Source organism: Erysipelatoclostridium sp. DFI.2.3 (assembly GCF_019132535.1).
Lineage (GTDB): Bacteria > Bacillota_I > Bacilli_A > Erysipelotrichales > Erysipelotrichaceae > Clostridium_AQ > Clostridium_AQ innocuum.
Map to the genome: position 1 here is coordinate 55,331 of NZ_JAHOOJ010000009.1, position 115,343 is coordinate 170,673.

The 115,343-nt window shown below is 42.0% G+C and carries 111 protein-coding genes and 2 tRNA genes (2 of these 113 running past the window's edge); 62 read left to right on the forward strand and 51 right to left on the reverse strand.

Annotated elements, in window-relative coordinates; all coding sequences use genetic code 11:
• Positions 1 to 112 carry the start of a TetR/AcrR family transcriptional regulator gene (locus KSZ58_RS10680; protein ID WP_009269456.1) on the reverse strand. The gene continues 500 nt to the left of window position 1, outside the view, so 112 of the gene's 612 nt are visible here — the first part of the coding sequence; the start codon lies at positions 110 to 112; its stop codon lies off the left edge, out of view.
• A 230-nt stretch (positions 113 to 342) separates the two neighbouring features.
• Between KSZ58_RS10680 and KSZ58_RS10685 the strand changes: the two genes are divergently transcribed.
• The gene (locus tag KSZ58_RS10685; RefSeq protein ID WP_009269457.1) at positions 343 to 2,328 is read left to right on the forward strand and encodes an FAD-dependent oxidoreductase; all 1,986 of its coding nucleotides are present in this window, start codon (positions 343 to 345) and stop codon (positions 2,326 to 2,328) included.
• A gap of 81 nt (positions 2,329 to 2,409) precedes the next feature.
• Here the strand turns inward: KSZ58_RS10685 and KSZ58_RS10690 are convergent, their stop codons facing one another.
• The 3 genes from KSZ58_RS10690 to KSZ58_RS10700 form a co-directional block, all read right to left on the reverse strand.
• Positions 2,410 to 3,207, reverse strand: coding sequence for a ZIP family metal transporter (locus KSZ58_RS10690; protein ID WP_008819103.1), 798 nt, complete (start codon positions 3,205 to 3,207; stop codon positions 2,410 to 2,412).
• A gap of 339 nt (positions 3,208 to 3,546) precedes the next feature.
• The gene (locus tag KSZ58_RS10695) at positions 3,547 to 4,044 is read right to left on the reverse strand and encodes a PocR ligand-binding domain-containing protein (protein WP_002608327.1); all 498 of its coding nucleotides are present in this window, start codon (positions 4,042 to 4,044) and stop codon (positions 3,547 to 3,549) included.
• Between the two features lie 83 nt (positions 4,045 to 4,127).
• Positions 4,128 to 4,802, reverse strand: a complete 675-nt coding sequence (locus tag KSZ58_RS10700; protein WP_008819104.1) for an MBL fold metallo-hydrolase — start codon at positions 4,800 to 4,802, stop codon at positions 4,128 to 4,130.
• Positions 4,803 to 4,934: 132 nt separating this feature from the next.
• Between KSZ58_RS10700 and KSZ58_RS10705 the strand changes: the two genes are divergently transcribed.
• Positions 4,935 to 5,438, forward strand: coding sequence for a flavin reductase family protein (locus tag KSZ58_RS10705; RefSeq protein ID WP_008819105.1), 504 nt, complete (start codon positions 4,935 to 4,937; stop codon positions 5,436 to 5,438).
• Positions 5,439 to 5,963: 525 nt separating this feature from the next.
• On the opposite strand, the gene KSZ58_RS10710 is transcribed toward KSZ58_RS10705, so the two are convergent.
• Both KSZ58_RS10710 and KSZ58_RS10715 read right to left on the reverse strand, forming a co-directional pair.
• The gene (locus tag KSZ58_RS10710; RefSeq protein WP_002608324.1) at positions 5,964 to 6,197 is read right to left on the reverse strand and encodes a hypothetical protein; all 234 of its coding nucleotides are present in this window, start codon (positions 6,195 to 6,197) and stop codon (positions 5,964 to 5,966) included.
• Between the two features lie 60 nt (positions 6,198 to 6,257).
• A complete protein-coding gene (locus tag KSZ58_RS10715; protein ID WP_008819106.1) occupies positions 6,258 to 7,265 on the reverse strand; it encodes a hypothetical protein in 1,008 nt (335 codons plus the stop codon).
• Positions 7,266 to 7,661: 396 nt separating this feature from the next.
• On the opposite strand from KSZ58_RS10715, the gene KSZ58_RS10720 reads away from it, so the two are divergent.
• From KSZ58_RS10720 to fumC, 3 genes are all read left to right on the forward strand, one after another.
• Positions 7,662 to 8,225 carry a hypothetical protein gene (locus KSZ58_RS10720; protein WP_002608322.1) on the forward strand — a complete coding sequence of 188 codons (564 nt, stop codon included), beginning with the start codon at positions 7,662 to 7,664 and terminating at the stop codon, positions 8,223 to 8,225.
• A gap of 41 nt (positions 8,226 to 8,266) precedes the next feature.
• Positions 8,267 to 8,554 carry a hypothetical protein gene (locus tag KSZ58_RS10725; protein WP_002608321.1) on the forward strand — a complete coding sequence of 96 codons (288 nt, stop codon included), beginning with the start codon at positions 8,267 to 8,269 and terminating at the stop codon, positions 8,552 to 8,554.
• A gap of 82 nt (positions 8,555 to 8,636) precedes the next feature.
• Positions 8,637 to 10,001, forward strand: a complete 1,365-nt coding sequence (fumC, locus tag KSZ58_RS10730) for a class II fumarate hydratase (RefSeq protein WP_008819108.1) — start codon at positions 8,637 to 8,639, stop codon at positions 9,999 to 10,001.
• Positions 10,002 to 10,363: 362 nt separating this feature from the next.
• Here the strand turns inward: fumC and KSZ58_RS10735 are convergent, their stop codons facing one another.
• Complete coding sequence (locus tag KSZ58_RS10735) at positions 10,364 to 11,536, reverse strand: NADP-dependent malic enzyme (protein WP_009269458.1); 1,173 nt, start codon at positions 11,534 to 11,536, stop codon at positions 10,364 to 10,366.
• 180 nt (positions 11,537 to 11,716) lie between these two features.
• Between KSZ58_RS10735 and KSZ58_RS10740 the strand changes: the two genes are divergently transcribed.
• On the forward strand, positions 11,717 to 12,601 hold the full coding sequence (locus tag KSZ58_RS10740) for a metallophosphoesterase (protein WP_009269459.1): 885 nt from the start codon (positions 11,717 to 11,719) through the stop codon (positions 12,599 to 12,601).
• Here the strand turns inward: KSZ58_RS10740 and KSZ58_RS10745 are convergent.
• The 3 genes from KSZ58_RS10745 to KSZ58_RS10755 form a co-directional block, all read right to left on the reverse strand.
• Positions 12,561 to 12,776, reverse strand: coding sequence for a hypothetical protein (locus tag KSZ58_RS10745; RefSeq protein WP_002608317.1), 216 nt, complete (start codon positions 12,774 to 12,776; stop codon positions 12,561 to 12,563). The two genes, KSZ58_RS10740 and KSZ58_RS10745, sit on opposite strands and share 41 nt — an antisense overlap.
• Before the next feature lie 89 nt (positions 12,777 to 12,865).
• Positions 12,866 to 13,399: a DUF1836 domain-containing protein gene (locus KSZ58_RS10750; RefSeq protein ID WP_002608316.1), complete on the reverse strand. Its 534-nt coding sequence runs from the start codon at positions 13,397 to 13,399 to the stop codon at positions 12,866 to 12,868.
• Positions 13,400 to 13,725: 326 nt separating this feature from the next.
• Positions 13,726 to 14,721, reverse strand: a complete 996-nt coding sequence (locus tag KSZ58_RS10755) for an asparaginase (protein ID WP_008819111.1) — start codon at positions 14,719 to 14,721, stop codon at positions 13,726 to 13,728.
• A gap of 214 nt (positions 14,722 to 14,935) precedes the next feature.
• Between KSZ58_RS10755 and KSZ58_RS10760 the strand changes: the two genes are divergently transcribed.
• From KSZ58_RS10760 to KSZ58_RS10970, 43 genes are all read left to right on the forward strand, one after another.
• Positions 14,936 to 15,011: transfer RNA gene (locus KSZ58_RS10760), tRNA-Glu, on the forward strand.
• 120 nt (positions 15,012 to 15,131) lie between these two features.
• Entirely contained in the window at positions 15,132 to 15,443 is a 312-nt protein-coding gene (locus tag KSZ58_RS10765; RefSeq protein WP_142419587.1) for a hypothetical protein, read from the forward strand.
• The gene (locus KSZ58_RS10770) at positions 15,440 to 16,993 is read left to right on the forward strand and encodes a hypothetical protein (protein ID WP_142419586.1); all 1,554 of its coding nucleotides are present in this window, start codon (positions 15,440 to 15,442) and stop codon (positions 16,991 to 16,993) included. The genes KSZ58_RS10765 and KSZ58_RS10770 overlap by 4 nt, the downstream gene beginning before the upstream one ends.
• Before the next feature lie 312 nt (positions 16,994 to 17,305).
• On the forward strand, positions 17,306 to 17,536 hold the full coding sequence (locus KSZ58_RS10775) for a hypothetical protein (protein WP_142419585.1): 231 nt from the start codon (positions 17,306 to 17,308) through the stop codon (positions 17,534 to 17,536).
• 19 nt (positions 17,537 to 17,555) lie between these two features.
• Entirely contained in the window at positions 17,556 to 17,792 is a 237-nt protein-coding gene (locus KSZ58_RS10780; RefSeq protein ID WP_142419584.1) for a hypothetical protein, read from the forward strand.
• Positions 17,785 to 17,997, forward strand: coding sequence for a hypothetical protein (locus KSZ58_RS10785; RefSeq protein WP_142419583.1), 213 nt, complete (start codon positions 17,785 to 17,787; stop codon positions 17,995 to 17,997). The genes KSZ58_RS10780 and KSZ58_RS10785 overlap by 8 nt, the downstream gene beginning before the upstream one ends.
• A 198-nt stretch (positions 17,998 to 18,195) precedes the next feature.
• Positions 18,196 to 18,510, forward strand: coding sequence for a hypothetical protein (locus KSZ58_RS10790; RefSeq protein WP_142419582.1), 315 nt, complete (start codon positions 18,196 to 18,198; stop codon positions 18,508 to 18,510).
• A gap of 2 nt (positions 18,511 to 18,512) precedes the next feature.
• On the forward strand, positions 18,513 to 18,776 hold the full coding sequence (locus KSZ58_RS10795; RefSeq protein ID WP_142419581.1) for a hypothetical protein: 264 nt from the start codon (positions 18,513 to 18,515) through the stop codon (positions 18,774 to 18,776).
• Positions 18,777 to 18,798: 22 nt separating this feature from the next.
• Positions 18,799 to 19,272, forward strand: a complete 474-nt coding sequence (locus tag KSZ58_RS10800; RefSeq protein ID WP_185957942.1) for a YopX family protein — start codon at positions 18,799 to 18,801, stop codon at positions 19,270 to 19,272.
• The gene (locus KSZ58_RS10805; protein ID WP_142419579.1) at positions 19,269 to 19,757 is read left to right on the forward strand and encodes a thermonuclease family protein; all 489 of its coding nucleotides are present in this window, start codon (positions 19,269 to 19,271) and stop codon (positions 19,755 to 19,757) included. Before KSZ58_RS10800 ends, KSZ58_RS10805 begins: the two co-directional genes overlap by 4 nt.
• A 10-nt stretch (positions 19,758 to 19,767) precedes the next feature.
• Complete coding sequence (locus KSZ58_RS10810; RefSeq protein ID WP_142419578.1) at positions 19,768 to 20,037, forward strand: hypothetical protein; 270 nt, start codon at positions 19,768 to 19,770, stop codon at positions 20,035 to 20,037.
• Positions 20,034 to 20,198, forward strand: a complete 165-nt coding sequence (locus KSZ58_RS10815; protein ID WP_185957941.1) for a hypothetical protein — start codon at positions 20,034 to 20,036, stop codon at positions 20,196 to 20,198. The genes KSZ58_RS10810 and KSZ58_RS10815 overlap by 4 nt, the downstream gene beginning before the upstream one ends.
• Positions 20,199 to 20,212: 14 nt before the next feature.
• Complete coding sequence (locus KSZ58_RS10820; RefSeq protein ID WP_224727256.1) at positions 20,213 to 20,989, forward strand: ParA family protein; 777 nt, start codon at positions 20,213 to 20,215, stop codon at positions 20,987 to 20,989.
• 1 nt (position 20,990) lies between these two features.
• On the forward strand, positions 20,991 to 22,013 hold the full coding sequence (locus KSZ58_RS10825; protein ID WP_142419577.1) for a ParB/RepB/Spo0J family partition protein: 1,023 nt from the start codon (positions 20,991 to 20,993) through the stop codon (positions 22,011 to 22,013).
• A 61-nt stretch (positions 22,014 to 22,074) separates the two neighbouring features.
• Positions 22,075 to 22,773, forward strand: a complete 699-nt coding sequence (locus tag KSZ58_RS10830; RefSeq protein WP_142419576.1) for a hypothetical protein — start codon at positions 22,075 to 22,077, stop codon at positions 22,771 to 22,773.
• A gap of 93 nt (positions 22,774 to 22,866) precedes the next feature.
• Entirely contained in the window at positions 22,867 to 23,103 is a 237-nt protein-coding gene (locus tag KSZ58_RS10835; protein WP_142419575.1) for a hypothetical protein, read from the forward strand.
• A 163-nt stretch (positions 23,104 to 23,266) separates the two neighbouring features.
• Positions 23,267 to 23,575: a hypothetical protein gene (locus KSZ58_RS10840; protein ID WP_142419574.1), complete on the forward strand. Its 309-nt coding sequence runs from the start codon at positions 23,267 to 23,269 to the stop codon at positions 23,573 to 23,575.
• Positions 23,576 to 23,624: 49 nt separating this feature from the next.
• Positions 23,625 to 24,086: a hypothetical protein gene (locus KSZ58_RS10845; RefSeq protein WP_142419573.1), complete on the forward strand. Its 462-nt coding sequence runs from the start codon at positions 23,625 to 23,627 to the stop codon at positions 24,084 to 24,086.
• Between the two features lie 93 nt (positions 24,087 to 24,179).
• Positions 24,180 to 24,419, forward strand: coding sequence for a hypothetical protein (locus tag KSZ58_RS10850; RefSeq protein WP_142419572.1), 240 nt, complete (start codon positions 24,180 to 24,182; stop codon positions 24,417 to 24,419).
• A gap of 81 nt (positions 24,420 to 24,500) precedes the next feature.
• Positions 24,501 to 25,445, forward strand: coding sequence for a DUF5011 domain-containing protein (locus KSZ58_RS10855; protein WP_217752726.1), 945 nt, complete (start codon positions 24,501 to 24,503; stop codon positions 25,443 to 25,445).
• 410 nt (positions 25,446 to 25,855) lie between these two features.
• Positions 25,856 to 30,913 carry a SpaA isopeptide-forming pilin-related protein gene (locus tag KSZ58_RS10860; protein WP_185957940.1) on the forward strand — a complete coding sequence of 1,686 codons (5,058 nt, stop codon included), beginning with the start codon at positions 25,856 to 25,858 and terminating at the stop codon, positions 30,911 to 30,913.
• 83 nt (positions 30,914 to 30,996) lie between these two features.
• Positions 30,997 to 31,734, forward strand: coding sequence for a DUF5011 domain-containing protein (locus tag KSZ58_RS10865; protein ID WP_224727255.1), 738 nt, complete (start codon positions 30,997 to 30,999; stop codon positions 31,732 to 31,734).
• 43 nt (positions 31,735 to 31,777) lie between these two features.
• On the forward strand, positions 31,778 to 32,101 hold the full coding sequence (locus KSZ58_RS10870; protein ID WP_142419569.1) for a hypothetical protein: 324 nt from the start codon (positions 31,778 to 31,780) through the stop codon (positions 32,099 to 32,101).
• Positions 32,091 to 33,050, forward strand: coding sequence for a hypothetical protein (locus KSZ58_RS10875; RefSeq protein WP_142419568.1), 960 nt, complete (start codon positions 32,091 to 32,093; stop codon positions 33,048 to 33,050). Before KSZ58_RS10870 ends, KSZ58_RS10875 begins: the two co-directional genes overlap by 11 nt.
• A gap of 1 nt (position 33,051) precedes the next feature.
• The gene (locus tag KSZ58_RS10880) at positions 33,052 to 33,345 is read left to right on the forward strand and encodes a hypothetical protein (protein ID WP_142419567.1); all 294 of its coding nucleotides are present in this window, start codon (positions 33,052 to 33,054) and stop codon (positions 33,343 to 33,345) included.
• 9 nt (positions 33,346 to 33,354) lie between these two features.
• Positions 33,355 to 33,735, forward strand: coding sequence for a hypothetical protein (locus KSZ58_RS10885; protein WP_142419566.1), 381 nt, complete (start codon positions 33,355 to 33,357; stop codon positions 33,733 to 33,735).
• On the forward strand, positions 33,725 to 36,136 hold the full coding sequence (locus KSZ58_RS10890) for an ATP-binding protein (RefSeq protein WP_142419565.1): 2,412 nt from the start codon (positions 33,725 to 33,727) through the stop codon (positions 36,134 to 36,136). The genes KSZ58_RS10885 and KSZ58_RS10890 overlap by 11 nt, the downstream gene beginning before the upstream one ends.
• Complete coding sequence (locus tag KSZ58_RS10895; protein WP_142419564.1) at positions 36,133 to 38,466, forward strand: hypothetical protein; 2,334 nt, start codon at positions 36,133 to 36,135, stop codon at positions 38,464 to 38,466. Before KSZ58_RS10890 ends, KSZ58_RS10895 begins: the two co-directional genes overlap by 4 nt.
• Complete coding sequence (locus KSZ58_RS10900) at positions 38,453 to 39,520, forward strand: lysozyme family protein (protein WP_142419563.1); 1,068 nt, start codon at positions 38,453 to 38,455, stop codon at positions 39,518 to 39,520. The genes KSZ58_RS10895 and KSZ58_RS10900 overlap by 14 nt, the downstream gene beginning before the upstream one ends.
• 10 nt (positions 39,521 to 39,530) lie before the next feature.
• Positions 39,531 to 40,109, forward strand: a complete 579-nt coding sequence (locus KSZ58_RS10905) for a hypothetical protein (RefSeq protein WP_142419562.1) — start codon at positions 39,531 to 39,533, stop codon at positions 40,107 to 40,109.
• 17 nt (positions 40,110 to 40,126) lie between these two features.
• Positions 40,127 to 40,582: a hypothetical protein gene (locus KSZ58_RS10910; RefSeq protein ID WP_217752727.1), complete on the forward strand. Its 456-nt coding sequence runs from the start codon at positions 40,127 to 40,129 to the stop codon at positions 40,580 to 40,582.
• Positions 40,583 to 40,965: 383 nt separating this feature from the next.
• Entirely contained in the window at positions 40,966 to 41,094 is a 129-nt protein-coding gene (locus tag KSZ58_RS23485) for an LPD11 domain-containing protein (protein ID WP_185957939.1), read from the forward strand.
• Between the two features lie 2 nt (positions 41,095 to 41,096).
• Positions 41,097 to 43,295, forward strand: coding sequence for a hypothetical protein (locus KSZ58_RS10920; RefSeq protein ID WP_224727254.1), 2,199 nt, complete (start codon positions 41,097 to 41,099; stop codon positions 43,293 to 43,295).
• A gap of 170 nt (positions 43,296 to 43,465) precedes the next feature.
• Positions 43,466 to 43,624: a hypothetical protein gene (locus KSZ58_RS22715; protein ID WP_224727253.1), complete on the forward strand. Its 159-nt coding sequence runs from the start codon at positions 43,466 to 43,468 to the stop codon at positions 43,622 to 43,624.
• Positions 43,625 to 43,662: 38 nt separating this feature from the next.
• Positions 43,663 to 44,463 carry a replication-relaxation family protein gene (locus KSZ58_RS10930; protein ID WP_224727266.1) on the forward strand — a complete coding sequence of 267 codons (801 nt, stop codon included), beginning with the start codon at positions 43,663 to 43,665 and terminating at the stop codon, positions 44,461 to 44,463.
• 474 nt (positions 44,464 to 44,937) lie between these two features.
• Positions 44,938 to 45,630: a site-specific DNA-methyltransferase gene (locus KSZ58_RS10935; RefSeq protein ID WP_142419648.1), complete on the forward strand. Its 693-nt coding sequence runs from the start codon at positions 44,938 to 44,940 to the stop codon at positions 45,628 to 45,630.
• A gap of 160 nt (positions 45,631 to 45,790) precedes the next feature.
• Positions 45,791 to 45,985 carry a hypothetical protein gene (locus KSZ58_RS10940; RefSeq protein ID WP_142419558.1) on the forward strand — a complete coding sequence of 65 codons (195 nt, stop codon included), beginning with the start codon at positions 45,791 to 45,793 and terminating at the stop codon, positions 45,983 to 45,985.
• On the forward strand, positions 45,954 to 46,268 hold the full coding sequence (locus KSZ58_RS10945; protein WP_142419557.1) for a type II toxin-antitoxin system RelE/ParE family toxin: 315 nt from the start codon (positions 45,954 to 45,956) through the stop codon (positions 46,266 to 46,268). The genes KSZ58_RS10940 and KSZ58_RS10945 overlap by 32 nt, the downstream gene beginning before the upstream one ends.
• 217 nt (positions 46,269 to 46,485) lie before the next feature.
• A complete protein-coding gene (locus KSZ58_RS10950; protein WP_185957938.1) occupies positions 46,486 to 46,629 on the forward strand; it encodes a hypothetical protein in 144 nt (47 codons plus the stop codon).
• A gap of 244 nt (positions 46,630 to 46,873) precedes the next feature.
• Positions 46,874 to 48,280 carry a recombinase family protein gene (locus KSZ58_RS10955; protein ID WP_233104374.1) on the forward strand — a complete coding sequence of 469 codons (1,407 nt, stop codon included), beginning with the start codon at positions 46,874 to 46,876 and terminating at the stop codon, positions 48,278 to 48,280.
• Between the two features lie 712 nt (positions 48,281 to 48,992).
• Positions 48,993 to 49,217, forward strand: coding sequence for a hypothetical protein (locus tag KSZ58_RS22720; RefSeq protein WP_224727251.1), 225 nt, complete (start codon positions 48,993 to 48,995; stop codon positions 49,215 to 49,217).
• A 215-nt stretch (positions 49,218 to 49,432) separates the two neighbouring features.
• Positions 49,433 to 50,635 (forward strand): class I SAM-dependent rRNA methyltransferase, encoded by a 1,203-nt coding sequence (locus tag KSZ58_RS10965; RefSeq protein WP_009269460.1) that lies wholly within the window; start codon positions 49,433 to 49,435, stop codon positions 50,633 to 50,635.
• 40 nt (positions 50,636 to 50,675) lie between these two features.
• Positions 50,676 to 51,434, forward strand: coding sequence for a CPBP family intramembrane glutamic endopeptidase (locus KSZ58_RS10970; RefSeq protein WP_002608311.1), 759 nt, complete (start codon positions 50,676 to 50,678; stop codon positions 51,432 to 51,434).
• Positions 51,435 to 51,536: 102 nt separating this feature from the next.
• Here the strand turns inward: KSZ58_RS10970 and KSZ58_RS10975 are convergent, their stop codons facing one another.
• From KSZ58_RS10975 to KSZ58_RS10985, 3 genes are read right to left on the reverse strand one after another with little or no spacing between them, the layout of a single operon-like run.
• The gene (locus tag KSZ58_RS10975) at positions 51,537 to 51,752 is read right to left on the reverse strand and encodes a helix-turn-helix transcriptional regulator (protein WP_009269461.1); all 216 of its coding nucleotides are present in this window, start codon (positions 51,750 to 51,752) and stop codon (positions 51,537 to 51,539) included.
• 10 nt (positions 51,753 to 51,762) lie between these two features.
• A complete protein-coding gene (locus KSZ58_RS10980; protein ID WP_224727250.1) occupies positions 51,763 to 52,308 on the reverse strand; it encodes a hypothetical protein in 546 nt (181 codons plus the stop codon).
• Between the two features lie 36 nt (positions 52,309 to 52,344).
• Positions 52,345 to 52,920 (reverse strand): hypothetical protein, encoded by a 576-nt coding sequence (locus KSZ58_RS10985; protein ID WP_009269463.1) that lies wholly within the window; start codon positions 52,918 to 52,920, stop codon positions 52,345 to 52,347.
• A gap of 196 nt (positions 52,921 to 53,116) precedes the next feature.
• On the opposite strand from KSZ58_RS10985, the gene KSZ58_RS10990 reads away from it, so the two are divergent.
• Positions 53,117 to 53,368, forward strand: coding sequence for a hypothetical protein (locus KSZ58_RS10990; protein ID WP_008819117.1), 252 nt, complete (start codon positions 53,117 to 53,119; stop codon positions 53,366 to 53,368).
• Positions 53,369 to 53,503: 135 nt separating this feature from the next.
• A tRNA-Asn gene (locus tag KSZ58_RS10995) sits at positions 53,504 to 53,579 on the forward strand.
• Positions 53,580 to 54,081: 502 nt separating this feature from the next.
• Here KSZ58_RS10995 and KSZ58_RS11000 read toward each other — a convergent pair.
• The gene (locus KSZ58_RS11000) at positions 54,082 to 56,115 is read right to left on the reverse strand and encodes a UvrD-helicase domain-containing protein (RefSeq protein WP_009269464.1); all 2,034 of its coding nucleotides are present in this window, start codon (positions 56,113 to 56,115) and stop codon (positions 54,082 to 54,084) included.
• A gap of 183 nt (positions 56,116 to 56,298) precedes the next feature.
• Positions 56,299 to 56,886 carry an N-acetylmuramoyl-L-alanine amidase gene (locus tag KSZ58_RS11005; RefSeq protein ID WP_002608305.1) on the reverse strand — a complete coding sequence of 196 codons (588 nt, stop codon included), beginning with the start codon at positions 56,884 to 56,886 and terminating at the stop codon, positions 56,299 to 56,301.
• Between the two features lie 193 nt (positions 56,887 to 57,079).
• On the opposite strand from KSZ58_RS11005, the gene KSZ58_RS11010 reads away from it, so the two are divergent.
• The 3 genes from KSZ58_RS11010 (at position 57,080) to KSZ58_RS11020 (ending at position 59,507) form a co-directional block, all read left to right on the forward strand.
• The gene (locus KSZ58_RS11010; RefSeq protein WP_002608304.1) at positions 57,080 to 57,925 is read left to right on the forward strand and encodes a DUF368 domain-containing protein; all 846 of its coding nucleotides are present in this window, start codon (positions 57,080 to 57,082) and stop codon (positions 57,923 to 57,925) included.
• A gap of 108 nt (positions 57,926 to 58,033) precedes the next feature.
• Positions 58,034 to 58,792 carry an ABC transporter ATP-binding protein gene (locus KSZ58_RS11015; RefSeq protein WP_009269465.1) on the forward strand — a complete coding sequence of 253 codons (759 nt, stop codon included), beginning with the start codon at positions 58,034 to 58,036 and terminating at the stop codon, positions 58,790 to 58,792.
• The gene (locus tag KSZ58_RS11020; RefSeq protein ID WP_009269466.1) at positions 58,776 to 59,507 is read left to right on the forward strand and encodes a hypothetical protein; all 732 of its coding nucleotides are present in this window, start codon (positions 58,776 to 58,778) and stop codon (positions 59,505 to 59,507) included. The genes KSZ58_RS11015 and KSZ58_RS11020 overlap by 17 nt, the downstream gene beginning before the upstream one ends.
• A gap of 210 nt (positions 59,508 to 59,717) precedes the next feature.
• On the opposite strand, the gene KSZ58_RS11025 is transcribed toward KSZ58_RS11020, so the two are convergent.
• A complete protein-coding gene (locus tag KSZ58_RS11025; RefSeq protein ID WP_008819127.1) occupies positions 59,718 to 60,140 on the reverse strand; it encodes a helix-turn-helix domain-containing protein in 423 nt (140 codons plus the stop codon).
• Between the two features lie 167 nt (positions 60,141 to 60,307).
• On the opposite strand from KSZ58_RS11025, the gene KSZ58_RS11030 reads away from it, so the two are divergent.
• A complete protein-coding gene (locus KSZ58_RS11030) occupies positions 60,308 to 60,733 on the forward strand; it encodes a hypothetical protein (protein WP_002608300.1) in 426 nt (141 codons plus the stop codon).
• Between the two features lie 186 nt (positions 60,734 to 60,919).
• Here KSZ58_RS11030 and KSZ58_RS11035 read toward each other — a convergent pair whose 3' ends face one another.
• The 8 genes from KSZ58_RS11035 to KSZ58_RS11070 all read right to left on the reverse strand — a co-directional run bounded on the left by KSZ58_RS11035 (position 60,920) and on the right by KSZ58_RS11070 (position 68,264).
• Positions 60,920 to 61,777 carry an ABC transporter permease gene (locus KSZ58_RS11035; protein ID WP_009269467.1) on the reverse strand — a complete coding sequence of 286 codons (858 nt, stop codon included), beginning with the start codon at positions 61,775 to 61,777 and terminating at the stop codon, positions 60,920 to 60,922.
• Positions 61,777 to 62,565: an ABC transporter permease gene (locus tag KSZ58_RS11040; RefSeq protein WP_009269468.1), complete on the reverse strand. Its 789-nt coding sequence runs from the start codon at positions 62,563 to 62,565 to the stop codon at positions 61,777 to 61,779. Before KSZ58_RS11040 ends, KSZ58_RS11035 begins: the two co-directional genes overlap by 1 nt.
• Complete coding sequence (gene phnC, locus KSZ58_RS11045; protein ID WP_009269469.1) at positions 62,562 to 63,350, reverse strand: phosphonate ABC transporter ATP-binding protein; 789 nt, start codon at positions 63,348 to 63,350, stop codon at positions 62,562 to 62,564. The genes KSZ58_RS11040 and phnC overlap by 4 nt, the downstream gene beginning before the upstream one ends.
• A 296-nt stretch (positions 63,351 to 63,646) precedes the next feature.
• A complete protein-coding gene (locus tag KSZ58_RS11050; protein ID WP_002608296.1) occupies positions 63,647 to 64,633 on the reverse strand; it encodes a phosphate/phosphite/phosphonate ABC transporter substrate-binding protein in 987 nt (328 codons plus the stop codon).
• Positions 64,634 to 64,749: 116 nt separating this feature from the next.
• The gene (locus KSZ58_RS11055) at positions 64,750 to 65,454 is read right to left on the reverse strand and encodes a GntR family transcriptional regulator (RefSeq protein WP_009269470.1); all 705 of its coding nucleotides are present in this window, start codon (positions 65,452 to 65,454) and stop codon (positions 64,750 to 64,752) included.
• 235 nt (positions 65,455 to 65,689) lie between these two features.
• A complete protein-coding gene (locus KSZ58_RS11060) occupies positions 65,690 to 66,118 on the reverse strand; it encodes a hypothetical protein (RefSeq protein ID WP_009587925.1) in 429 nt (142 codons plus the stop codon).
• An 11-nt stretch (positions 66,119 to 66,129) separates the two neighbouring features.
• Positions 66,130 to 67,350 carry an ABC transporter permease gene (locus KSZ58_RS11065; RefSeq protein ID WP_008819133.1) on the reverse strand — a complete coding sequence of 407 codons (1,221 nt, stop codon included), beginning with the start codon at positions 67,348 to 67,350 and terminating at the stop codon, positions 66,130 to 66,132.
• Entirely contained in the window at positions 67,347 to 68,264 is a 918-nt protein-coding gene (locus tag KSZ58_RS11070; RefSeq protein ID WP_008819134.1) for an ABC transporter ATP-binding protein, read from the reverse strand. The genes KSZ58_RS11065 and KSZ58_RS11070 overlap by 4 nt, the downstream gene beginning before the upstream one ends.
• Before the next feature lie 159 nt (positions 68,265 to 68,423).
• On the opposite strand from KSZ58_RS11070, the gene KSZ58_RS11075 reads away from it, so the two are divergent.
• Both KSZ58_RS11075 and KSZ58_RS11080 read left to right on the forward strand, forming a co-directional pair.
• On the forward strand, positions 68,424 to 68,639 hold the full coding sequence (locus KSZ58_RS11075; RefSeq protein WP_002608291.1) for a helix-turn-helix transcriptional regulator: 216 nt from the start codon (positions 68,424 to 68,426) through the stop codon (positions 68,637 to 68,639).
• Between the two features lies 1 nt (position 68,640).
• Positions 68,641 to 69,531 carry a hypothetical protein gene (locus KSZ58_RS11080; RefSeq protein ID WP_008819135.1) on the forward strand — a complete coding sequence of 297 codons (891 nt, stop codon included), beginning with the start codon at positions 68,641 to 68,643 and terminating at the stop codon, positions 69,529 to 69,531.
• 121 nt (positions 69,532 to 69,652) lie between these two features.
• Here the strand turns inward: KSZ58_RS11080 and KSZ58_RS11085 are convergent, their stop codons facing one another.
• Positions 69,653 to 70,975, reverse strand: a complete 1,323-nt coding sequence (locus tag KSZ58_RS11085) for an HAD hydrolase family protein (protein WP_009269471.1) — start codon at positions 70,973 to 70,975, stop codon at positions 69,653 to 69,655.
• Between the two features lie 612 nt (positions 70,976 to 71,587).
• A complete protein-coding gene (locus KSZ58_RS11090) occupies positions 71,588 to 74,170 on the reverse strand; it encodes a cation-translocating P-type ATPase (RefSeq protein WP_055201087.1) in 2,583 nt (860 codons plus the stop codon).
• A gap of 346 nt (positions 74,171 to 74,516) precedes the next feature.
• Here KSZ58_RS11090 and KSZ58_RS11095 point away from each other — a divergent pair, with 346 nt between their 5' ends.
• Positions 74,517 to 76,559, forward strand: coding sequence for a sensor domain-containing diguanylate cyclase (locus KSZ58_RS11095; protein WP_055201089.1), 2,043 nt, complete (start codon positions 74,517 to 74,519; stop codon positions 76,557 to 76,559).
• Positions 76,560 to 76,850: 291 nt separating this feature from the next.
• On the opposite strand, the gene KSZ58_RS11100 is transcribed toward KSZ58_RS11095, so the two are convergent.
• Complete coding sequence (locus tag KSZ58_RS11100; RefSeq protein WP_254879659.1) at positions 76,851 to 78,518, reverse strand: putative manganese-dependent inorganic diphosphatase; 1,668 nt, start codon at positions 78,516 to 78,518, stop codon at positions 76,851 to 76,853.
• A 140-nt stretch (positions 78,519 to 78,658) separates the two neighbouring features.
• Here KSZ58_RS11100 and KSZ58_RS11105 point away from each other — a divergent pair, with 140 nt between their 5' ends.
• Complete coding sequence (locus KSZ58_RS11105) at positions 78,659 to 79,078, forward strand: hypothetical protein (protein ID WP_008819141.1); 420 nt, start codon at positions 78,659 to 78,661, stop codon at positions 79,076 to 79,078.
• Positions 79,079 to 79,203: 125 nt separating this feature from the next.
• Here KSZ58_RS11105 and KSZ58_RS11110 read toward each other — a convergent pair whose 3' ends face one another.
• The 16 genes from KSZ58_RS11110 to KSZ58_RS11185 all read right to left on the reverse strand — a co-directional run bounded on the left by KSZ58_RS11110 (position 79,204) and on the right by KSZ58_RS11185 (position 103,396).
• Entirely contained in the window at positions 79,204 to 80,409 is a 1,206-nt protein-coding gene (locus KSZ58_RS11110) for a helix-turn-helix domain-containing protein (RefSeq protein ID WP_009269475.1), read from the reverse strand.
• Positions 80,410 to 80,488: 79 nt separating this feature from the next.
• On the reverse strand, positions 80,489 to 81,238 hold the full coding sequence (locus KSZ58_RS11115; protein WP_008819143.1) for an N-acetylmuramoyl-L-alanine amidase: 750 nt from the start codon (positions 81,236 to 81,238) through the stop codon (positions 80,489 to 80,491).
• Positions 81,239 to 81,349: 111 nt separating this feature from the next.
• On the reverse strand, positions 81,350 to 82,561 hold the full coding sequence (locus KSZ58_RS11120; RefSeq protein ID WP_008819144.1) for an AI-2E family transporter: 1,212 nt from the start codon (positions 82,559 to 82,561) through the stop codon (positions 81,350 to 81,352).
• 61 nt (positions 82,562 to 82,622) lie between these two features.
• Complete coding sequence (gene nifJ, locus KSZ58_RS11125; protein WP_002608271.1) at positions 82,623 to 86,129, reverse strand: pyruvate:ferredoxin (flavodoxin) oxidoreductase; 3,507 nt, start codon at positions 86,127 to 86,129, stop codon at positions 82,623 to 82,625.
• Positions 86,130 to 86,337: 208 nt separating this feature from the next.
• A complete protein-coding gene (locus KSZ58_RS11130; RefSeq protein WP_009269476.1) occupies positions 86,338 to 93,627 on the reverse strand; it encodes a collagen binding domain-containing protein in 7,290 nt (2,429 codons plus the stop codon).
• 92 nt (positions 93,628 to 93,719) lie between these two features.
• The gene (locus KSZ58_RS23195) at positions 93,720 to 93,854 is read right to left on the reverse strand and encodes a hypothetical protein (protein ID WP_002608269.1); all 135 of its coding nucleotides are present in this window, start codon (positions 93,852 to 93,854) and stop codon (positions 93,720 to 93,722) included.
• Positions 93,855 to 93,886: 32 nt separating this feature from the next.
• Positions 93,887 to 94,693 carry a hypothetical protein gene (locus tag KSZ58_RS11135; protein ID WP_008819148.1) on the reverse strand — a complete coding sequence of 269 codons (807 nt, stop codon included), beginning with the start codon at positions 94,691 to 94,693 and terminating at the stop codon, positions 93,887 to 93,889.
• A gap of 338 nt (positions 94,694 to 95,031) precedes the next feature.
• Positions 95,032 to 95,517 carry a PD-(D/E)XK nuclease domain-containing protein gene (locus KSZ58_RS11140; RefSeq protein WP_009269477.1) on the reverse strand — a complete coding sequence of 162 codons (486 nt, stop codon included), beginning with the start codon at positions 95,515 to 95,517 and terminating at the stop codon, positions 95,032 to 95,034.
• Positions 95,481 to 96,140, reverse strand: a complete 660-nt coding sequence (locus KSZ58_RS11145) for an AAA family ATPase (protein ID WP_008819150.1) — start codon at positions 96,138 to 96,140, stop codon at positions 95,481 to 95,483. The genes KSZ58_RS11140 and KSZ58_RS11145 overlap by 37 nt, the downstream gene beginning before the upstream one ends.
• Positions 96,092 to 96,463, reverse strand: a complete 372-nt coding sequence (locus KSZ58_RS11150) for an AAA family ATPase (RefSeq protein ID WP_074747565.1) — start codon at positions 96,461 to 96,463, stop codon at positions 96,092 to 96,094. The genes KSZ58_RS11145 and KSZ58_RS11150 overlap by 49 nt, the downstream gene beginning before the upstream one ends.
• 639 nt (positions 96,464 to 97,102) lie before the next feature.
• Positions 97,103 to 98,968: a hypothetical protein gene (locus KSZ58_RS11160; RefSeq protein ID WP_224727246.1), complete on the reverse strand. Its 1,866-nt coding sequence runs from the start codon at positions 98,966 to 98,968 to the stop codon at positions 97,103 to 97,105.
• Positions 98,969 to 99,450: 482 nt separating this feature from the next.
• Positions 99,451 to 100,302, reverse strand: a complete 852-nt coding sequence (locus KSZ58_RS11165) for an ATP-binding cassette domain-containing protein (protein ID WP_002608263.1) — start codon at positions 100,300 to 100,302, stop codon at positions 99,451 to 99,453.
• A gap of 11 nt (positions 100,303 to 100,313) precedes the next feature.
• A complete protein-coding gene (locus KSZ58_RS11170) occupies positions 100,314 to 101,411 on the reverse strand; it encodes a hypothetical protein (protein WP_002608262.1) in 1,098 nt (365 codons plus the stop codon).
• A gap of 88 nt (positions 101,412 to 101,499) precedes the next feature.
• Positions 101,500 to 101,847 (reverse strand): hypothetical protein, encoded by a 348-nt coding sequence (locus KSZ58_RS11175; RefSeq protein WP_002608261.1) that lies wholly within the window; start codon positions 101,845 to 101,847, stop codon positions 101,500 to 101,502.
• 177 nt (positions 101,848 to 102,024) lie between these two features.
• Positions 102,025 to 102,807: a hypothetical protein gene (locus KSZ58_RS11180; RefSeq protein ID WP_009269480.1), complete on the reverse strand. Its 783-nt coding sequence runs from the start codon at positions 102,805 to 102,807 to the stop codon at positions 102,025 to 102,027.
• Positions 102,808 to 102,934: 127 nt separating this feature from the next.
• Complete coding sequence (locus tag KSZ58_RS11185; RefSeq protein ID WP_002608259.1) at positions 102,935 to 103,396, reverse strand: hypothetical protein; 462 nt, start codon at positions 103,394 to 103,396, stop codon at positions 102,935 to 102,937.
• Positions 103,397 to 103,542: 146 nt separating this feature from the next.
• On the opposite strand from KSZ58_RS11185, the gene KSZ58_RS11190 reads away from it, so the two are divergent.
• Positions 103,543 to 104,427 (forward strand): mechanosensitive ion channel family protein, encoded by an 885-nt coding sequence (locus KSZ58_RS11190; RefSeq protein ID WP_008819155.1) that lies wholly within the window; start codon positions 103,543 to 103,545, stop codon positions 104,425 to 104,427.
• A gap of 49 nt (positions 104,428 to 104,476) precedes the next feature.
• On the opposite strand, the gene KSZ58_RS11195 is transcribed toward KSZ58_RS11190, so the two are convergent.
• Both KSZ58_RS11195 and KSZ58_RS11200 read right to left on the reverse strand, forming a co-directional pair.
• Positions 104,477 to 106,234, reverse strand: coding sequence for a DEAD/DEAH box helicase (locus KSZ58_RS11195; protein WP_009587836.1), 1,758 nt, complete (start codon positions 106,232 to 106,234; stop codon positions 104,477 to 104,479).
• A gap of 170 nt (positions 106,235 to 106,404) precedes the next feature.
• Complete coding sequence (locus KSZ58_RS11200) at positions 106,405 to 106,872, reverse strand: CarD family transcriptional regulator (protein ID WP_002608256.1); 468 nt, start codon at positions 106,870 to 106,872, stop codon at positions 106,405 to 106,407.
• A gap of 891 nt (positions 106,873 to 107,763) precedes the next feature.
• Here KSZ58_RS11200 and KSZ58_RS11205 point away from each other — a divergent pair.
• A complete protein-coding gene (locus KSZ58_RS11205) occupies positions 107,764 to 107,964 on the forward strand; it encodes a cold-shock protein (RefSeq protein WP_002608255.1) in 201 nt (66 codons plus the stop codon).
• A 332-nt stretch (positions 107,965 to 108,296) separates the two neighbouring features.
• On the opposite strand, the gene KSZ58_RS11210 is transcribed toward KSZ58_RS11205, so the two are convergent.
• From KSZ58_RS11210 to KSZ58_RS11230, 5 genes are all read right to left on the reverse strand, one after another.
• Positions 108,297 to 108,713 (reverse strand): hypothetical protein, encoded by a 417-nt coding sequence (locus tag KSZ58_RS11210; protein WP_224727245.1) that lies wholly within the window; start codon positions 108,711 to 108,713, stop codon positions 108,297 to 108,299.
• 637 nt (positions 108,714 to 109,350) lie between these two features.
• Positions 109,351 to 110,655 carry an MFS transporter gene (locus KSZ58_RS11215; protein ID WP_238135785.1) on the reverse strand — a complete coding sequence of 435 codons (1,305 nt, stop codon included), beginning with the start codon at positions 110,653 to 110,655 and terminating at the stop codon, positions 109,351 to 109,353.
• Positions 110,656 to 111,626: 971 nt separating this feature from the next.
• A complete protein-coding gene (locus tag KSZ58_RS11220) occupies positions 111,627 to 112,352 on the reverse strand; it encodes a DUF554 domain-containing protein (protein WP_008819158.1) in 726 nt (241 codons plus the stop codon).
• A 298-nt stretch (positions 112,353 to 112,650) separates the two neighbouring features.
• Positions 112,651 to 112,959 (reverse strand): thioredoxin, encoded by a 309-nt coding sequence (trxA, locus tag KSZ58_RS11225; protein ID WP_002608251.1) that lies wholly within the window; start codon positions 112,957 to 112,959, stop codon positions 112,651 to 112,653.
• Positions 112,960 to 113,021: 62 nt separating this feature from the next.
• Complete coding sequence (locus tag KSZ58_RS11230) at positions 113,022 to 113,897, reverse strand: HAD family hydrolase (protein WP_002608250.1); 876 nt, start codon at positions 113,895 to 113,897, stop codon at positions 113,022 to 113,024.
• A gap of 114 nt (positions 113,898 to 114,011) precedes the next feature.
• Between KSZ58_RS11230 and ybaK the strand changes: the two genes are divergently transcribed.
• Positions 114,012 to 114,494, forward strand: a complete 483-nt coding sequence (gene ybaK / locus KSZ58_RS11235; RefSeq protein WP_217752728.1) for a Cys-tRNA(Pro) deacylase — start codon at positions 114,012 to 114,014, stop codon at positions 114,492 to 114,494.
• 44 nt (positions 114,495 to 114,538) lie between these two features.
• Here ybaK and KSZ58_RS11240 read toward each other — a convergent pair whose 3' ends face one another.
• A protein-coding gene (locus KSZ58_RS11240) for a Cof-type HAD-IIB family hydrolase (RefSeq protein WP_002608248.1) crosses the window boundary here: on the reverse strand, positions 114,539 to 115,343 show its 3' portion. 53 nt of this gene lie beyond the right edge of the window; 805 of the gene's 858 nt are visible here — the last part of the coding sequence; its start codon lies off the right edge, out of view — the gene reads right to left on this strand; its stop codon occupies positions 114,539 to 114,541.

Genomic DNA, 115,343 nt, shown 5'->3' on the forward strand with positions numbered 1-115,343 from the left:
TGGATATGCTAAGCTCATCAAAGGTATGCTCACGCAGCAGTCCGGTGCATACAGTAAGTATATTGGAGCGCGTCTGCAATGCCTGTTCCTTCCGCGTTTGTTTTTTTTCCATCCAACTGACCTCCTGTGGGTAAAGCAAGATTCTGAAAATGCCGTAACGACGATTCGCCTCAAAAGCTTTCTCCGGTATCCTCTTCACCCGATTTCCAGTTGATTATATCATACCTGACACAGACATACAAATCCTTTCAGCGAATGTATTCGGTAAGTGTTGACAACGCTTACATTGCCTGTTAGAATGAAACTAGATATTGACCGAACGTATTCGGTAAGGAGGACTTTATGACACATCATCGAGAGTTGTTTCAACCAACAGGCATTGGCTCCTGTACATTGAAAAACAGGATTTCCATGGCACCCATGGGGCCTGTCGGGTATGCGGATTCCTTCGGCGGCTTCAACCAGCGCCTGCAGGATTATTACGTAGAGCGCGCAAAAAACAACGTTGGTTTGATCATCACGGGTATCTGCTCCGTCGATATGAGTATCGAGGGCATCCCCGCAAACGGTCTGCCATGCCCGACAAGCAATCCGCTTGCTTTCATTCACAGTACCTATAGCATGAATGACCGCATTCATGCATACGGCTCCAAGATTTTTCTACAGCTGACCGGCGGTCTGGGACGCAGTGCCCTGCCCGGCTTTACGGCAAAGCATATCGCTCCAAGTGAAAACACCAACCGCTTTGATCCGCGTATCACACATCGTGAAATGACCAAAGAGGAAATCATGAATCTGATCAGGCGCTTCATCGAATCTGCGGCGATTGCGAAAAAGGCAGGCTTTGACGGTGTGGAAATCCATGCGGTGCATGAAGGCTACCTGCTGGATCAGTTCGCCATTGCTTTGTTTAATAAACGCAGTGATGAATTCGGCGGCTCTCTGGAAAACCGTCTGCGTGTTGCCACAGAGATTGTCAGGGGAATCAAAAAGGTCTGCGGACCTGACTTTCCTGTATCGCTGCGCTACAGTCTGAAGAGCTGTATGAAGGGTCTTCGGCAGGGAGGTCTGCCGCAGGAGGAATACACGGAGGTCGGAAAGGATATCGAGGAAGGCATTGCAGCTGCGAAGATCCTGGTTAATGCCGGCTATGATGCATTGAATGTGGATGCTGGAACCTATGATTCCTGGTACTGGAATCACCCGCCGATGTATTTTGAAGACGGCATGTACCGCGAATTCGGAAGAATTCTGAAAAAAGAGGTCGACGTACCGATTATCTTAGCCGGGCGGATGGATGATCCGGATATGGCAGTGGAGGCATTGAAGGATTGCTGTGATATTATCAGCTACGGACGTCCGCTGCTGGCGGATGCGGAGTTCGCAGAAAAGGTCAGAACGGGAAGAACGGATGAAATCCGGCCATGTCTGGGCTGTCATGAGGGCTGTCTGGGAAGAATTGCCAATGGTCCGATTTGCTGTGCAGTAAATCCGGCGTGCGGACGTGAGGAAATTTACGGCATTACTGCAGCCTGTACAAAGAAAACCGTACTCGTTATCGGCGGCGGTGTTGCAGGACTGGAAACAGCACGGGTGTGTGCACTCAGAGGTCATTCTGTCATTCTGTGTGAAAAAAGCGATCAGCTGGGAGGTAACCTGATTCCCGGCGGTGTTCCGCATTTTAAACGCTATGACCGCAAGCTGATTTCCTATTACAAGCGTCAGCTGGAGCTGCTGAAGGTTGATGTCCGCTATCATCATGAGGTTACTCCGGATACAATCGACAGCTATCATGCGGATGTCATCGTATGTGCCAGCGGTTCAACACCGAGACATATGGAGGTTGAAGGACCTCTGCCAGTTGCGAGCGCGGACGAGGTGCTGCTGGGACAGAAAAACATCAGTGGCAATGTTGTCATCATCGGCGGCGGACTTGTCGGCTGTGAAACAGGAATCTGGCTGACACAGCAGGGCAGCCATGTCACAGTTGTGGAAATAGCGGATGAAATTCTGGGAGGAGCCGGTGCTCTGCCGCATATGAATCATTTCATGCTGGAGGATCTGATTACCTACCACAGGATCGATGTGCACACCAAATCCAGCGTAGTGAAATCTAGCGATGAGGGTGTTGTCATTTCTACACCGCAGGGTGAAAAGCTGCTGCCTGCGGACGGCATCATCACCTCTATCGGCTATATCGCAAACAACAGGATTTATGAGGAACTGAAGGATATGGATATCCCGGTATACAATATCGGAGATTCCAACCGGGTACATAATATCATGTATGCGATCTGGGATGCCTACGAGCTTGCAAGAAATATCTGATACAGTACAAAGAAAAACGGGTCAGTGCGACCCGTTTTTGCTGTTTTTTTTTCAGGACCCTACGATAATTTAGAAATCGTTTTATCCCAAGGCAACATCCATGATCATCATAATCAGAAACCCGATCATGACACCGTAGGTCCCGGCATGGGAGTGCGCATCCAGATTTGCTTCCGGAATCAGCTCCTCCACCACCACATAAATCATTGCCCCTGCCGCAAAGGACAGCAGCCATGGCATGGCGATGGTGGCCCCGCCGACGATAGCAACCGTGGCGATTCCTGCAATCGGCTCCACGATACCGCTCAATGCGCCGTAAAGAAATGCTTTCGCACGCGAGCAGCCCTCCTTGTACAGCGGTAAGGAGATGGCGGCACCCTCCGGAAAATTCTGCAGGCCGATTCCGATCGCCAATGCGATAGCGGCAGCCAGTGTTGTAGAGGCCCCCGCCGATGTGGATAAGGCAAAGGACAGACCGACTGCCATGCCCTCGGGAATGTTATGCAGCGTAACGGCAAATACCAGCATCGTCGTCCTCTTCAGGGAGCTTTTCGGTCCCTCGGGTTCATCGCTTCCCGGATGCAGATGCGGCAGCGCCTTATCCAGTGCCAGCAGAAACAGACCGCCTAACACAAAGCCGCCGCCTGCCGGAAGCCATTCCGGCATTCCCAGCTCCTTTGCCTGTTCCATGCTGGGAATCAAAAGACTCCAGACAGAAGCCGCAATCATCACACCTGCCGCAAAGCCGAGAAAGGCAGACTGCATTCCCTGCTTCATCTCCTTGCGGATCAAAAAGATTGTCGCAGCGCCCAGGGCAGTCATCAAAAATGTGAACCCGGTTCCAATCGCTGCCAGTATATATGGATTTGTAATTGTCATAAAATCACCCTCTTCTCTATTATTGTAGCTGTCTTTATTATAAAGGATACACTTTCTTTTCGCCATTCATATGTCTCGGGAATCCTGCGATTCATATCAAAATGATTTCTTATGCCATATTTTCCGTATATTCCATAGAGCTATTGACACGAAGCAATAAAACAGCCAAGCTTGAAGGATGCGTAATTTCTTATCCGGAAATGGACAGGATACATCTCATAAAGTCAAAAAAGGAATCGATATCATCGAAAACGGTATCGATCCCTTTTGCATGTATGTTTATCCCTTCAGCGATTCCCTGACTGAACATACACGCTTCCATTGTATGAAAATGAAACGCTACGCCTGCTTTTCCGCCATGGCAAAGTGATAGGACAACAAATCCTTTAACAGCTCAATCGAAGCATTCATCTGATCCTCATCCATCGTCTGAATGACCTTAAAATTCTTCAGCAGCATACTCTCATCCAGCTGATACTCCCTGCTTAGATATTTTGCCCATTTATCAGCATCCTCCATCTGTTTCATGGCGAGAACACCTTCACTGACGATAACACAGTGGAAATCTCCACGCTGTACCGGTACCGCCCATTTGATGAGACCTGCATGACAGGAATACACACATTCATGATCGATTTTTCTCGCATTCTCATATGTTTCCTCTGTACATTCCTCACACTTTTTCAAAGCCTTACTGCTGGATTTCAAACACTTGCAGAAATAATTTTTCTCCGAAGCACTCTGAATTACCGTATTGTCATATACCACATAGCTGCGCAGTCCGGTAATATTCTGATAATCCTTTAAGGCATGTTTGATGATTTCTTTTGTTTCCATTATCCATACTCCCTTTTCTATTGTTTATATAGTACAATAGTAGCATACTTCAGAAAAAACTTCCACAGGAAGGTGAAGAAACCTTATACTTTTGTAAACGTTTCCAGTTCCTGGAATCCCAGCCAGAGCTGCATGGCTTCTATGTTCTGGATTTCTGAATGCCGCAGCCATGTAAAGACGGCAGTATCCTTCCAAAAATGCATCGGTACCAGAAGATCGCAGGAGGCATATTGAAGAAAAGCCCGGGCTCCTTTCAGCGCACGCTCCTTCAATCTGGGATCCACCGGTAGGAAGGCAACGTCAAAATGCATCCCTTTGATGCTTTGCAGCTCCCGGAAATAGCGCTCCTTCATCTCTGCATGTTCCTGCGGCGTATTTTCATCGCCCCAGTCCCACCAGTTGAGATCACCGGCGTGATAGATGCAATTGTCCTCAGCTGTCACCAGAAAGGCAACACCCTCATCCGTAGAAGCAAGCGTGCGCACCTGCAGATCATTCACTGTATAGCACTTCCCTGCTTCCACCTGTATATGGGGATGCGCAGCTGCGATATCACTGGATAAAATCCATGTAATAGACGGGTGCTTCAGCTTAAAAATCCTGGTGCTGTAGTGATCGGCATGCGCATGACTGGCAAACACATACAGGGGCTTGTCCTCTTTCATCCTCGGCAGCGTGCCCCTGTAATAGTCAAACAGCAGATAACAGCTATCCAGCTCCACCAGAAAGCAGCTGTGTGTAATATAGCTTATGTTCATAAACAGATTCCCTCTTTTCATAAGGCTATCATAATGCACACAGCGCAGCTTTGCAAGTGATTCCCCGCTATATTCAACTTGTAAACGGAATCTGCATACACTATAATAATGGAAAAGAAAGGATCTGATATTATGGAGCTTAAAGAGATACAGACAAGTCAGCTGCACAGTGATGCGTTTACGATGATCGGAAAGGAATGGATGCTGGTCAGTGCCGAAAGGGACGGTGTTGTCAATACGATGACAGCCTCCTGGGGAGGCATGGGAATTTTATGGAACAAGAAGGTTGCTTTCGTATTTCTGCGTCCGCAGCGCTATACCAAGGAATTTATTGATCAGAAAGACTGCTTTACCCTTTCCTTTTACGATGAGGAATACCGCAAAACACTTTCCTATCTTGGCACGGTCAGTGGCAGAGATGAGCAAAAGATAGAAAAAGCCGGTCTGCATACCGCATTCATAAACGATGCACCTTATTTCACAGAAGCAAACACGGTGCTTGTATGCCGCAAGCTGTATGCGCAGGAAATGCGGGAGGACTGCTTCCTGGATGCCGCCTTGATTGAAAAGAATTATCCGCAGAAGGATTATCATACCATGTATGTCGCAGAAATTGAGCACGTCTATCAAAAATAACAGTAATAAAAAGCAGAAAGTATAAAAAGAGAAACAGCCTCTTTTCCTTCCTGCTTCTTATCCGTGTTGGGAATATACGACAGCATGAAAGCTGGATTACAGGAGAGATCAAATCGGTTCTCAATTGTATGACAGCTTCTTTTTTATAGCTAATAGGCTATACATCCCCGATATGAAGGAACAGTATAGTTTACCGACTTTTTTCATCCTATCCGGATTCTTCCTTTCAACCGATTTCAGCAATATAACCACCTGCTTATAAGGGAACATCGATTGCACATTGTGTATCATTGATAACAGGTGCACAATTCGTATAAGGATGCTATATGGTAATGGAAAATCCGTAAAGCCGCAATAAAATGAAGGAGCGGATAATCTTCTTCCTCATAGAATTCACTCTTCCTTTTCGCTTGAATCCCACTGCGTGTAGGAATGTGCATAAGAAATGCTTTTTTGATCCTTTTCTTTCCATGGCATTCACCAGGAAAAGAAAAAAACGATGCCATCAAGACATCGCAAAGCTTCTTACTGGTGTTCGATAATCACAACTTCCACTTTTTTCTCAGCCGGATGATAGTCGTAGGTGATTTTGGCAAGTCTGCTGTCACCAAGATGCTTTGTCAGCACCTCTGTGATATTCTGTGTCAGATGCTTCGTATCCTCTTCGCTGTCGCAGAAGTATTCGATCTGTGTTGTAATATGTTTTCTTGCGGACACATGTTTTGAAATCTCTTCCTGTAAACGCACTGTATGTTTCATAACCTATTTCTCCTTCATATTCCTTACTATCTTACCACGTTTTCATTATTAGAAAAAGTCCTAATTTTCGATAACGATGTCCTCCATAGTAAAAGATGCCTCCACGGAATTGAATTTGATGGTTCCTCGTGTAAAGTCAAAATAGGAATCGAACAGGTATCGATTGCCCTGATAGATGTTCACCTCATACAGCTCATACAGAAAGGATTCACTGGCCTGTGCATACAGATAACGCATGAGAACGGCAAGCTGCTTTTCATCAATGGCTTCCTTTACATCTATCCTTGCCTGCAGCGTATAGTCTTCCACATACGTATCCGTAAATGTGTAGGCTACCTGCGGCTTTTCGATATCCATTTCATACACCCCGTAGATTTTATTCTCACAGGAGGACAGATTTTCATCATAAATCAGATTCTCCGTTTTTGAATGGGAAGGCAGATTCAAATATCCCACCGGTTCCCCGTTCTTTATCAAATCCGTTTTCACAAAATACGGACTGTTATTTTCCACAATGACCGTCTGGACACCTTCGGCATATTCATAATCCTTTACCATACAGGTCAGGGAAACCTTCTCTTCCACCTCATGCTTGGAAATATTTCCACTCACAAAGCTGTCACCAATGTCCTCATTGTCTGTGAATGCCGAAGGCTCATCGCGAAAGGAGGTCATAGCGACCACAGCAACCGCAACCACGATACCGATAATCAGCAGCAGGCTGAACAGCTGAACCAAACGGATATTTTTCTGCGCCCCCCCTCCCTTGATATGCTCATAATACGGATGTCCGCCCTTTTCCATGCGCAGGCGCAAATTCTTCGCATTGGGATGATTATAGCGGTGCTCCCTTACACGCTCACTGTCATCGATGCGCTCCTTCTTTTCTTCAAACACGCCACTCTCCGCTTTTTTCGTATCAGCCGTGGTACGATACTTTGCGGCATCATACAGCGTATCCTCCTGACGGGAAGCTTCGTTGTATACCTTTGTTTTCCTTCCGCAAATCGGACAATATTCATCATTGCACTTATTTCCGCAATCCTCACAAATCCGTTTTCTACTCATCCCCGATATCCTCTCTCTCTATCAAAAGCCTATGCTATCGCTTGTGCATACAGCACGCAGACTCTGTAAAAGCACTGGTATTACTTTGTATAATTTTATCATATGTGGATAGGAAATAATAGAAATTTGTAAAAAAATCAGAGAGCACTATTAGCGGAATATTTACTACCTGTTACATTCAGTTTGGGAAGACCACTTCCGGGTATCTGTAGGATACTGCTTTGTATGCCACGCAGTCCGTATTTTTCGAAGGAATTCGCATATGATGGCATACCTTTGCGACTGTAAACACTTCTGTATAAGGAAAAGCATGGAGAATTTGTACGTAAAATCTGTTTTTTACATTCATTTCAGTATATAATATAGATAAGAACTACACACGAGAGGAGAATTCATATGAAACAGGTTATGTATGGAATCGAAATTGCAGATGTAAATGATTTTGGAGGCTGGGTTGGATATGAGCCGGTGAGAGAGGATGTCGCAAAGACACTGAATCATCACATGTATCTGTTCTTTCAGAACGAATATCATATCAATCAGTTTGCCGAAGGTCGTAAATTTGTCATCAATGTCAAGGATGATTCTCTGGAAAAGGTGATTGGTAATGCGCGTATTCTAAAGGCTATCGTGGAATATGGTACCCCATTGAGTATGAACGGCTATGAAATCAGTGCTCCGGCTTATGCAAGAAATATTGTGAAACCGCTGAGTAGAGCAACCGGCTTTATTCCGGAAAACACCATCTACACATTCTCCGATGCACATTACAAGGACATGAAAACAGATTTCAATTTTATTTCCGATCTTATGACACGTACATCCATTGAGGCTGTGGATATTCTGCTGGGCAGCATTTCCTTTGTGAATAAGAATCTGCTGTATCATTATCCGCATTATTTCATTATCGGTGACAGTCAAATCAAGGTACTGGATGACGATTATCAGATTGGCGGTTAAACGGGCTACGGCCCGTTTTATATTGAAAGGATGGATTTGATATGAACAGCGCGACAATCCGTACAGCGATTGCATCCATGGTTCTCGGCATTGTTTCTGTATCATTCTGTGTGCCTGCTATCCTGTTTTCCTTTTTCCGGTGGCTGCCGGGAATGCTGATTGTGCTTGTTTCTCTGGCTTGCGGAATTCTGGCTATTGTCATGGGAGCCAGAGCCAGAGTGCTACGTCCGGCAGGCAGAGCGATCGCCGGTCTGGTGCTGGGCATCATCGGTACCAGTATTTCGGGACTTCTGCTTCTCTGTCTTTTACTTTTGTGCATAGCTTTCTGAGCCGCTCTTTCCTGTCCGGCTCTTTTTTTTCATACCGGAACATGATAAAATCAGTGTAGAGATAAAAAGGAGAGTGCGTCTTATGAAAACACGAATGGAACATGATTCCATGGGTGAAATCGCTGTGGAGGAAGATAAATACTGGGGAGCCCAGACACAGCGCAGCTATGAGAATTTCAAAATCGGGGATGAGAAAATCCCTCTGAGCATGATATGTGCCTTTGCACATCTGAAGCTGGCCTGCGCAAAGGTCAACTATGAGCTTGGCCGTATGGAGGAGCGTAAGCTGGATGCGATTGCCACTGCCTGTGATGAGATTTTATGCGGCAGACTGGATGCTCACTTCCCACTTTCTGTCTGGCAGACAGGAAGCGGAACACAGAGCAATATGAATGTGAATGAGGTCATTGCCAATCGCGGAAATGAAATTGCAAGGGAACAGCTGCTGCATCCAAATGACGATGTGAATAAGGGACAAAGTTCCAATGACACGTTCCCTACTGCTATGCATATCGCAGCGATTGAAGCACTACGTAAACAGCTGATGCCCCAGCTGGAGGAAATGATTCATGCTTTAAAGCGTCTGGAAAAAGAGAATCAGCATATCATCAAAATCGGACGTACACACCTGCAGGATGCGACACCACTGCGCTTTTCACAGGAAATCAGCGGATGGAGAGGCATGCTGGAGAACAATATCGATATGCTGCAGAAGGCAATCGATTCCCTGCGTAAGCTTGCCATTGGAGGGACGGCAGTCGGTACCGGACTGAATACCCCGCAGGGATTCGGCGATCTCGTCTGTGAAAGGCTGAGCGATCAGCTGGCTACTCAATTTATCAGCGACCCGAACAAATTCCACGCTCTGTCTGCGAAGGATGATATCTGCTTTGCCCATGGTGCGCTGAAGGCACTGGCGGCAAACTGTATGAAGATGGCAAATGATGTACGCTGGCTGGCAAGCGGGCCGCGTTGTGGTTTGCAGGAAATTCGGATACCGGAAAATGAGCCAGGAAGCAGCATTATGCCGGGAAAGGTGAATCCGACACAATGTGAAGCGATGACCATGGTAGCCGTACAGGTCATGGGAAATGATGCGGCCATCGGCTTTGCGGCCAGTCAGGGTAATTTTGAGCTGAATGTCTTCATGCCGGTGATTATTTATAACTTCCTGCAATCCGTCACCCTGCTCAGTGACGGTCTGCGCAGCTTCCGCATCCACTGTGTAGAGGGTATCCGGGCAAACGAAGAAAAAATGGCGGAATATCTGCAGCATTCACTGATGCTCGTTACTGCTCTGAATCCGCATATCGGCTATGAAAATGCCGCAAAAACAGCAAAAAAAGCCTATCAGGATGGGATATCCTTAAAAGAAGCCTGTGTGGCACTCGGCTTTTTGAGTGCGGAAGAATTTGATGCCTACGTCATAGCAGAAAACATGGTATAATGGGTTAGAGATTTATGACACCCGGAGAATGAAATATGAAATATTTCAATTCTACTATATAGGGTGATAATGCTATTATGGGAATCGGGACGATTTAACATAGTAGCGCAGCTCTAACCCATTATAGGAAATCGGCACGATTTCCTATAATATTTTTTACATAACATACAGATAGAAAAAGAACTCCGCATCAGGTTGATAGGAGCTCTTTTTTTATGATAGAAATAGAAAACGCAGGCTGAGCTTTACAGATGAAGGCTTATTCTCCCATATCCGTCGGACGGCACGCTCCCTCCACCTGCTTACCAAAAAAAATACGGCGATTTCTATACTTCATACTGGTCACCGTATTCTCTATTCAATTATATGCGCGCTACACCGCTTTCCCTTGCCGCCTGTGCAACAGCTTCTGCTACAACAGCACCCACCTCTTTATTCAAAGCACTTGGGATAATATAATCTACGCTCAGCTCTTCATCACGTACCAAGGAAGCAATCGCATATGCAGCGGCAACCTTCATTTCCTCATTGATATCGCTTGCGTGAACATCCAGGGCACCACGGAAGATACCAGGGAATGCCAGAACATTGTTGATCTGATTAGCAAAATCACTGCGCCCGGTTCCTACCACGAAGGCACCGGCATGCTTAGCCTTGTCCGGCATGATTTCCGGCACTGGATTTGCCATTGGCAGGACGATGGATTTTTCATTCATGCTGGCTACCATAGCCTCACTGACCACATCCGGAGCGGATACCCCGATGAAGATATCGCTTCCCTTCATGGCATCCGCAAGACTTCCCTTCAACAGTCCCTTGTTCGTCAGCTCAGCAATCTCCTTCTTGCCGGCATTCATGCCTTCTCTTCCCTTATATACACTCCCCTTGGAATCGCACAGGATAACATCACCGAAATTCATTTTCAGCAGCAAGCGGGCAATCGCAATACCTGCAGAGCCTGCACCGTTAATGACGATGCGCAGATCCCCCATGTTTTTGCCTGTCAGCTTTACCGCATTTAACAAAGCAGCTGCGGTAACGATGGCAGTTCCATGCTGATCATCATGGAATACCGGAATATCACACAGCTTCTTCAGCTTCGCCTCGATTTCAAAACAGCGCGGTGCTGCGATATCTTCCAGATTGATGCCGCCAAAGCTGCCGGATAAAAGGGCAATTGTATGTACGATTTCATCCACATCCTTGCTTTTAATGCATAAAGGGATTGCGTTCACACCGCCAAACTCCTTAAACAGAACACATTTCCCCTCCATGACCGGCATCCCTGCCTCCGGTCCGATATCTCCCAAGCCGAGAACCGCCGTCCCGTCAGTTACAACCGCTACCAGATTTCCACGTCCGGTCAGCTCATAGCTTTTGTTGATGTCCTTTTCGATTTCCAGACAGGGAGCAGCAACTCCCGGTGTATACGCCAGACTCAGATCATCCTTGGTGTTGATTTCCATTTTGGGATTGACATCCAGCTTTCCTTTCCACTCTGCATGCAGACGCAGCGCTTCTTTTGCATAATCCATCTTCGCATACCTCAACTTTCTTTTTCGTTCAGTATTATAGTATCACAAGCGAAAAAAGATATAAACAGAAATTGTAATTTTTCAGCGGTGGAAAAGCTGTTCAACAGCTGTAATTCTTTTTCTCTATGCGTTATAGAAGAGCGTTTTCTGTCCACAATATACAGCAGGAGGAGATTTGCTATGGATAAAAAAAGAACGGCCTTTGCCAATCGGATCTGCAACGAAAAAAGCTATCTGCAAATGGAGCTGCTGTCAGATTTGCACATCGCTTTCCCCAGACAGAATGCGAAGCTGGAAGCCGCATTGGAGGATATATGGAAGCGCAAGGTTCGCCATGTGGCAATTTGCGGTGATCTGACAAATAACGGCTATCCGTTTCAGATGAAACAGGTGCTTACGCAGCTGCAGGAATTCCCGATTCATATTCTGCCTGCATTGGGTAACCACGATCTCTATAATCTGTTTTCACGCACACAAAACCGCATTCATCCGGAATACCGGAAGCTGCTGCCACGACATGCGGAAAGTATTTATTTTGACCGGTTTGTAGAAGGCATCCATTTTTATATTTTGAATAGTGAGCGGCCAAGCAAGAACGATATGATTCTCACCAAAAAGCAGGTGGACTGGCTGTTAAACGGATTAAAGCAGGATGATAAAAACAAGCCGGTATGCATCATCGCACACCAGCCGCTGCAGGATACCCATGTTATGAGTGAAGATCATACCGGTACGCAGCAGCACCTGCAGGTGGACATGCTGAAGGATGTACATCCGCATATCATTTTCATCAGCGGACATCTGCACAACAGCTTCGCCCTATGCGAGGTTCTGGCAAGACGCAATCTGTTTTTAATCAATCTGCCTTCCTTCGTACGTATAGAGCACGGGGATTCACAGGATCAGATCGGTTTCAATCTTCGTTTTTATGCGGATTTTCTGTATCTGCGGACACGGGATTATAAAAACCGGCGCTGGATCGTTTCCCATGAATATATTCTCGATATGAAAACGAGTGAGGTCATCAGCTTTGATGCGGATCTTCTGCCATCAGAACCTTTGTAAATATAATCAGGAAAAAAGCATACAATACAGCCGCCAGTCCGATAAAAAAGGTGACGGCCAGACTCAAAAGCGGCAGGATCCACAGCAAATTCTGTCGTTTTTGTATCAGATAATATTGTATCAGCAAAGCGGAAGCAGGAAGCAGCAGCCAGGCAATCACAAGCAGTTCGTTCATTTGGTATCCCTCTTGCTATACTATATGCGGCTGATGGAAGGAAATAAACAAAAAAGAAAAAAGCTTCCACATATTACTGTGAAAGCCGCCTATGTATCGGATTCCTCCTGTATCATAATCTGGGGATGCTCCAGCTCGTGCCGTACATAAATCGTGTAAGCCACAGCCTGCACGGTATTACGGATCAGGTCGACCACAAGACTTCCCTCATCATCACTTGGCGCATGATGCACTTTTTTATGGGCGAAAATGCATTTCAGACAGCATTCCAGCTCAGCACAGAAATAGTTATATGCCTGATCAATGGGATATTTGTAAATCTGCACACGAATCAGCTTGCTGATTTCATCCATGCGATACACCATCTTTAAGATACAGACCACCATCAGATAGGCAACGTGGTTCTTCGTATATTTCTTTTTGACGGGCGGGGAAACGATTCCGTGCTTCACATAATTATTGATCATGGTGGAGGTTACCATCTTTTCCTGATCCTTCGCATGAAACGGCTTCAGATATTCATTTAACAGGGTTACGACCTGATCCATATATAAATCCATATCCGGCAGTTCTTCCCAGCGGGGGCAATGAAACGCCGGTGCTTTTCTTTTCTCTATCATCATTATCACCAAGCATATCGTAGCATTCTGTCAATGAATTGTCAACTAATATATTGTACCAGTTTATATGTTTTTCAATACTAAATGATACCAATCCTTATATTTTAGCTTACTATAGCTGAAAACCGATAAAATAAGGGAAATTCAGCTCATACTCCCCTGCGACAGCCATCCTTTTATCAAACAGAAAGAAGCAATATAAAAGGCCGGCCTCTGCTTTCATGTTGTTTGCCAGACATAAGAAAACAGAAGCCTTCAACCAGCTACGGGTCATCGATTGATAACAGCTTCTGTTTAACATGAATCCTTAAGCAAAACAGCACACAGGCCTATGGCAATGTTATCTCATTGACATAATTGGTTTCAAATATCCGCTTTACTTCCTTTGTATCCGTACTTTTTCCCAATGCCCACATCAGCTTGGTAACACAGGCCTCGCTTGTCATATCATAGCCCTGAATCACGCCGTGCTGCAATACCTTCTGACCGGTCTGATAGATAGAGAAGTCACTGTATTCGTAAAGACACTGACTGCATACGACCACACTGATTCCGCGGGCGACGATTTCTTCCAGCTTGCTGATCAAATCACGACGCACAAAATTGATTCCACCGGCACCAAAGGCTTCGATGACGATACCGCGGATATCCATTTCCGCCAGCTTGTCGAACAGCAGCGGGTTCATGCCCGGTATCAGCTTGATCAGCACGACCTCCTTACACAGCTCATCCTCTAAAGCAAACGCATTCGTTGGATGAATCAGCAGCTGCCTGTTTATACGCAGACCTCTGGCATCCACCCGTCCGCACGGCTCTATGTTTACACTCTCAAAGGCGTCGAAATTCATCGTACGAACCTTAACAACACGTGTTGCCAGCATAATTTTTCTGTTAAAGCATACATACACACCTTGAATATCCTCACATACAGCGGTAAATGCCACACGAATATTTTCCACACCGTCACTCAGCGGATGAAGCAGCGGCAGCTGACTTCCTGTCATGATCAGGGGGATGTCCAGATTGCGCAGCATAAAGGAAAGCGCCCCGGCTGTATACGCCATCGTATCTGTACCATGGCTCAGAACAATACCGTCATACCCGCTTTTCGCCTCTGCAATGCGCCTTGCAATCAGCTGCCATTCCTCCGGCTGCATGTTACTGGAGTCCAGCCGCAGCAAATCCTCACAGGTTATTTCAATATCACCATGATGCTCACCGAGATAATGCAAAATTTCCTCGCTTGTCAGGGATGGCACCAGACCTTCTTCACTGGAACTGGATGCGATGGTTCCACCGGTTGTTAAAAATAATATCTTTTTCATCTTCCTACCTCATTTATCTAACCGCATATATTATACGCGTTATACTGGTATATTGAAAAGCTTTATTTCTTTATAAATCTTACTCCTTATCTGATTAGTTTCTACGGTATTCTGCTTTTTATGTAAGCATTCAATTTTTTTGTTTTTTTCAAAAAAAGTCTTGCGTACTAATTCTTCTTGTGGTATTATTAACTGGCATTCGCGATTAAATGATGGCGCGTTGGAGAAACGGTTAACTCACTTGCCTTTCACGCAAGCATTCACGGGTTCGAATCCCGTACGCGTCACCAAATGCATATTATACGAACTATGTCAAATAGTTCGTTTTTTTAAAATCTGTGGTATCTGATTATAACTTTTCTGAAAGTTTATGGTCGGATGCCACTTTTTTGTTATATGGAGGAAAATCTATGGCTAATAAAACCGACAATCCACGCAATGAAAAAATTGTTTCCAGGTTCACATCACAGGAAATGGCGCATGTCGAGGAGTTAAGAAGGCGGTTAAATATCAGTACCTGCGGAAAAATGGTTCGTGTAATCATCCTAGCTGTTGCCAAGAATCCTGAATTTGACTTTCTTGCTTATAAAAATGACATCTGGAATGATCTACCTCATGGTGTCAGAGAAAACATCGCACTGATTAGCAAGATAGATGAAACTTTAGATCTTCTGAATAATCAGGGATTGTTCGATAAGGATAGTGAGGTGTCAAAAGAATGAATTCAGGACTTGAATTAGTCATGAAAATCCATGCTGATGCGGACAATACCTGCTATTCTTCGATTCTCAGGAGTTGGGAGGAAAAAACCAGGTATGAACAGCTTGAGGAGTTGATGGATGTCCTATGCAAAGGCGTAGACATGGAGACAGCCATCAATATGCTGCAGATAGATTCAAAACAGGCGAAATTCTTATTAAAGGACTGTGACAGAATTAAAAAGAAATGCAGCACAAAGTGTATGTATGATCATATGCTGCTCAACTCTGATTTTCTTGAAAAGTGCAAAACACTAATCGAAGACGAGGTGGAGGATACATTCTTCTCGCTCAATAGTTTCTACAGACCTAATAAGGCTGGTGCTAATGTACGACATATAAATGCAATCGCCCTTGACTTTGATTACTACAAGGATGAGCGTTATAAAGATTGGGAACCTCAGAGATTCTACATCAGAAGGATACAAAAGCAACTCCCCTTTCCGCCTACTGCAGTTATGGATTCCGGAAGAGGCCTATATGTGATCTATGCATTCAAACACTGCTCTTATCATATGGAGCATCTCTACAGATCAATTATGAAAGCCTTCCACAGTAGGTTTAAAGATCTATGGATGGATGCAGGTGCAACGCTGATTACACAAGTAATCCGCCTTCCGGGTACTGTAAACAGTAGATCAGGTAGACAGGTCAAGATACTTCTCTATAACGATACTGATTATCGTATTCAGGATTTTACCACTTTGCTTCCCTGGACAAAGGAGGAAGTGATAGCTTATCGCTCTGACAAGAAAGATATAAAGCAAGATAGGAAGAAACCAAAAGAAAAAAAGGATATCGAAAGCCGAAAGCCCTATTACAAGGATTTTCATGAAGATATGCGAAAGTTGATTATACTGCGAAATAGAAGCGGCAGTTATGAAGGATACAGAGAGACACTACTATATCTTGTACGGGAAAGAGCAGTATGGTCTGGCTACTCTATCAATGAATCTGTGGAACTTGCTATGGAACTCAACAATGAAATGCATTCCCCATTATCCGCAAACGAAGTAGAAAAGGTATGCAAGCCTTCTAGTGGTCGGAAGTGTAGTTCCTTCGACACAATCATTGATAAACTGGAGATCACAATTACAGAACAGAAGAAATTGAAGATATTAAAAAGAAAATGGCTGAAAAAATCTGTTTATGCTAAACGAAAGCGAAAGCAGAAGCTCACAAACCTTACGGAGAAACAGCAGGAAATGGTGGAACGAAGAACAAGGGTGTGTGAACTCAAAAACGTGAATCATCTGAGGAACAAGGAAATCGCTGATATTCTGAATGTCAGCAAGTCAATGGTTACAAGAGACTTGCAATTTATAAATAAGAATCCCGCGAATTTCAAAATCTTGCTGAAGGCATATATGGAGATGCTTCAGGAGAAAAGAGAAACAGATGACTACCGCCTACGGCTAACATACCAAAGACAGGAGCAGCTGCAGAAATGGCTGAGATATGCGCAGACAGCATTAGATTATCTGGTGCGGTCACTGGATGTGGCGGTTACATAATCAGCTAGCAAGGTAACAATAACAGGTGTAAAAAAAGCAGATGAGCCAGTACTAAGTAGCAGGAAAACAACTCCCATAGGGGCTGAAAATGAGTCCTGAAGCATATAGCGTCATATGCAGAAGATAGGGGGTTGCAAAAAAATAGGCACCATTGATATATGTGGCCGTAACGTTTTTGCATCCTGACATATCTCCCCTATTATGCCTTTCTGTCCTCTCCTTTAGGAGCATCGCCGGTTTTTGATTACAAACTACAGGCATATACAATAATGTGCATCTCATCAAAAGAATGAAAAAGAAAGGATGAAAAACATGAACAATAACACTACTAAGCTATCTGCCTACGCAGAAAGATATGAAAGCATCATGCAAACAGAATTCTCATCAACCTTAGCTAAAGACATCGAATTATCACATTTGATGTCTGACATGGAACAGCGCTATAGCATTCCAATGCTTCGTGATCCACAGTTTGAAGACCATCATCCGGATGTAATGAAGTTATACCTTCAGATATCACTAACAAGAATACTGGATCAGTAATTTAAGGAGGAATGAAAAAATGTCTATAACTACATCAGAATGGAACAGGCACAGGGATAACATGCATCAGAGTTTAACAGAACTCCTGCAACGAAAACAGACAGATACTAGCTCATATGAATATACCTGTCAGATCATGGCTTTTACATTTAATCTATCTGTAAACGAATTTATGAATATGTTAGAAAATGAAGATACCTCCGACTTGGCAACAAAGTTGACTGCTGATGAATATGGAGAGATAAATTATGATTAAATCTAAAACTGGGCACATCCCTGCGTGGGTTTTGAATCATTTAGTATCATATGGAAATTGTGCAATAGGTCGGAAACTGTATAAAGATCTTGGTAAATCATTACTTCCTATCCTGCTGGAAGAAGGGTTTGAATGTGAATGCATTGAAATTGAACATACCGGAGAAGGAAAGAGTGGTACAACTTATATGGTGAAATGCTTATGATCAAGCATTCAAAATTTTATAAAAAACTCCTTATGTGGAGATATCTACATAGTGGATGCAAGGGATTTAAACAGCATTTTGCAATGATGAAATGGATCCATGAAAAAGGTCTCAGAAACGTCTATGAATTTATGCAGGATATATTTGGCATGAAATGGAATATGTCTATTGATGAAGCGATAAAGGAGGTACAAAATCATGATTTATGATGTAATAGGCCATGTGATAAAAGATAATTGCTATCACAACAAATTTCATTTTAAAGGAACGGCCTATAATATCACTCGCTTCATTATGCAATTCGGACACGAAGAATCTGTACGCATAATTCTTACCAATAGTTCTGATGAATTTATCCTTTCGACGTATGGTGAATTTATAGATCAAATAGTCGAGCAAGTGTATGACAATATTATTGGTGAATTGTTGCAATTACAGCAAGGAAAAGCATTTGAGCAAATGACTTTTGAAGAGACAGAGCCAGGAGTGATGGAGCTTATAAAAGGTAATTAGATATGTGCGAAGAATTTAATATTGATGAAGCATTGCTTTCAATGATCAAACAGCAAATACAGATATGGGAAGATTTTTATAATGAAGAAGGTGAATACAGAGACGATACGATTTTTCTGGATACAGGAGATACTGCAGTATTTGATCCGTTTGTAAGTGAGTGCATGAGATTTAATGTAGATCCTGAAATATATTACGGAAAACAGGCATTTTATGATTGGCTCTCTAAAATAACTGAATATATATTATATCACGGTGTACGGTGATATTAGGAAAGGGATGATTGCTATGATCAGTTATCGAGTTTGGGACAAAAAAGAGAACAAAATGTATTATGATGGTTTTTTGATTGGACCCGCAGGAGAATTATACAGAATCAGTAATGCTATAGAAAACAGAAAAAACAAGTACAAAATGACACTTCTACCTGTCAGTATGGAAAATTTTGATGTCATGCGATGTCTTTCCGGGCGCAAAGATATATCGCATAGTGATGTTTATGAAAAAGATATTCTACGTTATGAAACCGGTTGTGAGTTCTGTGTTGAATACGGTACACATGATGCATTTTGCCCTGGCGATAAGTTGTGGGGGTCGAACGAGGGATTTGTTGCAGCTGCATATGATGCTGTTGCCGGTTCTGATCACAATGACATCTGCCCTTTAATGAATATTGAAACTCTGGCATTATGTGTTGGCAATATCTATGAAGGATATCACGAGAATGATGATGATTTAATAAAAGGAATTGATGATATATGAAGAAAACAAAGCAGATTATCGCAATCTTATGTACAGCAGTTATAGTAATTATTCCTTTTCTAAAGAAGCTGCAGCCGTTGGAGCAGGATGGTGTAGAACTGGCAAAATGTACAGATGGTGATACAGCTCATTTCATTATTGATGGGAAAGACACAACGGTACGGTTTCTTGCAATAGATACACCAGAGACCAAAAAGCCAAATACGCCGGTACAGCCCTTTGGTAAAGAAGCAAGTAAATATACTTGTGATGCATTGCAGAAAGCAGATGTCATTCGATTAGAATATGAAGCAGATAAAACAGATAAATATGGAAGATACTTAGCCTGGATATTTGTAGATGATCAATTACTGCAGGAGAAACTTGTACAAAAGGGATATGCCAAAGTTGCCTATCTATATGGTGACTATAAATATACAGATACATTACAACAAGCAGAAAGGAAAGCCAAGACTGATAAGATTGGTCTATGGAATGGGAAATAAGGAGGCTAATATGCGAAAAACAAAGCAGTATAAACAAATCATAGAACGAGCAAAGAAACTGGAGCTTATACAGATTGATGAAGATGAGGACGATATCATGATGGATCTATTCAGTGCAGATAAAACATTCAATTTGAGACTAGATGATTTTCTAGCCGCAAATGATTTCAACTTTGCACATGATTTCTGCGGAATCCGAAACAGTATCATCAGAGAAGAATTTCCTTCGCATGATTTCGGCTTCTTTCTCCCAAGGTTTACAGGAGAAAACAGATCATGATGACACTACGCTTAGAATTCGTACATGAAACAGAACGTTTAGCTCTCATAGCCTATCTTAAAAATCGCTATACGATCATTGAGGAAGGAAAAGTAACTCCTTCCCGGAAACAGAATAGCAAGAGAAAGATTCAGTTTATAGAGATAGAAGAAAAACGATAAATGAAGGTACCACTATGGTACAAATAGAAAACGCAAGCGAAAACGAAAAAGAGGAGAAAAAAATGATCAAATCAGGAAAAACAATTGCCATTACTAACAGAAAAGGCGGTAGTGGAAAGACAACAACAGCTAAGAATATAGCATATGATTTAACATTATGTAACAAGAAAGTATTATTGATTGATTTGGATCCACAATGTAACGCAACGGAAGGATTAAGTGGTCGAAAATACAGCAGATCCGTGATTGGTATGCTGCAGCTGGAGAATGTGCATAAATGTATCTATAAAACACGTTTCAATGATTTGGATATCCTACCTGGTAATGACTATCTGGCCAGCACTGAAATATTGGATGATGTCCTCTATCGTCAGATCTCACCACTTCGTAATGAGTATGATTTTATCATTATCGATACATCACCATATTTTAATAAATTAACAGCGGAGATTCTTAAAATCAGTGATCTCGTTATTCTTCCAACTCTGCTTGAAGATGATTCATTAAAGGGTGTTATGACGACTATCCAGGAACTTATAACATTGTTTGATGGTGATATCCGCTGTAAAGTACTTCCTACAATGGTGGATAAAACTAAATATACTGAAAAGCTGTTGCTTGGATTAAAAGAAGACATTGGAAACATGTGCTTTGATACATATATACGAGAGAACAAGATTCAAGTGAGAAGAGCAAGGCAACATCACTCCCCTCTCTCCTATCGATACAGAAAATCAAAAGCTGCTAAAGATTACGAGAAATTAACTGCAGAATTGCTGGAGGTGATGTAACATGAAGAAAAAAAGTATCCTTGGAGAATTCATGAATAATGAAGCGAAGAAACTTGGCTTTGATAACAAAATCTCCAACATTCATTATACAAAAATAAAGCGCCCCATAAGAAACCGGGAGCTGCGTAGGATAGATGAGTTAGCTGAAGATATACGTGAAGATGGGCTGGAAAATAATCTTCTTGTAAGAAAAATTGAGGACGATGCGTATGATGTTGAACTTATCGGAGGTGAACGCCGATATACTGCAATCTTAAAAAACATCGAGAATGGAGATATGACATACGAATATATCCCTTGCAAAATCGTCACGATGAGTGATATTGATGCACGAAAACGGCTGATTTTGAACAACATGGAAAACGATCCATTGACCAACGCTGAGAAACTTGAAGCTGTTGAAGAGCTGAAGGAAATCTATAAAGCGAAAAAAGCAGCTGGAGAAAATGTGCCTGGTCGTATCCAAACAATCATCGCAAATGAGATGGGATTAAAAAAATCACAGGTAGCAAATTATGAGAAAATCCTCAACCACGGATCTGAATCCGTAAGAGAGAGTATCCGGAAAGATGAATTACCAATCGATGCTGCTGTAGCTTTAGTCGATCTACCCGATAAAGATCAAAAGAAATTTTTAGAGGAAAATGATTCATATAGTAAAAAAGCAGTTGACACATTTAAAGAAGAATTGAATAAAGAACATGAGTCATGTACAGAAAGACAGCTTTATTATGATGAAAATGATGAAATCCAAGAAACTGAATTAGAAAAGGATGAAGCAGATTCTGATACATTAGAATTTGATGGTGATATTGTTGATGAAGTATCGGATATATCTGAACAAAATGAAAATCATTTTGAAACAATAGAAGAAATAATGACTGCTATCATCAATGGTATGGATAAGTTATCAAAAAAGCTTAACTGTGTTGAATTCCGTGATGAATATATACAGTTTCAAAAGGTCCAAATTGAAATCGATAAATTAATGGAGCAATTAGGTTTAGTTTGCGAAGAGATGTGAATTGTTTGTCCTTGTACCATTCACTGGTACATAAAACCAAAAAGAATCAGGGGTAATATAAATGACCAATAACCTATATACGAATATTGCAGCTATCAAAAATAAGTTTGATAAGTTGATCAAATTTATTAAAGAACAATCAGTAGAATGTGCAACAGCTAAAGTAATAGATTTATTTTCAGATGCAGTGAAAGTAGAGAATCATATCAACCAAGCATATTACCAGGAAGATAGCACAACCTTCTATCTTCCAAATTCAAATGGAATATATATTACGGTTTTTAGTGGAAAAGGTGATATCTTCGGCAGTAGTCATGTACACAATGGTACTGATTTAAGCATCAGTTTTGCCTTTAATGGTAGCTGCCATACACTATTCGATGAAAATGTTTTTCAGCTCTATGAAATGAAACGTCTGAAATATGAATTGGATAATTTACCAGAAACCTTTGATGACACAGATTTTAGCAAGATGCTGTCAGCAAAGTATGAATTTGATCCATATGTGTATGTAACATTGCCAAAAGAAATACAGAAAGATCCAAAAGTCATCCGTGTGGTTTTAGAACAACTATGGAAGCAGGCTGAAAGTAAGCATTACTTTGAAAAGAATTACGAAAACATTAGTCCAAACGGTGGCTTCGACATTATTGTAAACTCCCCTGAAGAACACTTTATAAGCAGCTTAGCCTATATCGGTATGGATACTTTTGATAAAGTTGCTGAAGAGTTCATGAAAAGTAAACAAGCGATGCAGTAAAGGAAAATATACTGTAATTAAGTATTGTACCAGTCACTGGTACATACATATTTACGGATAATTTCATAAATAAAACGAAAGTGAGGGTTCAAAATGAAAACAGTGAAACGCAAAGTATGGGGCATTACTTATCATTTGATGGATATCGATCCTGATACTGGTGATGAAATGAATTGGACTGAACCATTTAGAACATGTTATGCAGATACGTATGCTGAAGCAGAAGAAAAGAGAAGAAGATTATTGGCTGGTGAAGATGAGTATTATGGCGATTTGATTGATGAATGTGATATCAGTGATGAGCCTGAGGAAATTGAGTTTTATGTGTAGAATCATAATATTTATGTTATGCATAACTCTACTCTGCCTTACTATAATACTGCTCTATGCTTTATGCAGTGTAAGTGCAGCATCTGATAAAAAGGCAGGATATAAGAAGTAATAAAAAAAATTGCATGTACCAGTCACTGGTACTTCAGGAGGCAAGGTTTATATGAGATCTATTTATGATTATGGCCGTATTATGCAGGATGCTTTTAAGCAATCTATTGAGCGCCTTATGGACGAAACATTTGGCGTTACTCTTGATGGATCGGATTACACAGAAGAAGAATTCCAACAATTTAAAAGAGAATTTATAAATGATGAGTTTAGCTTAGTAATTGATGGATGGACTGATGTCAAAAATGATTTATCTGATATATTTTTTCTAGGTGCATTCCCTACTGTGTTTTTAGAGGGGATAGAGTATATAGATATCGTAGAGGAAATTGAGGAGAATCTGAGAAATTACGAGTATTAAATCATACGGAAGCAATTTAAAATATCACGGTTCTCAGGGAGGTTTAAAAATGGCGTTTTATGATCAATTAGATGAAAAGCAAACTATCAAAAAAGCAAAAACAGTTCTAAATGAATATAGCCGATTTTTGAAAATCATAGGAAATGCATATTATGATATAGGGCTCAAACATGTACCTCAACAGGAAGAAGTCTTTAAAAGTTTTTCATCATATCTGAACCATGATACGAAACTTATAGAAAGCATAGATAAGAAAGATAGAGAGTATGATGTCCTAAACAGATATATAAAGTCAATACAGTCATGTATCAATTTACTGAGCCTGGAAGAGATTGAATTGATCAATTATCGTTATGTGAATCATCTGACGATGGAAAAAATACAAGAGAAATTCGAAGTGAATGATATGCCTATATCCTTACGACAATTAAGAAGGAAGATGAACAATGCCTATATTGATTTCGCTGTTGCCTATGGAATATTCGTTTTAAAAAGCGAAAACAATCAGTAAGAAAATTGAATTAAATTATTGTAACTAAATGCCAGCTGTGATATTGTTTGTATAACAAAAGGCAATGTAATTACTCAAAAGTGGAGGTCTTACATGAGTAGACGTGATCAGCAACTACAGAAGATAAGAGAGCAGAAATTGGTAGAGACAACCAGCAAGATATATAGTGCTTCGATTGTTGAAGTGTTATATGAAGCAGGTATGAAAAAAGATGATATTGAATATATCTTATCCGGTGTTATGGAAAAAGCAATAGATCTATCAAAAGGCTATATCGATGTAGACACTTATGCAGAATCTGTTGAAGAGAAAACAGGAATTAATCTTGTATAAGTTTTGCAACATTGCATTTGTTTATGAAAATACGGAGGGCATTCATTCTTTAATGGGTAAAAGAAAGTGAGGGAAAAAAGAATGAAAAAATTTACAATCGCAGTATCAATGGCAGCTATCTTTTTTATGGGCGGCTGCAGCAAAGAAATGGTCATCACTCCAGCTGAGAATCTGGTGGTAGAGTATGGTGAAAAATTAGATCAAAACAAACTGTTTGACAACAAGAAATCAGATGAAGGAATCAAAGTCGATAAAGTGAAAGGCTTTGATAATAAAAAAGTCGGTACACAGAATCTGCAGGTCACATTTACAGATGGTGATCGTTCAAAAGATGTTGAAATTAAAATTACTGTAGAGGATACAGCAAAGCCGGTCATCAAATTGAAAAAGAATGAGATTAAGATTACCGCCGGCGATAAGCTGAATCTGAATAAAAATATAGAAAGTGTGAAGGATCGTATTGATGGAGAGCTTAAATATAGTAAAGAAAAAGTTGAGAAATCTGGTTACTATATTGACAAAGGAAAATTAGATACAAAGAAAGCAGGAACGTATACCATTACTGTAAAAGCATATGATGCAAATGGAAACAAAACCGAAAAATCATATAAAGTAAAAGTTGAAAAGAAAGTAGAAGTAAAACAGCCTCAGGAAGAGACCCCGATTGCACAGTCACAAAACAGTGATTCAGGAAATCAGGGTTCTTCTCCTCATGCAAATTCCGGTACAGGCAATACTGGAGGATCCTCAGGATCTAATTCTGGTGGCGGACAATCATCTTCCAATAATACTCCTGCAGCTCCACAGGAAAAACCTACTGCATGTGTATCTGATGGGAACTTTGGTAGAATAGGAAATAGTGGCCAGGTATTCTATTCAGAAGCTGCAGCGGATGCATTTGCGAATGAACAGCTTAATTATGGGGAAGGCCCTTGGGGGAAAAAGGGGTATAATGGATATCATGCATGGACAGTTTATGATAATTGTGAGGAGCGAAACGACGTATGGACAGTTGAATTCTATTAAATCCTTAATAAAAACTGTTAATTGATAAAAAAATGTCCGTTTGATGTCCGTTTGATGTCCGTTTAGGTGTCATTTTAATGTCACTTTACATGACCAAAATAAGTGTTATAATTGCTATGATGAAGTTTCTGTAATTGCTTCATCTATATTTGAATGTTTCTAATACAAGGGTCAACTTATCAAGTTGCCCTTGTTTTTTTTGAGAAACATTCAATCGATCGGACAGGAAAACATCCTGTCTTTTTTATTGGGAGGAACGGATATGTATTATCAAAAAACGGGATTTTTCTAGGGCTGCAAAGCCCTATGTCAAGAATGAATATCAAAAAACATTTAAGAGAAGAGTTTTTCAAAATAAGGAGTGATCAGCAAATGATAAAAAGCAGGGTCAATAGAAAGGAAATAAAAAAGTGAAAAAAAGGATAAAAAATACATTTCTCATAATGCTTGCTTTATTTGCCGCATTATTAAATATTCAACTGCCAATTCACGCAGCAGATCACACTGCATCAAAAGCCTTTTTAGATGGTGTTAGTTATCAAGCATCAAAGGATGGATGGAGTGCGTATGGACAAGGATTCACATTGAAAATGGATGGAGAAGTCGTTTTCTGTGTGGATCCAAAGACTGAAGTCGTTTCTGGTGGAGGATACAAAGAAAGTGATTTTCCTTCATCACAAGCGTTAAAGCTATCAGTTATTGCCTATGAAGGCTATTATAAGAACAGAAATAAATCAGATGTAGATTATTACAAGTTTGCTGTAAATCTAATGATATGGGAAGAAATGGGCTGGACGATTTCCGCATCCGGATTTGATTATGCCGGATATAAAAAGAAAATACAGAATGCCGTTGATAAACATTCTACATTACCGTCATTTCATAGAACAGATATAACACTGGATATTGGTGAAAGTACAACATTAACTGATATAAACGGTGTATTTAATGAATTTCATCTTATATCCTCTGACGGACTTACGGTAACTAAAAATGGTAATAATTTAACAATTACTGCAACAGCAGATGCAAAAGATAAAGCGAAAATCAAGTATAATAAAATACCAGATGTTTGCGTAGGTACAAGCCTCATTTATCATAAAGATGGTTCTCAAGACATGGGAAAATTTTATGTAAAAGACCCATTGCAGTCGTATCTTAATGTAACAGTAAACAAGACTGGATCTTTGAAGATATCAAAGCAAGATGAAGATGGTACAGCTGTACCTGGTACAAAATTTAAAATATCTAAAAATAATGATATGTCTTCTCCTGTAGGAACTTATACTACTGGATCAGACGGTTCTGTAACAGTGGATGATTTACCACCAGCAACTTATTATGTCCAGGAAACAGAAGTTCCTAGCCATCTTGTTTTAGATGGAACGATAAGAAGTGTGGTTGTAGAAGCTAACAAAACAGCGACACATACCGTACACAATAACTGGATCAAAGGAAAGATTCAGCTTAAGAAAATAGATCCAGAATCTAAAAAACAGGTGGCAGGAGCTACATATGCCATCTACAACGATAAAGGGCAAGAGCTTGAACGTCTCGTCACAAAGGCAACCGGTTATACAGAATCCGGTTACTTGAGATTTGGTGAGTACACAGTCAAAGAGGTCATAGCTCCATCTGGATATATCTTAAACAAGACCTCCTACCCTGTTACAATCACCACGAACGAACAGAAAATCACTGTAACCGGTGAAGACGATCGAGTGAAAGGTCGTATAGAACTAACGAAGGAAGATAGTGTAACAGGAGCGATACCGCAAGGCGAAGCATCCCTGCAGGGGGCTATCTATGAATTAAAAGCACGTAATGCTATTCTGGATCCTGCAGATGGATCAACGAAATTCAGTAAAGATGCCCTTGTGGCAACACTGACTACCGATAAAAATGCTAAAGCCGTTATTTCTGACCTTTACCTGGGAGATTATTACATAAAAGAGAAATCACCAAGTACAGGATACACATTGGATACTAATGAGTACGATGTGTCTCTTACTTATGAAAGCTCTCAAATTTCAGTTATAACAAAAAAGCAAGCAGTAAAAGAACGGGTCAAAGCACAAGCATTTCAACTTATAAAAGCATCAGATAATAATTCCGGTGAGATGGATATCCTTGCTGGTGTTGAGTTTACTATTAAGTCAAAGAAAGATATCGATGCTTATGGCAGCTGGGAAAAAGCACCGATCGCAAAAAATGCGCAAGGTCATACTGCTGCTAAACTTGTAACTGATAACACAGGATATGCTAAATCTGAAGAATTGCCTTATGGAACGTATATCGTCCGAGAAACTAAAATTCCGGCTGACCATTATCAGATACCTGATTTCACGGTAGTTATCACAGAAGACAGTAGAGTACCACAAGCATGGAGAATATTCAATGATGAAAAATTTCGCGCTGTAATCGCTATGGTAAAACAAGATGCAGAAACGGGCAAGACGGTTGCATTGGCAGGAACAACTTTAAAAATCAGAAATCTGGTTACAAATGAGTATGTAGGATACTGGGAGTGGAATCCAACCCCTAAATATGTAACAGAATGGACAACAGATGAATCTGGAACAGTCATGACAGGCAAAGAACTTGATCCGGGACGTTATCAGATCGAGGAGATCACTGCCCCAGACGGCTATGTATTAAATGTATCTCCTGTAGAATTCACTGTTTCAAGCAACACGGCCTATGAAACACTGCCAGATGGAAGCACTCCGGTTATAACTGTGATAAAGCAGGATACTTCCGTTAAAGGTAGAATCAATGTTCAGAAGCTTGGTGAAGTTCTTTCATCTGTGAAAACAGATAAAATGGGTAACAAGCATTTTGCTTATACGGAAACTGGAATCGCTGGAGCAGTGTATGACATTACAGCTGCTGCTGATATCATGGATCCAGCAAATGATGGAACGATCCTATACAAAAAAGGAACAGTTGTAGATACCGTTACAACGGCGAATAATGGCGTTGGATCCTCCAAACTACTTCCATTAGGGAAATATGAGGTATCTGAAAAAAACGCCCCAGACGGCTTTGTATTGAATGCTGAATCACAAAAAGTAGAGCTGACATATAAAGACCAAAATACCTCTATCGTATTCGATGAGTCCAGCTTTACGAATGAGCGACAGAAAGTAGAATTATCTATCATGAAAGAGGATGCAGAGACATCAACTCCTCTCTCTGGTGCGATCTTTGGTCTATATGCGAAAACTGATATTCATGACGCTGCAGGTACTGTCATAGTAAAAGCAGATGAGCTTATCTATCAGGCTGATTCTGGTGAAGATGGTATTGCTACATTTGATGTGGACTTACCGTTATCAAAATACTATGTCAAAGAACTAAAAGCTCCAATGGGCTATGCTTCTACTGATAAAGTCATAGAATTTGATGCTACGTACCAGGGGCAGGAAAAAGCAGTTATAAAATTGGAAGCTGCTTATCAGAATGAGATCACGAAGGTTGAGGTGTCAAAGAAAGATATCACGAATAACGAAGAGATCGAAGGCGCACATCTGAGTGTATATCCAAAGGGAGAACCGGGCGCAATATTTGATAGCTGGATTTCTGGGCAGGATGGAAAAAATGAAGATGGCAGCATCAAGACTCATGTGATCAAAGGATTAGAGACCAGTAAGACATATGTCTTACATGAAATGAGCAGTCCATTCGGGTATGCCATCGCTCAGGATGTGGAGTTCACTGTAGAGGATACTGGTGAAGTTCAAAGTGTTGAAATGAAGGATGAGATAGTATTCGGTCAGTTAGAATGGAATAAATCCGGAGATATATTCCTACAGACGGTTACCGGGCAGACAGAGTTCGGCAAGACAGAGAATCCTGTATGGGAAAAATCCAACATATTAGGAGCAGAGATCACAATTTATGCGGCAGAGGATATAAAGATCGGTAATCACACCTATTACCATCAAGGTGATGTAATCGAAACACTGGAATCTGATTGGGATAGTGTAACGAGCAAGAAGCTTCCTGTAGGTAAATATTTCTATCGAGAAACAAAAGTCCCTCATGGATACATCATTGATTCAGCAAAGCACTATTTTGAGGTCAAAGACAATCAGACCAATGAAATACAGACTATTACATCAACATTGAAAAATGAACGTCCGACTGTCGAAATTGAAATGAAGAAGCTATTGGAAAAGCAAGAGGTATTCAAAAATCCAGATGCTTATAAAGATATCGTGTTTGGAATCTTCGCAAGAGAGGACATTTATGATTACAAAGGTAATGTGGCAATAGAAAACGGTCAGATGATCTATACCTCCGGCATTGATAAAAATGGAAACCTTACACAGGCCTATACATTTGATTTCCCTAATGGTGTTTATTACATTAAGGAATTAGCAACGGATGGACAGTATGTCCTGAACGACAAGGAGTATGATTTTGAAATCGCATATCATGGTCAGGACGTATCAAGCTATAGAGTCCTCATCGGTGAAGATGGGCTTATCCATAACGAGCTTGCCAGAGGAAGCATCCAGGTACAGAAGATTGATATGAATGATGCTGAAAAGAAACTGCAAGGAATTAAATTTGATATCTCTGCCAGCGAGGATATGAAGGATGTCATAACCACAGCAGAAACGAATGAGAACGGTGTCGCAACCTTTTCTGAACTAGAGCTTGGTGTGTACTATATTCGCGAAGCTGAACAGGTCAACGGCTATGCTTTGAATGATCATATCTACAAGGTCGAAGTCAAAGCGGAAGGTGATCTGTTGACGATAGCTTGTGAGAACAAGCCTACAGAAATGGAATTTTCAAAGGTCGGAGAGAGCGGAACAGAAGAACTGGAAGGAGCCAAGCTGCAGGTCATCGACAAGGAAACAGGCAGCGTTATTGATGAATGGATATCCGGCAAGGAACCGCACACTATCCACTACCTTGTAGAAGGTAAAGAGTATGTAATGAAGGAAGTCACTGCACCATATGGATATGAAATTGCAGAAGAAATCACATTTACAGCAGGTGACGGTCAGAAAGTCGCGATGAAGGATAACATGATTCGAAGCTATATCAAGGTGAATAAGGTTGACTATTATGACCATAAAGACATCTTGAAGGTCGCAGAATTTACATTATACAGTGATGAAGCATGTACAAAAAAAATCCGTACAGCAAAGACGGATACAAAAAATGGTATCGCCTTGTTCGATGGTCTGACTTATGGTGATTATTTCATCAAGGAAAGTAAAGCTCCATCAGGATATCAGTTATCTGATGAAGTTGTAAAAGTAACCATCGATGATACATGGGTTAATGGAAATGATAAACTTCGTACTATCATTTATCCGGATCGCCCTCTGCCGATTTCAGGCGGGCCGGGTACCGGTGATACTACAGATACGGTAGGTTGGATCATCTTAATTGGTATTTCCGTAATAGGAATCTTCGGGATTCGTAAGAGAAAGAATGAGAATCTGTGAAAAAAAGTCAATACTTGATATTCCTATTTTGCGTTGTCCTTATGTGTGTGGGCTGCTGGTATCTACTGTTTCCAAAGCCTGCAATGGGTGATGAACTTTCAATTAGATTTAAGGACAGCAGTATGTTTAAAGTCAATGAAAAAGTTAATCCAATATCGTTGATAGAATCAACAAATTCAGTAAATATCCTATACCCTACGATTGATACATCGACTCCAGGAGATAAAAAGCTATTGTATATTGCTGTTGGAGATCAGGGTCAACAAAGAGAATTTTTGAAGGAGATACGGGTGGTGGATCCGACACCACCCACACTCCTTTTGAAAAAAAACAAAGTAGAAATATATGTCAATGATAAATTCGATGCAAAGTCTTATGTGAAAACAGCATACAGCAATTATGATGGGAAACTCCCTGTGAAAATTAGCGGAAGATATCAGCTTAGTATACCTGGTAATTATAAAATCGATTATCAAATAGAAGATTCCAGTGGTAACAAAGTGAAGAAAACACTTACTTTAATAGTTAAAGATAAAGTAAAAGAAAAGCCTGAAAAGCAACCTGAAGAAAAAGAGATACCCCAAAAGAATCAAAACCAGGAAAATAAAAAACAGAATAATCCGGAAACTGAAACGAAATCGCAACCTACACAGCCTGCAGTAACTGGAGGTCAGACCTGGCTATTTGCAAATGGAGAATCCTTTGAATCAGCTGCGGCTAAATGTAATGCTGCAGGTGCAGCGAGCGGAAGGAGGTATCAGTGTAATGTACTGCAGGACGAAAAAGGCATCTATACCGGCTATCAGCTTGATTTACAATAATGTACCAGTCACTGGTACTACATCAAAGAAAGAGAATGAGACAATGTTAACCATTTATGAAGAAATCCTAGATATATTAAAAAATAGGTATCCGAAGAATACGAATGTCTACTTTCAGGAGTTCATAAGAGAAAAACTAAGCTTTTATAAGCAGTATCCTTCTCTTGCGATGATTGAGATTTTGGAACTGTTATATCAGTATCGAAATGATAAAAATGACAGAAATTGTTTATCTGACATTTATGAGAAATACGATCATACAGGATTCATGGTAGCAAAGTTAAAACAAGAGGACTTTGATTATATATGGATGAGATATCTTCAAGAACTCATGAAAATGGTAAAGGAGGAAGATGATGCTATTTAAAAAGCTCCATAAGAAATTAGAGGCTCCTGGTAAGGATACCGAAAATGATGCCTCTGAATTAAATGAATTGAATGAGGAAGATGAAACTTTATTAGAAGAACGGTATCAGAAATTATTGAAAAAGCGCAATCGAACCGATAGAATACGAAAACTAGTACTTATTCTGATTATCAGTATCGGGCTGATTGGTGGTTATCGCTCGCTTGCAGACAAAGGTCAGGAAATCATAATTTCAAAGGCAATCAATGATTACGCCTTTGCTGAACAATATCTTCAGTATTATTTCCAGTATCCTCAAACTGAGAAGAGCAGTGAGTATCTACAGATGTTTTCAACTGGAAACTGGAGCAGCGATTATGATACGAATGTAAAAAAGGTTGTACCTATGGATTTAAAAATTTATCAGGTCATATCCGATAATACAGAGTCTACCGGTGGAATTACATTATACACAAAAGTGAAGCTGCAAATCGAAAACACAGATGGCAAAGAAGAATTACAAGAAATATATGCATCATTGAATGCAGTTCAGCAAAATGATAAATATGTTGTGACTTCTCCAATCAACATGGTCAGTTCTGATTTTGCATATATGAATAACGAAGAAAAAAAAGTATATGAAAAAGATATGACAAAAATGGAAGGTCAGGATCTAAACGATGAAGGAAAAGAGGAAATGAAAAACACAATTCAGCTCTTTTTAACTACGTATGCAACTGACCTTGAGCAGGCACGATTACTGATGCAAAATGCAGCAGATCTTAAACCGCTCGATCCGGATACGAAAATCACATTTGTAAATCTGGGTGCAGCAAGCCAGACAGATACAGAATGTACAGTTATCGCAGATGTGACATTTGAAACAGGAAAGTTCCTAAAACAAAATAGAAGTATCCGTTTCACATTTGATCGTAAAACAAACAAGATTATACAGATGGAGGTATATTGATATGGATTTCACAAAATTAGACGGGTTCAAAACATTTTACTATTTGATTTTACTAATCATATTCATTGCTATCATGTGGGGATTGGTAAAAAGTGCCCAGGCCTCACTGAAAAGAACAGGAGGTAAAATCACATCGATCCTTGATGAAGTTGTTGTAGGAATTATCGTGATGATTGCTTTCATCATTGTCGCAAAGTTGGAACCATCCAGCGTTATAACTTTTATTACTAAACCTTTAAATTGGTTGTGGGATTTGCTCCTTAAAGCACTTCGATTTGTCGGAATCAAAATCTAAGGAACTTATATGAAAGGCGCTTATAACTATACTGCAGTAGAAGCACACAAGCAAAAATTGTTCATACCTTATCTAGGTATCGAATTACAAGGGTGGTCGACACTGCTCGCAATGCTTGGAGGTTTATTGCTTGGAATATTTGTTATTGGATATCCTGCTTCTCTATTATTAGGAAGCTTCGGTTATATTTTTTCAATCGGTATCACTGGTGTACTGGAAATGATCTTTGTTGCATTTGCTACAGAAATCGACCGGGAAAGCCGTAAGAATAAACTCATTACATTTTTTTATCGGGACGTCAAAAAGTATCGTGTTATTTACGACTCTAAGGGGAGGCTACATAAGCTTTCCGGAAAAAAGGAAGGGGTGAGGCACCGATATGTATGTTGAGCCTATACATATCTATGGCGAGGGCAATATCGTCTATTGTAAAGAATGTATCTGTTATCATTATCAGATCAAGCCGATCAATAGCTTGTATGCCTCTGATCACCAGCTGCAGACTTTAATCGATAACCTGCATAGGAAAATATTATCTGTTAATATGCCTGGCGTGATCTACATTCTGCCAAAAAGGATAGATGAAGTGAGCATCCTGAATGAATATCGAATGCTATACAAAACACACGGAAAGAAAATAAATCAAAAATTATATATAGATTTCCTAAAGGATTTAAAAAAACAGTTAACGGAAAAAATTAAATATCAGTACCAGATCCATGTCTGCTTCACGGATAATAGAGATCCTCTAAAGAAAAAAGCATTAACTGGCTGGCTGAAAAAAAGCAATGATCCGTTAGATAAGAGAACAATCGCACTTAGTGAGGTCGTTGATGAACAGATATACAAGAAACTGTCAGCTGATCTTAGTGTGACAAAGCCTGATAGTAAAACAATACAGAATCTTTATGACTATCTGGCGATCCCTGTAGAAGGTACATTAAAAGATTATTTTTCCACGCCTCAGGCTACAGATATAGAGTATCAGTATCTGCGTTTAAAGAAAACAGCATTTGAATCGCTTTTTACGAGGGTACTGATTGCTGACGAATTTAAGCTTGATAAACTGCAGGACGGATATCATGCAAATATCGCTGTCAATGAGATCCAATTATATGGATATCCTGTTGATACAATCATTAAATTCGATTTAGAGCATACACAGACATTCAAATCCAATATGCGTGGCAAACGTGAAGAAATCAGAAAGAGTGCAAAGACATATTGGAGATTGGCCGATCGTAAAGATAAAGATGCACAGAAAGCCTTTGAACTTGCAAAAATTGGAGAGGATGCAGATCCATCAATCGAAGATTCTAAGATTCGCTGGCAGATGATGTTCCGTTTGCGTGCGAACACAGAGGATATGCTTATGAAACGTAGTGATCGTATTCAGAAGAATTTTGAAGGAAAAGGAATTGCGCTTACCTATGCAATCGGTGAGCAGGAACACCTAGCAGAGCATCTTTTCCCATATAAAAACAGCTGCTATCATTATCTTAAATTAACGGATATCCTTTACTTTGCACACTTCAATTTCTTTGGTGGTCTGTATATCGGTGAAGAGGATAAAGGTGTTATTCTGACATATACAAGACCGGCAGATCTGCCAGTCCGCATTGATATAGAAGCACCTATCAAAGGACAGACGAAAAATGCATCCTCAACTTCCATATTTGCCGGCGAAACAGGTAGTGGAAAATCGCAAATTGCAAATGAAGTCGCATTACTTTCCATGATTTTCTACGGTCACCGACTGCTGCTGATAGATCCAAAGGGTGACAGGCATAAGCTGGTACAACTTCTGAATCAATATGGAGATATTACTTCACACCTGATTATCGGTGATCCTAAGTGTCCAAACGGTATGTTCGATGCATTCTTGCTGCATCCGGATAATCCGCTGGAGGCACTCGCTGCAGCTAAAAATGACATCATCTCTCTCGTCAGAGCAATTAATCCTCAGCACGTCATTGACCTTATGCAGATAGATGAAGCGTATATGCGAATGTGCGAAAGCCTTAAATCAGGAAAAATCACAAGACTTACGATGAGTTGCCTGATCGATCAGATGATGAGCGCAGATCCGGCAACAGCCAGAAACCTCTTATCACTGAAAAAGGATCCAATGGCACGTCTATTCTATGGAGACGATGATACAAACATAGACCAGGTATTCAAGTTGGATCGTCCATTCAATCTTGTGACCTTTGCGAAGATGCCGGTCTATTCCAGTGATACATCTTCATATGCATATGAAGATGATAAACTTGACCATAAAATCTTTTCTCTCATCTTATCTAAAGTGAATGAGATCACAAATATGTTTTTACGCAATAACAAAGGTGAAGCAAAAACGATGCTATTTGATGAAGCAAAGCTGTATTCTACAGTTCCAGGTGGTCTGTCCATTCTGGTAAATAATAATCTGATTGCAAGATCCGAGCTTTGCAATATGCTTGTGATTTTACAAAACTGGAGTGATCTTCCAGATTCCATCATCAATAACACAGGACAATTCTTTATTGGTAACATGAAGAGCAAGGATGAGATTCAACTAATACTGAAGCATTTCGATCTAGATGGTAATTCAACATTATCCTCTGTACTGCAGGACAGGACAAAAGAAGAAGGTGTCAGTAAGGATAAGCAGTATAATTTCTTGTATTGCGATTATAACAATCGAAAATGTGTAACGAAAATGAATATCCTTCCTATGTTCAATACAGCCTTCCGTACATTCAAGGATGAGGACTCATCATCTGCCGGCAGAAAGAAGGCTGCGGTATGAAACGCTTCTATAGATTATTGATGATCTGCACTATGTTGCTATTGCTGTTCTCAGTTCCTATTCACGCCGAGCCGATCGACGGTGTACCACCGAATGGTACCGCCCAGAGTGAGGAAACGAAGAAAGACCCGTCAAAAGAAGCTACCGGTACTGCAGATTTTATATCAGACGCTTTGAAGAGTCTGGATAAAGAAACAGCAAAAAAGGAAAGCAGTAAGAATTATATCCGAAATTTTTATAATTCCAGCAACACTGCAACAACGAAAGGGTTTTTCTTATTCGATGGTGATGCAATCTGTATGTTTTTCCTTAATATGATCACAACATTAATCGAGATGATTGGTATCGCCTTCACCTTTGTGATCATGCTTATCTATAACCTGGTATCATCCAGCTTTTTGACGAATGTCATACAGTCAGCATTCGATATCATTGATAAGATCATATTCGACTGGAAAGATCCGAACTCCTGGATTATGAAGATATTGCTCATTGCTACTCTTATGAGTATCCTGTATCAGTTGATAAAGAATTTTACCCGGATGACGAACTGGAAGCACATCATGCAACTTGTAATCACCTCATTCGCCACTATGACCTTTATCATCTTCATCGGTCAGAATGGACGGACGATTGCCGGTGGTGTTGAAAAAACAGTGAACACGATGCTGAGTCAATCCTTTGTTTTTGGAGATGAGAAAAACCCTGAAATAGCGAATAAGGATAACATTTTTGATATCCTGCAGGTACAACCATTCATGGTTCGCCATTATGGTACAACTTCCTATGTGTCAATAGCAGGCAGTGATAATAAGGAAAAGGTTGAACAAGCGAAGGAGCGTGTACAGAATCTCCTAGATGATCCATCAGAAGATAATGCTAAGAAAGAGCATAATGATTTTGGAAATAATATAATCACGCATAATACATCTTCTGCAGCACAAGTATTGTTTTTATCCATCATCATGCTGGTACATCGAATCGGGATTGGGATCGTATTAGGTGTGCTTTGCCTGGGATTGGGAGTGATCAAGGCTGCAAAGACAATCATTCTGGCATTGAGCGTATATCAATTGATATGGTGGCTTATTAAGCGTACAGGTAAAGCAAGGCAATGGTTTATGGACAGGATCATATGGTGTGCTGTTACTATAATAGCCGATGTACTCTTTAATGCATCATTATATTTCATTGTTTCAATGTGTACGGATGTTGGAAAGACCAATATATTACTGATGCTTGCAATCGATGCTGTATTGATTTTTCTGATTATTCTTGTAGCAAAAAACTTCACTGTTATAACATCAAAGCTAAAAGATGATGGCAAGATCCTTGCTGAAGCTATGATGAGTGGAAACCCAATGGATGCGTACAGGGAGTTCGCTGCTTCCAATGATAATACATCTGAAAATAATAAATTCAACGGATCTGATGACAATGAAAGTGAATCATCGCAATTCAGCGACAACGGCGGCTATGATGATAGTCTGCAGGATAGCGGTGATGAGTCGTATGCATCAGATGATGAGGGCCTGGCAGATGATTACCATGAATCACAAGATCTGAATGATATCCTGGATGATACGGGAGGAGAACTTCAAGAAACTGATACAAATAGCAACGATACTGAAAAAGTGAATAATGACAAAGATGAGCAGCCAGTTTCAGAATCAAGTACTGATAATGAAACAACAGAGAAAGCATCAGAAACCTCGGAAATGAATGAAAAGGAATCTTTGCCTGGAAATGAAGAAGGCCTCTTAGAAGAAACAGAAACGGCTCTACAAAGTGAATCAGATGGAGAAACCCAGATAGATGAAGAACTGATTCCAGAGATGAATGAATCGGATGCAGATCAAGGAATTGAATCGGATAGCGATATAGATGAAAAAATTACGGATGACGAATCCGTGGATCCAGATAGCGAAGAAGATCTCAGTGATGATGCAGATACCATAAATGACAATGAAGTAGATCTTATGGATGATGTAGAAACAGATGAACCTGAAGATACGGATGAAGAAAATCTGATTGAGGAAATAGCCGTTCCAGATGAAGCTGCATTAGATATAGAAGTGGATAAAGAAGATCAGCTAGTGCAATCTGATGACTCTATACAAGACGATAAAACATCAGCCGATGGATATGTAGCACCTTTACAGGAATCTGAAATTGATGATCCTGTAAGAGATAAAAATGATCATGAAAATGAAATTTCGGATGATGAACAAAATGATAGGGAATGCCAGAATAAAGCTATTGATGAAACAATAGAAAATCCTGTAGTTGAAGAAACTGTTCCAGAGGATATATGGGATGAAGACCATTAAAAAAATACTACTAAGCCTGGGAATGCCTATACTTCTGATTATGATGTTACTTATGGTCGTGATTGGCGGAGACTCAGGAAATTCTGGAGGTGTCTCAAATCACAATAATTTAAGCGCTGCAGTAGAAAATTATCGCAGCTATGTAACAAAGATAGCAAAACAAGAAAAAGTAGAAGAATATGTGGATCTGATATTGGCAGTGATGCAGGTAGAATCCGGAGGTGCTGGCAGTGATCCTATGCAAAGCTCAGAGGGACCGTTTAACAAACGCTATCCTCAGGTACCAAATGGGATAAAGGATCCTACGTATTCTATCGTTTGTGGTGTTCAGGAAGTGAAGGACTGTCTGAAGCGTGCTGGTGTTAAGGATGCAAGTGATGAAGCTAGAATCCGAGTTGCCCTGGGCGGCTATAATTTCGGTAATGGCTTTATCGAATGGATCGATGCAAACAAACAAGGAAAATGGAGTCTTGAAGCTGCTGAAGAATTTTCAGAGATGATGGCTGCTAAAATGGGATGGCCAGTTTATGGTGATCCTCCATACGCTGATAAAGTCATGTCTTATTACCATGGAATAGATTTCATAACAGGGACAGGTGACCTTATTCCGGCAATGAAAAATTATACATTAACCAGTGCTTATGGTGATCGGCCACTAGGTGATTTTCATTTTGGAGTTGATCTTGATGGAGGCTACGGTGCTGCTATTTATGCTCCTATCGATGCCACTGTATATCAAGCATCAAATACTTGTCCCGTAAATGGAGGATACTTAGGCAATATGTGTCCTTATGATGAGTATATGGGTGGTGGCAATTATATAATGCTTAAAACGAGGTATAAGGAGAAAGATTTATATATCTTTATGTGCCATATGGAAAATGTCTCTGTCAAGACTGGTCAGAAAATAAAACAAGGTCAGCGAATCGGCACCCAGGGACATTCTGGAAACTCCACAGCATCTCATCTTCATTTAGAAATGCATGAAGGAACACCACGCATCGCAACTCATGATGGATCTGTAAATCCAAAGAAATATATCAAGTTCAATTAAGGAGAAAAGCATGAAAAAAAATATCTGGATCTTGTTACTCATCGTCTTTATCATGAGTGCAGGAATCTTGCTCAATCATAAAGAAGATGTAGCTGAAGCTCCTTCTGCACCAATAGAAGTTAGCAAATCAAACGACAACCAAAATTCTCAAAAGAAAGAGATTGTTGACAGTGAAGAAGAATGTATCAGGACAGCAAAAAAATACATCAAGGCTATAAAGAATGGGAGCTCCAAGGATCTCTATATCGAGAGGATGAAGAATATCGAGGAATTATTGGATGAAGATTTAAGGCTCAAAATGACTCCTAATATGACAGCTGAGGAGATTGTGCAGGCAAAAAAAGATTTAAAAGCTCTTGAAGATAGCGCTGTAATAAAAACAGAAGTATCTGAGCTGGAATGCGCTACACGAAAGATACAGGATGACGATTATGAGGTATATATGATCTATAATCTGTCAGTAATTCAACAAGACAAACACACATCGTCCCGTTATCTAACACGGATGAAGCTGCATGTGAAAGACGGTGAATGCCAGATATATAAGATACTGGAGGATAGCGAGTTATCTAATGGCCTGTATAAATGATAGGAGGGAATTCAATTATGGATAAGCGAGAGATCATAAGTAAGCTATATCAGTTGCAGGAAGCCATGGAGCATACGAAAATGGAATTGGATGAATTACTTGCTGAAGGACGACTTGATAAAGTTAATCTGTTAGAACAGAGACATGATCAGCTATACACATCATATTGGTTGATCCTAATGAATGAAGTGGATGCCAAGTGCCGAGAGTATGTTGAGCGTATTATAGGCGCTGGCCATTTTACAGAGAAAATCTATATCGATGAATTAGATCTAATTATGAAATGTGATGATACGATTATCGATGAGTATCAAGGCTATACGCTTAAATCCGGATTAGATCAATATGGGAATCTACACTATTGGATATATGATTCTGGCGGTCGCCTGCTCGATGACGTCTTTGACTTTATAAGCAATAGTGAAGCAATCATATGTTTTCGGCAAATGGTTGATACAAACGATTTCACATAGTATAAAGAAAACCACCATAGCGGTATGCCTATTATTGCTATGGTGATGCCTATGGTTTGGACTATGGTTAAAGCTATGGTTTTAGATATGGTTTTAGGTATGGTTTTAGGTATGGGACATATACCATACAAAAACAGCTGAAAACGCCCTGTTTATGGGCAGGATTTACAATCAGTATATTAAAATAGTACCTTATTTTACCTTATAAAATATATACTATATCTCAACCTTATGGACGCCGCCTTAACGCCTTAAACAGAGACACTATTATCCTCATATTCCCTGTTCCTCTTGTCACCTTAATCCTACCATATCACGATACACATAAATCAATAATGTAAATTACATCTATTCAATAATATTAAAAGAAAGGAATCTTAAAAATGAATGAAAAAGAATTACTGAGTAGAGATCCCGAATTTCGCTTTCAGCTGCTTAGTAGAATGCAACAGGATTGCTATTACTATTTAGGTTGTGGAAACCGTTCTGCAAAATATTTAAGGAGGGTATAACGATGCTATTTCAAATCTTACCTAGATATGATTATAGATTTCATCCGGATGCTATGCGAATGTTTTTGAAAACTTTATCCAGCACGAGGAAGAAACAATCATTCTTTAATAAAGTAACAAAGTTATTTGACCCTAACTGTATCCTTGATTATCGCTTCATTATCGATTGCGACGGCAAGGATCAGACAAAAGGTATGATTTCCTTTTATCTGCAGGTAACGAACGAAAAGGAAAACAGTCTAGTACTAAATAGTCTGCAGAATATGTTCCAGGACAAAGCGGATGTATTTGAATGTGATAAAAAGCTTGAACCATATACAACAATACATACAATTTATACTGCAGACGAATTAGATAATACAAAAAAAGAAAATCAAAAGAAGAGCCTTGCGACCTTCCAGGATGATCAAATTTTTCTGTTTATTCTGGGAACGATGCGTAATAAGACCAGAATCACAATAGATTTCAGTATAGAGAAAAATTACAATGCCACAAAGAGTATGTTTCGTGGGGTCATGACTGATGTTAATGCTGAAGTGATGATTAAGGTATCGGCAAAAACAAAATATCAGCGAAATGATATCCTTGAAATCACAAATACAATCATCAATCTTACGGCTGGTGAGAAAGGATTTCGTGCTATCTACAGAGATACATATAAGTTTTCCAAACTCACAGGGAATGAGCTTATGAATCTATTTCAGATTCCGACTTTTTATAATAAACCGAATGATCTTGAGGTTCTATTGAGGATCCATAAGCTGGAAGTTGGACAGAAAACATTAAAGGAAAATGAATTTAGCAATGGACTAAAGTGTGGTCATGTATATCATCCTATGCAACATAGGGATGTATTCATAAATGTGCTGCAGCTGCGTAAGCATATGTTTATTACTGGCCAGACAGGTTCCGGTAAATCATCTGCTGCTGAAGAAATGATGAGGTGGATTCTTTCAGAGAAAATTAAAGGTAATAAAAATGTACCTGGATTCACTTTTTTCGATCCTGCAGAGACCAGTGTATTAGGTGTTGTCGATATGCTGCTGAAGCTGCAGGCTGATGGGAATGATATTACAGAATTAGCAAAGACCATTCATTATATCGATTTCAATTATGAAGAATGTATCTTCCCCATTTCGTTACTCAATAAGGATGTTCCATCTACGGAGATCCTAGACTACTTCAAAATGTTGTTTGGTGATGCCCCAACCATCCAGGTAGACCGTATGATTACAAGTGCGATAAATGCGATTCTATTAGATGAGAAAGAGCATACGATCATGGATATCCCTAAGTTGTTCCAGGATGAAAAGATGAGAGAGGATTTATCATTAAGATTGAGTAATAACCTGTATGCCGATGATGCTCGTTTATTTCTAAAAGGAAAATTCAATCCTAATCAGGTGGATCCCATCTTAAATAGAACAGATCCATTTATAAATACCCCTAAGAAGAAACTTATGTTCGGTATGCATAGTCAATATGATGGATTGAGAAAATTCAAAAAATGGATCGATGAGGGACATATCATGTTGTTCAATCTAAAGGGCTTGAATGATAATGATCTACGCATCATCATCGGTTATATCTCATTGAAATACTATCTGATCGGACTGCAACGTAATGATAATTCCCTTCTTCATCTCACTTTTATGGATGAAAGTCACAAAACACAATTTGATATCTATCAGCGCTGGTTATCTGAATTAAGAAAAGGAGGTATGGCATTAGTGCCTATGACACAATATTTGGATCAGTATAATCCGGATTATTTAAGAGCATTACTTGGCAATGTCGGTACGAAGATGTCATTTCGTCAAGGTGACGATGGGGCTAGACGTCTTGTTATGAATCTCCCCGGCAACCTGGATAAAGAAGCGCTGAAACGTCTTCCTGATAGAATTGGTTATATATCTACAGAAGATAATCGAATTGCAAAATCAGCACTTGTCGAAGTAGATCCGCCATACAGATATAATGCGGGTAAACCAGTACCCCATCCGGATCCAGGCAAAGTGCAGACTCAACTGAATCTTGAAAAAAATAGAAATTTTGCTCATAATCTTATGGGACGTGACTTTATATCAAAAAAAGAAGCTGAAAGAATCGTATTCAGGAAACAATATGAAATAGAGGAAGAAATGCAAATAGAAGAAGAATTATTAGAGGAAGGAGATGGAGCCGCAGTATGGGACGATTAAGATTTCTATTATATAAAATATCCAAACTTTTTCCCAAAAACTATCGAAAGCCATTAATCATGATATCCTCAATCCTCGGTCTAATCATCTTTTTCCAGATAATGACCAGTTTCAGCGGATCTATTTATCTGATATCAATACAGCAATCTATCAATGATTTTCAAAGATTTATGTTAAAGGAAGGTAATATGGGACTGATCATCATCTTCATACTGCTACTCATTACATGGTTGAGCTTTCGCTATTATAAGCAGCTGCAGACAATGATAACGATATGCTATGTCATCGTTGTTTTGCTTGCCATCCTTCCATTGGTGGTGAACATGTAATGGGAAATAAGAATAATCCTGTCATTATGAGAGAGGACATGGATCTGTTTGAGAGGATAGCAAAGCATGGCTTCATCGATATGGATTATGTATATTTATTCTGTTATCCAGATAAAAAGAAACGCACAGTTATGGATAGGATCGTGCAGCTTGCAAAGCATGGATATCTAGTCGTAAATAAGACCTTCATCCCTCCGGATTATACAACAAGCTATAAAGCCGGCTATAAAATCATTTCACTGGGAAAACAAGGACTTCATCTTTTAGAAAGCATGGGATACGATATCATTGATAATATCAAAACGATACAAAACTCAAGCCCCTACCGGATGTATCATCAAGTACAGGTTTCAACAGTATGTGATATACTGCAGAAATACTATGAGGATGGGAAATCTAATTGGAAATTGGATAAGATTTACAATGAACGGGAAGCCTATCATGAAGAAGCCTTAAATCAACCTGATGCGATTCTGATTTTCAGATTGAAGGATAACGAAGCTGCACCGGCAGCTATCGTATTTCTGGAAATAGAACGATCATATGCCAGTCAGCGGTCACTGGATAGGAAGATAAAAGGATATAGTTTTGCTATTCACCGAAAACTATATCCTTCTGCTTTTTCATTGCGGGTGTATGATCAAAGAGTATTATTCGTAGCGCAAACTCAGAATCAGAAAAAAGCTCTATTGAATAAGATAGTCAATAGAGAAAAAACTGCAGATTTTGCTTTACTCGTAGCCGGATATGGTGAAGTTACAAATGATCCATTAGAAAGCATTTATACGAATCCAAGAGACTTGGAAAACAAATATAAATTATTAGGTAAACTGCCATAAAAATATGATATAATTTTACATGAAGATAGAGTTGTTTCCCTTCGAGGAGGACGTAAGTAAACCCTTTCGGTGTTTCCGTTCGGAGGTGATTGCTATGGATATTAACTTATATATCAGTCTACTAATTATCCTAGTGATAATGGAAACTGTTAAGATAATAAAAAAGTAATCGCCCTGAAACTTTGACCGGTTTGGGCGATTACTTTCGCAACAACAACTCTATCTTCGCCTAAGTGAAGATGAATCATCCTTCATCTATATTATACACGAAAATAAGTTAATTTCAATAGAGAGCAGATATCAGCTCTTTTTTTATTCCCTTTTAAGTTTTGTAAAATCTTTCAATTTTGTGAAATTAACAAGATGATGAACAGTGTTCTAATATGCCGTAAACTGACTAAAATACAATACTACACTTCTCAAAAATATCAAATATAATATGGGTAAGGAAAGGGTGTGAGTACTATAAAGAATATGAATTTAATATTGGGTAATGCATACGAGGAAATAAAAAAAATACCAGATAAAAGCATCGATTTGATTATTACTGATCCTCCATATGATATTAAAGCTAAGGGTAGTAACAGTACTGGTGGATTGACAAGAAGTTATGCATCTATCGTGAATCAATTACATGATGCTGATATTATGGATGGAATCGATTATTCTATTCTGAATGATTTTGTCCGTGTCTTAAAAACAGTCAACATCTACATCTGGTGCAATCGCCGGCAGATCATCCCCTATCTGGATTTTTTCGTAAAGGAGCAAGGATGTGTATTTGATATCCTGGTATGGATCAAAACGAATCCGATTCCTGGTTGTGGTAGAAACTATCTAAATGATAAGGAATACTGTTTGTATTTTCGAAGAAAGGCTAATCTCCATACAACATATGAAAGAGGTCATACTTATTGGATTACTCCAACAAATAAAGCAGACAAGAAATTGTATGTTCATCCAACTGTTAAACCATTGAAAATTATTGAAGATCTTGTATTAAACTCTTCAAATGAAGGGGATGTTATCTTAGATCCATTTGCGGGTTCAGGTACCACTGGAGAAGCTGCGCTGAAGAATGGAAGAAACTTCATTGGTTTCGAAAATAATCCAAAATTCTATGATACTTCTGTTAGAAGGATAGATTCAATGCAGCTGCTTTGTTAAGAATACATTAAACTTTGCGATTAGCTATATTGCGATGCTAGTCTATAAGAAGGTATCCTGATAACTGCAATTTATACATACGAGAACAATCATAATTGAAAAGTTTTATCCACACGATATGAATTTTGTGTGGTATACTTATCATATAAGGAGTGATGTTATGGAAAAACCTAGCAGGATTACAATCGATGGGATTGAATACAATTTACTGACTGATGAAGAGCTTGGTGAGTTGATCTTTATAGAGAAGCTTGAAGCACAGGCAGATGAGATTCAAGCTGGAAGAATAAAAAGTATACCCCTTGAAGAATTGAGAAATAGATATGACAAAAAAATACGCAGTAAAGGTCTCTAGTCTATTCGAAAGAAAGCTCAATGATTTGAGTGATTATTTTGAAGATATAGATTATAAATATTTCAACTTTATTTATAGTTTAATCCTAGATAAATTTGATTTAATATCTGAGAATCCTTTAATGTATCCGGCGGTATCAAAAAAATTGAGAAAGATTGTTATCCCCGAAATCAAGTATAACATCTACTATAATATCTATGATAACGATAAGATAATATATATTGTTAATATGTTTTCATTTAAAGAAGAACAAACTGATAAAATCATCCAAAGAGGCTTATAGAAGTCTCTTTATGTATTCTTATCTTCACATAATTTCACATGAAATTATTTCTACTAAATATTGTAAATCTGTCATTTTGTGCATATAATATAGTTGCTTATATTCTAATCTAATCTAAGCAGCTTAAAGTCAGGAAGAGATACCCATCATTGATACACAATGAGGGTATCTCTTTTTTTCTCTGTCTCTTTTTAAATAAAATAGGAGGAGCTTAAAAATGCTAAATGCGGGGATTATTAAAAAGACAGAGTTTCAAAAAAATTACATGATGGCTCCAGATAACCAAAATAGAAAAGCTATCGTCATCATGGAGAACACAATAAAAAAAAACGAAACTAGAATTTTATCTACAAATAAATAATTATAAAGAATATAATGTTAAATTCATACAAAAAGAAAACAACTACCCTACTATTCTTATAGAGATGATTCACAGCTTCCAGCCAGATGATTTGATCGTTTTGTGTGCTGATGAATTATCGTCTGATCATATGGCGATACAGGATATTCTGGATATATCATTTCATTTGAAAATAAGAGTAATCTCAGTCTTAGATCGCATTACAGTCAAGGCACAGGGTACTTATCTACGAAAAATGGAACATATGACTTTTACAAGTGTTGCTAGACAGAAAAGCGGTAATTTCTGGAAAGTGGATATTTATGATAAATTAGGTCTAGAAGGCAAGAGTGTAAAGCAGAAAAAGCGGATTGGTATATATTGCCGAGTATCTACCAGAGAACAGACACTTGGCTACTCCATAGATAATCAAAAAAATAAATGCCAGGACTATATGCATCTATTTAATGATGACTTCGCTGATCCAATTTTCTATATAGATGAAGGTCATTCTGCTTCAACATTGGACCGACCCAACATGAAACAGATGCTACAGGATGTCAAGAACCACAAGCTCGATGAGATCATCATTTACAAACTTGATCGTTTGACCAGGAATGTTATTGACACTTATGAACTTTTGAGTATGTTTACAGATAATAAAGTTAACCTTGTTGCAGTTATGGATAATTTAGACATCACTACCGCAAATGGAAAACTGGTTGTTGGTATTCTGGCCATATTTGCCCAATGGGAAAGAGAAACTATAATCGAAAGAACAAATGATGGCCTGCTGCAGATGGCCATGGAAGGAAAATATCCAAAGAGCGGAGTTCCTCTTGGTTATGTTAAGGATAATGAAAAATATCTTACCATAGATGAGGAGACAGCTCCCATTATCAGAAGTATATTTATGTATGCAAGAGCCGGCTATCCCTTTTCTGATATACAAATAAAAATCATGGAGTCTTACAATTATAAGATACGAACTGATAGAATGAGAAGAATCATTTTTGAAAATGGCTATTATGGAGAATTCACCTATAAAGGATATGTCTTCCCTGATGTTATGCAAGCAATAGTAAATAAAGACGTTGCAATGGAAGCTAGAAAAGTGGCTGGGAAAAGAAGTGTTGCGTACGGTAAAGAACAAAACAAATTTTACTACAGGAATAAAATAACGTGTAGAAACTGCGGTAATTTATTAGGTGGAGTTCCTACCTACAAAAAGAAGAAAAAATATTACTACTATTACTGTAAAGCATGTAATCAGAGAATCAATCAGGATGTTATCAATCATCAGACGATACATGATATGATCATACATACAGATATGGCAAATTATAAAGACGAAGCAGAAGATATCCTTAGAAATATCAATAAACTACAGCGTAAACTTAAAACAGTTTCCAGACAGTATGCAGAAGATTTAATCATAGATGAAGCTTATGATACTATAGTAAGATCTATAAATTCAAAGTTAATTAAAGAGAAAGCAAAATTTGGAAAGATAAAAATCATAAATGGCCACAATTGGAATGAACTTTCAGATAGTGAAAAACGTGGATTCGTCGAGCAGACTATTTTAACAATGTGCATTGATTTAGGAAAAAAAGAAATCGTCAAAATAGAATATCTTAAGAGCAATATGGACGATGATGCAAAAAAGTGACTATTTTCGAAAAAAGTATGGTAAATTAACACGAATCATGGTATAGTATTCATGACGATAAGCTAAGGATTAGAAAAGAGTATAGGAAGATACAAAAGAGACAGATAAATAAATAAAACTAGGAATGGTTCGTGCAAGTAATGTATGCGGCACCAATAGACAGATAAAGCCCTAAACAAGGGCTTTTTTAGTGCTTATAACACGATTGACGAGTTTTTGACGATTGTTTTGAAATTTCAGTATTTTTATTTTTAGTCAGAAGTCCTGAAAGTGTGTTTACCAAGCCCATAAATTTAACCTTTCTTTCGTTCGATTAAGCGTTATAAAACTTGATTTAAGCATCTCTATTGACAGCGTCATCAATGTACCCTATATCACGCATAAATTTGCATATTTTTCTAAGCGTTAATAATACCTTTAAGCTGTCATGAATTATCTATCTCAATCAAATAATAAAAGTGAAGCTTATTTGCCTTCTATACCTTATCATAGCTATGCTATAATAAAGATACACAAAGAAGTATCCTTATAATTATTTGAATACGATATGAATGAGTGAAAAGCGAGGGAGTTGTGCATGAAAAATGTCTATCAAAAATTTATATGCGCTGTGATTTTAATATGTTCACAAATATATATGCTGCTGTATGATGTAAAAGCTTCATTCGGTCTGATGGATTTATTTATCATATGTCTTTTCTACTATTTGCTCATGAAAAGAAAGATTGTCTTAAAGGATTATGTTGCATACGTGGGGCTGCTTGTGACCGGTATTGTACTATGCAGTATGTTTCATCCATCCAACATTTTAAGAACCGGTATTGCAATGACCCTTGCGCAGATATTTTTCATTGTAAGCAGTTATTTTGTGTATTGCAAAAAGCAGAACAAGGATCGTTATATAAAAAATGGCTATATCCATAACGAGCATGATTAAATGTTTTTACCTTTCAATTGCAAGGATTATATCCTTTTCCCTTCAAATAAAGCATGCAAGAGGATGCTGTTATCTTATGATACGGAAACCTCCAATGTCTCTCTGGCTTTTTAAACAGAGAAATGACCATACACGGTAATACCTGCCGGCTTAGCATACAGCAGAAACGGAATGTATGATATAATACAGGGGAATTGAAATAGTGAGGTATTTATATGAATAGAAATTATCCAAAGATTACAATAAGCGAAGAAGGAGAAAAGTGGCTGGACAACGGACAGATGTGGATGTATAAGAATAATGTTGTTAAGCTTGCTGAGGAAATAGAAAACGGTGCACTTGTTGACATCGTAACAACCAAGGATCGCTATCTTGGAACCGGCTTTCTGTCCAGAAACAGTCATATCACTGTAAGAATACTGTCAAAGGATACAGCAGATACATTTGACAGAGCATTTTTCAAAGAAAGAATCCAATTTGCGTATGCGTATCGCAAAACGCTGGAAAGTAAGAATATAACCAACTGCCGCCTGATTTTCGGAGAAGCCGATCAGCTTCCCGGTCTTACAGTGGATCGCTATAATGATATTCTGGTATCACAGATCAGCTCCTATGGACTGGAACAGCGAAAGGATATGCTGTATGAGGTGCTGCTGGAAGTATTAAGAGAAGACGGACAGGATGTAAAAGGAATTTACGAACGCAATGATATCAGGGTGCGTGCCAAGGAAGGTCTGCCTCTGGAAAAGGGATACTGGAAGCAGATGAAGCTGCCAACCACAACCATCATTGATGAAAACGGATTAAAGCTTCATGTGGATGTTGAAAACGGACAGAAGACCGGATATTTTCTGGATCAGAAAGCCAACCGTGTTCTGCTTCGTGAAATGGCACATGGAAAACGTGTCATGGATTGCTTTTCGCATACCGGTGGCTTTGCATTAAATGCGGCGTATGGAAATGCCAGTCAGGTTGTCGCTGTCGATGTATCGCAGACTGCATTGGATCAGGCATATGCCAATGCAAAGCTGAATCATCTCGAAAACAGGATTTCTTTTGTGAAAGCGGATGTGTTCAAATACCTGGATACCTGTAAAGAGGGACAGTTCGACATTATTGTGCTGGATCCCCCTGCCTTCACAAAATCCAGAAGAACGATAGACCATGCTTACAGCGGCTATAAACGCATTAACAAACAGGCTATGATGCTGTTGGGAAGAGGCGGCTATCTCATCACCTGCAGCTGTTCCCGTTTTATGGAAATAGAAAATTTTGAAAAGATGCTGCGTGAATCTGCACAGGAAGCAGGAGTCACCCTGAAGCAGGTATCCGTTACACAGCAGAATCATGACCATCCTATCCTATGGACAATGGAAGAAACCTCGTATCTGAAGTTTTATATTTTCCAGATTGTTTAAAAATAGTTACTGATATTCGAACATGAAGGGCTGAGTGCTGATGAAGACGAAAACAAACGACATATGCATGTTTCTCTTACTGACTTTTCTCATGCCCTTCTTTTTTGTATTGTGTCAGCGATATACCGGGCTTCCTGTATTACAGCTTCTGTTTTACGGACTGGAAGCAGCCTCTCCCAGTATCGCCGCTCTTCTCGTTCTATCGAAGAACAGACAGCTCCTGAGTTTTTTTAAGAAGAATTTCAAAGGCTGGAAATCTGGCACCGCACTCCTGTTCCCCTGCGTGTTTTCCCTTGCCCCCATGCTGCTCGCAAGGCTGTTCGCAGGTTCTTCTTCATCTGGACATTTTCTGAATTATGATCTGCAGTTTATTGTCATTGTATGGGCATTTTTTGCAGAGGAAATCGGATGGCGTGGATACTTACGATCTTATTTGAGAGAACGTATGGAAAAGGAATGGCATGTCCCTGTCAGTATCGGTATCATCTGGTTTCTCTGGCATTATCATTATTTCTATCAAAATGGCATAGAGGTCCCTCTGCTTTCCTTCTTCATCGGCTGTATCGCAGAAAGCTTTGTATATGAGTATCTGCTTCAGTGGAGTGAGGGAAATCTTTTATCCTCGATGACATATCATTTCTCATGGAATCTCTGCATCCACCTGTTTGCCATCAATCCTGCGGATAATGCAGGAAATGAATTTCCTTATATCCTCATGACACTGTTTGAGGTGAGCATGGTGCTGCTGTTGCTTGCTCACGATAAAAGCAGGCATATGCACAAACTGCCTACGAAATAATAAAAAGGGAAGTCCACATTATCAGGTACAGTATCTGCGATTCACATACATTCGCAGATGCTGAGAAGGTGACATGATGGATTTCCTTTTTCATATCTGTATTTATTGCTCTTCTGTTCGCTGATATTCCAGAATATCACTTGGCTGGCAATCCAGTACCTCACATATTTTATCGAGGGTTGAAAACCGTATGGCTTTTACCTTTCCGCGCTTTAAATTTGAAAGATTAACATTGGAGATGCCTACCTGATCTGCCAGCTCATTCAGCGATATCTTACGATCTGCCATGACACGATCGAGTCTTAATATAATTGCCATAATTCACCTCCTAGAGAATCTGATCCACTTCATTTTGTAAGCTATATCCATACCGGAACACCTTTGCAATACCAATAATCGCTAAACCCGGTAACACCTGTAACCCGATATCAAGGAATTGAAACAGTATGAGCCTCGGATATAAATTTGCCTGATTCAAACCCAGAACGCAGATGATAAACAGTCCCTGCACAATAGGAAGAATACAATAGAGAATAGCGAAGCCCTGTAACCAGATTATCATATTCACCTGAAAAGGTCGATGAATAGAGTTTCTCTGGAAGATGCGTAGGGCAAGAGCTAAAATAGCAATTTGTATAATCTCTGCAAGTAAACCGACAATAGCTTCCAGCAGGGCGGCGGCTTTATCTGAGGTAAGCTCCACGCTCATAAGCACATTGCTTAGACTTTTTCCAGTAACAAGAATAAGTTCCTCCCGCGGCAGATTAGGCTCGAAAAAGGAGTCCGGAGATATGCAGATCGTATAAATCGTATATAGTCTTAAGCTGATTACGATGATCCCGCATACGACGAGACAGTACAGCAATATCTTCATAAGTCTATTCTTATTTTTTCTCATAATCCTGACCCCTTATATTGTTTCATCAAGCTCATGCTGCAAAGCTGCCCCATACATCCAGACATGTATCAGACACCATAATGCTCCCAGCATGATCAGGCTTTCAAAAAGATTACGAACAACATCGAAAAATAGGCTAGACCAATCAATTGGCGGCTGGTATATCAGAGCCAGAAGAAATTCCAGGAAGACTAAAAGGAAACGAAAGCCTGCCAGCAGCAGTATACTGATCTTTAATTTTTTCAATATATCTGTTAAAAACGGTGTTGTCTTTGCGGCTTCCTTTACTGCCTGTATGCCCCACAGAAGCAAAAGAGCATATATGCTGGCATTTGTAATTGCAAGCAGGGAGTCAAAAACGGCATAAAATCTGCTGGAAAAGAGTCCGCTTTCTGCCAATAGACGAGCCAGCGTCACAACATTGTTGACCTCCCATGGAATAAACCGCAGACTTTGTTCCGGCATTTGAAAGAGTTCAATTATCTTCAGGCATTGAAAAACAATGGATACAGCCACACCACTCAGCATGAATCTCAGTATCCAGAGAAACGTCGTATGCTTCCAGTTTACAGGTTGTTTCAATTTCATAGGAACACCTCCATAATTACATTCTAGCATAGTTTTAATATTTTACAATATATTTTTATCGTTTATCATTAAATATTATATTATAAACATAAATGCCAAGAATTTTGAAGCACCTGTTGCATTCAAAATAAAAACTACACAGCTTTGCATCTCATTATGATATGATATAATCATGCTTAGGAAAGGAGATTTGCATATGCTGGAATACCGTTATGACACACAGCTGCTGATTGAAGGAAATGATTTATGTGAGGATTCCATACACGATTATTTCATGGAGAATTTTCAGGGAGATTGCCTGCTTGCTGTTGGAGATGCTGAGCTCATCAAAATCCATTTTCATACAAATGCACCTTGGGATGTGCTAAAATATTGCGCTACCCTTGGGGAAATCTATGATATTGTAATTGAGGACATGGATCGTCAGTCCAGAGGCTTGAAGGGTTAAGACTTCCTGTTACTGGAAACCGAAATATCATTTTCGGTTTCCATCCTTTTTTTATGACTTTAATTGCATGAAAATTGATTTTATAGCTTGCAAAAACAAAACACCTATGGTATTATAATTAAGCATTTAAGAAATGCCTTAATAGCTCAGTTGGTAGAGCATCCGGCTGTTAACCGGCAGGTCACAGGTTCAAGTCCTGTTTAAGGCGCCATGATAACAGGTAACCCCATGAATAATGGGTTTTTTTTACTTTCAGTAATAACTGACAACCCTTTTTTGTCAGCTTCCTCTTGCATACAACACCCTGTTGACCTAAAAAGGGCTGTCCTTTCCTGACAATAGCTTCCATATTCCTATTGGATACGATAACTAAACAGCTCTCTGCATCTTCACAATCGATGATTGCCTGTAAGAAATGAATGTTTTATAATGCCTCAAATCATGAACAAATATCACATTGAAAGTGTATATCTTTCTTCTGCAGAGGCTGAAAAAAGGTCATGTTACCGCCTACTTATAAGCTTAAACAGCCATTCCTTTACAGTATGCAGAATCCTTTGTTCAAAACAGCAGGACCCTCACATGCATATACATTCTTATTCTGAATATCTGGAGTAAAAAGTACAGAAAAGGGAAGACCTGCGTTACTGTCAACGACATTTGCAGGACTTCCCTATTTTAGCTTTCAACATAGCTGCTAAGCAGTACTTCTTTTATACCAGATCAATCAGCTCATTCATGATACAGTGGTGAATATTCAGTGTTTTGCTTTCTGTTTGAAACTGTACCTGCATCATGCCTTCGCTGATTTTCATAATGCGGCCTTCTCCAAGCGTGGCATGTGTAATCCGCATACCGCGACGCAAGCCACCCTCTCGCAGCTTTTTCGGCTGTGCTACAGGTCGCTCCCCTGCCACCTTTGCTTCTTCTTCCTTTGGCGCATGCAGCTCATATATGAATGGAGATATTTCCAGACGTGTTACATCACAGCGCTTGCTTGTAAAAAACTCCAGCTGATGCTTGGCTCTGGTGATCCCAGTAAAAAACAAACGGCGTTCCAGTTGAAGCTCTTCCTCCTGCAGACCGGCTTTTGGAAAAGTCGATCCCAGACAATCCAGCAGTGCCACACGACTGAATTCCATACCTCTGGCAGAAGCTACACTGCGAATCTGGATACGGCTGATTGGCTCACACAGGAATTCCCCCATTTCCCGCAGACGATTCAGGAACTGTGCCGGATCACTGTAGCGAGCAGCAATCACGCGCAGAGCCAGCAGATTGGAATCGTTCATCAGGATATTCGCCTTCAGCAGACGTGCCCGATACCCCAGCTTGTCCAGAATAAAGGTAATCATCGTGTGTGTTTCCAATGTGGAGGCAGTTCGGATATTCTCCATGGAAGCCGCCAGCTTTTTCTTTCCGGCAGCTCGATAGCTGCTTTCCATCATCGCCTGGTAGACATCCACATGCTCATCATCCCGCAGACGCTGCGCAACCTCCAGCAGCACCTTTTTTGAAATATCAAAGCCAAGCTTCTCATATACCTCATAAAAGGCACGCATATCCTTTGGATCGATCAGAAGCTCAATGATATTACATAGATCCTTGACAACCGGCTCCTGCAAAAACTTTTTTACGCTTCCATGCAGGTGAAACGGCACCTGATGCTGCATGAACAGCTCCACAAGAGGCATCGCCATTGCGCCGTCACGATACAGGAAGGCAATATCACTTTCATCCTCTACCACCATGCGCATCGCATACTCATACATCCGCTCCAGCTGTGCAAAGCCCTTGAATTTCACCTCGCAGGTTTCCTCACTGCTGCAGCTCATAGCTGTCTCATTCTTATAATAAAACTCATTTGCCAGAGCGTTGATGGTCTGATTATTGCGCCAGTTTCCCTCCAGCTGTTCAATGCGCGCCTGCACATATGCTTCCGAAAAGCTGTCCAGTGCCTGCGGATACGCCGCCTTATCAAAATCCAGACACTGATCACGATCTGCCAGCATCATCATCTGACAATTCGACGAAAACAGCAACTTGATGATGACATGGGCAACAAAGGAGAGCTCCTGTGCATCATCGATATGCACATACTGATACCGGGAGGAAAAGGTCTGCAAAACGGCCGGTGTACTCATTAAAATACGGGCGCATTCACACAGAATATCATCCTGATCATAAATATTGCGCTCATTCTTAAATTTATCATAAGCCTTTAGAAAAGCCGGAAAATCAATTCCCTCAAAGCTGATAGAAGCAATTTCACGCTCACTCATCATCATAGTACGGCAGGTGCTGATCTGCCGCATCAAACGGCGCAGCTGTACACCGGTAAGCTCCATTGCAAACATATCCTTAATCAGACGGCGAACCACCTTCTCCATATCACGATACGCCTTACAGGATTCCCGCTGTATCATTTTATCATGGAAGCGGATAATCCGATAAGCAAAGCTGTGCATATCCACAAAGGAAGGCATCCGTTCATCATCACAGTATAGATAGCGGTAATCCTTCGCCATTCTCTTTGCAATGGCAGGATCATGCACAATATTCAAAATAGCTGACGGTTCCACCTCTTCAACCTTCATTAGATACGCATTACGGGCTAATAAAAGGAATGTTTTACCACTCCCTGTTGTTCCATTAATCAGAAGAGGATGCTGCAGCTCACAACACAGCTCCTGCTTTTTTTCATCCAGTTCTACGTTATATTCCTTCAGTAATTCATTCATATCCATACATTCACCACTCACTTCTCAACGATTCATAATTATACCTTAAATTCTCCCCAAATACTAACCTTTTTAAAACTTTTTCCTACTTTATTTACATTATTTACCTTGTAACCTCTTACACTCCACAGTGAGCAGAAACTCCACTTTTACGCAAGAGAAATGCACTCTTTTTTTCAATTCCTTCCATCAGCGTCTGGGAAAGGGATCATAGGAATAACCCAGATAATTCAGAATTCCGATATAGATGGAAAAAGCAAACAGATACTGGTCATTCAACAGCTTTTCGGCATCCTGAAGATTGGAAAGATACGCCAGCTCCACCAGAATTGCCGGCATGCTTGTACGCCGCAGAACATAAAGGGATGGATTGGTTCGCACCTGATTGTAGCGTGTTCCCACCAGATCGACAATGGATTCCAAAACATTGACGCCCAGATCGTAAGCAGTGGAATTTTCCCGGTATACATACACCTCCGAGCCGTTGATTGCAGGATTTGGATTGGAGTTGACATGAATACTGACAAAATAATCTGCCGGCCATGCATTCGCCTCATCTACTCTTGCTCGCAGACTGCTCGCCTGATCATAGCCAAGCACTGTATCCGGAAACGGTCTGGATACCTTTACTTCAAAGCGCTGATCTGCATAGAGAAAGCCTGCAAGATAGATTCCCACCCAATAGGTGACCTCCGATTCCACAACCCCGTTACCACTAGCCCCCGCATTGATATTCCCCGGGTTATGCCCCTGATCCACATAGATTCTTACCGCCATGAAACTACCTCCTTTTTGGACATACTATGTAAAAAAACGTACAGGGTTCCTCACAGGTAAATATTTTCCCTTCCTTTGTTTAGGAAAATTTAATAAAAAAGCGGTTGGCTTTTACAAAATATACAGTATAATAAACCTTGATACGAAAGGAAGGTACTTCATAGTGGTATTAAACTTTATTCGAGGCTTCTGTATGGCGCTGGCAGATAGTGTTCCCGGAGTTTCCGGAGGAACGATTGCATTTCTGCTCGGCTTTTATGATAAATTCATCGGTTCACTGGATGCACTGATGAGCGGTAATATGCAGCAGAAAAAAGAGGCGGTCATTTTTCTGCTGAAGCTGGGAATCGGCTGGATTGTCGGCTTCCTGATGGCGGTATCTGTGCTCGCCAGCATCTTTCATACACAGATCTATGCCATATCCTCTCTGTTTATGGGATTTATTCTGTTCGCGATTCCAATCGTGATTCGGGAAGAAAAGAAAAACATGAGACTCAATGCAGCAAGCATGATAGCGCTTCTTGTCGGTATCGCCGTCGTTGCATTGATCACCTATTTCAATCCGGTCGCAGGCAGCGGCTCCAGTGTCAATCTGGCTCAGCTGGATATCGGTTTGATCGTCTATGTCTTTATTTCTGCAATGTTTGCGATTTCCGCAATGGTTCTGCCGGGAATCAGCGGTTCCACTCTGCTGCTGATTTTTGGGCTGTATGTACCGATTATCTCTGCAATCAAGGCATTGATGGGATTTGATTTCTCCTATGTACCGATTTTGTTTGTCTTTGGATTGGGAATCATAACCGGTGTGATTACCGTTGTACGGCTGATTAAGTTTGCACTGGATAAGCACCGCAGTATCATGGTCTTTCTGATTATCGGTATGATGCTCGGCTCTTTCTATGCAATTATCATGGGACCGCAGACACTGGAAACTCCACAGGCCCCACTCAGCCTTGAAACCTTTGAAATTCTCTGGTTCATTATCGGCGGTGCCATCATCTTCGGACTTCAGAAAATGAAGGATATCAGTGAGAAATAAGCTTATACAGGACAGCAGCTGCTGTTCTTTTTTTATTTTGCTTCTGTATTTTTCAGACAAGTCCTATCCTTTGTGCTATCATAACAGTATATGGAAAAGAGTGATACGATGGAGATAATACATATAAGCAAGTCCTTTGGAAGCAATGTGGTTCTGCAGGACGTTTCGCTGCAGCTGATACCCGGAAAATGCATTGCAATCTGCGGACACAACGGCTGCGGAAAAAGCACCCTTTTGAATGCTGTGGCAGGCTTTTTACGAATCGACAGCGGAGAGCTGCAGCTTAAAAACGCTGTTCTGCAGTATATACCGGATCATTTTTTCACGACCCGCATGAATGCCCGTGATTTTCTGATGCATATGGGTGCCATACAGGGAATGGATGCTGATGCAGCACTGGCTGTCATTCGGGAATATACGCATAAATTTTTTATGGATGACCTGTTGAAAACACCGATGCAGTATCTTTCAAAGGGAAGCCTGCAAAAGGTGGCAGTGATACAGGCACTGCTGCAGACCCCTGATATTCTGTTGATGGATGAACCACTTAACGGACAGGATATCGCTTCTCAGAGGGTCTTCATCGAACTGATGGAGGCACTGAAGAAAAAAGATGTATGTATCCTAATGGCCGTGCATGAGCAGCGCCTGATCAAGGAGGTGGCAGATATCGTATATGAGCTGCAGGATGGTGTGTTGCGGCCGATGGCTTCACTTCCTGTCATGGAACAGGTCTATATGCATTTCAGCAGACAGCAGGAGGAAAAGAAGCTTGTCTGTGCAAAAGAGGAAAGCGATGCCTGCATTCAGCAGTATCTGATGCAGGGCTGGCATCTGGATGAGCTTCGGCATGAAAACAATCTTTGAATTAAACCAATACTATATACGCAGAACCCTGACCTCAACCAGGCTGGTTATGCCGCTGGTGGTTACCGTTGTCTTCTGCGGTATCTTTTATAATGAGAACGGAATCAATCCCTACAGCAGCTTTGCGGCAACCATCATGCTGTCCTTCGCCATCATGGGCTGGAGCGTACATTCCATGCAGAAGCAGGAAGCCCTGGAGGAACAGATATTGATTTTACAAAGCAGGGGAAATGAACTGCTGTATTACGTCAGCCGTCTGTTTTTCTTTTTGCTGTGCGATTTGTTTTTCAGCTTCCTCATCCTCCTTATCCCCTGTCTGTTTTATCTGATCAACGGGGCAGCCTTTACACTGTATCCCATCCGTGCGGATATGCTGTTCGGATATTTCAACCTGCATGTCAGTGCCGGCCTGTGCGGTGGGATGATGATTTCGCTGCTGCACCCGCGTATTGTTTCCAACCAGAAGCTGGCGCTGCCCCTTGCCTGTATGCTCATCATAGCAGCCATGACGTTTTCCGCACTGCTGCAGGATATGCAGCTGCCAGAAATATTTGCCTGTGTATTTCCTCCGGTTTCCGATATCAGTATCCAAAGTGCAAAATGGACACAGGTGCCCATGAGGGAAACAGGCATATACACATTGCAGATGCTGCTTTATGCTGCTGTTTATGCAATCGTGCAGGTACGAATACTTATGAAACGAAAATTCGGATAAAACCTTGCTTTATTACCAGATATTTTCAAAGCTGATTCAAAAAAAAGAAAGGCTCACTTGGTCTCTTTCTTACTTTAGGGTATATGAAAAAGGGAGAATTCAGTTTCTATTGATAAAACCAATCATGTTGAATCTCCCTGTTTTATGTTTATCCACAATCGAGAAAGAATCCTCACTTGCAGACCTTCCTTTCTTTCTCACCTATCAGCACTACGACTTCATAAAATACTTCAATCGCCGCTGCAAGCCCTCCAGCTCCTCTTCTGTCTTTAAAATACAGAATATCCGCTCAGGATGCTCCCTGCTTTCCACGATGGAAATCATATCCCCTCTTTGCAGGGCAAGACCAGCTTCTTCAAAAAAACGCTCCAGACGCTCTCTTGTATTCTCGTAAAGCTCTGTATAATACAACACGGAGGGAGAGGTTCTCGGACTTCCAAACACACGCTGCATGGCCGCATAGGTTGTCAGCCAGACATTCCCGCTCTTTTTAATTTCGTGCGGCTCAAACCGCCCGCGCTCCACTGCCTTGCGAATGGTTTTTCCATCCGCCAGTCCCCATTTATCCGCTGCCTCTGTAAATGTCAGCACCTCATCCAGATTGATCATACCTTCACTCCTATCAACTTGCATATCTACACTGCCTGCTTACTTTGCTACAGAAATATCCGTCTTCATCTTTGTCTTTTCCTATTATACGATAAATTCAGGGGCTTGTATATATTGACTGAATACGCTTTCCTTTTTTCAAATATCGTGATACAATAGTGTCGCTAGATAGCGACACAAAGGAGGAGCTTATGTTACGAATGGTTATCTGTTGCGGTGGGGGCATGTCTTCCAGTGTAATTTCTGTACAAATCAAAAAAGCCATTGAGGACAAGGGGTGGGAGGATGAAATATCGGTGGCCTTCATGCCACTCTTGTTTCTCGTAAAGCACCAGGAGGAATTTGATATTGCGATGCTCTGTCCGCATACCATGCACCATGCTCAGGAAATGGCAAGAAAAAATGAAATCCAGCTTCCCATGTATGTAATCCCTGCACGTCTGTATGGTTCCATGAATTTGGAATACCTGCGTGAGGATGCAGAGGATATTCTGAAAATCTATGCCGAAACAAAAGAGAATCCACTGCATTTCCCCGGAGAAAAATTTCTGGAGGTCAAGCGAAATACCTCCCATCGCCGCTGGATCAAAAAGCATCCGCAGGCAGTGCAGGACTGACTCTGAGCATTGTACAATCACACAAAAAGAATGGCAGCCTGTCCGACATGCAATCGGTGCGGTGCTGCCATGATTTTCTGAAATCAGAAGCTTTCAGCTGCGTCGCAATCTGCAGCGAAAGAGCTTCTTTTTTCTATACAGATTTATTTCTTTCCCTGATAATGCTTCTGCAGAACGTATTGGCTTCTAGTCGTTTACGATACTTTTCTGTTTATACAGGGTGATGATGATTTCAAACAGCAGCGCTGTCATAAAGATTGCCAGTACACACAGCCCCACGGTACCATAACCGCCGCTTCGTTGATAGGAATTCAAAATGGAGCCAATCGTCCCCGGAACACCTACAGCAGGACCGATGATCACCGCAGCTGCGAAATTCATTTCACTGCGCATGGCGATCCAGGATAAAAGCTTAGTAAAGGATACCGGGATGACAGCACTCCATACAATCTGCCACCAGCTTCCTCCACTTGCCTGCATCGCCTCCATCGCACCAGGATCAACCTCCTCAAAGGCTTCGGAATACGATTTGATGAAGTAGGCGACACTGTGAAAGCTCATCCCCACAATGGCTGTGGTAGCTGTTAATCCGAAGCCGGAAATAAAGATCAGCACCCAGATAATTGTCGGTACGGCACGAATCAGCCCTGCAAAACCGCGTACCATACTGCACACCCATGGATGTGAAAGATTCCGTGCTGCCATAAGTCCCAGCAGGAATCCGATACATGCTCCGATAATCGTCGTGACAAAGGCAAGGGCTATTGTATTGATCAGACTGGTGAATACCTCAATCGCCGTTTTCTGTGTAACGGCAGTGAAATCCAGAAAGCTGCTTAGATACGTGGCAATCAGCTGCGGCCGTACCTGATCCCATCGATAGGGGCAGATGAACAGGATAAAATAGAGAAAGACAAAAGCAAAGACAAGCACCACACTCCGTGACAACAGGCGCGAGGTATCTTTTCTGCGCAGGATATAGCGTCCCTTTTTCTTTTTTTTCAGCGTCGGTGCGGCAGGAGAGGTCAGCGTATATGTTTCCATTAGATAATCCTCTTTCTAATCTGTGCAGATATTTGATCCGTGATAATCACCGTGATTATAATCAGCAGAATGCAGGATGCCATCAGCTGATACCCCATATAGCCGATATACAGTCCTCCCTGATAAATACTCATCAGATACCCGATACCGCCCCCCGCAAGCATTCCGACGACCGTAGCACTTCGGATATTGTTTTCCGCCGCGTACAGTGTCCAGGAAATCAGAGACGGCATGGTTTCCGGAATCACAGCATGAACGACAATCTGCCAGTAATTGGCACCGGTTGCCTCCAGAGCCTTGATACAGCTGGCATTTGTTTCGTCAATGGAATCCGCAAAGGAACGGGTTAAAAAGCCATAGGAGATAATACACAAGACGAGGAAGCCGAGAAAATCACCGTACCACAGCAGTGGCAGAAGCAGAACCGCCCAGACAGCCTCCGGAATATTTCTGGTCAATGACGCAAGAGCGCGGACCAGATATTTCAGCACCCGGTAACGGGAGGTTTTGCTGGAGATAGCCAGAGCGGAGAAGAAGGCAAGAAGCATGCCGACAAACGCTCCGGCAATGGATATCACAACGGTAATCCAAAGCTGATACAGCTGTTCCCGCAGCTGTGAAAAGTCCATTGGAAGATACGTTTTTGTAAAGCGCACAACGGATACCTGAAAGTTCACAAGAATGAGACCCCAGTCAATTTCCAGACGCCAGGTACACAGTGCCAGCAGAGTAATGGTAACAGCAGCATACATGCCCAGGGACCTTCTTTTTTTCGTAAAATAGCTCATGCCTTCACCTCCTCCACCTTACTGATCAGCTCATTCATAGGGACTCCGTAAATCTTTTCAATTACATCACTTCCCAGCTCCTGCGGTTTTCCATTGAAAACAATGCTTCCCTGATGCATACCGATAATGCGGTCCGAATAATGCAGGGCAACATCCACCTGATGCAGATTCACAATGCAGGGAATCCTCATGTTTGTGGTAATCGCCTTTAAATGCTCCATAATCACCTTGCTTGACTGCGGGTCCAGAGAAGCAATCGGTTCATCGCAAAGCATAATTTTCGGATTCTGAAGCAAAGCCCGCGCAATCCCGACACGCTGCTTCTGTCCGCCGGAAAGATCACAGCATTTATCATACAGCTTATCTCCCAGTCCCAGCATTTCCAAGAGCTTTGCGGCCTGCTCGATATCCTTTTGCGAATACATTCCCAGCGTACTTTTCCATGTCGGATAATAGCCAAGTCTTCCATGAAGTACATTCTCCAGAACATTCAACCGATAGACCAGATTGTAGTGCTGAAAAATCATACCGATATTCCGGCGGATATCCTTGATCTGCCGTTTATTTGCACACGTTACCTCATAATTGAGAAACTGAATGCTGCCCTCACTCACATCAATCATCCGGTTGATACAGCGCAGCAATGTACTTTTCCCTGAGCCGCTTGGTCCAATCACCGAGATCAGCTCACCCTCATGCACATCAAAGCTGGCATGACGCAGGGCCTGAACCGCATTGTCTTCATATGTCTTTGAAACATTTTGAACACGTAATATATCACTCATTCACGATACCACCTTTTCTTTTTTATACCACATGGTTATTGTACCCCGGGTTTGCCTGTTGTGTGTTAAGCGGCTGTTAAGCCTTCGTAATCCTTCCTTTAACGAAGAAAGGCATCGTGTTTCCTTTACCCATACTGTCTGTTGTATGCATTCCCTTCATCTGTAAAACACGGCACTAACAGCTGCGGTGTCTATGAAAAAGAGAATCCGGCGCGATTGATGTATACAATAGCATTGGATTCCCTTTTTTAATTTGATATCATATCCCCCATAAGGAGCATACCTTTTGTGTACGCCTACTGATCCTTATACATATCCAGAATAAACTGATAGCGGGAAACATCGGTTTTGAAGAATTTGAAGGTCGCAGGATCCTCTTCTGCCTCAAAGAAGAAGCCCTTTTCCTGATCGAAGAAATCCTTGTTTTTTGCGGTATCCGCTGTCAGGTTTACAAAGTGATCCGTCAGCTTACTGATTTCCTCTTTATTCAGTGCCGAGGTATTTACCCAGAGCGGTCCGTTTGGAACAAAGGTCGTATCCAGTATATCCAGCTGATCCTTAAAGCTGTCGCCATACGTACAGCAGAAAGCACCGGCATATACCTTGTCATTCACCAGCAGCTGAACTGCCCCCTGATGATCTCCTCCGTTTTGCACCTCGGAGAAAACACCTCCATCAGCCGCATTCTTAATATTGATCTGTTCCTTTTTGGACACGGTTTTATCACCATCCGGGCCAAACAGCTTCCAGAACGCCGTTGTTGGTACCAGACATCCGGAGGTAGAGGTCGGAGATACAAATCCGAAGGATTTTCCCTTCAGTGATTTCAGCTTTTCATCCCGACTCATTCCCTGAAAATCAGCCGCATGCTTTTTGTTTGTCGCAATATAGGCATTATAACCACTCTTTTCCGGATCGCCGTTTGGTCCATAGGACAGTATCGGCTGGATCTTATCATCCTTCATATAGGAAGCCGCAAACGTTGCCCCGCTTTCCCATGCAATCTGTGCAGTTCCGGATACCATTGCCTCCATAACCGCATTGTAATTGTCCAGCTTTGCGATTTTCACATTGTAGTTATCGCCCAAAGCCGCCTGTACCTCTTCCTTCAGCATATGAAAAGCCTCACTGCTGCGTTCTGCATTTTCATCCTCATTCGGCAAAAAGGCAATCGTAATATCCTTTTTCTCCCCGGTACCGCTGTTATCCTTTCCAGAGCTGCAGCCTGCCAGCATACTGCAGGATAAGAGCGCTGCCATGCATAGATTCACCATCTTTTTCATCACTGATTCTTCTCCTTTTATCATTTGTTCATGCTTTCTCAGCACATGCATATGATAAAGCTTTTTTGCGGTAAATTTGTGAATGCCGGGTAAACAAATTGTTATATTTCCAACAATCACAGACGGAAAATGAACTTATCTCCCCGATAGATAATGGTGGATAGCTCCAGTATCTCCTTTGTTTTACAATCTCTACTTACGCCCTTCAGCATGAGACAGGGTACGATACCGCTGACCTTCATGTAGAGACGCTCCTCCGTATTCAGTGTGGAAATGGTTAGCTGTGTATCCTCAGCGGCGATATCCTGAATACCCCTGCCTTGAAAATATGCATACAGGCTCGGATTTTTCTGAAGACATTCCCTGATGTTTGGAAAGCTTTTTTCCCGCACATAGGAAATATGCATTGCCGCTGGCATATGATCCAGATATCTAAGCCGTTTCACACAGAGGACAGGCTCTCCCTGCACCACCGCTAAGCGCTCATGAATATCCTTGTGCCAGGCGATGCGCTCACAGCTTAGCAGGCGTGTAGAAAAGCGGCCTGCCAATGGACTCATCTTCATGGAAAAGCTGTCTGTGGAGGACAGTACAAGCTCCACCTTTTCCAGATATCCCGCATAGTAATTGCCCTTTCCCTGCCGAGAGTATACATAGCCCATTTCCTTTAAGCGGTCATAGGCCTTTCGCACTTCGATTCTTGTCAGCTCAAAACGCTGTGCCAGCTCATGCTCGCTTGGAAGACGCTCATCCTTTTTATATGTCTGCTTCTGCATGTTCTCCAGAAGGTAATCCACCACCGGTTCCCAGCTTGTCATCATAACTTCACCTCCCTGATAGTTTATCATGGCATCAGTGCAAACATCATCATTTTACAAAATCTTAACCCTATGCAAACAGAAGAAAAACAAAATGCTTTGATAAGTCTGATTACGAACTCTAAAAGCTCCTATTTCAAGCCGGAATGTGCTCTATAGATACAAGCAGAAAAAAGAGGCCTTCTTCCTATATGATAGAAAGAGAAACCTCCTGTTCACAGCCGCTATACAATGATGTTCAATATCCCTGATTCTTCAGAATCTGAGTTATCTGTTCTTTTTTATCGATTGAAAAATTCAGTGTGCCGTAATGAACACCCAGCTCATAATACAGCTGCAGACAGCCATCTTGTTCCTTCTGTGTGATGAGCTTCCCCGGCTGCAAAGGAATTCTTCTTCCGTCCACATACAGGTTATGCTGTGAGATGCCGCTTCTTCTCATTCCATACAGAATACCAAGTGCCATCAGGATGCTCCCATACTGCAGCCGCCTCTCATCGTACAGATTTAAAATGCCAAGTAACAGAAAGGCAGCACAGAAAATATAATCCGATTTCTTATAAACAGCATACACTGTCTCTTCCTGATGCATACGGTACCATAGGCGCAGTGCCCACAGCAGCATCAAAAGCACCATCGCCAGAAAGGCATACATGATATATTCCAATGACAACGCCTCTAATCTTTTTGCTTTACCATTTTCATGATATTTTTAAGCTTCACGGAATTACCGTAGGACAGCGTACCTCTGCGATACAGTCTGGCACCAAGCAGTCCCATTGCGACCGTAGTAGCCGCTAGCAGAGCCAGAGATATCACGATTTCCATTGTGGATACACTTCCCATCGCCACATTGATAAACATGCACATCCAGGAAGAGAACGGCACATAGCACATGATTTTGGCAAGCAGCGTATCCGGATTCTGCAGCGTGATAAAGCTGATGATGAAGACTGCGATTATCAGAAGCTGAATCGGCATAGTGGCACCGTTGACCTCTTCCACCTTGGAGCACAAAGCTCCGATTGCGCCAAACAGGAAGCTGAACAGCAGATAGCCCAGAATACCAAACAGGGCAAAGGTAACCAGCACCAGACCAGGGATATCCAGGAATTTATCCAGCATATGATCCCATACATCCGCATTCAGCTGATAGGCAATCAGGAAGGAGCCAAGCATAATGGCTGTCTGTACGACACCGGCAATCGCCCCCGCAATAACCTTACCGAAAATCAAAGCATTCGGTGAACAGCTCGTTGTCAGTATTTCAATTGCACGGTTGCTTTTTTCACTGGCCACACCGACACCGATCTGATTGCCGTAAATCAGAATCATCATGTACAGCACCAGAATCAGCACATAGGTATAGAAATAATTGTTCATACCGTCCGTTCCCAATACCGTCGTATCCGAAATGACCTCTGTTTGATAAATCGCCTGAACCTTACCTGCATCATACTTCAGCTTTGCCAGCTCACTTGCCTGATACTGCTGCTGAAGCAGTGTTTTAAAGCGTGAGGAATTCGCATCATTCAGGGAGGAATTATTCACATAATATTGGAAGCTGGTCGGCGTTTTCACCTCAAAGCCGGCATCTGCCTCACTTTTCTTCACTTTTTCCTCTACCTCGGACAAGGAATTGGCATAGGAAATCTGAAATTCAGGGAAATTCTTTTCCGCCAGCTCACGGTTTTTCAAAATACCGCTTCCATCATAAATCAGCATCGTTTTATCCTTTTCTGATGCCGTATCATCCGTTCCCTTATCATCCGAGAAAACACGTGGAATGGACAACAGGACAAAAGCCGCAGCCGCTACCAGCACCGTCGAAATCAGAAATGACTTCTTGCGTACCATTGTCTGTAATTCAAATTTCAGAACCAGTAAGAAATCTCTCATTCCTCATCACCTGCCTTTGATACAAAAATATCAGTTAAGGACGCCTCATACAGCTGGAATGCCTCAAGGTCAACCTCCAGCTCCAGCATTCTTGTAAGCACGTCACGTTTATTGACGTTCGGCTGCAGCTCGATAATAAAGCCGCCGTCCTTTTCCTCATAAATATGCAGCAGCTCCTGACACTGTGTTTCCAGCAGCTCACGAAACTCCTGCTTTTTTGGATATAATGCACGAATTACGATACGGTTCTTTCCGTATTCCTTTTTGATCTGCTTCAGATTTCCCTGCAGCACCACATCTCCATGATGCAGGATAACGATATCCTCACAGAATTCCTCCACATAATTCATTTGATGGGAGGAGAAAATCACAAGCTTTCCATCCTGAATCTGTTCCTGAACGACTTCCTTCAGCGTCTGGGAATTGACCGGATCCAGTCCGGAAAACGGCTCATCCAGAATGACGATATCCGGATCGCACATGAGTGTCTGTGCCAGCTGTACCTTCTGCTGATTTCCTTTGCTTAAGGTATCCAGAACACGGTTTTCATATTCCTCGATTCCCAGCCGCTTCAGCCACTTCTTCAGATTGGCCTTTGCCTCACCGTGAGACAAGCCGCGCAGCGTTGCCAGATAAATCAGCTGCTCGGAAACCTTTTTCTTCGGATAGAGACCGCGCTCCTCCGGCAGATACCCGATATTGTAATCCTTTGCATGAAAGGTCTTGCCATTCATACTCATATTTCCCTGATCTGCCTTGAACACATCCATTAGAATGCGAATCGTCGTAGACTTACCGGCACCGTTACGTCCCAGCAGTCCCAATGCCTTGCCGCTTGATATGGAAAAGGAAATTCCATGCAGGACTTCTCTTCCGTCAAAGCTCTTATGCAGATCATGCACTTGCAGTTCCATACTGTTTCCCTCCTTAATCTATTTGCATTATAGTACAGATCACCATTCAATGCAATATATATTTTGCATTTGTAAGATATATTTTTCATATTTCCTTGCTTTTCCAGCTTGATTTTCCTATAATAATATACGTAGAAGAAGGAACAGGTGAGTGCAGCTATGAAAAATCTAAAAATCAAAATGGCGCGCATGGAGCTGAATATGTCCCAGGAGGAGCTTGCCGGCAAGGTAGGCGCAACACGGCAGACCATCGGACTGATTGAAGCAGGACGCTACAATCCAACCATCAAGCTGTGCATTAAAATCTGCATTGCCCTGCATAAGCATCTGGATGATCTGTTCTGGGAAGACGACTATGACAAGGAGGAATTGTAGGATGAAGACTTCACTGCTTCGCGACATTATCCGATATGCGAAAACCAAGGGTAAGGCACCGCTGGATGAACGCCAGATGGATACCCTGAAGGACTTGTATATGGAGCTTGCAAAATCCGTAATCCTCGCGTTTATGGTATTCATGATCGTTTACGGCTATAAGGAAATGTATCAGAAGGAAAGCACCTTTAATTATATGAGCCTCGCAATGAGTCTGCTTGGAGCCGTCACCTATTATTATCTGCTTCGCTCCTGTTATCAGCAGGTTATCGGCATTGATGTCAATTTTGAAATTCTTGTCATTCCGGCACTCGGATTCACTCCATCACTGCTTATGAATGCCCTGCACGTATGCGGGCTGCTGTTAGATGCGGATGTACTCTTTTTCCGTATTACGACATTTTTATGGCCCTTGTATTTCATTATATTTTATCTGGGGGCGAACAGAGTTTACCAAAGGGGCAGGCAGGCCATGGAACAGGAGATATATCAGGGGGAAATTCACTTTCGCTCCCGTAAGCAGATTGTGAATTTTATCATCATTACCATTATTTTCATATCCATACTGCCGATATCCTTTGACGCGTTGTTTCAAATCGGTATCGTCGCAGGGACGCTGCTGATCCTCTTTATGATCTGCTATTATGGATTTTATACGCCGCACAATGAATATATCCTGAATGAAAGCGGATTGATTTATCATAAATCGCTGTGGAATGGAAGGGGCGGATTTCTGCGCTATGATGAGATCGAAAGCGTCAAGCAGCAGGATACCTTCAATGTGGGATATGCGAAGGATAAGGTTTGCATTCACTGTTACGACGGACGCGATATTCTGCTGTTTCCGGAAAATGCATACCGCTTCTGTGTAGAGCTTGAAAACAACCTCTGAAAAGTCCTCTCTTTCAGTCTTCGTCGATAGCCTTTCCTGTATAAAGAAAAACAGAAAGCTTACAGTGCTTCCCCATTTCCTGTTATGGATACGGAAGGGAAGGCATTGTCGTTTCTGCTTTTTATTTTCTTTTTCGATGGCCGTGATAGCTTCGTTCTATCTCACGTATCACACTGTCCCTTTCCCTGCTTCCCAGCACACAGCAGAGCTCCTGCATATCCGCATCCCCCTCAGATACGGTATAAGCCTCATCTGCACTGCTGATCAGTGCCGCATCCCGTTGATGAGAGGCAAACACGCAGAGACGCTCAAAACCGCTCTCTCTTTGTATAATGTGGACGGCAGCCTGCTTTGTAGCATCCACACTGTATATATCCAATACCTTATATCCCTGATGCTCTTCACTGAACCGGATATGGATTTGTAAATCAGCCGCATAGCTTTGTTGCTGCATCCGCGTATACAGCTGCTGTATGTGTGGTATGGTATCCATAATCGTTATACACACACAGGCATGTGCCTGTGCTTTTTGCTCGTACACATAGCTCTTATACGGCAGCCTGCGCATTTCATGATAATATTCCTCCTCCAGAGAATTGCGGAAATCACTGTAATACACATGCAGAATATGGTGCAGGATGACATGCTGAAAGCAATTCATTCCCTCCTCGTCCAACAGCTGCAGCAGCTGCGCCACCTGTTCCTTTTTCATGCAGCGACTGTGCGAATAGGTCTGCGTACGGCAATCATATAGAGCAGCTCCATTCATGACGACAACCGGAAGTGTCAAGGGAATGCCTTCCAGTATGGGCAGCAGCGTTGCCGGTGTACGGGACGTCGCCAGAGTGATGGCAGCCCCCTGCTCCAGCAGCTGACGCAGCTTCACCTTTGTATAGGGAGAAAGCTGTTCATTTTCCTGCAGCAGCGTGTGATCCAGTGTGGATACATACAGCGTCTCCTTCTGCAAATGTACAGGAAGGTGGATGCAGTTGATACCATAGGCAACCGCAATACCAATCAGAGTATCAATCATACGATTGATCGCGAACAGATAGGGATTCACATCGGCACCGTGCGATACGGTAACACTCATGAACACCACGCAGGAAATATACGAGGCTGAGGTTTTCTTCAGCAGCACGGTAATATAAATCACCGGAATGATCATAAAGGATATGAGAGCATATTGCATAAGCTGCGTATTCCCCGGCAGGATATGCTTTTCAAACAGCAGCACAAGCATTCCGCAGAATCCGCCGACCAAAGTACCGACAACACGGTTGGCCGCAACACGCTGTGTATTGGATGTATCCTGCTGCATGCATAACACAGCCGCAATACAGGAATAAAATACTATCCCCTCCTCATTTCGCAGCAGATAAATAAGAAAGCATAAAAATACTGCCAGTGAAGATTTCAGGATTCGTTTACCAATTCTAGGCATAATACCATTCCTCCAATGGTTATAATTATAGCGCCGTTTTTACAAATGTAAATAGCAGACGGCAAAGGGAACAGAAAACATGTTGTCAAGCTGTTCTTCTTTTACCGATGATAAAGCAGTCCATATGACATGTTATATGGAACGTAAGTAGCCCTATACTGGCATTCCCCTCTAGCGTTTCATACATACCAGTATCCTGCTATGCATAGGCGGGCTCAATGCTCAAAAGTACGAAGAATACAACGGCTTTTCTCACATTCACGCTTTCCAGACAGCCATGTCTGAATTTGGCAAAGATAAAATGCCGGCTTCCCATCAGTTTCTCCAGATATTTCCTAGGGTATCCGAACCTGACATGTTCCCAGAGATCGTTATCAGCATAGCTTCTATGTCCGGCTCCCTCAAAGGATTCCTTTTCTTTTGTACGACGGCATTGCCTATGTGCTGCACGTAACTGAATCAGGAATACTACATGTTTAAAGTCGGGAATCTCATGTTTTTATAAATTGTGTAAACAGCTGCGCTCCTTTTCATTCTGTGCTATGAAGCAGGTCTAGTGAAAAGACAGTGACCGGACGGTCACTGCCTTAGAGCTTGGTTGCATATCTATCATTAGCGGTGTCTCAGCATTCTGCCAAGCTGAATAAGCGCTGTTGGTATCAGGGCAAGTCCATAAATTGTAAACAGCTGTGTCATGGTTATCGTCGTTACCGAGAATAAGGAATGCAGCGGCTGCCACAGCAGAATTGCATTCAGAAAGCAGAATCCGATCACAAAGGCCAGAATGGAATATTTATTTGTAAACAGACCGATGCGATACAGAGAACGCTGAGAACGACAGTTAAAGCCATGGAACAATCTGGACAGGCACAGGGTTGAGAAGGCCATGGTCGTTGCGATTGCCCAGCTTTCCTTCAGACCCAGAAAATACGCGCTCATTGTCACAACGGCAATCAGTATTCCCTGGATTCCCAGCTGCTTCATCGTTGCCGGCGTCAGAATACCAACGGATGGATTGCGAGGCTTCTCTTTCAGTATATCCTTGGTGCTGCGCTCCATTCCAATGGCGATAGCAGGAAGGGAGTCTGTCACCAGATTGATAAACAGCAGATGCACCGGCAAAAACGGTACCTGCAGAGATAACAGGGAGGCTGCCAGTACACAGATAATGCCGGACAGGTTACCGGACAGCAGATAGATGATCGCATTCTTGATATTGGCATAAATATTTCTTCCCGTCGCAACAGCCTTGACGATAGTCGCAAAGTTATCATCCGTCAGAATCATGCTGGCTGCATCCTTGCTGACCTCGGTACCGGTGATTCCCATTGCAATACCGATATCCGCCTGCTTTAAGGCTGGAGCATCATTGACACCATCTCCGGTCATTGCCGCAATCTTTCCTTTTTTCTGCCATGCGTTGACGATGCGAATCTTATGCTCCGGAGCAACACGGGCATAGACACGGATGTGCTCCAGACGATTCATCAGTTCTTCTTCACTCATGGCATTCAGCTCCGTACCATCCACACACTGATCCCCGTTCTTATAGATTCCAAGTGCCTTGGCAATACTGCGTGCTGTCACCTTGTGATCCCCGGTAATCATTACCGGAATGATACCGGCACGCTGACAGTTTTCAACAGCGGCCCTGCTTTCCTCACGCGGAGGATCCATTAAAGAAATCAGTCCCAGGAAAATAAGCTGATTCTCATCCTCCACCTCGATATGGTCCTTTTCGACAAGCCGTGTCGCAAAGCCCAGTACACGAAGACCGTTATCCGCAAAGGTATGATTCATTTTCAGGATACGTTCACGATCGTCCTCCGTGATATCACGGATGCCCTGTTCCGTCTGTATATATGTTGCTTTTTTCAGAATTTCATCACAGGCCCCCTTCAGCAGCAATCTGTTTTCCCCATCGATTACATGAAGGGTGGACATCAGCTTCCGTTCGGAATCAAACGGATTCTCATCGATACGCGGATATTTCTCTCTGGTTTTCAGTTCATCGATACGATACAGCTCCAGCAAATCTACCAAAGCAAGCTCCGTAGGGTCTCCGATTCGCTGATGTTCATTAGTCGTGGCATCACAGCACAGCGCAAAGCCAAGCAGCAGCAGACGATCCAGCGGTGAGGATTCCTTTAAATTGTTTGCGTGCAGCAGCTCATGATTTCGATATACCTGCTGTGCTGTCATTTTATTCTGGGTTAGGGTTCCTGTCTTATCGGAACAGATAACAGACACACAGCCCAGACTTTCCACGGAATTGATGTTCTTGATGATCGCATTCTCTTTTGCCATCTGGCTTGTCCCCATGGCAAGCACGATCGTCACTATGCTTGCCAGTGCTTCCGGAATTGCGGCAACAGCCAGTGCAACGGCAAACATCAGTGCATCCATAACTGCATTCCCCTGCCATACATTTAAGACGAATACAAGAATGCAGATGGCGATAATCGCAATACTCAGCTTTTTACTGAAATCATCCAGTGTCTTCTGCAGCGGTGTCTTACGATCCTGTGCTGTATTCATCAGTGTCGCAATCTTACCGATTTCCGACTTCATTCCTACCGCTGTAACAACGACGCGGGCACGTCCATAGGTTACCAGCCCGCTGGAGAACACCATGTTTTTCTGATCTCCAAGACCGCATTCCCCCGTTATGGTATCAACGGCCTTATGCACACTCTCAACCTCACCGGTCAGTGCACTTTCATTGACCTGCAGGGAATGATTTTCAATGATCCGTCCATCTGCGCCTACAACATCTCCGGCTTCCAGAAACAGGATATCTCCCACTGTCAATTCCTGACTGGACACCTCCATCAGCGTGCCGTCACGCAGGACGCGGCTATGCGGTGTGGACAGCTGCTTTAAGGCATCCAGTGATTTCTGTGCCTTGATGCTCTGCACGGTCCCCAGAATAGCATTCATGGTGATAACCGCCAGAATAACGATCGTGCTCTCCAATTCTCCGCTTACCATGGAAATGATAGCTGCGGCAATCAGAATGATAACCAGCAGGTCCTTAAACTGAGAAAGGAAGACGATAAACGGATGCACCGGCTTTACTTCCTCCAGCTCATTTCTTCCATAGGTGTTTTGACGCTCTGCGACTTCCTCGCAGCGCAGACCTGTTTCTACTGCCCCCAGCTCTTCCATTACCTGGGCGACGTCTTTCTCATACATCTGTTTCAATCTCAAGACCTCTACTTTCCTGTTTATGATTCTTTTCTATAGTCTTGACATTTTTTCAAAATAAAAACGAGACTATAGAAAATTTCTATAAGTCTCGTCAATCGCTGAATGCAGGCCAGAAGAGATACACTCTTCGGGTTTGTTGACCGGCTTCACACAGAAGCTCTGTGCTGACTACTCCCTTATTGCCTATAAGTTTACCATGGAAGTGGCACTTCTGTAAACCTTGTCAAAGGAATTTACAGAATGTTTACAATTCTTTTAAAAAATCATATGCGAAGGAATAGGAATGTTGTATTATATATATAACATTTCAAAATAATATGAGGGTGATCGCATGAAAGAGGAAATCCAAAGAGCATTTGATGATTATTTACAACGCCTGAAGCAGGATGAAAGCATCTGTGAAAATTTCAAAAAGCTGGTGCTGGAGCAGCTGGGACTGGGAACAGAGCTGGACCCTATCCTGTTTCGCTTTCTGGATATTGCAAAGGAGCAGAAGTATGCATATGCCGTTCCTCTGGGCTATGCCATGCTGTTTTATGCAACCTACTCCAAGGATATCGACCTGGCGATTTCCTATAATGAGAAAGCCAGAGAGCTGTTTATGAAAATGCCGGATTACAAGGAGCGCGACGGTATCCTTACCGTGGCCAACAATGCTGTTCTTGCCAATATTCTGAAGGAGGATTACGGAGCCGCCTATCGGGAAATCGCTGCCGCGATGCCCATGGCGGAAAAAGGCGGCCGCATGTCTTATTATGCAGCCTTTCTGAATAACGGTGCTATCATTCTGCGCGAATTCGGCCTTTATAAAAAAGCCATTCAGCAGGTAGAGGAAACACTCGAAAAGCGCGATTTCATCGGAAGCAGTAATTTCATTGTAACCATTTATCTGCTCTCCAATCTATATTTAAGTGCAAGAGAAACCGATAAGATGCGCAAGCTGCTGCAAACCTATATGCCGGAGCTGAAAAAAAGTGAATATTATGATTCCGACATCTATAACAAGCAGTTTATGGAAGCAGCCCTACTCGATGATCGCCGTGAAGAAGCCAGACAGTGGTATGAACACCTGATTCAAACCTATGATTTTTCAAAAAATGACCATCTGGATAACAATGAGGTCCACCTGTCCTTGGCCCGCTATCACCTGTATCAAAAGGATTATCAGAAGGCAAAGGAAACTTATCTGCATCTGCTCAGTCACAAGGATGAGGTACTCGGCTATAAGCGGCAGATACTGGAAGAAACCGCGCTCGTTTTTGAAGGACTGAAGGAATATGATAAAGCTTATGCGTATCAAAAGAAAGCGCATGAGCTGATGATTACCTATACCGCATTTATTGATGATATGTACCGGCAGGAAATTGAAGATGTCTGGGAAAAGAACCGTATGCTTTCCTATGAGGTGCTGTATGATCGATTGCTGGATATGACTGAATTCGGAAAGACGGTAACCTCCTGTTTAAACAGGAAGCAGCTCATTGAGGTCATCGAACAGCATGCCGCCCGTATCTTCTCCTTTGATGATTGGGATATTCTGCTGTATGAAGAGCCTCAGAAGCGGTTCCGCTCTTTTTCCAACATTTGTTATCCGCTGTCCGAACACCCCATTCTCGAAGCCTGCACACGTGAATATACTTCGCGTAAGCTGTTAAACCTTTCCGCAGACGAAGAGACAGCCGTTAGTCTCGGTTCCCTGTATGAGGCACATACCCGTTCCATGCTTTTACAGCCTATCACCTATCAGGGGGATATGCTTGCACTGTTCTGCATGAAATCAGATCAGATAGAGAATTTCAGCCGCACAGACCAACGCTTATTACAGGTGTTCGCAGATTACATTGCCATTGCGCTGCATAATGTCCGTCAGTTTGAGGATGCACTGGAAAAATCCAGCTACGATTATCTCACCGGCATCTATAATCGCAGTGCCTTGATGCAATTAGGTGAGGATATGCTGGAAAATGCAAAGAAATCCGGCCATTCCATCGGTGTGCTGATGATGGATATCGATGATTTCAAACAGATCAATGACACCTTCGGACATATGCAGGGGGATGCTGTTATCAAACAGGTAACCGCACTAATGAAACAGATGCAGCGCCATGGTATCATAGCACGCTTCGGGGGAGAGGAGTTTATTCTTCTGATCGATTCTTTAAGCAAGCATACGCTGTATGAGCTGGCTGAGGAAATCCGCTATGCGTGTGAAGCCTGCACAATACCGGCAGATACCGGCACCATTCACTTTACCATCAGCATCGGCTGCTGCTATCAGAACCAGGTTCATGCCACTTTGAAGGAGCTGTTTAATGAGGCGGACCAGCGACTGTATATTGCAAAACGAAACGGTAAAAACTGCGTCCAGATGTAATGAAAGCAAATAGAGCAATCAACCCTAGGTTCGCACAAGCTCTATTTGTTTTTTTGCACAGAAAAGACGACTGCTTTCTGTTTGGAATCAGAAGCGTCTGTTTCTTTTTGAGGACTGGGAATTTTTTTGTATTCCCTTGTATCGCTGTCTTTCTGTGCTATCCTGCGTGCAAGTCCCCAAGCTATCCGCGTACTGCACAAAGCTGCACGGCTCTCGTATAAATCGTAAACGCTGCAGCCCTTATGAAGAAAAAGGAGAGTTCCTTTCCCAAAAGGACGCCCTCCCGCATTCCTACATGCTTTCCAGACATTTGGACAGCGTTGGAATTATCTGCTTCTTTCGTGAAATGACGCCATCCACAAAATACAGCTCATCCATGATATCCTCCTTGAATGCCTCATCCACAAGATAGCTCAGAGTACCGATGAACACCAGATTGCTTCCACTGCCATCAGCGGCCGTAAAGCACATCATAAGCAGATCAAATTTATTGATTTCATTTATTTTTTCCATATAGGCACGGATTTCATCCTGTACATTCACGATTTCCTGCTCATCCGCAATATTGATCTGACCGATGGCAATCCGCTTTCCATCAATATTATATTCCTTGAAATCATTGTACAGGATTTCAGACATGGTTCTGCCTTTAATCGTCGCTACAGCTCCGAACATTTCCTTTGCCATGGCATCCAACTCAATTCCGGCAATCGCAGCCAGCTCCCTTGCCAGCTCCTTATCGATCGGTGTCGTTGTCGGTGAATTGAAATTCATTGTATCACTGATAATGGCACAGCACATAATCGCTGCTGTTTTAACCTCTGGAACAAGACCCGCTTCCTTGTACATACGGGCAATAATGGAAACTGTACTGCCAATGATTTCATTACGGAAACGAATCGGTGTTGTCGTTTCCACATCACCGATGCGATGATGATCCACAACCTCCAGAATCTCCGCCTCCTTCAAATCATCAATACTTTGAGAAAGCTCGTTATGATCGACCAGGATGAATTTTTTCTTCTGATAATTCAACAGGTGATAGCGGGAAATCGAGCCCAGCACCACGCCCTGATTGTTAACAACCGGATAGGAACGAAATCTGGATTTCGACATCTGTTTGTATACATCATCAATATAGGCATGGTTGTTAAAGCTGATGATTTTACGCTTCATAATCAGCTTCACACTTGGTGAGCGATACATGCTGCGGGCTACCTGAAACATATTCAGCGGTGTTTTGATAATCGTACAGTTTGCTTCCTTCGCCATGCGTATAATTCCCTGGGAAATGATATCCACATCCACCAGGATCATACAGCCGGCCCCATCACTCAACGCGCGCTTTTGCAGCTTCAAATCATCATTTACAACGACGATGCTATCCCGATAGCTGATATCGCTGTATTCCGCATTGCGGCTGCATAGTATATGGATTCTTCCATTCGTCCGATATGCATCGCATTCATACAGAAACTCGCCCTGCAAAACCTTGCGGATATTCTCGCAGGAGGTGTTCTTCATAAGGGAAATCGGCTTTTCCCCCTTGTCACTCATCAAAATATTTGTCATATCCGACAGAGAAACAACACCAATCAGCTTCTGTGCTTCATCCACAACGAACAATGCACTGGTGGAACGCATCCCCATGCGGTCCCACGCCTCCTTTATCGTATCATCCTTTTTCAGCAGCAGCGGCTCATCAAACGGCACATCATACAGCTTCACTCTTGCATTTTGAATATACACCGGCTCCGGCACCTGAAACTTTTTCAAAACAAAATCCGTTTCCGGGTTCAATTCTCCCAAACGGCAGGCAATGGCATTGATTCCCAGCTTCTGCTTCAGCTGTGCATATGCAATTGCCGATACAATGGAATCCGTATCCGGATTCTTGTGCCCGATAATATGAACAACGTCTTTCATTACGGCTTCACTCCCCTGTTTTCTTATGTTCATTGTACCTTATTTAGCCCCTTTTTTCCAGTGGTAGCGCTATCTTTTGCTGCACTGTGATAGCTTTTAATGAATTTCTTCCGTATACCATATAAGAGAAAAGTATGTTATACTGTATAAAACAATCAGAAAGAGGCGATATTATGTCTACCCTTAAACGAGCAATTCTGTTTCTGTTTCCTTATTTGATACTTGCGGTATGCATACTGGAGGAACGCTGGAGAATACAGGCTGCATCCCTCATGCAGTATGATACGTATACGGATATGCTTACGCTGACAGCTGTCATCTGTACGCTATTTTTATTCTTTTATATACGCAATATTATGGAGAAATATGACGGAATCGTATTGCTTTTGAATACAATTGCAGTTATTGTCTATACCCTTTTGATCTGGCTGCCAGATGTATTTGCGTTCCTCAGTCCGATTGCCTACAGTGTTTTTCAAAATGAGCAGCTATTTCTCACAATCATCTATGGGCTGCTTCTGATTGGAGAAGGCTATCAGATTTCTTTCCTCATCAAGGAGAGAAGAACAGATCAAGGTGACTCGGATTCTTAATCAGTATCAATAGACTGTACAAACGTAAAACGATCAATGACAACTGAAAACAGTGAGATTGATCGTTTTAATTTCTTTTATTTCCAAGCCACCGCAAGTGAGTAGCCGCTGGATATTATGTTTTTCTATGTTTTTTTATTCCCTGTCCCATGTTTTCCTTTTTTCTGCAGGATATCACGGCAATACCACATGATCATACCGATGCCCGCCGGTATTGCAAATGCAAATGGAAGCTTTATATAGAAACGATCCACAATCGTTGTGAATAAAAGTGTAATCACGCCGTATAGGAACAACACACTGACATTTGAAATGTAATACAGCACTCTTTTGCTTTTCATAATCGCAAGCAGCTGTAACAGGCAGGAGCCGCACAGAAGCAAAAGCAGCTTTCCGCGACATGCGCCCAGCACTTCATTGGAAACTGTTAAAGCATAATCATTACCGGAGAAATCCGGTGGAACAGAATTATGAAACTGTGTTATCAGAGAACGATATTCCTGAAACAGCAGGATACCGAAAGCAAGGAGTGTCAAACCAGCTGCCAGCGGCATCACAATGCGTAAAACGGCTTCTCCTTTATCTGACCATTTTCGAAACAGGATATTCTTTTCCTCCTGTTCTTTTCCATGGACACCTTTATGCAAGCCGTTCCAGCTGATATCATAGCGCATAATGAACGTATGCCGTAAGCAGCCATACACTACCGCAAGCACAAGCAGGGCTGCCACATACATCAGTAGATATATGGTAACACCGGTTTCATAACCGCTCACAAAAAAGCTGTATGGGTGGAATTCCTCTGTCTGCATTGCCAAAATCTCCAGTATATTGGAAAAGCCCAATTGCAGAAACAGATACAGGATATACAGATATTGCAGAAAGGAAACAAGCGGAAAATAAGCAAGCAGCAGATTCCAGCGTGTCAGTGATGGCAGAGCCCTTTTATCCGTATGCTGTATCATCAGCACATTGCTGAATACCATCATGCCCAGAAACGCCGCAAAGGACAGCAGCTGAGAAATCTGAAGCTTTAAAAACACATAATACAGAAGCAGTGCAAGCAGGGTCAGGCCATAGGGAAGATAGCGCTGCAGATCATAGCGGGATAAATCACTGTAGCCCTTTGTATCACCCAGCAGCTCATCACAGCTGATTCCCAACGCCTCACTCAACGGCTTCAGCAGTGTGATGTCGGGATAACCCTCTGCCGTCTCCCATCGTGATACCGCCTTATTGCTGACATTCAACAGCTCTGCAAGCTGCGCCTGCGTATACCCTTTCTTTTTGCGCAGTCTGATGATTTTCTCCGCAAACTGTTCTTTGTTCATACTCCATCCCTCCTCTATCTATAGTATGACGAAATTCCATATAAACAGCAATCCATGATTGCGGGAATCACTCCACGCTTCATGGATTGCTGTTTGATTTCTTTTCATCCTCCAATGTCTTGATAATGCCATCCGCTATTTTATCCGCAAAAACCTTCCGTTTTGCATCATCGATCAGATACAGACGGTCGTTCTCACTGGCGAGAAAACCGGCTTCTATCAGAATGGAGGGCAGCTTATTATTTTGCAGCACCTGAATCGGAGACAGATCCTGGTCCTTCATACCCCGATTCTGAGAATAGCCCAGAGAATCCAGCTCCTTTAAAATATTTTCCGACAGAGCCTCCACCCTCGGCTCCTTCATTTTCCCCCAAATTTCATAACCATAGGAGCCATTTATGACTTCTGCGGCATTGGTATGTATAGAAACAAACAGGCGGGCATCACTCTCATTGGATATACGAACACGTTCACTGAGATCCTCTACTTCATTAGCCGGCCAGGATACATCATCACTCTTTCTTGTATACAGAACCGGATAGCCGTTTGCCTCCAGACGTGCACCGATATCCTTTACAAAGGCAAGTGTAACATCCTTTTCATACAGCTCTTCAAAGGTACTTCCCGCATCATAGCCGCCATGTCCGGCATCAAGAACAACAACGGGTGTCTCTGCCTTTTTACTGAATAAGGGCGCAAGGATAGGATTGTCCGGAAAAACCTTCACGCATATGATCAGCAGCCCCAGGATGACCAGAAACTCCATCGCAACCACGATCAGCAGTCGAATCGGATTGATTCCTCTTTTTTTCTTTCTTTGCTTTGCCACCGTGTCACCTGACTTTCAAACTGATGTAATTATAGCAGATAAATCAGGAAATTCCTACCTTTTGCGTGACGGAAATGAGATGATTTGCATACCGATTCCACAAACCTTATCTTATGCAGAATGCTCCTCTTCATCCTCCTGATACACGGTTTCCTCTGTTACAATCAGCCTCTGCTTCCGCAAACGGTGATTCACATATTCCGTAAAGAAAACATACAGACATGCTGTAGTCGGTACTGCCATAATCATACCGAAGACACCCCACAGATCCCCGAAAACAAAAATACTAAGCAGCACCCAGAGACCGGGGAGTCCCACGGAATTGCCAACCACACGGGGATAAATGACATTATCCTCAAAGTAGCTGAGTATCTGATAGAATATGATAAACCATACACTCTGTAAGGGATCCTTGGACAGCATCATAATCGCTCCGACACTCATCGCAAACATGGAGCCGAATACCGGAACCATGGAACAAACGGCAATCAGTGTACAGATGAGCTCCGGATACGGGAATTGAAACAGCCGCATGAAGATATAATACAAAACCCACAAAATACAGGCCTCCGTCAGCTGCCCGCCGATAAAGCTGGAAAATATCCGGTTTACACGTGCAGCATAGCGGAAAACAATCTTTGAATTTCCATATCCGAGAAAGGCCGCTGTCACCTTGCGCATCTGGCGTATGAAGTTTTCTTTCCCGCTAAGCAGATACAAGGAAAACATAAAGCCCGTAAAGCCGACAGCAAAGCTGGAAACAAAGCCGGTAGCGCTTGATAAAATCCCGCTGGCACTGCCGGACAGCAGATTGATTACGTTGGTAACGATTTTCTCCCATGGCATCTGAATGAACTGCTCAACCTGTGTAATATTCTCGATTCGATAATCAATATGGAAATATGCCAGGACCTCATCGATATTCTTCACAATATTCGTAAAGAAGGAGGTTAGATTTTCCATAAGGGATATGAGAGAATCGATAATGCTAGGCAGGATGATACTGCCGATAAGAATGATTAAAATCAGAGCAAGCAGAAACGTGAGTATCATGGAAATGACACGTTTTTTCTTTTGGAGAAAGGAATCCTGCTTTGTATGGCGAAGCAGAAAGCCCTCAATATGCTTCATTGGCAGATTTAAAACATAGGCAAAGACAATGGCATACAGCAGGGATTTAAACACGGATAATACAAAATCAAAGCCGTTTTTCAAGTCCTGCAGATGCACAAGGAGAAATCCAAGCAGAAGAATATAGGTACTCAGGTAAATCCAGGGTCGTATGGATCGTATAACGTCTTTATCACGAAAAGGCAGTTTCATGTGCATCCCCTCTTTCTTTTGAAAAAAAGGACTGGACGTATCCAATCCTTTTTATGATTTCTTACATTTCTTCTTTTGCGATTGCAAGTAATCTCTTATGACGTTTCATAGCGTCTTTCTTTGTTTTCTCAAACATTTCGTACGCTGTTTCACCTTTTACCTTAGGCAGCTGGCTGTAACGAGTTTCTGTCATCATGAAGTCCAGCATCTTCTCGTAATCAGGCTCCTTGGAGTCGATTGTCAGAGGAGTTTCTTTTCTTGGGTCATAACGATACAGATCGAAGTATCCGCACTCAACAGCTTTTGCCTGTGTTCTCTGGTGGTTAGCAAGTCCGCCCTTGATACCGTGCTCCGCACATGGAGAGTAAGCCAGGATCAGAGATGGTCCATCATAGCTTTCTGCTTCCTTCAGTGCTTTCAGTGTCTGGTTTTTATTTGCTCCCATAGAGATTGCAGCTACATATACGTGTCCGTATGCCATAGCGATCTGTCCCAGGTCCTTCTTCGCAGTTGTCTTACCACCTGCAGCGAACTTGGCGATAGATGCAGCCTGGCTGGATTTGGAGGACTGTCCACCAGTGTTGGAGTAAACCTCAGTATCCAGAACCAGAACATTCACGTTCAGGTTGTTTGCCAGTACGTGGTCTAATCCGCCGTAACCGATGTCATAAGCCCATCCGTCACCACCGACGATCCAGATAGATTTGGAAACCAGGTCAACGTCTGCCAGTTCTTTTACCATAGCGATATCAGATTTAGCAGCCAGTTCCTTGATTGTCGGAGCGATTTCTCTTTCCGCATCACGGTCACCGTGTACTTCCAGATATTTAGCAAATGCTTCCTTCAGAGCAGGCTCAACATTTTCCATGTTGTCTTCCATTGTCTTCAGGATTCTTGATTCCTTATAGTTCTGTGCCAGAGCCATACCATATCCGAATTCCGCATTGTCTTCGAACAGAGAGTTCGCCCATGCAACACCCTCACCATTGCTGTCATTTACGAATGGAGTGGAAGGAGTGGAAGAACAGTAGATCATAGAGCATCCTGTTGCATTCGCAACCAGCATGTCATGACCGAACAACTGAGATACCAGCTTATAGTATGGAGTTTCACCACAGCCAGGGCAAGCTCCGCTTACTTCGAAGTAAGGCATCATGAACTGAGATCCCTTAACGGTATCAGCCGGGAAGAATTCAGTCTTGTATTCTGTATGCTTGAACAGGTAATCTGCCAGTGGTTCTTCACCAAGCTTTTCGTTGATGTCAACCATTTCCAGAGCCTTGTTACCGGCTTTACCAGGACACTCAACCGCACACAGACCACAGCCTACACAGTTTGCAGGAGTAACCTGGATACGATATTTCAGGTTTTCAACACCCTTACCCATTGGTGTAATTGTTTCAAATTCCATAGGTGCTGCAGCAACCTCTTCCTCTGTTAACAGGAACGGACGAATTGTTGCATGCGGACATACAAAGCTACAGATACCGCACTGGATACAGTTTTCCGGGTGCCATGTAGGTACCTGTACTGCAATGGTACGTTTTTCTTCAAATGCTACGTTGTTACGGATAGAGCCATCCAGCAGGAAGTCTCCTGTGAATGCGCTGACAGGCATATCATAGCCCTCCAGACCGTTGATTACTGCAACATGGTTATCGAAATATTCGTCACCAGTCAGCTTACGGCTGGAATCAAATGGAAGATCAGCCCAAGCTGCATCCACCGTAATTTCTTCGATTCCGGCTTTACCGGCATCGATTGCCTTGTAGTTCAGCTGTACAACAGCATCACCCTTCTTGGAGTAGGATTTCTTCGCTGCTGCCTTCATCAGCTCAACAGCTGTATCGTATGGCATGATCTGCTCATTCAGTGCGAAGAATGCAGACTGCAGAATCGTGTTGGTTCTACGTCCCATACCGATTTCCTGAGCGATTTTAGTTGCGTTGATGATGTAGAATTTTGCATGCTTTTTAGCAAGCTGCGCCTTCATACGGTTCGGCATATGCTCAACGATTTCTTCTTTGGAGAAGGTAGTATTCAACAGGAAGCTTCCGCCTTCCTTGATATCTTTCGCCATGTCATATTTGAACATGTAAGCATCCAGTGAGCAGGAAATGAAGTCTGCGTTACCGATATAGTAAGTGGAACGGATTGGAGAGTTTCCAAAACGCAGGTGAGAACGGGTAACACCACCGGCTTTTTTAGAGTCATATGCAAAGTAAGCCTGTGCATACTGATCTGTATTGTCACCGATGATCTTGACAGTGGATTTGTTTGCAGAAACCGTACCGTCTGATCCCAGTCCCCAGAATAAGCAAGAAGTGTAGTCAGCTGGAACGTGGAAGTTGGAATCTGCTTCCAGGCTCAGGTTGGTAACGTCATCAACGATACCGATGGTAAAGCTGTTCTTCATTTCATCCTTCTTCAGTTCATCAAAGACAGCTTTGATGTGGTAAGGCTGTGTATCCTTGGACCCCATACCGTAACGTCCACCGATGATTTCGATGTCTTTATCCTTCAGTGCAGACAGGATGTCAAGATACAGAGGCTCTCCCATGGATCCTGTTTCCTTTGTACGATCCAGTACAGCAATTTTCTTAACTGTTTCCGGCAGTACAGCCAGCAGGTATTTTACAGAGAACGGACGGTACAGGTGAACCTTGATCATACCAACCTTTTCTCCGGCAGCAGTCAGTGCATCAATTGTTTCTTTAGCAGCCTCTGTTACAGAACCCATAGCAACGATTACACGTTCTGCATCACTTGCACCATAGTAAGTAAACGGTGCATATTCACGACCAGTGATTTCACTGATTTTCTTCATGTAGTCAGCAACGATGTCAGGAATTGCATCGAAGTGTTTGTTTCTTGCTTCCACACCCTGGAAGAAGATGTCGTCGTTCTCAGCACCACCGCGTGTTACCGGGTTTGTGTGAGGATTTAAAGCGTTCTTGCGGAATTTAGCAAGAGCTTCCTTGTCAACCAGTTCCTTGAATACATCTGTATCCATAACTTCGATTTTCTGAATTTCGTGAGATGTACGGAATCCATCGAAGAAGTGCATGAATGGTACGGACCCCTTGATTGCAGCCAAATGAGCTACACCAGCCAGATCCATAGCTTCCTGTACAGAATGGGAAGCCAGCATACATACACCGCTCTGGCGGCATGCATATATGTCTTCATGGTCACCGAAGATGTTCAGTGCTCTTGTAGCAAGTGCACGAGCTGCAACGTGGATAACGCCTGGCAGACACTCACCAACCATCTTGTAGATGTTTGGAATCATCAGCAGCAGACCCTGGGAAGCCGTGAAGGTTGTAGCCAGAGATCCTGCCTGTAAAGCACCATGTACTGCACCAGCTGCTCCACCTTCGGACTGAAGTTCAGCAACTTTTACAACACTGTCAAAAATATTCTTGCGACCCTGTGTAGCCCACTGATCAACAACCTCAGCCATTGGTGAAGATGGAGTGATCGGGTAGATCGCAGATAGTTCGGTAAATGCATACGCACAATGTGCGGCTGCAGTATTACCGTCCATTGACATAAATTTCTTAGTCATTTGTTTTCCTCCTTGCATAACTTACTTCTCTATTATAAAACTTTATCTTTGATTTTACTAGGATTTTTAAGCAATTTTTCGTTGGATTTCAAGGGAATTTTGTAATTATTTTGGGAATTGAAAAGTTTGCACCGCTTATTTTCACTACATGAAAGAAAATGTATACAAAATGAAAGAAAAGACCTGTTTTCAAGGTCTTTTCCCCTTCTTATTCAATTACAATTTTCACGGTATTTGCCGCATTGCTGCGATAAAACGCCTGTGTTTCTGTATTGATTATTGTCACTTCATTCCTTGTATCGCTGATGATTTCCAGTATGCCCTGTGTCGTTTCCGTTTCATTGTTGATAAGAAAGCTGACGCTTCCATTTCCACTGGTTTCCTGAATCTGATAAGTCTCATACGGCAGATTTTCCAGCAGCGCCGTAAAATCATTGTCCTTATCCAGCGTCACAAAACGGTTGAAGGAATCGGAGGACACCTGCATGACATAGGACTGGGAATCCGCCGGACGCTGCAATTCCCCCTGTGCGTTGCGAACCCGCTTGGTCAGCTCCATGGAACCGTTCTGTACACCACTGGTACGGTTGATAATACCAACCACTACGGTTGTTCCCGGCAGTACGGTAAATTTCGCCTCATCCACAAGCTCCGGCGAATTGATCAGATACTGTACCGGATAGGAGGAATCCAGCTCCTGCACCTCATAGGCACCGCTTGGATACGTTGTCAGTGACTGATGCCAGCTGTTATCCACATTCAGGTCATACACCTGATCGATTCCTTCCCCGCGAATGCGGAATCTAAACGTGTCCGGAGCACTTGGCGGCAGATAGTTGCCGTCATCGTCCAGCATATACTTGAATACTTCAATCGTACTGCGGTTGACAATCAGCTCATTGATAACCTCCACAACATTGCTGACAGCATCCCCCATGGTGATGGTAGCACTATCGGTTTCCGCTCCCCCGTTTACCCGATAGGTTGTGATGAACTGATCATTATTGATTTCCCGGATGCTGTAGGTCCCCTTCGGCAGATCGTTGACCACATAGGTGAAGGAATTACCGAAGTTCAATTCCACACGGCGCATCGTCGTCATATTATAGATTTCCACAACATACTGGTCGCCATCCGCCGGGCGGATCAGCGTACCGTTTGCCTGCTTGATGAATTTTGTGATTTCCAGCTTTCCATAGCTGCTGCGCTGGGCGTTGATGATGCTGACATTGTGCGCATCACGGCCGACCTCCACCGTAGCAGTGGAGCTTTCCTGCGCATCATCTACAATATACGTCACCTCATAGCCGCCCGGCTTCTGTTCAGAAATCTGATAGGTTCCCGCTGCCAGATCACGCAGTGTGGTCTTCCAGCTGTTGCTTTTCTGCAGAACGACGCTTGTCTGCATTCCCGCACCGCTTACCGCAACAACAAAGCGCTGGGTATCATTCGGCAAAACGAGCTGTCCGCTGGCGTTGCGGATAAGCTTTGAGAGCGTGATGGAGCCCCCGCTTCCCCCAGCTGCATCAATCATTGCCACCTCATTGGAATTTTTCTCAACATGCACGATGCCGTTTGCGACCTCGCTGCCACCGTTGATAATATATGTGACCTGATCATCACTGTCCACTTCATCGATCACATACCAGCCATCCATCAGATCCTTGACAAGGATGCTCCAGTGATTGGCTGCATTCAGGGTAAATACCTCATTGTAGCCCGGCTTGGATACATGTACCCGGGTCACAAAATCCTGTGCCGGCTGTTCCAGCTTGCCATTTACCCGCATGAACTTCTCGATGCGGATACTGCCGAAGACTTCCTTCACCGTATTGATGATCTGTACGGTACTGACATTGCCCTCCACATTGACAATAGCGCTGTTAACCTCACTTGCACCGTTGACAATGTAGCTCACATCATAGCGGTCATCGACCTCATCCACGACGTACACGCCATCCTCCAGAGCATCTACCAGCAGCGACCAGTTGTTTTCACGATTCAATGTAAAGACCTCATTGTACCCCGGTCGTGAGATATGAATGGTGGAAACAAAATCCTCATCCGGACGCACCAGATTCTGATTGCGGCGCATATATTTATCCAGCTGTATACTGCCCCTGCCGGATACCTGCGGTGTATCGATAATCTGAACAGTATTGCTGGTACCTGCCACATGGATGATACCGCGGTCCACTTCATTCCCCCCGTTGATGATGAAGCTGACAGCATCCATCGTCGTCGTTTCGCTGATGACATAATCCCCTGCTGCCAAATCCGAAAGCACGCGCATCCAGCGGTTGGAGGCATCCAGTGTAATCAGCTCATTATAGGAAGGCCCGGATACCAGGAAGACATAGGACGCATCCTTTTGCGGGCGCATCAGCATACCATCCTGACGGATATATTTGGCCATGGTGATGCTGCCGCTTTCCGCTACCTGCTCCCGATTGATGACCTGTACCTGATGCGCAGTGCCATTCACTGCCACAATGGCGCGATCCACCTGAGAACCGCCGTCGATAATATAGCTGACATCCTCATGATCCAGCTCATCGATGACATAGGTTGCGCTTGGTAACGGTCCAATCGTCTCCGTAAAGCTGTTTCTGGAGGATAATGTGAAGATTTCGTTATAGCCCGGTGAGGAAACATGGATGCGATAGCTGCCTGATTGCGGCTTGCTCAGCAGTCCCTGTGCATCCTCTACATATTTGCTCAACGTGATGCTGCCGGTGTTTCCTGTCCCCTGCGGATTGATGATATTCACCGTATTGGCATTCTGCATGACATGAACGATTCCCCTTGCAAGCGGTGCCGCATTATTGACGACATAGCGAACACCCTCCTGTCCACTCTCTTCGATGATTTCATACCAGCCGTCCTTTAAATTGCGCAGGCTGGCATAGAAGTGATTTGCGTAATTCAGAAGAACTCTGCTTGTTTCCTCTTCTCCCTTGATGCGTACCCAGAAGCTGTCCTGCTCGGATGGATAGCGGTAACACCCCTCAGTGTCACGAATGAGCTTGCACAGCTCAATGCTTCCCTCATGCGGCTGCTTCTCCTCATTGATTACCTTGACATCCACGTTCTCCGCTTCCACATTGATGACAGCACTCTCTGCTTCCTTACCCCCGTTGATGATATAGCTGACATCATGCGTTGTATTCAGCTCACGCAGCTCATATACCCCCATCGGAAGATGCTCCAGCGTTTCCTTCCAGCGGTTGCAGGAGTTCAGCGTAATGATCTGATGGAACGCTTCTCCCCTGACGTCCACCTCAAACTCCTCTTCCTGCTGCGGTTTCTTCAGACAGCCGCAGGATGCATCGCGCATGTACTTGGAAAGCGTGATGCTTCCCAATGCACATTTCATTACATTGACAGACTGTACATGCACATCACTGCATAACACGATTGTACCATCGCACTCGCGTGCATCATCCACCAGATAATACAGCTCCTTGAATTGCGGATCCTCCTTCTGAATAACCTGATATTCCGCCTGCGGAAGCTCCACCGCCTGATGCCAGTGATTGCGCTCATTCAGCACGAAGGTCTTATCCATATGCTTCCCCTTGACCTGCATATGGAACACCATGTCCTTTGACGGCGCTGTAAGATCATCCTCACAATTCTTGACGACTGCCTCCAGATGCAGCTTCGCCATAGCCTCGCTTGCATTCAGCACGGTAATGTTTACAGCTTCATCCCTGACCTCAAAGTATCCGCTATCCTTCGGACACTCCTCATTGATCTGATAACGGACCTCATGATCCCCCAGCTCACGGATTTCATAGGCGCCGTTTGGCTGCCTGCAAAAGGTCGCTGTCCAGTCATTGCTTCTGTCCAGAACACATTCCTGTTTTTCCTTATCATGCAGGAGCTGGATACGGAAGGTGTCGTTTCGTTCCGGCTTAAAGCGTTCTTTGAATCCGTTTTCCATGCATTTGGTAACGGTGATGTCGGCGCGGCGCGGCTGCTTGATCACAGCACAGACGCTTACACATTCCCCGTTTAATTCAATGCAGACAACATCCTCGAATACACACTCCTCAATTTCAAAGCGAACCGCACCGGCATCAAGCACACGCAGTGTATAAGAGCCCGGCTGCAGATTCTTCAATTCATCGCAGAAGCTATTGCGGCTGTTCAGGCAGAGTGTTTCCTTGCAATGCTCGCTGACGATTTCCACACGTACCTCTTCGCCCGGACACAGATCACGGCGAACGCCGTCCTCCTCCATGAGTGCACCAACACGGATGCAGCCCTTTGGACACGGTGTATTTACCATGGTGATGCAGACATCCTCATCACACACATCCACGACGGCAGACGCACACGGCAGATCATTGATCAGCCAGCTGACCTCATAGCCCTCGCATGGAACCTCACGTACCTCATAATGTCCCTGCGGCAAATCATACAGGCGGACACAGAAATCATTTTCGCTGTTCAGCTCGATTTTCTGTGTGCACATATCGCTTTCCACGATGGCACAGAAGGACTCACCATAGGATGGCATGACCAGGTTACCGTCTGCATCCGCGATACGCTTCTCCAGCAGCATACAGCCGCAGCGCTCCTCTTCGTTGATGATCGTAACATGCATGCTTTCTCCCTCGAACAGGAAGTAGCAGCTCTCATGCAATTCCCCGTTGATGTCATATACATGCTTACCGCCGCCCAGCTCACGCAGCTCATAATGCTGGTTGGCCAGATTGCTCAGGCAGATGCAGAAATCATTGCCGGCATGCAGTTCATATACCTCATGACAGTTCTTGCCCTTGAGCAGCACACGGTATACGGCATCCTCATCCGGCATCACGATACGGTTTCCATCCCGTATGCGTTTTTCAATTGTTACAACGCCCTGCCGCTGTTCACTGTTGATGATGTCGATATATTCATCATCACGTCCCAGTGTAAAGCAGGCACGCTCGCAGCTTTCCCCGTTGACGCGGTAGCGGACATTCCAGTTTTCATCGACCTCACTGATTTCATAGCTTCCCTCCATCAGATCATCGAAATATACACAGAAGTCATTGCGTGCACACAGGCGGTAGGTGCGGCTGAAGCCCTGTCCCTGTAACAGGAAGCGGAATTCATCCTGCGGACACGGCATGAACAGCTCTCCATGCGCATCCTCGATATACTTGGTAACGCGGACACTTCCTGTGCAGTCGCTTTCCTGATTGACAATCAGAACCTCCACATCGCACTGTCCCAGCTCGACATTGCCGAAGCTTTCCTCGTTGCCGTCTATGACGTAGCTGACGCGATAGCCCAGATTATCCTTCTGCACAATACGATAGCGTCCCTGCGGCAGCTGATCCAGAATCACACACCAGTTGTTTTCCGCACGCAGACAGACGTGCTCACTGCACTCTCTACCTTCGACCAGGATATCCAGAAGCATGCCTCTGGATGGACGCTGCATGTCCCCGTTGCAGCAGCGAACAACACCACGCAGCTTCAGCATACCGCTGTTGCGGCGGCGGTTGATGATGCTGACCTCCTGATTGGACCCATCCATATACACGATGGCATCGCATTCATCCTGCTGATTGACGATATAGGAAACATCATAATCATAGCTGTCCAGCTCGGTAATCCGGTATTCTCCTGCCGCAAGACCCTCCAGCATGACACACCAGTTGTTTCCGGCCTTTAACAGATACGTTTCCTTGAAGCAGGCACTTTCCACACAGACTTCAAATTCCTCATCACGCCCCGGCTTGACCAGCTCACCGCTTCGTGTTTCTTCAAATTTACAGATTTTCAAAACACCGCAGCTGCTCTTCGCAACACTGTTGATGATGCGGATTTCATTTTCACAGCAGTCATCGACAACAAAGCGGGCATGACGGCACTCCCGTCCGCAGTTGACCTGATAGCTGACCTCATACTCACACGGTGCATCCTCACGCACCTCATAGCTGCCGAAGCGCAGATCATCGAAGCACATGCACCAGTCGTTATCCGCATTCAGCTCGAAGCAGCGTTTACAGAAGTAGGAGCTGAGGGTTACATGAAAGCACTGATGCTTCTGCGGCTTAATCAAATCACCGAATTCATTGCGCACATATTTGCAGATGCTGACCGTACCTGCATTGCGTTCCTCATTGATGACGGACACACAGAAGGCATTGTCACCATTGATGCGGATACAGGCGCTAGTACTCTCTCTTCCCCCGTTGATAACATAGCTTGTCGTATAATCGGTATTACAGCTCACTTCCTCAATGACATATTCCCCATTGCACAAATTCGCGATATCCACGCAGAAGTTGTTGCTGGCATTCAGATTAAAGGTTTCATTCATACCGCAGCCGCTGACCATGACCATGAACTGCAGATCCTTCGACGGCTTGGAAACACTGCCGTCACAGCTGCGAATAAACTTGCAGATACGAAGCGGTGAGGTCATACCTTCACAAAGTCCCATATTCTGCTGTGAATTGATAATCATAACCGATGCCTGCTCACAGTCATTCAGCTCTACATTGGCATAGCACTGCTCCTCACGGCCATTTACGATATAAACCGGATTCGCTTCCATCGGATCACTCAGCTCATTGATATCGTAATAGCCCGGCAGCAGTCCGCAAAGCATGGCACAGTAGTCATTATCCTCGCTCAGCTCAATCAGACGATCATCGCTGTCAGAGATAACGCGAACCTGATAAACCTCACCACAGCCCGGCTTGCACAGGTGTCCGTTTTCCATACGAATATACTTTTCAATTTTCAATACAGTGTCTGCACGCAGTTCATTGATCATGACGAGTTCATTTTCCTGCGGTAGCAGATCAAAGCGGCCATCCGAGGTTTCTCCCTCATCATTGAATCTCCAGCGGGTCAGATACCCTGTACATCCGCTTTCCTCAACCATAGTATAGCCTGGCAGCAGGTCACAGATGGTTTCCTGAAAGTCATTGGATGCATCCAGGGTAACACACTGCTCCTGCCCATTCTGCATGACATGCAGGGTAAATGCCATGTCCCTCTGAAATTCCAGCGGGTTCCCGTTCATATCTACTAATTTCTTTACGACATGCAGCTGTGTCTCACCCAGCTGCTGATTGATGATGCGGACTGTGCGGTGAGAGGTCGTACTCGTGTAGATCACTGTGGCGTAGTCCTCCTGCTGAATTTCCTCATCCACCAGATAGGTGATATCCACCTCATCCCCGTTGATCATCTGCTGCCCGCTTTCATCCGTCTGTACGATGACATGCTGTACTGCCTGGATATCGGAAATCGTGATTTTTCCAATACCGGTAGCCGGATCGATGGGTACATCATAATAACAGCATTCGTTCTGAGAGTGACAGACCTTGACATGACGCATTCTGCGTATGTCTCTGGCACTACCATCACGCATCCTCTCTTCTATGACAATATCCATGCTCGCATTTTCTATGCACGGCTGTGCCGTTTCCAGAAGGCTGACAGGCAGCATGCGGTAAAAGGCGTTCCATAAGCGTTTGCTCATCTTTATCCTCCTTCTTCATATAAGCGATTCATTTCTTATACATTCTAGTATATGAGCCCACATGGAAATTGTTCTACAAAATAAAAGAACCGTTAATTCATCAACGGTTCCAGCTGCAGCAGCACATAGGGCTGCCCCTCAATTTTGATTACATGTACACGCAGTACAGCATAGGTATTCTTCATGTGCAGTGTTACAACAAACGGGATATCATATTCATTATTCATTACAATCACCTGCTTTATCGTATGTAAAAAGCTTAAACGTGTACATCCTCATCGTAGATGCACACCATAAAGGTATAGTAGAATACCAGCACCAGACACATGACAACACCATAGACAACAGATACAAGAAAGGCAGGAAGAAGCTGCATATTATCGAACAGGGAAAGTCCCAGCTCCATCGCATCCATGAATGGATTGCTGCGGGTCATGATATCAACGACGCCGCTGTTTACAGCAAACAGGGTTCCATATTGGAAAAAGGCATTCATGAACGAGGTATAGGCAAAAGCAATTAAAAAGATGACCAGCATACTGTAAAAGGAAGAACGGTAATGCCGAATGATCTTAACAAAGGCATCCTTTATGATGAGAAACGGATTCCGCGCCCCGTCATAAATGGCAAAGCAGGCAAATACCTGCACCGGAATATAAAACATCATCAGCACAAGCATGATTGGAGTCAGTATGGTATTGATACTGCTCATATCCGCAAGCATCAGCTGAAAGGAAAGCCAGCTGCTCCCCACCATTACGACAAACAGCAGGGTCTGCACCCCAATGAGAGGAAACATATAGTCCTTCATCGTAAGCGTACGTATATCTTCCCGCTTGGTACGGATAAACTGAAACATGACAATCAGATATACATAGGCAGCCACAACAACGATCAGATAGAGAAACAGGTAGGATACCAGCATACTGCCTGCCCGGCTGACAACCGAAATTCCCATACTGTAAATCGAGCAGTACAGAATGCTGAGCAGCATCAGCATAATCAGCAGACTGGCAATGCGTTCTCTTATATTGGTAAATGAAAGAAAGTCTTTCCAAGTTTTCATAATATCACCTCAGGTATAGGTTATTCTACCATATTTCATGTAAAATGGGAAATGCTAAAAAGGATAAGATTGGAACTGTGCAGGCGGTGCTCAGATATGAATAGTTTCCATAGACGATGTTTTATTGCTGATTCTTATCTTTAGTGCCTAAGATTTCCTTAATATGTAAAAATCCTCCTGCAAGCCGCACAGGAAGACTTCAGTAAACAGGATATGCATGTATATACTGTATTTTATTGATATCACGCATGAACGTACATCTCAACCTGCTTTCCCCGATGCGCAAGTCCTACTTTAATAACATTTTGCATATCGTGATCATATTTCTTGTCTATGATTTAATCACATGCAAGCTTCGCCAATTTTGTAAGGTCAATATTTTCGTCCTTTGTATATTTCAATTCAAATAACAGTGAGGGTTCTCCACTGGTTTTGTTGCTTAACAAAATATCATACCTACCTTCCCCATGCTCCCGATTGCTCGAAATTTCATAAGCATTTCCCAACCGCATAAGAAGACCTAATAGAAGCGTCTGGTAAGAATTCTCATTGATTAAATCAAAATAACTTATAGTATCCATCAGAATTTTACGATATCCGCGCAAAAACCCTTTCCAGTCTTTTTGAAGGAGTTTATCTGTTAAAACATCGATACTATTCTCATCTACATGAAGATAATGTGCTGTGATTGCACTAAATTCACTCATGATTTCTTTATTAGGAATTCTTAATTCATATCTTCCGAGTAATGAATCAAGCGTATCCTGTACGGTTAGATATCCGGCATTCAGGCACTGCCCGCCTGAGGCGCAAACAGCCCCCATAAACTGCTTGTTTCCTTTAGCTCATAAAAAGATGTTTCGAAATTTACAAGTGTTCTAACTGTTCCGATCCTTATTAATTCTTCATATCCCTCTTTAAATGAAGCATCACAATCTTTCATTGCCACTTTTATCATTTTATTAGAACTGGTATTCACCCAGTAAGGCATCAATACTTTACGTTCCGCGTAATTGATAATGGACCAGGGATTAAAAATGTCTACGCCTCCCATATTATAACCGTCATATAATGCGCGTACTTCATCCGTATACTTCAAATCATAATATGCTAACAAGTCTTTTACCTCATTCTTTGTAAATCCAAAGTATTCTGCATATTCTTTATCCTTTACTGTACATACAAGCAGATTATTTAAATCAGAAAAGAGGCCTCTGCCCGCCTTAGGCGTATTCTCTTTCGCAACGCGCTGTATGCCTGTCAACATAGCAAATTGTAAATCATCACTTGTTTTCAAAGCCGTATGCAGGAGTGCTGATAAGGCACCGCTCACTTCTTTATAAAATCCCTGTGTATGGGCTTCAATAAACGGTGTGTCACGCCTTGGGCGGGCAGCGCCTATTCGTCTATAAACAACATAACGCGTTTTTTGTAATATTGATGACATTTTTTCATTAAAAAGCTGATTGCATGGTCAACTGGCTCCAAGTTTTCGTCTTCAAGATCAGATAATCCCCGTAAAATCAAATCAAATTTAGGCTTTTCAAACATACTGAGTTTTTCTAAAACACATGCATATTCATCATAAACATTTAATAATTGCTCCTTTATAGATTTCACTATCCTCCTCTTAGATTCTTTTGCATCCGCAAAAGATAAAAATATTGTTGGATACGTATTTATATAGGAAGCATACTCTGTTTTCATAATTGCTGAAGCTTCAAAAATGCTAGCTGAATTCTTGGTAACATCGAAAAAATCTGAAAGCACGCCATGGGTGGGCAGCGCCTGCTCATATTGATTGTCTTCCCCGCTACTAGCGCGCCTTTTGTCGGATACCAAAGGTATCGGCAATATTTCGGTGAAAGCGTCTTGGTCGTGTAATCAGTGTAACAGTTGTTTTCCTTTCCAGAAACTCCGCAATCATCACGCCTCAGGCGGGCAGTGCCTGCTTTTATCAACTGTGTAATAATCTTCAACCCGTAATTTCTGATAACCGTTAACTCCTATTGGTATGGCTTTTTTCAAAATATCACCGCCTTCTATATATATTATACCTTAATTTCATAATTCAGACATACGAATTGAGAAAAAGGATAAATCAACGTACTGCGAAAGCTTTTTAGTTTTGCTCTTTTCAATGTATCACTAGATATCTGTATCATAGCATGAATTCATCGCTTTATGGCGAAAAATCAATAAATTGTGGATTTAAATGCACGATAATCAAGTTTTTTCGACACCACAGTTAACCAAAGCATTCTGGAAAATCAATCTTCTATTATAAAATTTCTATACGAAAAAAAATCCTTCTGCCGATATTGCAGGAAGAATTTTTTATTGCATTTTATGTACCTTTCACAAAACAAGCCTGTGCAGGAAATCCATATGGATGAATATTGCTCGATATTAAAGCTTCCTTTTTGAATGTATCAATGAAAATCGCCTCACAGATGAGCCCGCTAGAAATAGTATAATCACCAAATACTTAATGAAATTGAAATTATGATATAGAAAGAGATTTCCCTGAACCAAGTCAAAGACAGTGACATACAAGATAAAATCAGCACCGTTATAATAAAGAATCATTGGAAACAATAATATAAATAAACTCAAAAAGCAGCTAACAAGAGGGTTTTCACACTTTTTAGATATTAGGGCTACGATACAGCCACTGAGCACTACACCCGAGCACCGGATGAAATACAGCAAACAAGCATACTGCAAACATGAAATTTCAAGCGGTAATGAAGATGCAATACTCCAATCATCAGGTACTACAGCTTGTAATGGGGCATCCCATTGAGACATCGGATATAGTTGATGAAATGCAAGTGCGTCACTAAGATTGTAAAATAAATACATGAATACCGACACCAATAGTACAACTATGAATTTAGCTCTATTCCTCGACCTTCTGCCTTTTTTTGTAGTCTCATACAGTATATACTCCTTTTTCTGCTGATCAAATGTATAGATTCCATGTAAAGCAAATATAAGGGAGGCAATCAGCAGAATACTCATTTGAATATCCCGCTCTTGTGTATTCATAGCAAAAATAGCCTGATATCCCTTTTTATAAACGAGTACCTCACCATCCTGATAATCCTTATAAAAAATCTTGAACGCCGCTTTGTCTTTTATTTGATCCATACTCTTTTTTAATAAAGCCTGGTAATTTGCTTCCGATGCCGCCATTCCCCTATCTTTCTCTGCAGCTAGCTTTTCCAGTTCTGTTTCCTGCTCCTCATACAGCTTATATTGTTTTTCAATTTTACGCTTCTTAACAGGATTCAGTACACCGCCATATTCTTTATATAGTTCTATCACCTTATCCTCAATGACAGAGTCCTGTCGCTGACTGGCAATTGTATAACTATAATTCCCCTGATAAACACACAGCAGGACACATATGATAAAGAATTTATTATTAACAATGATTTTTTGAATTTCATGTATCAACAGACTGGTATGCTGTACAAACGCAATCGAATGAGCATTCCATTTGGGGATCCTGACCTTTTTATGTAAAAACATGAATAACGCTGTAAAAAGTAACATACATATGATGATACATATACATAGGAGTTCAGCTAATGATATTGTGATAGAACGAAATGTAAATACTATATAATCCTGATAAAACGTATGTGTATTACTGATTTCATATAAATTGAGGTAATGAAAGATACGCAGTATAGAGTTGACTGAAATAGTCTGGAAAAGCAGATAAGAGAGGGCCAGCAATGCACTCATTAAAAGAATAGAGAATTTCTGAAAGCATTGATACAAACATGCAAATATCATAGCTAAAGTGAATCCTGTAATGATTTTTATGGCAAATGTTATACCATACCACATACCTACATTTCCTTGAAATGCGCTTGTATACAGAGAAGGTATGCTTTGAATGGATGCTTCCCAATTTATGCCGCCATACAATCCCTGCAGGAGAAGCAGATATCCCCCTTCAATTAGGATCGTAAGCAAAATACCTGTAATGAAGATAACAATGCATTTAGAAAAGCGTGATGCGACCCTTCCATATTTCGTAGTTGTTATCAAGGATGTCATATCTGCACTTTCATCACTCTGTAATACGATAATCGCTATAAATAACCAGGCAAAACAAATCATGATAGAGACAGAGCTTGTCACATAACGTTCAAAAACAAGGAAGCCTTCGTCACTGAAGCTTGTATTACGAAGCCTTTCATAGGTACTTTTTGTGAATTCCAACTGTTGTAGCTTTTCATCCGATATCGTAATATGCATGGGATTATTTTTGAGAAAATCCGTTTTCTTCAGAATACCATCCAGATATGTTTGATACTCTGTTATACGATTGTAATAGGTATGGAGATACTGGTATATCTGTAAATGAGCATTCAAATCCGTATAGATATCCGTTTGCAGTAAATTTTGATATTCTGACAGAAAATCTGCATCAGCCTTCTGTGCTTCCGTATCATCCTGAAAGGCCTCCGTTAAATGAAGCTGCTCTTCATATTGCTTCACTTGTGTGAAGAATGTATGCTTTTTTTCTATCCATGCTTTTTTATCCTGCAGATTTTTGCCATTTAATTGTTTATTTATGCTGAAATAAACATCTTTATATTTCGCCATTACATCATTGCTCTGTAATTGTTCCATATACAGAAAGGTGAATGTCGCAAAAAGAAGAAGAAGGATGGCAACGATCAGATTGCGCTTTGATGTAAGCTTCCTTATCTCATATCGTATAAGCTGCATAAAAATTATCCCATATAATACAGATAAGCATCTTCAAGTGAGGGGAGAACAGAGCTTTCACCGACTTCATCAACTATATAGCGTACATGAAATACAGTATCCAAACGCAATGACCTTGTAATTTTATGTGTTCTCTGAAATTCCTCCCATACATCTTCAGCAATCAATGTTTCCTGTACCCTACCCTTTAAGCGTTCAATCAACTCCGTTATACTACCTTCGAATAACAGATTCCCTTCCTTTATGAATAAAATTTCTTTTGCAATCGTCTCAATATCCTGCATAACATGCGTTGCTATTAAAACTATCTTATCTTTTGCAATCGTAGAAATATAATTCCGCAACCGTATTCTCTCCAATGGATCCAAGCCTGCCGTCGGTTCATCGAGGACCAGTACCTTTGGATCATTTAATAACGCCTGCAGGAAAAATAACCGTTGCTTCATCCCTCCGGAGTAGGCCTTAATTTTCCGGTTCAGATAAGTATCAAGGTTAAGTATACTGCTTAATGCCTTTATCTTTTGTTCCGCTTCCTCTTTCTTTATTCCTTTTAGTGCTGCCATATAATACAAAAACTGCTTCGCAGTAAAATCGCCGTATCCCGTTGTTATTTGCGGCATATAGCCAAGAATATTGCGATAGGTAGAGCCCATCTTTTTTATTTCATCTCCACAATAAGAAATTGTACCTTCATATTGCGTTAAATTCGTTGTAATCATTTGTAATAGCGTACTTTTCCCTGCGCCATTCGGTCCAATAATACCATAAACCCCCGGTTGCAGCACAAAGCTCATATCACGTACGGCTACCGTTTTCCCATAATTCTTCGTCACCTTTTGAACATTTAACGATAACATGAGGCACCCCCTTATGTTAATTCAATTTGTACATACTTTTGGAATTTATCTTCTTTGATCGGATACCTATAAAATTTATTTCCATTTGCAAAATAAAATGAGTGATGGATGATTCCCTGTGGCAATCCTTCCATATGTTCTAAAGCTGTCTTATCAAGCAATTCACCTTTTCTGTTAAACAGATAAAGATTTTTCATGTCAATATCGCATAATACGATATAGTCATCATTTACAAAGGCACTAAAAGAATAGGTATCCAATAATTTCTTTTTCTTATTTGATGCAACATCATAGTAAAAGACACCTTCTTTTTCCCCATTACCTACTTCAATTAAAAACTGGCTGTTTGCATAATAAACATTTTTCTCCTTCTGCCAGAGCTTCATACTGTAATCTGTAAGTGATCCTTTCAATATAGCATTCTTTATGACTTCTTGTTTATCCTTATAGATTTCTGTAGTTATATATACACTATCATCTTCAAAAAACATATTTACAATATTTGTATCAGGTTCTAATTCAAAGCATATTTCATCCTCGTTATCAGACAGGTCATAAGCATGTACCTTGTTGCTGTCTGCATAATATAAAATATTCTTATGTATTGTAAAGGCAAAGGAAACATCCTCACCATCATCACTTTTTGTGACAGAAAGAAGCTGTTCTTCCTCGGTTCCATCAAAATTACTTCTTATAATAGTCTCTGTTAATTGATCTTTTTTATTAAAAGCCTCTACTACATAATAAAGCTTATCCCCATATACAGTATAATTTGAACGCATTTCATCAGAAATGCTACTACAGCTATCTACATTGTCAAAATCACAGCCGGATTCAGGGTTTGAATCCATTATATTTGTGTTCTTGCCATCATAAAAAACTGTATATTTATGTGTTCCTTCAGAATTTTCATAAACAGGGAACAATAATGCCCCACCTTTAATATCTGCCATGAAAGAGGAAGATGCCATAGAATTTTTCAGTGTAGCATAATCAGCTTCATAATGCAGAGCTTTCTCATCAACTTTCTGTGTCTGCTTGCCGCTACAGCCGCTTAACAAGGAAAACATTATAAACATCGCGATTACTTTAGTGAAATTTTTTTTCATAAGAGTCCCCCTTTAAAATTATTCTTTCGATTATTAGAATAATTCCTCCTAGGTACCTAGGAGGAATTATTCGCATAATAAAATAGAGTTATCGAACATCTGAACTATAATAAGTATTATTTCCTACTTTATGAGTACCATCAATACGTGTAAAGTAACGACCTCCACTCGGTAAAGAGCGTCTAGTTGTTGCATAACCAGTATTAGCATCTCTATAGCCATAATCAGCAGCTAGTGTAATAATACTTGCTCCATCCTTTGTATAACGAGATACTGATTTAATATTGCATGAATCATTAGTAGCATATGTATACCCACTTGTAGTTTTATCATTGCAACTTACGCCATAGTCATATGATGCAGCATTTATTGAAATAGCTGATAAAGCGAATCCAAAAGAGAACAATGCTACAAGCATAAATTTCTTTCTTTTCACAGAATCACCTTCCCTCCCATAATGTCAGCGCTTCCATTTATAATTTTATAATAACCTATTAACTATTTTTTGTCAACGCTTTATAACAAATCATATTGATCAGCATCATATTGATCATATTGAATCAGGAATACAAAAAAATCCTCCTGCCGATATTGCAGAAGGATTGGTACCTCCTTATTTTATATTGATCCAATGGTCCTTTCCATCCTCATACACATTTGCACTCAACAGATATAATGGAACCAGCAAATAAAACTGCACCACATAATACAGCGCATAAATACCGATAATACTGATCAGCGCCTGTGTATTATTGGCAGCAACACTGAATACCTCCATCAGATTGTTACTGATATCATTCCCCAAAAAGGACGTCACTACAAGCAGAATACCGATCTGAGCGACAACAAACCAGATCATATACACAAGAGAGCCGCGAAGAATCACACGAATCTGTTCCCAAAGCAACTGAAAGCTCCCCATCACGAGTGCCTTGATCCGAGTAACACCATCATATACGCCATAGGAGATCAGTGCGTTCCACAGGATAAAGAAGACATTCAGCACACTCATTCCCACATAGTACAATGGCGGAACCATGATGAGAAACGTTGCCACGGTACTGACCAGCAGCTGTATCACACTGACAATCAGCCCAGCCAGAATCAGATATATGAAGCGTGAAGCACCATATTGCACATCCTTCACACCAAAGGACTCATTTCGAACCCTTTGAATAAACAGAAACAGAATCACATAGTTGATCAGTGAAAAAAACAGGGACAGAAGAAAACTCAAGATGGAATACATCAGCGATTTGGCATCCATGATATAAATTAGAGAATCCTTACACAGGGATATCAGCAGGCTGGAAACAAGCAGTATGGCAAACAGCCGTAGATGATGCCCCTTCAGCTGTGCAGATAGCTGTTCCTTATATTGTTGATATGTTTTCATAATTACCTCCATGTAACCCGCTGCATACGGGCTTTGCTGCTTGAACTGCTGATAGCTGTCGGTTTCTCCTGCTTCAGCAATCACAATACAAAACATTATACGAGAAAGCGAAAAGAAAAGCAACCGCTCAAAGAGCATGCTGCTTGGTGATTTCGGATTCCCTTATGGGAGTGGCATACTGCAGAAAGTATTTTTCCACCTTTTTGCGTGATACGCATTTCAGCGAGATGCACTGATGATTTTTCAATTCGATGTTCAACACATCCAAATCATTGCGACTGGAGGTAATCGACCATTTTGCTACATCCTGCCAGAACAGCAGAAAGCATTCCTCCTTGCCGTTATTGAGATAAAAGACCGCATAGGTTTCATAAAACTCTATCAGTACAACATCTTTGACAAACAGCAGGCAATACAGAAACAGAAAGGTTATTACGATTCCTATGAGATAGACACGGGTAAACAGCAATGCAATCCCGATGAAAAGGAATACGGCAATGACCAGATACGGCTTTGCGTTGATCTGGTCGATTTTTCTGCCGTCTGTGGGCAAATTTCTGATTTTTAGCACCTTACTTTTTACGTTCACGTTCGACACCTTCTTATCTAGAAATTATTATATATGAAATAATTATTATATCAATATAATCACACAATTCCACTTATTTCTTATATATATTTCGCATATTTCCATGTATAATATTCCTGTATATCACACAGAAAGGACGTGTTGTCATGTTTGACATAGTAAAGGATATAGATCAATGGGGGAAGGGTTCCCTATTCAAATACGGCTTCCTGCAATCCCTGGTCATTATGCTGATATTTCTGTTATGTGCCTGGCTGTGCAAACGGGCAATCAACCGCTGGATCCGTAAAAAGGAAATCGTGAATGCGAAGTTTGTTATGCGCATTGTTAAAATCACTCTGTACACCATAGCCATATACGGCTGTTTATCTCTGCTGACTCCTTTTGAAAGTGTCCTTGGTAAAATCTGGGGAAGTGCAGGTATCATCGCAGTGGTATTAGGTCTTGCGGCTCAGGAATCCATGGGCAATTTTGTAAACGGATTGTTGATTACCACCTTCAAGCCGTTTAAAATCGGCGATCTGGTAAAGGTCAATAACGGAGAATATGAAGGCTACGTGGTGGATATCTCCCTTCGAGATACGGTGATAAGAACCTACGAAAACACGAAGGTTATCATTCCTAACAGCACCATGAACAAAGCTGTTCTGGAAAATGTAAGTCTGACCAATCACACAAAAGGTAATTTTCTAACGCTGGACATCGCTTATGAAAGTGATTTGGATAAGGCGATGAATATCATGAAGGAAGAAATCATACGGCATCCCGCTTATGTGGATCCCCGCACAGAGGAGGATATGCGAAACCATGTGGAGCCGGTTATCGTTCGTCTTACCTCCTTCAATGATTCTTCCCTGACCCTGCGTGCCACCGTATACTCGCGTGATAATTCAGAAGGCTTTGCCATGCTGTCCGATCTGCGCATCGCAATTAAAAAACGCTTTGATCAGGAAGGCATTGAATTCCCCTATCCGCACCGTACGATTACCTATAAAGAAAAAAATGATAGCATTGCCGATAGCAAGCAATAACCTTAAAACATAAAGGAAAAGCATCCCTTGAGCTTGGGATGCTTCTTTCTTATTTCTCTTTTCTGCTCTTACGAACACTCTTGTCATGACTTCCGGATGCTCGTCTGCTTGGACGACGCTGTGAAGAAGAAGCACTGTTATCATAGCTTCTGCTGCGTCCGCCTTTATTATAACCGCCTTTGCCTCCGGTTCCTCTTCCATTGGAACGGCTGCTGTTTTTGCGCTTCGGCGCACTGTCGATTTCCACCATGACTTCCACACCGCGGATATGACTGCGCTGCATATTGCTCAATACTGCATCCACCTTGCTGGCTTCCACATCCACCAGGGTGAAATCCTTGCGTACATCAATACGCCCGATGGCCTTTCCATTCAGTCCGGATTCCTCAATGATTGCCGCAACGATATTACCCGGCTGTACACCATTGTTTCTTCCGACATTGAATTTCAACGTGATAGCATCAAATGCAGATGCATAACGCTTCACATCCTCATCCGCTTCAATATCGATGATTTCATTCTTGTAGGTCATGGAAATCAATGCAGAAATAATGTTTTCCAGAGCAATTCCCTCTGCCATCAATTCATTTGCAATCTCCATGCTTTCTTCAGTAATGCCCTCATCACATGCTTCCTTTACCTTTGCGACAAAAGCATTGCGGTTGGCTTCCATCATCTGTGCACTGGTTGGCAGCGCATGACGGACAATATTGGTTTTCGTATAACGAATGATGTCACGGATTCCCGCACGCTGCTTTCCTCCGCTTACCAGAGTGATAGCAAGACCTTTCTTGCCGGCTCTTCCGGTACGTCCGACACGATGGATGTAATATTCATTATCCTGTGGAATATCAAAATTCACAACCAGATCGATATCATCCACGTCGATTCCGCGGGCTGCGACATCCGTGGCAATCAGAATCGGATAATTTCCGGAACGGAACTGCTCCATAACACGGGAGCGGAACTCCTGCTTCATATCCCCATGCAGGGAAATTGCTTTGATGTTGTGCTTATTCAGCTCATCACACAATTCATCTACCATTTTCTTCGTATTACAGAAAATCATGCATAAATCCGGATCGTAATGAGACAGCAGCACACGTAAAGCATTTGCTTTTTTTCCACGCGGTGCATCATAATAAATCTGCTCTACTGTATCAATGGTACGCTGTGCAGACTTAATTTCCACACGTACCGGGTCATTCTGGAATTCCTTGGTGATACGCAGAATTTCCGCAGGCCATGTAGCCGAGAATAGAATGGTCTGATGCTCGTTGCCCTCCGGCATCATGGACAGGATTTCTTCAATATCTTCCTTAAAGCCCATGTTCAGCATCTCATCCGCTTCATCCAGAATTACCATATTGGTATTATCCAGCTTCAGTGTACGGCGGTTCAAATGATCCATGATACGGCCCGGTGTACCGACAACGATACCGCAGCCTCGTTTCAACAGCTGAATCTGACGGTCAATCGGCTGACCTCCGTAAATCGGAACGATCTTAACGCCTTCCTTGTACTTTGAAAATTTTCTAAGCTCGGTAGCCACCTGGGTGACCAGCTCTCTTGTTGGACAGATGATCAGTGCGTTCGGATATCTTGTTCCCTGACATACTTTCTCAATCGCCGGGATACCGAATGCAGCAGTTTTACCTGTTCCTGTATTTGAACGACCAAGCACATCCTTGCCCTCCATAATAAGCGGAATGGATTGTGCCTGAATATCGGTTGCATTTTCATATCCCATTTCTTCAACAGCCTTCATTACCTCGCTGCTGATCTGTAATTCATTAAATGTTGTCATTGTTACCTTCTTTCTATCATTGCAGGTTAAAAACTCGTAATAACTTACTAAGTTTACCATACGATGGTACATACGTCAATTTATAATTTTTATCATCCATCAGTTTTCCCATATAAAACTACGGCATTCAGCAAATAAAAAAAAAGTGCGACTGCACCATTTTCTGTAATCTATGCCATGCTGCGGTAGCAATCCTCCAGACGCTCCACAAGAAGATCCTTGGAAAGGTCAAGAACAAAGGACAGCTCCTCACAGAGTACACCCTCAATACGGGAAAGACATTCCTGATAACGGATACCTTTTTTACCTTCCGCATATTTCCAATACAGCAGACCAATGAGCAGCTGTACCTGCTGTTCCAGCTTGTAGTCCACAATACTCTGCTGAATCTGCATAAGCGTAAGACTGGCTGGAAGGGATGATTCCTGTTTGGGAGTAAACAATTTCTTCATGATGAGATCCGCCTCATCACTTTCCATCAGATTTCGTACACCCACTCGTGGCAGGCTCTCGAACGGTATGGAACAGGTACTTCCATCCGCTGCCGTAATTACCATACGCTTTTCTTTTTTGTCGATGCCTGTAACATCACAGATGCCCAGGTTTGGATGAAATACCTTTTCTTCGTAGTTTACCATTTTATATACCTCAATACCCTCAGTCTATGCTTTTTTCAGTGAAAAGTCAAATAAATATCAAAAGAAATCAAATCGTCTGTGGAGCAAAAGAACACAAGATTGCTGAAGCAATAGATTCGTTTTCACGTTCTAAACGAATATGTAAAAAAACCTGGTCTGATACAAAATACCGATGCATTATATACATTATGACGAATCGCAATTACACAGTGAAGCATTTCTGCCCGCCGAACCTTCTGCACTGCAGAAAGCATACGCTTTACATAGTAATTCTGAAAAGAACAGCTGGCTTTCTCTCTATATAAGCTCTATGCTCAACTCTGTCAATAATGAATCGTCTTTCAGTTATATAATATACGCATGCGAATGAAGTGCAGTAACTGCCAGAACTTTTCCAGCACTTTCTTTCTGCATTTCAAATCTTCAGACATTTTTGTCGTCTTATACTGTTAGCGTTTTGCGTATGGTTTATCATAAACAGCTGCGAACCAGAAATGCCGCAGAGTAAGTGCTTATGAGAACGTTTTATTCCATTGTGATCAAATGATGCATCAGGCTATCATTGCACTTCTTTCGAGGAATAATAAATCAATCAAGGATGCTGCTCCTGTATGTATGAGTTCACTGCCATTCGATAATTTACCCTTATCTCAGCTGATATCTACAATAGATTGGTGAATCGTAACGACCATATTGCAAATAATGCAAATAATTACGAAAGTTCTTGCTTTTCTCATTTCTTGTGTTATACTGAAAGTGTAATAACAAGCAAATAACTATGATTTCAATATTCACATATCAGGAATTGTAATTATCTCATTGTACAATTCACATATGTGTTTTTTTATGCCATGAGAGTGCTTCTTATCTACATTATAAGGAGGTACTAATATGAGTACAGGTAAAGTAAAATGGTTTAATGCAGACAAAGGATACGGATTTATTACAACAGACGCTGGACAGGATCTGTTTGTACACTATTCTGAAATCCAGACTTCCGGATTCCGTACACTGGAAGAGGGAGCAAAGGTTAACTTCGAGATCAATACAAACGATCGCGGAGATCACGCTGCAAACGTAACTGTAATTTAATTACACAATCAAGGGAACCGTCGATAGAAATCGGCGGTTTTTCATTATCCGAAAGCAGCACCGCCTCTTTGACAGGGCTCCTTTGAAAAACGGATTGCACAGCCTTTTTCGTGCTATGACATTTTACAGAACTGTTCGTCAGGACAGGCAGTCATCCTGCTTATCGGTATAGAAAAGGCTCCGCATGTAATGCAGAGCCTTTTCCAAAATTATAGGGGATAGAATGATGTTATACGTAAATTAGGGATAGTTTTCGGGGATCATTTACGTATCAGCAGTTTTCTCATCTGCCACCCATACTATACAGCACTTCATTTTCGCAATTTGTCGAACTATGTCGCCTGTTCGTTTTTTTCTTCATTCATATGAATCAGCGGCTTCAGCAGCTCATAGAAATCCTCATATGGAACAAAATGAATTTTCTCTTCCTCTTTATAAGCCACATAATATTTCCCATAGCTGTCATAGATTACTTCATATTTATCCTTCTTTACAAGCACCGTAGTCAGAGGTATCTTGTAGCGGGTCTTGTTTCCATTTACCAGCTTATCTTCATAGGCATAATGCGTGCTGGCAAATACGGGATGATCGATACCCTCAATCGTCAAGCTGCCCTTTTCAATATCCGGCAGATACAGATCACTTTCACCCATCTCTATGTATTTACCTGGAAATTTTACAGCAGCCGCCTGTACTACATCCTGCTCCTCAAGTCCTGTAATCTGCAAATCCATCACCTTCCTATGCATCGTATTATATCATGAATTATGTGCTTTTTGACATCTTAGAAATGCTAATCACACAATTTGTGTACGAAAAATCAAGTTTCCACACATTTTTCCATGATCCCGCCATATTTAAACGGAAAGTTTTTTGTATACTATAGGCAAGCAAGTGGTAATCTTGCTTAGTATGACATATTTCCCCCAAAAATAACTTCATACTTTCTCCCTTTCAAAACAATATAATAATGATACAAAAAAGACGTTCCCCCAAACGTCTTTTTTGTTGTATGCAGGATCATAGATTTCTCTTTACAGCAGCAAGAATGACTGTAAAGCCACATTTTCCCTTTCCATCACCTGCGTCCGCTGATACCAAAATGACTGTATTCGTATGTACAGCTTTTCCCCTTTTTATTCCACGATCCATAAAATTGTGGGAGCTATCACACAATTTGTGCGCCGCAATTCTGATTTCCACATATTTTTCCATGATCGCGCCATATTTAAACTGCAAGTTTTTCGTATACTATAAGCAAGCAAGAGGTAATCTTGCTGGTATGATAAAATTCCCCCAAGAATACTTCATACTTTCTCCCTTTCAAATATAAAGATAATAAGATACAAAAGAAGCTCATGAACCCAAGCATGAGCTTCTTTTGTTTTACTTATGTTGTTCATCTATTGTTTCCAAAGACCAGATGTTTGAATCTCTACGAAACAGCAGGCAAATCGCGATACCCGCAAATCCCAGCAGTAGAAACAGAAGAGCCGCACCGCTTCCTTCGCCTACACCGATTGCATGTCCAAGCAGGGAGGATGCTCCCTGTGCCGCCATGAAGGGCTCAAGGATATAATCTATGAGGGCACCACCCAGAAAATATCCTGCCGGTATGGTGAAGAATTGAAGAGAATTTCTAGCGGCATACACTCTTCCCTGCATATCAAGCGGTATATGTTCACGCAGCAGCACATCCATATTCGTATTCATTGCCGGAATACACAGCCAGCCGAGAAATGCCCCCAGACACCATACAAAGGGTTCTCTGCCCAATGCCAGAAAAAAGCTTTCGGTTCCCATGCTGATCAGCAGGGCATTGTGAATCAATCGCACACGTTGATGCCTCGTCGGCTTCAGCATCAGAACAAGACTTCCGGCAAGATTTGCCAGTCCCATACAGGTATTCACTACCCCCAGCACAGCTTCACTGCCACCCTCGCGCATCAGCAGCATATAAGGCAGTGCAGCATCCAGGGTGGAGGCTACCAGATTTATCGCAGCCAGATACAGGATCAGGTCCAGAACACCGCGATTTTCTCTCAGCCAGTGAAGACCGCTTTTTACGCCGTTCAGAAGAGATTGTTTTTCTATAGCGGACACCGCTTCTACAGCAGGCAGCCGTATGAAGAAGGCCAGGGCTGTAAAGGCAACGCTGAAGCTGATCAGATCAATCAGCAGGATTGTCTGCATACCGAACAACGCATAAACAGAGGTTGCGAAAACGGGAACCAGCAGTGTGTTCAATGAATTGGAAAACATCCGCAGAGCGCCTGCTCTGGCATACTGCTTCTTCGGAGTCAGCAGAGTAATCGCCACTTCACCGGAGGGCTGCTGCAGCGTATTCATACATCCGTTTACAGCATTCAGAATATACAAATGCCATATCTCCAGCGTTCCCTGTAACAGCAGGATACCGATTACAAGGGTTGAGGCAGCTGCCAGACTATCACAGATCAGCATTGTCTTCTTTTTATCCCAGCGATCACACAGGGATCCGGCAAACAGGCCGAATATCACATAGGGGGTGTACGAACAGATGGAAAGCATCGCGCTGACCATAGCACTTCCGGATTGTTGCAGACTCCATATGACAAGTGCAAAGCTCGTCATAGAGCTTCCAAGCTGCGAGCATGCCTGCGTACTCCAGAGTACAAGAAAAACATGCAGGTCTTTTATTGTTTGTTTCATATTGTTCATTTTGACTTTGCTCCTTTTCTACATGAATTGTATACAGGCAAAGTCAGCGGACGAGTCCGTAATCATTGCTCCATGCAAGCGATTCGTCCATCAGACTTTGCATGGAGCTGCTGCATAAGGTAATTTCATAATATCCCTCCCTTCATATCAGACTGTATATAGTCTGAGGAATCATTCAGTCTTTCATAATCGAAATAAGCCCTGTTCAAACATTGTAAATGAACACTCACATGCTATCCGTACAGGCAGCTTACTTCCTTTCCATTATACCACAGCTTCGCGGTATGCTTCCCATAATGTAAAACGAAAACGTTGTATTATAACATAGTTTTCCATATTATCTACATTATTTATTGACAAGTATTTTGTATACTGTAAGCAGCAAGTAGGAAATGCTTGCTAGTATGATAATTCCCCCAAAAGTAAATTCATACTTTCTCTCTTTCATTTAAAACTGATAATAATAGAAGCGCACTGTTCCCCCAAGCAGTGCGTTTCTATTTTCTTATTCTGCCAGACGATTTTTAATATCATCATGAACAAAACAGAAAATGCAGTATTTGAAAAAACGAAATGTTCAAAACAGTACGTGATTTCAACTACATAATTTCACATAGTTGCGACATATTTTTCAGATAACATTTTCGTATACTATAGTCAGCAAGAGGAACTCTTGCCAAGTATGATAATTTCCCCCTCAAATGAAATTCATACTTTCTCCCTTTCATTTAATTTTATAATTCTAAAAGAAAAAGAACGCACCCCCTCAGCGTTCTTTTTCTTTTATCCGCGTTTATTGCCAATCCACGTTTATTGCCGAATTGATTTCTCATCCCTGCACCCTTTCCTACCGGCACCATCGCGTATTGCTATCAAAAACGATATGCATCGCTTTTGCACATGGACAGGATTCAGCGGATGATTCTTTCTGTATTGCATCATACTGCTGTCAAAGAGATTGATTATCTCATACCGGATACAAGATATTGCAGTGCTTCCCAGACAACCGGTATTAGCAATGCCGGCAGCAGATTACCTATTTTCATCTGTTTACCGAAAAACAAATTGATTCCAACACCAAAAATCAGTACATTCCCGACCAGCGAGAGATTCCGGATGAGCGTATCACTGAACAACGGAGAAAGGGTTCCGGCTAGAATGGTGATGGCTCCCTGATACAGAAAAAGCGGAACGGCCGCAAAAACTACGCCAATTCCAAGGGCAGAAGCAAAAACCATGGATATGATACCATCGAGAATCGCCTTTGTAATCAGCATGGAGGCATCGTGTGTCAGTCCATCCTGCAATGCTCCCACAACAGCCATCGCTCCGACACAGATGACAAGCGCATTACTCACAAATCCTTCCACAAATTTATCATCCCTGCTTTTTACCATACTTTGAAGACGATGAGCCAGCCCCTCCATGCGATCTTCCAAACGTAACAGCTCTCCGGCAACTGCACCAATCCCCAGTGAGCAAATCAGTAGTAGTGTACCGTTCGCCTGCAGGCGTGTACCATCCACTTGCATCATAGCGCTTATCGCTCCGCTGATACCGATAAACAATGTGCATAAACCAAGTGAGCGCATGAGCAAATCGCGTACACGAAGCGGTAGTCCCCCCTTAACCAGCATACCGATCGTCCCTCCGATAATCACGGCAGCTGCATTGATCACTGTTCCCATAACGTTCCTCCTCTTTTTTCCTATAAATGTACCATTCCACAAAAGGAAAGTCAATGAAATCTCCGACAGCTTCCTATGAAACTGTTTATTACAGACCTGTTCAAGAAAGGGTAGTGCGACGCGCAGGAACGTATGAAGTGATGAAATACCTCCCCCATTCCCTGGAATTGAACATGCTTCCCATATCCTATCTCTGCTGCAGACAAAAAAAGATTTCTCATTCATGATCTGCACCATGGAATGAAAAACCTCTTATTTCAGCTCATTATCACAGATACTCAACAGTGGTCTGATTCTTTTACAGCAGCTGATTCAGTATATTTGCAAGCTGTGTCTTTGGCTGATAGCCGGAAATCTGCTTTACTGCTTCTCCGTTCTTGAATACGATCATGGTAGGAACCGACATGATACCAAACTTCATTGCCAGATCGCCTTCCTGATCAACATCAACCTTGACTATTTCCGCTTTGCCCTTCATATCCTCTGCCAGCTCCTCCAGTACCGGAGCCAGCATTTTGCATGGCCCGCACCAGGTCGCAAAGAAATCTACCAGGACTACACCCTCTTTTGTTATTTGTTCAAATTCTGCTTTATTTATAACTTTCATAATCTCGTACCTCCGACTATCCACAGTATAGCACATTCTGCCAAAAACATGCACGAAAATGCTCATACTGTGAAATATTTCTGCAATGCCTCCGCAATTCCATCCTCATTGTTGCCGCTACTAACCTCATCCGCCGCTGCCTTAACCTCAGGCATCGCATTCCCCATCGCAATACCGATACCTGCCGCCTGCAGCATTTCAATATCATTTTCGCCATCACCGAATGCCATCACATCATGCATGGGAATATCCAGCATTTCCGCCAGTGCTGTCAGACCGCTTCCCTTTGTAATCCCCAGCGGCATCAGCTCCAGCCATTTCGGTGTTGTCAGTCCCAGCCAGTAACGATCCTGCAAATCTCTTTTTGCCTGCGCACTTACTTCAGCCATGACATCCTCATGGTAGGCAACACTCACCTTGTTGATACTGCGGTCAATTTCTTCCCACGTATTGATATAATGAATCTTCGGGTAGCCCTTTCGGTTATCCGCCAGAAGTGCAAAGGCACCTCCCGTCCACGGGTAATCATCACTAAGCTTGTGCTTTTTGCGATATTCCGCTTTTTCCTTTAAGACACTTTCCGGATTATAATCAAACAGTCCGTCATCAAACTGTGCCATAATTTCAACATCCCATTGCCGGAAATATGTAAAAAGCTCTTCCATTTCACTACGTCCCATCTGCTTGCGGATATGACGTTTTCCACTCGCAAGATCATACAGAATTAAACCGTTGACCTCCAGTAAATAGCCTCCATAGGCATCCATATGCAGCTCTTCGGCATATTCCATAAGCTTGCAATAGCTTCTTCCGCTGGCCAGTACAAGACGTACCCCCTGCTTCTGCACACGCAGCAACAGCTCCTTGGTTCTGGAGGAAATCCTGTTATCGCTTGTCAGCAGTGTTCCATCCATATCCATTACAATCATTTGTATCATACTATCACGCCCCTTATGAATAGGATTATACAATGAATATCTTCAGAAGTAAAATCATACTGGAAGAAGAAAAAAAAGAGTGCTATACTAAATGCACAATGGGGAGGTACTGCAATGAAAATACAGAAAACGAATGCCATGCGTATTCTGGACAGCAAACAGCTGTCCTATGAAGTGCTGAGCTATGCACATGGAAAAGAGGCTGTTGCAGGTCTTGATGTAGCAAAGCAGCTGGAAGAGAATCCGGAGCAGGTTTTCAAAACACTGGTAACGATTGCGAACACGAAGGAATATATCGTCTTCGTAATTCCTGTTGCACATGAGCTGCATCTGAAGAAATGCGCAAAGGCTGCCGGTGTAAAATCCGTGGAAATGATTCATGTGAAGGATATTAATAAGATTACAGGCTACGTCCGTGGGGGATGCTCCCCCATCGGTATGAAGAAGCAATTCCGCACCTTTGTACACGAAAGCTGTACAGGGCATCCTACCATAATGTTCAGTGGCGGGAAAATCGGTGTTCAGATCAAAATGCAGCCGGATGAACTGTTAAAGCTGATTCATGCGGAAACAGCAGATCTCATCAGTGAAGCTTAATGCTGTCATGCTCCATGGCAGCTTTTTTCATAAAAAAGGAGAGCTTACTCCCCTGATGTAAATACATATTTATCCAGCGCCTTCGCGATTCCCATCTGATCATTGGTATCAGTGACATCCCATGCTGCCTGTTTCAAGGAATCCATAGCATTTCCCATAGCGATGCCGTACTTCACGGTTTTGATCATTTCCATATCATTTTCCGCATCTCCAAACGCCATCATTTCCTCTGTGGAGATTCCCAGCTTCTTTCCAATACGCAACAGCGCACTCGCCTTGGATACCCCCTTCGGCATAACCTCAATCCAGGCAGGACCAACCTCCAGCAAGTCATAATCCTTCAATTCCCTACGAAGATGCGGCAGGTGCTTCTTGAAAAAGGAGGCCGTCTGTATCAGTACAAACTTATTCACATCCTGTGTAATTTCATAGTCTGCATCCTCCAGTGGAATGAAATTTCGCTTTCCCTGATTAAACCCGTAATCCATCGGCCGCCCAAACACGACACTGCGCACCTTTTTCATTGCCTTCAGACGCTTGGATATCAAATCATAGAAATCATATCCGCAGCAGCTGATGACCTCAAAATTATATTTCATTCCCAGTGCCATCACTTTCTTTGCGTCATTGCCGTCCAGCACCTTATCCACATAATATTCCTTTTTATGAAAATCATAAATAATCTGTCCGTTAACCCCTGCTACAAAATTATCACCTCTGTGCTCAAGCTCCAAGGGCTCATATACAAAATCAATACCACCCTTATCCCGTCCGGTAGCTATCGTTATGGAAATCCCCATCTCCTGTGCCTTGATCAGACGTTTTTTGGTTTCCTCATCAATTGTCTTC

Excerpts from the sequence above, each read along its gene's own strand:
- KSZ58_RS10685 (WP_009269457.1), top strand. The coding sequence starts at position 343 with ATGACACATCATCGAGAGTTGTTTCAACCAACAGGCATTGGCTCCTGT.
- KSZ58_RS10690 (WP_008819103.1), bottom strand. The coding sequence starts at position 3,207 with ATGACAATTACAAATCCATATATACTGGCAGCGATTGGAACCGGGTTC.
- KSZ58_RS10695 (WP_002608327.1), bottom strand. The coding sequence starts at position 4,044 with ATGGAAACAAAAGAAATCATCAAACATGCCTTAAAGGATTATCAGAAT.
- KSZ58_RS10700 (WP_008819104.1), bottom strand. The coding sequence starts at position 4,802 with ATGAACATAAGCTATATTACACACAGCTGCTTTCTGGTGGAGCTGGAT.
- KSZ58_RS10705 (WP_008819105.1), top strand. The coding sequence starts at position 4,935 with ATGGAGCTTAAAGAGATACAGACAAGTCAGCTGCACAGTGATGCGTTT.
- KSZ58_RS10710 (WP_002608324.1), bottom strand. The coding sequence starts at position 6,197 with ATGAAACATACAGTGCGTTTACAGGAAGAGATTTCAAAACATGTGTCC.
- KSZ58_RS10715 (WP_008819106.1), bottom strand. The coding sequence starts at position 7,265 with ATGAGTAGAAAACGGATTTGTGAGGATTGCGGAAATAAGTGCAATGAT.
- KSZ58_RS10720 (WP_002608322.1), top strand. The coding sequence starts at position 7,662 with ATGAAACAGGTTATGTATGGAATCGAAATTGCAGATGTAAATGATTTT.
- KSZ58_RS10725 (WP_002608321.1), top strand. The coding sequence starts at position 8,267 with ATGAACAGCGCGACAATCCGTACAGCGATTGCATCCATGGTTCTCGGC.
- fumC (WP_008819108.1), top strand. The coding sequence starts at position 8,637 with ATGAAAACACGAATGGAACATGATTCCATGGGTGAAATCGCTGTGGAG.
- KSZ58_RS10735 (WP_009269458.1), bottom strand. The coding sequence starts at position 11,536 with ATGGATTATGCAAAAGAAGCGCTGCGTCTGCATGCAGAGTGGAAAGGA.
- KSZ58_RS10740 (WP_009269459.1), top strand. The coding sequence starts at position 11,717 with ATGGATAAAAAAAGAACGGCCTTTGCCAATCGGATCTGCAACGAAAAA.
- KSZ58_RS10745 (WP_002608317.1), bottom strand. The coding sequence starts at position 12,776 with ATGAACGAACTGCTTGTGATTGCCTGGCTGCTGCTTCCTGCTTCCGCT.
- KSZ58_RS10750 (WP_002608316.1), bottom strand. The coding sequence starts at position 13,399 with ATGATGATAGAGAAAAGAAAAGCACCGGCGTTTCATTGCCCCCGCTGG.
- KSZ58_RS10755 (WP_008819111.1), bottom strand. The coding sequence starts at position 14,721 with ATGAAAAAGATATTATTTTTAACAACCGGTGGAACCATCGCATCCAGT.
- KSZ58_RS10765 (WP_142419587.1), top strand. The coding sequence starts at position 15,132 with ATGGCTAATAAAACCGACAATCCACGCAATGAAAAAATTGTTTCCAGG.
- KSZ58_RS10770 (WP_142419586.1), top strand. The coding sequence starts at position 15,440 with ATGAATTCAGGACTTGAATTAGTCATGAAAATCCATGCTGATGCGGAC.
- KSZ58_RS10775 (WP_142419585.1), top strand. The coding sequence starts at position 17,306 with ATGAACAATAACACTACTAAGCTATCTGCCTACGCAGAAAGATATGAA.
- KSZ58_RS10780 (WP_142419584.1), top strand. The coding sequence starts at position 17,556 with ATGTCTATAACTACATCAGAATGGAACAGGCACAGGGATAACATGCAT.
- KSZ58_RS10785 (WP_142419583.1), top strand. The coding sequence starts at position 17,785 with ATGATTAAATCTAAAACTGGGCACATCCCTGCGTGGGTTTTGAATCAT.
- KSZ58_RS10790 (WP_142419582.1), top strand. The coding sequence starts at position 18,196 with ATGATTTATGATGTAATAGGCCATGTGATAAAAGATAATTGCTATCAC.
- KSZ58_RS10795 (WP_142419581.1), top strand. The coding sequence starts at position 18,513 with ATGTGCGAAGAATTTAATATTGATGAAGCATTGCTTTCAATGATCAAA.
- KSZ58_RS10800 (WP_185957942.1), top strand. The coding sequence starts at position 18,799 with ATGATCAGTTATCGAGTTTGGGACAAAAAAGAGAACAAAATGTATTAT.
- KSZ58_RS10805 (WP_142419579.1), top strand. The coding sequence starts at position 19,269 with ATGAAGAAAACAAAGCAGATTATCGCAATCTTATGTACAGCAGTTATA.
- KSZ58_RS10810 (WP_142419578.1), top strand. The coding sequence starts at position 19,768 with ATGCGAAAAACAAAGCAGTATAAACAAATCATAGAACGAGCAAAGAAA.
- KSZ58_RS10815 (WP_185957941.1), top strand. The coding sequence starts at position 20,034 with ATGATGACACTACGCTTAGAATTCGTACATGAAACAGAACGTTTAGCT.
- KSZ58_RS10820 (WP_224727256.1), top strand. The coding sequence starts at position 20,213 with ATGGTACAAATAGAAAACGCAAGCGAAAACGAAAAAGAGGAGAAAAAA.
- KSZ58_RS10825 (WP_142419577.1), top strand. The coding sequence starts at position 20,991 with ATGAAGAAAAAAAGTATCCTTGGAGAATTCATGAATAATGAAGCGAAG.
- KSZ58_RS10830 (WP_142419576.1), top strand. The coding sequence starts at position 22,075 with ATGACCAATAACCTATATACGAATATTGCAGCTATCAAAAATAAGTTT.
- KSZ58_RS10835 (WP_142419575.1), top strand. The coding sequence starts at position 22,867 with ATGAAAACAGTGAAACGCAAAGTATGGGGCATTACTTATCATTTGATG.
- KSZ58_RS10840 (WP_142419574.1), top strand. The coding sequence starts at position 23,267 with ATGAGATCTATTTATGATTATGGCCGTATTATGCAGGATGCTTTTAAG.
- KSZ58_RS10845 (WP_142419573.1), top strand. The coding sequence starts at position 23,625 with ATGGCGTTTTATGATCAATTAGATGAAAAGCAAACTATCAAAAAAGCA.
- KSZ58_RS10850 (WP_142419572.1), top strand. The coding sequence starts at position 24,180 with ATGAGTAGACGTGATCAGCAACTACAGAAGATAAGAGAGCAGAAATTG.
- KSZ58_RS10855 (WP_217752726.1), top strand. The coding sequence starts at position 24,501 with ATGAAAAAATTTACAATCGCAGTATCAATGGCAGCTATCTTTTTTATG.
- KSZ58_RS10865 (WP_224727255.1), top strand. The coding sequence starts at position 30,997 with ATGGGTGATGAACTTTCAATTAGATTTAAGGACAGCAGTATGTTTAAA.
- KSZ58_RS10870 (WP_142419569.1), top strand. The coding sequence starts at position 31,778 with ATGTTAACCATTTATGAAGAAATCCTAGATATATTAAAAAATAGGTAT.
- KSZ58_RS10875 (WP_142419568.1), top strand. The coding sequence starts at position 32,091 with ATGCTATTTAAAAAGCTCCATAAGAAATTAGAGGCTCCTGGTAAGGAT.
- KSZ58_RS10880 (WP_142419567.1), top strand. The coding sequence starts at position 33,052 with ATGGATTTCACAAAATTAGACGGGTTCAAAACATTTTACTATTTGATT.
- KSZ58_RS10885 (WP_142419566.1), top strand. The coding sequence starts at position 33,355 with ATGAAAGGCGCTTATAACTATACTGCAGTAGAAGCACACAAGCAAAAA.
- KSZ58_RS10890 (WP_142419565.1), top strand. The coding sequence starts at position 33,725 with ATGTATGTTGAGCCTATACATATCTATGGCGAGGGCAATATCGTCTAT.
- KSZ58_RS10895 (WP_142419564.1), top strand. The coding sequence starts at position 36,133 with ATGAAACGCTTCTATAGATTATTGATGATCTGCACTATGTTGCTATTG.
- KSZ58_RS10900 (WP_142419563.1), top strand. The coding sequence starts at position 38,453 with ATGAAGACCATTAAAAAAATACTACTAAGCCTGGGAATGCCTATACTT.
- KSZ58_RS10905 (WP_142419562.1), top strand. The coding sequence starts at position 39,531 with ATGAAAAAAAATATCTGGATCTTGTTACTCATCGTCTTTATCATGAGT.
- KSZ58_RS10910 (WP_217752727.1), top strand. The coding sequence starts at position 40,127 with ATGGATAAGCGAGAGATCATAAGTAAGCTATATCAGTTGCAGGAAGCC.
- KSZ58_RS23485 (WP_185957939.1), top strand. The coding sequence starts at position 40,966 with ATGAATGAAAAAGAATTACTGAGTAGAGATCCCGAATTTCGCTTTCAG.
- KSZ58_RS10920 (WP_224727254.1), top strand. The coding sequence starts at position 41,097 with ATGCTATTTCAAATCTTACCTAGATATGATTATAGATTTCATCCGGAT.
- KSZ58_RS22715 (WP_224727253.1), top strand. The coding sequence starts at position 43,466 with ATGTTAAAGGAAGGTAATATGGGACTGATCATCATCTTCATACTGCTA.
- KSZ58_RS10930 (WP_224727266.1), top strand. The coding sequence starts at position 43,663 with ATGGATCTGTTTGAGAGGATAGCAAAGCATGGCTTCATCGATATGGAT.
- KSZ58_RS10935 (WP_142419648.1), top strand. The coding sequence starts at position 44,938 with ATGAATTTAATATTGGGTAATGCATACGAGGAAATAAAAAAAATACCA.
- KSZ58_RS10940 (WP_142419558.1), top strand. The coding sequence starts at position 45,791 with ATGGAAAAACCTAGCAGGATTACAATCGATGGGATTGAATACAATTTA.
- KSZ58_RS10945 (WP_142419557.1), top strand. The coding sequence starts at position 45,954 with ATGACAAAAAAATACGCAGTAAAGGTCTCTAGTCTATTCGAAAGAAAG.
- KSZ58_RS10950 (WP_185957938.1), top strand. The coding sequence starts at position 46,486 with ATGCTAAATGCGGGGATTATTAAAAAGACAGAGTTTCAAAAAAATTAC.
- KSZ58_RS10955 (WP_233104374.1), top strand. The coding sequence starts at position 46,874 with ATGACTTTTACAAGTGTTGCTAGACAGAAAAGCGGTAATTTCTGGAAA.
- KSZ58_RS22720 (WP_224727251.1), top strand. The coding sequence starts at position 48,993 with ATGAAAAGAAAGATTGTCTTAAAGGATTATGTTGCATACGTGGGGCTG.
- KSZ58_RS10965 (WP_009269460.1), top strand. The coding sequence starts at position 49,433 with ATGAATAGAAATTATCCAAAGATTACAATAAGCGAAGAAGGAGAAAAG.
- KSZ58_RS10970 (WP_002608311.1), top strand. The coding sequence starts at position 50,676 with ATGAAGACGAAAACAAACGACATATGCATGTTTCTCTTACTGACTTTT.
- KSZ58_RS10975 (WP_009269461.1), bottom strand. The coding sequence starts at position 51,752 with ATGGCAATTATATTAAGACTCGATCGTGTCATGGCAGATCGTAAGATA.
- KSZ58_RS10980 (WP_224727250.1), bottom strand. The coding sequence starts at position 52,308 with ATGAAGATATTGCTGTACTGTCTCGTCGTATGCGGGATCATCGTAATC.
- KSZ58_RS10985 (WP_009269463.1), bottom strand. The coding sequence starts at position 52,920 with ATGAAATTGAAACAACCTGTAAACTGGAAGCATACGACGTTTCTCTGG.
- KSZ58_RS10990 (WP_008819117.1), top strand. The coding sequence starts at position 53,117 with ATGCTGGAATACCGTTATGACACACAGCTGCTGATTGAAGGAAATGAT.
- KSZ58_RS11000 (WP_009269464.1), bottom strand. The coding sequence starts at position 56,115 with ATGGATATGAATGAATTACTGAAGGAATATAACGTAGAACTGGATGAA.
- KSZ58_RS11005 (WP_002608305.1), bottom strand. The coding sequence starts at position 56,886 with ATGGCGGTAAGAATCTATGTGGATCAGGGGCATAACCCGGGGAATATC.
- KSZ58_RS11010 (WP_002608304.1), top strand. The coding sequence starts at position 57,080 with ATGGCGCTGGCAGATAGTGTTCCCGGAGTTTCCGGAGGAACGATTGCA.
- KSZ58_RS11015 (WP_009269465.1), top strand. The coding sequence starts at position 58,034 with ATGGAGATAATACATATAAGCAAGTCCTTTGGAAGCAATGTGGTTCTG.
- KSZ58_RS11020 (WP_009269466.1), top strand. The coding sequence starts at position 58,776 with ATGAAAACAATCTTTGAATTAAACCAATACTATATACGCAGAACCCTG.
- KSZ58_RS11025 (WP_008819127.1), bottom strand. The coding sequence starts at position 60,140 with ATGCAAGTTGATAGGAGTGAAGGTATGATCAATCTGGATGAGGTGCTG.
- KSZ58_RS11030 (WP_002608300.1), top strand. The coding sequence starts at position 60,308 with ATGTTACGAATGGTTATCTGTTGCGGTGGGGGCATGTCTTCCAGTGTA.
- KSZ58_RS11035 (WP_009269467.1), bottom strand. The coding sequence starts at position 61,777 with ATGGAAACATATACGCTGACCTCTCCTGCCGCACCGACGCTGAAAAAA.
- KSZ58_RS11040 (WP_009269468.1), bottom strand. The coding sequence starts at position 62,565 with ATGAGCTATTTTACGAAAAAAAGAAGGTCCCTGGGCATGTATGCTGCT.
- phnC (WP_009269469.1), bottom strand. The coding sequence starts at position 63,350 with ATGAGTGATATATTACGTGTTCAAAATGTTTCAAAGACATATGAAGAC.
- KSZ58_RS11050 (WP_002608296.1), bottom strand. The coding sequence starts at position 64,633 with ATGAAAAAGATGGTGAATCTATGCATGGCAGCGCTCTTATCCTGCAGT.
- KSZ58_RS11055 (WP_009269470.1), bottom strand. The coding sequence starts at position 65,454 with ATGATGACAAGCTGGGAACCGGTGGTGGATTACCTTCTGGAGAACATG.
- KSZ58_RS11065 (WP_008819133.1), bottom strand. The coding sequence starts at position 67,350 with ATGAGAGATTTCTTACTGGTTCTGAAATTTGAATTACAGACAATGGTA.
- KSZ58_RS11070 (WP_008819134.1), bottom strand. The coding sequence starts at position 68,264 with ATGGAACTGCAAGTGCATGATCTGCATAAGAGCTTTGACGGAAGAGAA.
- KSZ58_RS11075 (WP_002608291.1), top strand. The coding sequence starts at position 68,424 with ATGAAAAATCTAAAAATCAAAATGGCGCGCATGGAGCTGAATATGTCC.
- KSZ58_RS11080 (WP_008819135.1), top strand. The coding sequence starts at position 68,641 with ATGAAGACTTCACTGCTTCGCGACATTATCCGATATGCGAAAACCAAG.
- KSZ58_RS11085 (WP_009269471.1), bottom strand. The coding sequence starts at position 70,975 with ATGCCTAGAATTGGTAAACGAATCCTGAAATCTTCACTGGCAGTATTT.
- KSZ58_RS11090 (WP_055201087.1), bottom strand. The coding sequence starts at position 74,170 with ATGTATGAGAAAGACGTCGCCCAGGTAATGGAAGAGCTGGGGGCAGTA.
- KSZ58_RS11095 (WP_055201089.1), top strand. The coding sequence starts at position 74,517 with ATGAAAGAGGAAATCCAAAGAGCATTTGATGATTATTTACAACGCCTG.
- KSZ58_RS11100 (WP_254879659.1), bottom strand. The coding sequence starts at position 78,518 with ATGAACATAAGAAAACAGGGGAGTGAAGCCGTAATGAAAGACGTTGTT.
- KSZ58_RS11105 (WP_008819141.1), top strand. The coding sequence starts at position 78,659 with ATGTCTACCCTTAAACGAGCAATTCTGTTTCTGTTTCCTTATTTGATA.
- KSZ58_RS11110 (WP_009269475.1), bottom strand. The coding sequence starts at position 80,409 with ATGAACAAAGAACAGTTTGCGGAGAAAATCATCAGACTGCGCAAAAAG.
- KSZ58_RS11120 (WP_008819144.1), bottom strand. The coding sequence starts at position 82,561 with ATGAAACTGCCTTTTCGTGATAAAGACGTTATACGATCCATACGACCC.
- nifJ (WP_002608271.1), bottom strand. The coding sequence starts at position 86,129 with ATGACTAAGAAATTTATGTCAATGGACGGTAATACTGCAGCCGCACAT.
- KSZ58_RS11130 (WP_009269476.1), bottom strand. The coding sequence starts at position 93,627 with ATGAGCAAACGCTTATGGAACGCCTTTTACCGCATGCTGCCTGTCAGC.
- KSZ58_RS23195 (WP_002608269.1), bottom strand. The coding sequence starts at position 93,854 with ATGAATAATGAATATGATATCCCGTTTGTTGTAACACTGCACATGAAG.
- KSZ58_RS11135 (WP_008819148.1), bottom strand. The coding sequence starts at position 94,693 with ATGAAAACTTGGAAAGACTTTCTTTCATTTACCAATATAAGAGAACGC.
- KSZ58_RS11140 (WP_009269477.1), bottom strand. The coding sequence starts at position 95,517 with ATGGGGGCTGTTTGCGCCTCAGGCGGGCAGTGCCTGAATGCCGGATAT.
- KSZ58_RS11145 (WP_008819150.1), bottom strand. The coding sequence starts at position 96,140 with ATGTCATCAATATTACAAAAAACGCGTTATGTTGTTTATAGACGAATA.
- KSZ58_RS11160 (WP_224727246.1), bottom strand. The coding sequence starts at position 98,968 with ATGCATATTACGATATCGGATGAAAAGCTACAACAGTTGGAATTCACA.
- KSZ58_RS11165 (WP_002608263.1), bottom strand. The coding sequence starts at position 100,302 with ATGTTATCGTTAAATGTTCAAAAGGTGACGAAGAATTATGGGAAAACG.
- KSZ58_RS11170 (WP_002608262.1), bottom strand. The coding sequence starts at position 101,411 with ATGAAAAAAAATTTCACTAAAGTAATCGCGATGTTTATAATGTTTTCC.
- KSZ58_RS11180 (WP_009269480.1), bottom strand. The coding sequence starts at position 102,807 with ATGAAAACATATCAACAATATAAGGAACAGCTATCTGCACAGCTGAAG.
- KSZ58_RS11190 (WP_008819155.1), top strand. The coding sequence starts at position 103,543 with ATGTTTGACATAGTAAAGGATATAGATCAATGGGGGAAGGGTTCCCTA.
- KSZ58_RS11195 (WP_009587836.1), bottom strand. The coding sequence starts at position 106,234 with ATGACAACATTTAATGAATTACAGATCAGCAGCGAGGTAATGAAGGCT.
- KSZ58_RS11200 (WP_002608256.1), bottom strand. The coding sequence starts at position 106,872 with ATGGTAAACTACGAAGAAAAGGTATTTCATCCAAACCTGGGCATCTGT.
- KSZ58_RS11205 (WP_002608255.1), top strand. The coding sequence starts at position 107,764 with ATGAGTACAGGTAAAGTAAAATGGTTTAATGCAGACAAAGGATACGGA.
- KSZ58_RS11210 (WP_224727245.1), bottom strand. The coding sequence starts at position 108,713 with ATGCATAGGAAGGTGATGGATTTGCAGATTACAGGACTTGAGGAGCAG.
- KSZ58_RS11215 (WP_238135785.1), bottom strand. The coding sequence starts at position 110,655 with ATGAAACAAACAATAAAAGACCTGCATGTTTTTCTTGTACTCTGGAGT.
- KSZ58_RS11220 (WP_008819158.1), bottom strand. The coding sequence starts at position 112,352 with ATGGGAACAGTGATCAATGCAGCTGCCGTGATTATCGGAGGGACGATC.
- trxA (WP_002608251.1), bottom strand. The coding sequence starts at position 112,959 with ATGAAAGTTATAAATAAAGCAGAATTTGAACAAATAACAAAAGAGGGT.
- KSZ58_RS11230 (WP_002608250.1), bottom strand. The coding sequence starts at position 113,897 with ATGATACAAATGATTGTAATGGATATGGATGGAACACTGCTGACAAGC.
- ybaK (WP_217752728.1), top strand. The coding sequence starts at position 114,012 with ATGAAAATACAGAAAACGAATGCCATGCGTATTCTGGACAGCAAACAG.